The organism is Nonomuraea thailandensis, assembly GCF_024172165.1.
In the GTDB taxonomy this organism is placed as follows: Bacteria; Actinomycetota; Actinomycetes; order Streptosporangiales; family Streptosporangiaceae; genus Nonomuraea; species Nonomuraea thailandensis.
In genome coordinates this window covers 7,584,825-7,700,167 of record NZ_JAMZEB010000002.1, presented here as the reverse complement: position 1 = coordinate 7,700,167, position 115,343 = coordinate 7,584,825, and the positions used below count along the sequence as shown (strand labels likewise).

Below are 115,343 nucleotides of genomic sequence, written 5' to 3'. Positions count from 1 at the left end.
CGTGCTGAGGCGGCTGCGGGTGCGGCAGGGGCGCACGCTACGCGAAGTGTCCACGCTGGCCCGGGTCTCACTCGGCTATCTGTCCGAGGTGGAGCGCGGCCAGAAGGAGGCCTCGTCCGAGCTGCTCGCGTCGATTTGCGGTGCGCTCGGTGTGCCGCTTTCGCAGGTGTTGCGTGAGGTTTCCGACCAGTTCGCGCTGGCGGAGCTCCAGGCTGCTCCTGTGCTTGCCGACGTGCCCGAGCACGAGCGCCTGCCTCTTGGCGAGACGGTTCCCGGGTCGATCTCCGACTCCGTGTTCCCCGAAGTCAAGGACATGGTGGCTGCCTAACGCGGCTGGCAGCCCGCACACCACAGGATCAGCCGTTCCTGTGGCTGCGCCCCCATCTCCCCTCGGCTGATGCGGGTGCCGCATCGGCGACAGGGCCTCCCCGCCCTGCCATAGACCCAGGTCTGATTCGCCGGGCGGCGATCACCTGTTGTCACCGTGCCCGCATGCCCCTTGTTGGCCGCCAGCAGCCGTTGGGCCAGCGACACGAGCCCCGCGAGGTCCTCGATCTCGCCGACCCTCCGCCACGGCCAGATTCCGCGCAGGAACAGGGTCTCGGCGCGATAGATCGTGCCGATCCCCGCCAGGTTGCGCTGATCGAGCAGCGCCTCCCCGATGGTCCTGCCGGGCGCCCCTCGTAGCCTTCGCACGGCCTCATCCGGGTCCCAGTCCGGGCCGAGCAGATCCGGCCCCAGGTGGCCCACCAGGCGCGCCTCGCCGTCCGTCCTGACCAGATCCACCATCCCGAGCCTGACCCCGACCGCCTGCCACCGCTCGTTGGCCAGGATCAGCCTCACCTGGTCGCCGGGCGGGATCCGGCGGCCCGTCTCCGAGACCAGCCAGCTTCCCTCCATGCGCAGGTGGGTGTGGACGGTGAGGTCGCCCTCGATCCGGGTGAGGAGATGCTTGCCCCGGGAGAGCGTGGTGATCACCTGGCGTCCGGTCAGGTCGGCCGTGGCGTGCCGGGGCACGCGGAAGTCCGATCTCGTCAGGGGCCGGCCGTCCAGCGCGCCCCTGAGCCGCGCGGCGGTCCGGTAGACGGCGTCTCCTTCGGGCATTTCCCCAGTTTAAGAGGGGCCTGCGCCGGGCCGGCCGCAGATGCCGGGGCCATCAGTCCGATCGGTGTCGATCGTCCATGATCGGCGCGGGGGCGGGGGACTTCCGGACCGGGAGGGGCTGGGCCAGGATCAGCGTCAGGTCGTCCACCTCGTGCGCGCACGACCCGCCGGTGTGCCGCCGCAGCAGGCCGAGCACCTCGCGCAGCGACTCCTCCAGCGTGGCCTGCGTCAACGCCTCGTGCAGGTGCTCGTCGAAGGGCAGCTCCACGCCCTCGCAACTGCGGGCCTCGGTCAGCCCGTCGGTGAACAGCAGCAGGCGGTCGGAGGGCAGCAGGCGCACCCGCCACACGTACGGCTCGGGCGACAGGCCGAGGGGGCGGCAGGGGCGGGGCGGGTGCAGCGCGCGCAGGCGGTTGTCCACGCGTACGGGAGCGGGATGGCCGCAGCTGACCAGCAGCACCCCTCCGGGGACGAACTCGGCCAGCAGCACCGTCGCGAAGTCCTCCGGACCCAGGCTGGGGGAGACGGCGGCGTCGAGCTCCAGAGCCAGGGCCGCCAGATCGGGGGCGGTGGCCGCGGTGCGGCGGAAGGCGGCCAGCACGGTCGCGCTGAGATGCGCGGCGTCCAGGCCGTGGCCCTTGACGTCGCCGACGATCAGGCGCAGCCCCGTGGGCGTGGCGACGGCGTCGTGCAGGTCGCCGCCGATGCGGGCGGTCTCGGACGACGAGCGGGTGTGCGCCGCCAGGCCGACCCCGCCCAGCTCCGGGGGGAGCGCGGGGATCATCGCCCACTCCGCGATGCGTGTCATGCGGGACAGCTCGGCCTGGTGGCGGGCGTGGGCGCGCGCCGTCACGTACGCCCACAGGCCGCCCGTGGCCACGATCAGCGCGCGAACCAGGTGGTGCGGCAGGTCGGAGCCCTCGTCCACGGCGGGCAGCAGCAGCGCCAGGGCCAGCGCGGTGGCGGCGGCCAGGACCGTGTGGCGGACGGTCAGCAGGTGGGCGGCGACCATCGGCCCGATCAGCAGCAGGGCCGACAGGGAGACCGTGGCATACGCGGCGTCCGCCAGGGCGACCACCACCTCGGCCGCGAGCAGCGCGGGCAGCAGCCGGCGCTGGTGTCTGGAGACGTTTTGCCGCGAGATGGCGCCTCCTCGGGTGAATGCGGTCCTCAGGGGGTTGCGATCGCGAGTAGCCACCTTCTCACTTTTAGTGACGGTGCGAGAGCGATTCCGGCAAACTGTGGGGCAGGCCGAGTCCTGTGAGGTGACGATCATGCAAGTCAGCCAGTGGCAGGGAAACCTCCCCAGCGAGAGCACGAGACTGATCGGTCGCCGCGAGGAGGTGGACGGAGTACGGGCGCTGCTGGGCCGGTCCCGGCTGGTGACGGTCACGGGGGTGGCCGGGGTCGGGAAGACCAGGATCGCCCTGCGGGCCGCCGCCGGGCTGCGGGAGCGGTTCGCCGACGGGGTGTGGCTGGTGGCGCTGTCGCCGCTGGTGGAGGGCAGCGCGCTGCCGTACGCGATCGCGGAGGCGCTGCCGCTGAGCGACCAGAGCTCGCGGCCGGTGACCGAGGTGCTGGCCGACTACCTCGCCGAGCGGGAGCTCCTGCTCGTGCTCGACACCTGCGAGCACCTGCACGAGGCCTGCGCGGCGACCGTCAGGACGCTCCTCGCCGCCGCGCCCCGGCTGCGCGTCCTGGCCACCAGCCGCAGGCCGCTGGGCTGCCCGGAGGAGCGGGTCCGCGCGGTGGAGCCGCTGCCGGTGCCCGAGGGCGACGACTGGCGGGAGGGCGACGCGGTGGAGCTGCTCCTCGACCGCGCCGCGGCCACGGTGCCCGGCTTCGCGATCGACGAGCGCAACCGGGACGCCCTGCTGCGGGTGTGCCGGCGGCTGGAAGGGCTGCCGCTGGCCATCGAGCTGGCCGCCGCCCGGCTGCGCGAGCTGTCCCCCGAACGGCTGGCCGAGCGGCTTGAGGACCGCTTCACCGTGCTCGGCACGACCGACCACAAGGTGTACGACGCCGACCCGCCCTGGCACCAGGCGCTGCGCACCGCGATCGGATGGAGTCACCAGCTCTGCACCCCCGCCGAGCGGCTGCTGTGGGCGCGGGCCTCGGTGTTCGCCGGCGGCATCGACCCGGTGGCCGTGAAGCAGGTCTGCGCCGACGACCGGCTGCCGAGCTGGCAGATCCCGCAACTGCTCGAATCGCTCGCCGACAAGTCGATCCTGATCTGGGAGCCGACCGGGGCGGGCGACCGCTACCGGATGCTCGACACGATCCGCGAGTTCGGCGCCATCTGGCTGAAGGACCTCGGCCAGGACGAGCGCGTCAGGCGCCGGCACCGCGACTACTACCTGGAGCTGGCCAGGGAGGGCGACGCCTGCTGGATCGGCCCCGACCAGTACGCCTGGTACGACCGGATGACCGTCGAGCTGCCCAACCTGCGGGCGGCGCTGCGCTTCGCCCTGGTGCGGCCGGAGGGGCACACCGCGCTGGAGCTGGCCGGGGCGCTGTGGTTCTTCTGGTACCCCTGCGGCTTCCTCCAGGAGGGACGGCACTTCCTGGAGCGGGCGCTGGCCCAGGACCGCGCGCCCGGCCCCGCGCGCCGCAAGGCGCAGTGGGCGTGCGCGCTGGTCCTGGTGTGCCAGGGCGAGGGGGCGCTCGCGGAGAAGCTGGCCGGCGAGTGCGCGGCCGAGGCCGAGGCGCAGGGGGACGTGGAGGCGAGGCTGATGGCCTGGTGCGCGAGCAGTTGCGCGGGCATCATCATGGGCGACAACGCGCGGGCGGGCGAGATGGCCAGGAAGGTGATCGAGCAGGAGGAACGCTCGCTGTTCTGCTTCCCCGTGCTGCTGGCCTACACCAGCTACGGCATGAGCAGGACGATGGCCGGCAGCTTCGAGGACGGCATCGCCGCGCTGGAGCGGCTGCGCGCGCTCTGCGACCAGCACGGAGAGCGCTGGCAGCGCGCGTACGGCGACGTCCTGCGGGCCCAGGCCGAGCTGGCGTGCGGGCGGCCGGAGCGGGCGCGGGCCTACGCGATGGCGGCGCTGGAGGTCAAGTGGCGGCTGCACGACAGCCTGGGGATGGCGATGGCGATCGACGTGCTCGCGCCCGCCGCGGTGGCGGCGGGGGAGGGGGAGCGGGCCGCGCGCATGCTGGGGCTGGCCGACCAGATCTGGGACACCGTCGGCAAGCACCAGATCGGCACGCCGGAGCTCGTGGCCGCCAGGCGGGCCTGCGAGAGCGAGGTGCGCGGGGTGCTCGGTGACCGGGCCTACGACAGCGCCTTCAGCGCCGGACGGGACACCGATCTGGACGCGGGCGTCGCGTACGCACTGGGCACGTCGCCGGCCCGCTGACCACCCGCGACACCGCTCGCGGTCACGCTGCGGGCGGTCCGGGGATGAAGGCCAGGCCGGGCTCAGTCCCAGGCGGCGGGGTCGGAGGCGAGCTGGCGGATGCGCTCGGGCAGGGCCCCGGAGGCGACCTGTTCGAGCGTGACCTCCTCCAGGATCGACCGCTCGGTGGCCCGCAACGCGATCCACACCTGCTGCAGAGACTCCGCCGGCCCCCGGTAACCGACGTGCTCGGGCCGCTCGCCGCGTACGTTGGCCAGCGGGCCGTCCACGGCGCGGATCACGTCGGCGAGCGAGATGTCGGAGGCGGGCCTGGCCAGCACGTAGCCGCCCTCCGGCCCGCGCTGCCCGCGCACCAGCCCGGCGCGGCGCATCTGCAGCAGGATGTTCTCCAGGTACTTGGGCGGCATGTCCTGCTCCTTGGCGAGCTCGCCCACGGTGGTCGGGCCCGCACCGGCGGCGGCCAGTTCGGCGGCGGCGCGGAGGGCGTAGTCGACACGAGCGGATAGGCGCATGTTCTCGATTATCCCTCCTGGTCAACACTGGTTAGGCGCAACCTTGCCAGAACGGGCGGGAGATCCGCTTCCGCCGGGCGCGTCCCAGGTGCGGAAATCGCCGTTCACACCAGGCGAGAATGGGAGCGCTAAACTTCCAACAACCTTTTCGATTTGACGGTGGGATTCAGCGTGGAGCGACGCCCTGGTGTGCCCAGATTGCTCAGGGAGATCAACGACCGGGCCGCACTGGAGCTGTTGCTGGCGACCGGTCCGATGACGCGGGGGCAGATCGGCAACCTGACCGGTCTGTCCAAGGTCACGGCCTCGCAGACGCTGGCCAGGCTCGAGGAGCGCGGGCTGGTCGAGGTGGTCGGCACGCAGGGCGGCGGGCGGGGGCCCAACGCGGCGCTCTACTCGGTGATCCCCTCCAGCGCGTACGTCGCCGGCCTCGAGGTCGGGCCCGAGCTGATCTCCACGGCCGTCGCCGACATCCACGGCAACACGATCGCCGAGGTCACCGTCGCCCCCGACGGCCACGACGACCCCGTCTCGCTGGTGCACGGGGCGATCGTCAAGGCGTGCCGCAGCGCCAAGGTGGGCATCTCCAAGCTGCGCGGCGTCGTCATCGGCACCCCCGGCGTGGTCGATCCGCGCAGCGGCGACATCCGCTTCTCCTTCGACCTGCCCGGCTGGCACGAGGGCATCCACGAGGCGCTGGCGGGAGACCTGCGGCGCCAGGTGACGATCGAGAACGACGTCAACCTCGCCGCCATCGCCGAGCGCGTCGACGGGGCCGCGCAGGGGCTCGACGACTTCGTGCTGCTGTGGGCCAGCCGTGGCCTGGGGATGGCCGTCACGCTCGGCGGCAAGCTGCACCGGGGGCGCTCGGGCAGCGCGGGGGAGATCGGCTACCTGCCGGTGCCCGGGGTGCCGCTGCCCGAGGACATCCGTACGCTGCCGGGGCGGCTGCCGTCGCTGGCCGGTGGGTTGCAGTCGCTGGTCAGCGCCGAGGCGGTGACCGAGCTGGCGCAGGGCTACGGCTTCGCGGCCGAGAGCGCGACCGAGTGCGTCAAGGTGGCGGTGGCGGCGGGCGCCGAGGGGGAGCCGCTGCTGGACGAGATCGCTCAGCGGCTGGCCCTGGGGGTGGCGGCGGTGTGCGTGATCCTCGATCCCGGGCTGGTGGTGCTGGCCGGGGAGGTGGGGCACGCCGGTGGCGGCGCGCTGGCGTCCCGGGTGGAGGAGGCCGTGGCGCGCATCTGCCCGGTGCGGCCGCAGGTCGTCACCACCACGGTGACCGACGGCAACCCGGTGCTGCGCGGCGCCGTGCTGGCGGCCCTCGACCAGGCGCGTGAGGAACTCCTGACCTCCTGAGCGGCCCTGGGCCGGGCGCGCGGGGAGCCGGCCTCCTGCGCGGCGCTGGGCCGGGCGTGTGGGGAGCCGGCCTTCTGAGTGCCGCTGGGCCGGGCGCGTGCGGGGCTGTCGGGCCCCTGGCACGCGCCCGGGTCCAGGCGGGTCTGCTAGGCGGTGAGGAGCTCGACGGCGGCCTGGGCGTTGGCGCGGGCGGCGCCGTACGTGGCGATGTAGGCGGCGCTGTCCGGCTGCCACACCGGCAGGCCCATCTCTATCACCGTCGTGTCGGGACGCGCCGACACCAGCGCCGAGACCAGGTCCTGGCTCTCGTGGTGGCGGTGCGCGTCCTTGACGACCACCACCAGTGAGCGCCCGTCGGCCTTGGCCAGGATGCCGGGGACGTCGGCGGCGGCGGGCTTGACGCGCAGGATCTCGGCGTCGGGCAGCCAGGGCCCCACGCCCCACGGCACGTCGCCCACGGCGATGGTCGGCGGGGTGTCCACCTCGATCACCAGGGGTTCGACGAGCGGGGTGGCGGAGCCGGTGAGCCGGACGGCGCGGCGGGCGGCGTGCAGGCCGACCACCTTCTGCTCGGCGCCGTTCTGGCCGGCCTCCACGGCCTCGGCGGCCGTGGTGCCCCCGGCGGCCCCGGCGGCCCAGGCGCGCAGCGCCGCCACCCGCGCCGCCGCCTCCTCCAGCCTGGACTCGGGCAGCCTGCCCTCGCGCACGGCGGAGACGATCTCGGCGATGATGGCCTGCACGTCGTCGTACGTCGGCAGCGGCCCCAGGCACAGCAGGTCCGAGCCGGCCGCGAGGGTGAGCACGGCGCCGCCGGCCAGGCCCACGCTCTTGGTGATCGCGTGCATGTCGAGCGCGTCGGTGACGACCACGCCGTCGTAGCCGAGCTCGCCCCTGAGGAGCCCGGTCAGCGCGGCGCCGGACAGCGTGGCGGGCGTCTGACCCGTCACCGCCGGCACCGCCACGTGCGCGGTCATCACCGACTTCGCCCCCGCGCCGATGGCGGCGCGGAACGGCGCCAGCTCCCGCTCCCGCAGCACGTCCAGGCCGACGTCCACGACCGGGACGGCCAGGTGCGAGTCGACGCGGGTGGCGCCGTGGCCGGGGAAGTGCTTGACGCAGGCGGCCACGTTCACCGACTGCAGGCCCTGGACGGCGGCGACCGTGTGCCTGGCCACCAGCTCCGGTTCGGTGCCGAACGACCTGGTGCCGATCACCGGGTTGTCGGCCTCGGTGTTGACGTCGGCGCTCGGCGCCATGTCCAGGTTGATGCCGCAGGCGGCCAGCTCGGACCCGATGGCCCGGTAGACCCGGCGGGTGAGCTCCACGTCGTCCACGGCCCCCAGCGCCGCGTTCCCCGGGTACGGGCTGCCGACGTGGTAGGCCAGCCGCGTCACGTCCCCGCCCTCCTCGTCGAGCGAGATGACGGGCTCACCGGCTCCCCTCAGCGCGGTGGTCAGGCCGAGCACCTGGCCGGGGTCGGCCACGTTGAAGCCGAAGAGCGTCACGCCGCCGAGGCCGTGCTCCAGCTCGCGCAGCACCCAGTCGGGCGCCGTGGTGCCCTGGAAGGCGACGAGCAGCGTGCCGGCCGCGAGTCGGCGCAGCCCCCGATCACTCTGACTCATGGCTCCTCATCCGTATCAAGGCAGGGTCGGGTACGGTGCCGGCGGCACCGTACGGATATTTCGGGATTGGTCAGCCCTTCACGGCGCCCGCCGTCAGCCCCTGGACCATGCGGCGCTGCACGAGAAGGAAGAAGACGACGACCGGAATCGTCATCAGGGTGGACCCGGCCATGATCGCGCCCCAGTCGACGCCCTCCTGGCCGAAGAAGAACTGCAGGGCGACCGGCATCGTGTACCCCTCGGACCCCGACATCAGGTAGAGGGCGAAGACCAGATCGTTCCAGGCGGTGATGAACGAGAAGATGCTCGTGGCCACCAGCCCCGGCGCGACCAGCGGGAACAGCACCTTCCAGAACGTCGTCATCCGGCTGGCCCCGTCGATCCAGGCCGCCTCCTCCAGCGACTTGGGCACCGCCGCGACGAACGTCCGCAACATCCAGACGCCGAACGGCAGCGTCAGCGCGACCTGGGTGACGATCAGCCCGAGGAGCTGGTCGCCGAGCCCGACCCGCTTGACCATCATGTACAGGGGGATGAGCAGCCCCTCCGACGGCAGCATCTGCACGATGAGCAGCGTGATGAGGAAGGCGCCGCGGCCCCTGAACCTGAAGCGGGCGATGGCGGTGGCCGACAGCAGGGCGAAGGCCGAGCCGATGAGCACGGTGCCGAGCGCCACGATCGCGCTGTTGCGCATGTAGAGCCAGATGGAGTTGTTCGCGACGCCCTCGGTGAGCACCCGCTCGAAGTGCTCGAAGGTGAAGTGCGTCGGGAACGGGATGAACTCCGTCGTGAAGATCTGGTCGTTCTCCTTGAAGCCCGTGGAGACCATCCAGTAGACGGGGAAGGTCGCGAACAGGAAGACCAGCAGGCCGGCGGCGTTCAGCAGGACCTTGCCGAGCCTCTTGCGGGCGATCGGGGTCACATCTCCTCCTGCTTCACGATCTGCCTGACGTAGAAGACGGTGATGATCAGCAGGATGATCGTCAGGACGATGGAGATCGCCGCGCCGGTGCCCAGCTTCTGCGGGGGCCGGAACGCCTCGGCGACGGCGTACATGGACAGGTTGAAGCCGTCACGGTTCGTGGGCCCGTTCATGAGCACGTAGAGCTGGCTGAACACCTTGAAGTCCCAGATGATCGACAGCATCGTGAGAACGGCGAAGACCGGCCTGAGCATGGGCAGGGTGATCTTCCTGAACGTGTGCCAGGCGCCAGACCCGTCCACCTTGGCCGCCTCGTACAGCTCGGCGGGGATGCCCTTGAGCCCGGCCAGCACGGAGACCGCGATGAACGGGAACCCGGCCCACACCACGCAGATGACCAGCGCGATGTAGAGGGGCAGGGTGTCGTTGAGCCAGGGGGTGCCGGCCCAGCTCGCCTGGCCCGCCGGCGGGGCGGCCAGCCAGTCGGGCAGCAGGTCCAGCGCCCAGTTGACGATCCCGGCCTCGGCGTCGAACAGGGAGCGCCAGATGACGCCCTGCGCCACGGGCGGCACGGCCCAGGCGAACATGCAGCCGATGACCACGAACAGCGACATCTTCCTGCCCAGCCGGTGCAGCAGCACGCCGACCGCGGTGCCGAGGATCAGCGTGAGGCTGACGCCGAAGAAGGCGAAGGCCAGGCTGTTGCGCAGGGCCGACCAGAAGATGTCGTTGGACAGGACCTTCTCGAAGTTCTCCAGCCCGACCCACTCGGCGGGCCTGGTGCCCCTGACCTGCGCCAGCCCGACCTTCTGGAACGACATGATGCCGAGCTGGACCATCGGGTAGAGCAGCAGGCCGGCGATGACCAGCAGGCCGGGAACGAGCAGGAGGTACGGGATGCTCCACGCCGGCATCCCGCTGGCGCGCACCCGCCCGGCGTTCTTGCGCCGGTGCCCCGGGGAGGGGGAGGACCCCCTGCCCCGGGCGACCGTTGTCGTGTTGGACATCGTTACTGGTTCAGGATCTCTTCGAGTTCCTTGTTGGCGTCAGCGAGGGCGGTGGCGGTGTCCTTCTTGCCCTCGATGACGGCGCGAGCGGCGTTCTGCAGCACCGCCTTGGTGGCGTCGGCCTCGGACCAGTTGGGGTCGGCCGGGAAGGCCTTGGCCTTGGCGAACGCCTGCGCGAACGGGCCCTGCGCCGGGTCCTCGTTCATGGCCTGCAGGGTGTCGGGGTAGACGGGGAGCAGGCCGCCCTCCTTGGCGTACCGGTCGGCCCAGGTCTTGCTCGTGGCCAGCTTGATGTACTCCTTGCCCAGGTCCGCCTGCTGGGTGGTGCCCCACAGCGCGATGTCGTTGCCGCCGAAGAAGGAGGGCGCCACGCCGCCGGTCTTGGCGGGCAGCGGGAAGAAGCCGATCTTGTCGCCCTTCAGCTTGCCCTTGGACTCCTCCTCGATGCCCGACAGGTCCCAGGCCGCGGTGAGGTACATCGCCACCTTGTCGTTGGCGAAGCGGGTGCGGATGTGGGTGGTGTCGTGCGTCAGGTTCGCCTTGTTGGACAGGCCGCCGGTGACCAGGCCGGTGTAGGTCTCGAAGCCCTTCTGGAAGCCGGGCTCCGTGAGCTTGCCGACCCACTTGTCGCCCTCCTTGACGGCGTACTCGCCGCCCTCGGACCAGGCGAAGGCCGCCAGCAGGTGGTTGGCGTCCGAGCCGCCGTTGAAGGCGAAGCCGTCCACGCCCTTCTTCTCGGCCTGGATCTTCTTGGCCGCGGCGACGAGGTCGTCCCAGCTCTGCGGGACCTCGATCTTGAGGTCCTCGAACCAGTCCTTGCGGTAGAGCACCGCGCGGGCCCCCGCTCCCCACGGCACGGCGTAGATCTCGTTGTCCACGGTCTCGTAGCCGTAGAGGTTCTGGGGGATCTGCGACCGGTCGCCCTCGCGGGCGATGTCGGTGATCGGCGTCAGCGCGTCCTGGCTCTGCCACATCGGGACCTGGTCGTTGCCGATCTCGGTCACGTCGGGGCCGGTGCCGGTCGCGGCGGCGGCGAACTTGTCGGCCACCTGGGGCCACGGGATCCACTCCAGCTTGACCTGCGCGCCGGTCTGCTTGGTGAACTCGGCGTTGAGCTCCTCCATGTACGTGGCCGCGGCCGGGTTGCTGTTCCCGAGCCGCCAGACGCTCAGCGTCTTGCCGGCGAACTTGGGGCCGGAGGCGGCGGCGCTGGGTGAGGACGTGGGGGGTTGCTCAGCGGAGCCACCGGAGCCACAGGCGGCCAGGCCCAGGGCCAGCGCGGCCGTGGTGACCGTAGCGGCTGTGATCTTCGCGATCCTCACAGGGTTCTCCCTTCCCGGGTGCTGGCCTACGGTCCGCACCAGGCTGATCGTCAAATCCGAACGATGCTGGTAAACTAACAAGAAACTTTCTTAAAAGAAACGCTCGTTAGCCGATCGTGACGAGAAGGGTGCGCCGATGAGCCGAGACCCGGGAACTCCCCGGTTGCTGCGCCGGTTGAACGACCGCGCGGCACTCGAACTGCTCCTCGGAGACGGTCCTCTCACCCGCGCCGAGCTCGGTGAGCGGACCGGGCTCTCCAAGGTAACCGCAGGTCAGCTTCTCGCGCGCCTGGAGGAGCGGGGGCTCGTGGAGGTCGCGGGCGAGCGGGCGGGAGGCAGGGGGCCGCACGCCGCCCTGTACGCCGTGGTCCCGTCGAGCGCGTACGTCGCCGGGCTGGAGGTCCTGCCCGAAAGTCTCACTGTCGGTGTGGCGGACATCACAGGCAGAGTCGTGGTCGAGATCACGGTCAATCCCTCCGACGCGCGCGATCCGGTCAAGGCGGTGCACGCCGCCGTGCAGCGGGCGTGCGACGCCGCCAGTGTCAGCCTGTCGCAACTGCGCGCGTTCGTCATCGGCACGAGAGGCGTGGTCGACCCGGCCACCGGCGACGTGCGCATCTCGGTCGACCTGCCCGCCTGGCACGTCGGCGTGCTGGCCAGCCTGCGCGAGACGCTCGGCGCCTCGGTGACCATCGAGAACGACGTCAACCTGGTCGCCCTGGCCGAGCACCGGCACGGCGCCGCCGTCGGCCACGACGACTTCGTGGTCATCTGGGCCGGCGTCGGCCAGGGCCTCGGCGTCATGCTGGGAGGCCGGCTGCACCGGGGCATCACCGGCGGCGCGGGCGAGATCGGCTGGCTGCCCGTGCCGGGCGAGCCGCTGCCCTCCGACGTCACCCGGCCGCAGACGGGCTCGTTCCAGCGCCTGGTGGGCCACGACGCGCTGCGCGGGCTCGCCGAGGAGCGCGGCGTGAGCGGCCACACGGTGCCCGACCTGGTACGCGGCGGCGACGAGGGCTACCTGGACGCCGTGGCGGCCCGGCTGGCCCTGGGCGCGGCGGCCGTCACCGTCGTGCTCGACCCCGGCCTCATCGTGCTGAGCGGCGACATCGGCCGGGCGGGCGGCGAGCGGCTGGCGGCCAAGGTGCAGGAGGCCGTGGCCCGGGTGTGCCCGAGCCGCCCGACCGTCGTCACGACCAGGGTCGCGGGCAACCCGGTGCTGCGCGGAGCCCTGGTGGCCGCCCTGGAACAGGCCCGGGAGCAGGTCTTCTCCGACACTGTGTGAGAATTCTTGCCCATGTGGCAGTCCCCGAACGACGTCGTGCTGATCTCGGACCCCCGCGTGACCTCGATCCCGGTGCAAGAGAGCGGCGAACCGCTCGCGGACGTGCGCGGGCGGCTGCGCGTGGACCCGCGCCTGGCCGACGGGCAGGGCGCCTACGCGCACCTGCGCTCCGGCGTGCTGGAGCGCCTGGAGCACGCGGAGAGCCTGTTGCCCGACGGGTACCACCTGCTGATCGTCGAGGGGTACCGCCCCGTCGCCACCCAGCGCCGGATCTTCGACGAGTACCGCGCCACGCTGACCGGGCTGACCCCTGAGGAGTCGTACGTCGCGGCCAGCCGTTACGTCTCCCCGGTCGAGGTGGCCCCGCACACCGCCGGCGCCGCCGTGGACCTGACCCTGTGCGCCCCCGACGGCACCGAGTACGACATGGGCACCGAGGTCAACGACAACCCGGAGCAGAGCTCCGGCGCCTGCTACACCGCCGCCCCGAACGTCTCCGACGACGCCCGCGCCCACCGCAAGCTGCTCGCCGCCGCCCTGGAGCCCGCCGGCCTGGTCAACTACCCCACCGAGTGGTGGCACTGGTCGTACGGCGACCGTTACTGGGCGATGTGCACCCGCGCCGCGCAGGCGCTGTACGGCCCCGTGGAGTTCACGCTCTGACAACCTGGTTTTCCGGGGGGTGAGGTAGGGGCACAACTCCCTACGGAGGGTTGGACTCCCCAGCGAGGTGTGGGCATGGTTCCACTCATCGGGATCGAGGAGGAGTACCTCATCGTCGATCCCCGGACCCGCCACGTGGCTCCCCGGGCGGCCGAGGTTCTGGCCGCCGCGACGGACATGCTCGACGTGGTGCATGAAATCACCCGATTCCAGGTGGAGGCCCGCACGCCGCCCTCCGCCGACCTGAGCGAGCTCGGCTCGCAACTGCGCGCGGCGCGCAAGGAGGTGGCGGGCGCGGCCCGATCGTGCGGCCTGGCCGTCGTCGCCAGCGGCATCCCCGTGCTCGGCAACGTCATGCCGCCGCCGCTCACCGACGACGACCGCTACCACCAGGGCCGCACGCTCTACCGGGCGCTGCAGGACGAGATCAGCATCTGCGCCCTGCACGTGCACGTGGACGTGCCCGACGCCGAGCACGCCGTCTACGTGGGCAACCACTTGCGGCCCTGGCTGCCGACGCTGATCGCGCTGGCCGCCAACTCGCCGTTCTTCGTGGGCCGCGACACCGGGTACGCCTCCTGGCGGGTGATCAGCTGGGGGCGGTGGCCGGTCTCCGGCGCGCCGCCGTACTTCCCGTCGTACGGGGCGTACGAGCTGGCCCTGCGGGCGCTGGCGGAGTCGGGCGTGCTGCTCGACGCCAAGACCGTCTACTGGGACACCCGGCCGTCGCCCCGCCTGCCCACCGTGGAGATCAGGGTGGCCGACGTGCCGCTCGACGTGGCCGACAGCCTCACCCTGATCGGGCTCATCCGCGGGCTGGTGGTCACCGCGCTGGCCGCCGTCGCGCGCGGCGACCGCGGGCAGCCCGTGCCCGCCGAGGTGCTGCGCGCCGCCTACTGGCGGGCGGCCCGCGACGGGCTGCAGGGCGACAGCCTCGACGTACGGCACGGCACGCTCGTGCCCGCCGCGGTGCTGGCCGGGCGCCTCCTGGAGCACGTACGCCCGGCGCTGGCCGAGGCCGGCGACCTGACGTTCATCCAGGAGGGCCTCGACCGGCTGCTGCGCAAGGGGTCGGGGGCCATGCGGCAGCGGCGGGCGTACGCGAAGGGGAACCATCTCGAAGAGGTGGTGGACGACCTCATCGAGGCCACCGTCTCCTAGTGCAGGGCCAGCGCGACCGCGACCCCCAGGCCGAACGCGACCACCACGCCCCGCAGCACCTTGGCGGGCATCAGCCTGGCCAGCCGGGTGCCGAGCAGCCCGCCCGCCAGGCTGGCCGGCGCGATCACCGCCGCGGCCCGCCACTCCACGGGCCCGAACAGGGAGAACGCCACCACCGACACGGAGCTGACGACCAGCGAGAGCACGGCCCGCACGGCGTTGATCCGGTGCAGGTTGTCGTGCAGGAACAGGCCGAGCACGGTCAGCAGCACCACCCCCATGCCGCCGTTGAAGTAGGCGCCGTAACAGCCGCCGAGGAACACCCCGGCGTACACCATGCGGCTGGTCGGCCCGTCCGCCTCGCCCCCGATGAGCTTGCGCAGCCACGGCTGCGCCAGCAGGGCGAGGCTGGCGAAGGCCACCAGCCACGGCACCATCGACTCGAACAGCTTGCCCGGCGTGAGCAGCAGCAGCGAGCTGCCCAGACAGGCCCCCAGCACCGCTGTGACCGACAGCAGGGTGGCCCTGCGCCTTTGCCCCCGCAGCTCGGCCCGGTAGCCGAGCACACCCCCCAGATAGCCGGGCCACAGCGCCACCGCGTTCGTGACGGTGGCGGTCAGGCCCGGGTAACCCAGCGCCAGGAGGGCGGGGAACGAGATGAGCGTCCCCCCGCCCGCCAGGGCGTTCACCACACCGGCCAGCAGGCCGGCACCGACCAGGAAGAGCAGGTCGGTCATCGGCCGGCAGCGTAGCCCTGGGCGCCACGCGGGTTGGCGGCGGCCTTGAGGAAGGCGCCGTCACGGGCGACCGCGCTCAGCCGGCCGAGCGACCACGGGCCCTGCACCTCGACCTCGTGCCCACGCCGGCGCAGCTCCTCGATGACGCCCGCGTCCACCCGGTCCTCGACGTGCATGACGCCGGGGCGGGAGCCGCGCGGGAAGAACGAGCTGGGGAAGTGCTCGGAGTGGAACATGGGGGCGTCGACGGCCTCCTGAAGGTTCAGCCTGCCGTGGACGACCGCGAGGAAGAAGTTCAGGCTCCACTGGTCCTGCTGGTCGCCGCCCGGGGTGCCGAACGCCAGCCACGGCTTGCCGTCCCTGAGCGCGAACGACGGCGACAGCGTCGTGCGCGGGCGGGCGCCGGGCCGCAGCGCGGTGGCCACGCCCTCCTGCAGCCAGAACATCTGGGCCCGCGTGCCCAGGCAGAAGCCCAGGCTCGGGATGGTGGGCGAGCTCTGCAGCCAGCCGCCGCTGGGGGTGGCCGAGACCATGTTGCCGAAGCGGTCCACGACGTCCACGTGGCAGGTGTCGCCCTTGACCATGCCGTCACGCGACACCGTGGGCTCGCCCACGCCCTGCGGCTTGCGGGCGCCGGACAGGCCCGGCGCGTCGCTGGCCGTGCCGGGGTCGGGGAAGACGGGCAGCCGCGGCGCCCGCCCGCCGGGAGCGCCCGGCCGCAGCTCCAGGCTGGCCCGGTCGCCGATCAGCCGCCGCCGTTCGGCGTTGTAGGCCGGGCTCAGCAGGTCGGCCATGGGCACGTCGGTGTCGCCGTACCAGGCCTCGCGGTCGGCGAAGGCCAGCTTGGCGGCCTCCGTCACCGCGTGCAGGTAGTCGGCGCCGAGGAAGCCCATCCCGTCCAGGTCGAACCCGTCGAGCAGGGCGAGCTGCTGCAGGAACGCCGGGCCCTGACCCCACGGCCCGGTCTTGGCCACGGTGTAGCCGCGGTAGTCGAAGGTCAGCGGCTCCTCCACCGAGGCCGACCAGCCCGCCAGGTCGTCGCCCGTGAGCAGGCCGCCGTGCACCTCGCCCGAGCTGTCGCGCCAGGCCGTCGTCGCGCTGAACTCGGCGATCGCCTCGGCGACGAAGCCCTCGTACCAGGCCTTCCTGGCGGCGGCGAGCTGGCCCTCGCGGCTGCTCGACGCGGCCTCGGCCTCGGCCACCAGCCGGCGGTAGGTGGCGGCCAGCACGGGGTTGGCCAGCTTCGAGCCCGGCTCGGGAACGTTCCCATCAGGCAGCCAGGTGGCCGCCGACGTCGGCCAGTCCTGCCTGAACAGCTCCTCGACCGAGCCGATCGTGGCCGAGATCCGCTCCAGCACCGGCACGCCGTGCTCGGCGTAGTGGATCGCGGGCGCCAGCACGTCGGCCAGCGACCAGGTGCCCCAGCGCTCCAGCATCAGCATCCAGCCGCCGAACGCCCCGGGCACGGTGGCCGCCAGCAGCCCGGTGCCGGGCACGACGTCCAGGCCGAGGCCGGCGAAGCGCTCGATGGTGGCCGCGGCGGGGGCCACGCCCTGCCCGCACACGACCGACACCTTCTGCTCGGCCTCGCTCCACAACAGGATCGGCACCTCGCCGCCGGGGCCGTTCAGGTGCGGCTCGGCGACCTGCAGCACGAATCCGGCCGCCACCGCGGCGTCGAACGCGTTGCCGCCGCGCTCCAGGACGCCCATGCCGGTGGCCGAGGCCAGCCAGTGCGTGCTGGCGACCATGCCGAAATCGCCCGACAGCTCGGGCCTGGTGGTGAACAAGATTTCTCCTTACTTGGCCGCGTCGGGGACGCGGTCCGCTGTTACCAGGTGGCAGGCGGCGGGGTGACCGTTGCCACGCGGGTCGTTCAAGAGCGGTTCTGAGGTGCGGCACTCGTCGTAGGCGAGCGGGCAGCGCGTGTGGAACCGGCAGCCGGGCGGCGGGTCCATCGGGCTCGGCACGTCGCCGCCGAGCACGATCCTGCGCCGCTCCCGCTGCCTGGCCGGGTCCGCCACCGGCGCGGCCGACAGCAGGGCCTGCGTGTACGGGTGCCGCGGCCCGGCGAAGATCTCGGCCGTCGGCCCCGACTCCACGATCCTGCCGAGGTACATGACCGCGATCCGGTCGGCCAGGAACTCCACCACCGACAGGTCATGCGTGATGAACAGGCACGAGAACCCCATGTCCCGCTGCAGGTCGGTGATCAGGTTGAGCACCGACGCCTGCACGGACACGTCCAGCGCCGACACGGGCTCGTCCGCCACGACCAGCTTGGGCTCCAGGATCAGCGCCCTGGCCAGCCCCACCCGCTGCCGCTGCCCGCCGGACAGCTCGTGCGGGAAGCGCCTGCGCATCTCCTGGCGCAGCCCGACCTTCTCCAGCATGGCGGCCACCCGGTTCGCGACCTCGCGCCGGTCGGTGATCTTGTGCCGCAGCAGCGGCTCGGCCACGATCCGCTCGATCGTGAAGCGCGGGTTGAGCGAGGAGAACGGGTCCTGGAAGACCATGTGCACGTCCCTGCGCAGCGGGCGCATGGCCCGGCGCGACAGGTGGGTGATGTCCTTGCCGCCCAGCTCGATCGAGCCCGCGGTCGGCTCGGTCAGGCGCAGCACGCACTTGCCGACCGTGGACTTGCCGCTGCCCGACTCACCGACCAGGCCGAGCACCTCGCCCTCGCCGATCTCCAGCGACAGGCCGTCCACGGCCCGCACGGGGCCGTAGTGCTTGACCAGGTTGTCGATCCGCAGGATCACGACTGACCTCCGGGGTGGAAGCAGGCCGCCAGGTGCTCGTCGGCCTGACGGGTGAGCGGGGGCCGCGACAGCGCGCAGTCCTCCTGGGCGCGCGGGCAGCGGTCACGGAACGCGCACTCGTCGGGGTCCGACAGCGGCGAGGGCACCATGCCGGGGATCTCCGCCAGGCGGCCGTTCACGGCGGCGGAGGGCAGGGCCTTCATCAGGCCCAGCGTGTACGGGTGCCGCGGGTTCGCGAACAGCTCGGCCACCGGGGCCTGCTCGACGGCACGGCCCGCGTACATGACCATGGCCCTGTCGGCGATGTCGGCCACCACGCCCAGGTCGTGCGTGATGAGGATGATCGCGGTGCCGAGCCGGTCGCGCAGGTCGCGGAAGACGTCCAGCACGCCCGCCTGGATCGTCACGTCGAGCGCCGTGGTGGGCTCGTCGGCGATCAGCACCCGCGGCGAGCAGGCCACCGCGATGGCGATCATGACGCGCTGCCGCATGCCGCCGGAGAGCTGGTGCGGGTACTCCTTCATCCGGCGCACCGGCGCGGGGATGCCGACCAGCTCCAGCAGCTCCACGGCCCGCTTGGTCGCGGTCTGCCGCGAGAGCTTCTCGTGCCTGCGCAGCACCTCGGTGATCTGGTAGCCGACGGTGAACGACGGGTTCAGCGAGGTCATCGGCTCCTGGAAGACGACCGAGACGGTCTTGCCGCGCACCTGCCGCATCTCCGGCTCGGGCAGCGTGGTCAGCTCGCGGCCGTCCAGCTTGATCGAGCCGGACAGCCGCGTCGTGGCGGGCGGCAGCAGCCGGGGGATGGACATCGCGGTGACCGACTTGCCGCAGCCCGACTCCCCGCACAGCGCGAGGATCTCGCCCTCGTCCAGGGTGAGCGAGATGTCCCTGACCGCCTGGACGAGGCCGTCCTCGGTGTCGAAGCCGACCTTGAGGTCGGTGATCTCCAGCAGGCTCATCGGTGGCTCCTCGGGTCCAGTACGTCGCGCAGCCCGTCGCCGAGCAGGTTGAAGCCGAGCGTGGCCAGGGCGATCATCAGGCCGGGCCAGATGGCCAGCCACGGCGCGTCGCTCAGGTACTGCTGCGCGGTCGTCAGCATCACGCCCCACGACGGCGTCGGCGGCTGCACGCCCAGACCCAGGAACGACAGCGTGGACTCGCCGATGATCGCCGCCGGGATCGCCACCGTGGCCTGCACGATGAGCGGGCTGGCGCAGTTCGGCAGCACGTAGCGGAAGATGATGTGCCCGTCGCCCGCGCCGTCGGCGATGGCCGCGGCCACGTAGTCCATCTCCCTGACCGCCAGCACCTCGCCGCGGGTGATCCGGATGATCGCGGGCAGCTGGGAGAAGCCCAGCGCCAGCACGACGCCCTTCAGCGAGGGCCCGATGATCGCCGCCAGGCCGACCGCGAACACCAGGAACGGGAAGGCCAGCGTCACGTCGACCAGCCGCATCACGATCGGGTCCAGCCAGCGCCGGTAGAAGCCGGCGACCAGCCCGATCGGGATGCCGACCACCATCGCCAGCAGCGTGGACAGCACGCCCGCCTGCAGCGAGACCTGGGCGCCGTGCGCGATCCGGGCGAAGGCGTCGCGGCCGAGGTCGTCGGTGCCCATCGGGTGCGCGCCCGACGGGGGCGCCAGCGTGGCCAGGTAGTCCTGCGCCGCGGGGTCGCCGGTCACCAGCGGGCCGATCAGGGCCAGCAGGACGAACGCGACCACCAGCACCAGGCCCGCCATCGGCATCGGCCGGCGCCTGAAACGTCGCCAGTGCCTAGTCACGGGAGCCTCCCGACAGCCTGATCCGGGGGTTGAGGAAGGCGTAGGCGATGTCGACCAGCAGGTTCACCAGCACGTACCCGATGACCGTGACCAGCACGACCGCCTGGATGACGGGATAGTTCCTGGTCAGCACCGCGTCCACGGTGAGCTTGCCGAAGCCGGGGATGACGAAGATCTGCTCGGTCACCACGGCGCCGCTGATCAGCGCGCCGAGCTGCAGGCCGAGCACGGTCACCACGGTCGTCAGGCTGTTGCGCAGCGCGTGCGCGCCCACCACCTTGACCTCGGACAGGCCCTTGGACCTGGCGGTCCTGACGTAGTCGGCCGACAGCGCGCCCAGCATGGCCGAGCGGGTCTGCCGCATCAGGATCGCCGCGAAGCCGGTGCCGAGCACCAGGGCCGGCAGGATCATGCGCTGCAGGTTCGCGGCCGGGTCCTCGGTGAAGGGCACGTAACCGGAGGCCGGCAGCACCCGCCAGGTGACCGCGAACAGCAGGATGCCGAGCAGGCCCAGCCAGAAGTGCGGCACCGACAGCCCGGCCAGGCCGAACCCGGTGGCCACGTAGTCGGCGAACCTGCCGCGGCGGACGGCGGCCACGATGCCCGCCCCCACGCCGACGACGATCGCGACCAGCATGGCCAGCAGCGACAGCTCCAGCGTCACCGGCAGCCGCTCGGCCAGGATGTCAGCCACGGGGAGCTGGTCCTGGGTCGAGCGGCCGAAGTTGCCGGTGAGGGTCTGGCCGACGTAGTCCAGGTACTGCGCGGGCAGCGGCTTGTCCAGGCCGAACTCCTTGCGGATGGCCTCGATCGCGGCCGGCGAGGCCTCCTGGCCGGCCATGACCGAGGCCGGGTCACCGGGCAGCGCCCGGATGCCCAGGAAGATCAGGACGCTGGACAGGAACAGCACGAGCACGGCCGATCCGCAGCGCCGGAGGATGAACCAGAGCATCAGGCGGCGAACCCGGCGGTGACGTAGCGGGGCAGGCCGTCCTTGAAGTACTGGACGCCGGCGACGGTCTTGTGCATGCCGAGGTAGTACAGGTTGTGGTACAGGTACACCACGCCACGCAGCTCGGCGGCCTTCTTCATGGCGCTGCCGTAGAGCTCGGCCCGCTTGGCGACGTCCGTCTCCGCGGCGGCCTGCTTGATCGGGTCGTCGATGCCGGGGTCGGACATGCCCGCGTAGTTGTTGCTGCCCTGGGTGGTGACCAGGTTCGTGAGGTTGCCGTCCGGGTCGACGCGGCCGGACCAGCCGCTCAGCAGGACGTCGAACTTGCCGGCCTTGCCCTGCTCCAGCACGCTGACGAACTCGGCCGTCTGCACGCTCACGTTGAAGCCGGCCTCCTTGGTCATCGACTGGATGACCTGCGCCAGGCGCTGGTTGACGGCGTCGTTCGGGGTGGCGAGGGTGACCGGGATCGGCGTCGGGACGCCGGAGGCCTGCACGAGCTGCTTGGCCTTGGCCAGGTCACGCTTGGGGCAGGTCAGGTCCTTCGGCCGGTACGGGCTGTCGTTCGGGACGGGGTAGCAGTCGACCTCGTGCAGCCCGTTGTAGACGGCCTTGTTGATGGCGTCGCGGTCCAGCGCCAGCTCGAACGCCTCGCGCAGCTCGGGGCTCTTGCCCAGCGGCGTGTCGATCGCGCCCGGCTTCTCGGTGGAGCCGGTGGCGTTGCCGATGTTGATCTGGAAGCCGTAGTACCCGAGGCCGCCGCCGGACACGACGGTCAGGTTCGGGTCGGACTGCACGCCCGCGACGGTGTTCGTGGCGAGCTGGTCGGCCACCTGAACGTCGCCGGACTTGAGGTTCGCGGCCCGCACGTTGGGGTCGACGATGATTTTGTATACGAGCTTGTCGAGCTTGACCTTGGCGGCGTCGTAGTAGTCGGCCGACTTCTCCAGCACGATCTGGCTGCCGGAGGTGCGGCTGGCGAACTTGAACGGGCCGGCGCAGACAGGGCCGGCACCGAAGTTGTCACCCTCGGAGTCCAGCGCCTTCGGCGACATGATCATGCCCGCGCGGTCGGCGAGCTGCGCGGTCAGCGGCGTGAACGGCTGCGTCAGCGTGAGCTTCACCGTCGAGGGGTCGACCACCTCCACCTTGGACACGGCGGCCAGGTCGGCCTGCCGTGCGGACTTCTCCCAGGTGCGGTGGCGGTCCAGCGACTTCTTGACCGCCTCGGCGTCGAGCGCGGTGCCGTCGTTGAACTTGACGCCTTCCCGCAGCTTGATCGTCACTTCCCTGCCGCCGTCCGACAGCTCGGGCATGGCCGCGGCGAGCTGGGGGATCAGGGTGGAGGAGGCGTCGATGTCGTAGAGCTTCTCGCACATGTTCGCGAACACCTCGCGGCCCACGAGCGTGGTCGAGATGCTCGGGTCCAGGGCGTCGGGATCGGCGTTGAGCGCGATGTTGAGCGTGCCGCCGCTCTTGACCGACCGGTGGTCGGCCGAGGCGCTGGCTATGGAACTCGGTGCCGCGGGCGTGTTGCTCGTCCCGCCTCCGCCACAGGCCGCCAGGGCGAGGGGGAGGGTGATGAGCGCCGCGACGACCTTGGGGGACGGTCGCATGAGGCCTCCGTTGAAACGTTTAGGAGACTGTATACAAGATGCCACATTTCAGCGGTGTTTCATCACCCTATGTTGTTATCTGAGTGTTTCCTAATCGTTTGGGTGTTTTGCCCTGCGGCCCACGGCCTGCAGGAACGACCGGCGGGCCGCGGCGACGTGCGCGACCGCTCTGGCCTGCGCTTCGTCCTCGTCGCCCGCCGCGATCGCCTCGCACAGGCTCAGGTGCTCGGTCCAGGAATGCGGCCCGCGCGCGGCGGCCGTCTGGCTGAAGATCCACTGCGCCCGCTGCAGCATGGGCTTCATCATCAGCGCCAGGTACGAGTTCCCCGTCGCCTCGCCCACGGCCAGGTGGAAGGCCGTGTTGAGATCGGCCACCTCCTCCAGCCGCCCCGCCTCGACCGCCTCCCTCGCCTGGTCCAGCAGCCGGCGCAGCCGGTCGGCCGAGGCGGGGGAGCGCTTGCGCGCGGCCAGCCGCGCCGCCAGGCCCTCGATGGCCATGCGCACGTCGAAGAGCTCCTCGCCCTCCTCCGCCGACAGCCTGGCCACCGTGGCGCCCAGGCGGGGGACGACCTGGATGAAACCCTCGGCGGCCAGGACCCGGATGGACTCACGTACGGGGTTGCGCGAGACGCCGAGCGTGGCGGCCAGCCGGTCCTCGACCAGGCGTTCACCCTGGGCGAGCTCACCGGAGAGAATGCGGCGGCGCAGCTCCTTGGTGACCTCGTCACGCAAGGTCTGATGGGCCCCGCCCAGCGTCATATCAGTCATAGGGGGATTTATCGTATACAAGATGTTAGTGGTGTTGCGCCGCGAGCTTATCGGTGTCCGTAACCTCCCCTGCAACCTTCTCCGCCTTCTCGGCCTTCTCGGCCTTCTTGGCGCGCAGCCACAACCACAGGGCGGTGCCGTACATGCCCAGGCCGAGCAGCACGAAGCCGATCGCCACCGGCCAGCGCAGGCCGGGCGACACGTGCGTGGCCAGGAACCACGACTGATCGAGCCGGCCGTTCGCCATGAAGGCGATGGCCACGATGCCCTGCGGGAACAGCGGGATCGCGCCGAGCGACGCGCAGATCATCACGATCGTCCGCTGCGTCCGCGACATGCTCTCGGGCAGCTCGAACGTGTCCGACCCCTTGGCGCCGGTGTCGGCACGCCGTCCCGTCCGCATGAGCTGCAGCAGCTCCGGCCCCTGAGCCGTCAGCCGCCGCTCCGCCAGCAGGCCGAGGCCCCACCAGCACAAGCCTCCGGTCAGCAGCCCGGCGGGCACGCCCCACCAGCCGAAGAACACCGCCACCGTCACGGCGGGCGCCGCGGCGACAGCCACCAGGACCAGCATCAGGTAGGCCATGCCGGTGGCCGAGCCGTCGTCCTCGCTCGTCCGCAGGGGGTTGCCGCCCCGGTTCTTCGGGTCGATGCCCGGGACCAGCCCGACCACCGACATCAGCGGCACCAGCCCCACGGCCCCGCCGAGCAGCGCGAACGTGGCCGCCATGACCAGCGGCCACGGCCCGCCCACGGCCGCCGTGCAGACCACCGCCAGCACCAGCCCGACCGGCCCGACCGCCGCCAGCCACGCCAGCTGCCTGCCCCGCACGTCGGAGGCGCCCGGCGTCATCAGCGTCAGCCAGTGGGCGGTGCCGTCGGTGCCGTACGTGTTGGCGGTCATCGCCGCCGCCATCATGATGAAGAGCGGCCCGGCCAGCGGCAGCATCTGCGGGATGCCCACGAGCAGCGGCACGGCCGCGAAGGCCACGCCGTAGGTGAAGGCGAAGGCGAGCTGGTGGTTGCGCACCAGGTCCCGCGTCCACGTACGCAGCTCCTTGGCGATCACGGCGCCGTGCGGGGTGGCGGCCCGCATCGGCCTGCGGCCCCGGGTCGAGGGCCGGCTCCTGCCCGTCCGCCTGGTCAACAGCGCCGCCCACGCCGCCAGCAGCAGCACGATCAGCACCACCATCGCGGCCAGCGCCAGGTACTCGCCCTGGACGGCGAGCAGCCCCCACCCGGACGGCAGGTACCGGACGAACTCCGGGATCTGCCCGCCCTGCCCGAGAGCCACCATGAAGACCCAGATCTGCCCCAGGAAGGCGAGGATCACGCCGTTGACCAGCCCGGCGCCGATCGCCCCGATCCTGGAGCCCAGCGCGAGGCCGAGCAGCGCCACGGTCACCTTCGACAGCAGCACGAACACGGCGAGCTGCAACACCATCGCCGGCACCGCCACGAGCGCTCCCACGACGCCCTCGCGGGCGCCGGCGACCACCAGCCCCGCCAGCGCCAGCAGGCTGACCGCGGGGGCCACGCCCACGAACGCCGCCACCAGCAGCCCGGCCGCCATGCGCTGCGGCCGCAGCCCGAGCAGGGTGAAGAACTCCGGCCGCAGCGTCTCGTCGCCGCCGCCCGAGAAGACAGGGCCGATGATCCAGCCGAGCGCCCACACGGTGTACGCGGCTGCCAGCCAGTCGCCGCCCAGGAACGCCAGCCAGATCATGCCACCCGCCAGCAGGGCGCCGAGCACGGCCGCGGAGGCCGTCATGCCGCCCTGCTGCCCCTTGGCCGCATGGCGCAGGATCGACACCTTCATCCTGGCCATGGTGAGCGCTACAGCCATGACAGCCCCCTGGCGGCGGTGGAGCCGGCGCCGACCAGCTCGACGAACCTGTCCTCCAGCGTCGCCGCGCCGCGGACCTCCTCCAGCGGCCCGGCTGCCGCCACCCGGCCCTTGTCGATCACGCCCACGTGGTCGCAGAGCTGCTCCACCAGCGCCATCACGTGGCTGGACAGCACGATCGAGCCGCCGCCCGCCACGAAACCGCGCAGGATCTGCTTGATCGTCGCCGCCGACACCGGGTCCACCGCCTCGAACGGCTCGTCCAGCACCAGCAGCCTCGGCGCGTGCAGCAGCGCCGTGGCCAGGCCGATCTTCTTGCGCATTCCGGTGGAGTACTCGATGACCAGCGTCTTCTCCGCCATGTCCAGCTCCAGCACCGACAGCAGCTCCTCGGCCCGCTCGGCCACCACCTCCTTGCTCAGCCCGCGCAGCAGGCCGAGGTAGGTCAGCACCTCCCGGCCGGTGAGCCGCTCGGGCATGGCCATCCCGTCGGGCAGCACGCCGACGAGCTGCTTGGCCCTGGCGGGGTCGGACCACACGTCCGCCCCGAAGATCCGCGCGGTGCCCGCGTCGGGCCGCAGCAGGCCCACCGCCATGGACAGCGTGGTCGTCTTGCCGGCGCCGTTCTGCCCGACCAGGCCGTAGAAGGAGCCCTGGGGAACGCTCAGGTCGACGTGGTCGACGGCGACGTTCTCGCCGAAGGTCTTGGCCAGGCCCTTGATCTCTAATGCCGGCGCTGTCATTGCTGTCTCCTGGTAGCGAGGGTGAACGTGGTGACCAGCTCGCGGGCGAGCAGGTCGAGGTCGAAGTCGGGGTCGTTGAGCAGCCGGCCGGGCACGGCGTCGATGGCGCCCCGGATGGCGATGGCCATGCTGCGCATGTCGAAGTCGCGGAACTCGCCGGAGCGCTGGCCCCAGTCGAGCAGCTTCTCCAGGTCGGTGATGGCCACGTCGGCCTGATGGTCGTACGGGCCGGCGCGGCTGTCCTCGCCGACCGCGTGCGTGACGATCTGGACCAGCGCCAGGAGGGGTTTGCGGTGCAGCCCCATGAACTCGAGATTGCTCTCGATGTAGGCGCGCAGGCCCTCCGTGGCGGTGGTCTGGGAGAGGATGCGCGGGATCATCAGGTCGGTGGCCAGCTTGGCCACCTCCATCACCACGGCCTGGATGAGCTGGTCCTTTCCGCCGAAGTGGTACGAGATGACGCCGGTGCTGATCTTGGCTCGCTTGGCGATCCTGGCCAGGGTCGTGTGGAGGTAGCCGTGCTCGGCGAGCACGTCGATGGCGCACTCGATGATCTGAGCCCGGCGAGCCTCTTCAATGAAGGTTCGACTTTCTGGCGGCACGTTCAGAAGTTTAAACGGCCATTCAGATTTTCGGGTAAGCGGGGGTCGCTTCGATGGCGATACGCCTGCTCAGACGCATGCTGGGATGATCACTCCCGCGCGAATGCCCGCCTGCCCGCCTGCCCGATCGCCCCGCCACCCGCCCGCGCCCGGGCCGTCACGCGCCTGCGCGCCTGCGCCCTCGCTATGCCTGCGCCCTGGGGTCCGTCACGCGCCTGCGCCCTCGCCCTGCCGCAGGCCTGCGCTCCCGCCACGCGCTTCCTTACGCGCCACGCGTCTGCGCTCTTGCCGCCGGGTGAGCGCCTGAGCGCGGCGCCGGTGATGGCTCAGGCGCGCAGGCGCAGGCCTCGGGGCGTGGGGTGGAAGCCGGCCGCCTCCAGGGCCGCCGCCAGGGGAGAGTCGACGATGGCGGCGCCGTCGGCCCGCTCCACGGTCAGCTTGCCCAGCGCCCCGTCACGCACGGCCAGAGCCAGCGCGTCGACCGCCGGCTGCAACCGGTCACCGTCGGTGAACGACAGCAGCGTCTTGCCGCCGCGCTCGACGTACAGCACCAGATGGCCGTCCACGAGCACGACCAGCGAGCCGGCCTTCCTGCCAGGCTTGTGGCCGACGTCGCCGGGGTGCTGCGGCCAGGGCAGCGCGGCGCCGTACGGGCTGGCCGGGTCGGCGGCGGCCAGCACCACGGCCCGCCGCCCCTCCCTGCCCGGCGAGGACCCGATCCCGGGCGCCATGGCCCGCATCCGGTCCACCGCCCCGGGCAGCGCGAACTGCGCGCCGCCCAGCCCTTCGACGAAGTAGCCCCGGCGGCACCGCCCGCTCTCCTCGTACGCCCGCAGCACCTGGTAGATCGGCGTGAACCCGCCGGGCAGCCGCTCCGAGGTCACCGCCCCGCGCGTCACCACGCCATGCCGCTCCAGCAGCACCTCGGACTGCGCGTTCGCCCGCTGGGTGGCGTCGGCCGCGGCCGGGGGCAGCAGCCACCACCGGCCCGCCACGGTCGGCGGGCCGCTCCTGCTCGGCAGCACCGCCCTGCGCCGCCGCGTGGTCGCGGGCCGGTGGGCGGGGCGTCCGGTGCCGAGGGTGGCCCGCAGCGGGGCGAGCGTGTCGCCCGACACCCGCCCCGACCACACCAGGTCCCACAACGCGGCCACCAGCGTGGTGTCGTCCTGTGTGGAGCCGAACTGGTCGGAGATCCCGCGGAAGAACAGCGCGCCGCCCCCGCCGAGCAGCTCCAGCACGCGCTCGTGCACCGGCGTCATCGTGATCTCGGCGGGCTCGGGCATCAGCAGCGGCGCGGTGTCGGCGAAGTAGAGCGACACCCAGCCGTCGCCGCCGGGCAGCGAGCCCTGCCCCACCCACATGACGTCGCCCGCCGAGGTCAGCTCGTCCAGCAGCGCCGGGTGATAGCCGGGCACCCGCGAGGGCAGCACCAGCGTCTCCAGCGCCGACGCGGGCACGGCGGCCCCCTGGAGCTGCTCGATCGAGCGCACCAGCGCGTCCATCGCCCGCGCGGAGCTGACCGGGCCGCGTGCGTCCGCGCCGAATCCGGCCGCGCCCCGTCCGCCTGTGTCCGCGCCGAAGCCGGCCGCCCCTCGTCCGCCCGTGTCCGCGCCGGAGCCCGCCGGGCCCTGCCCGGAGCCCGCGGTCGCCTTCTCCGAGCCGGTGATCCCGTGCCAGGCAGGCAGGAACAGGGCGAGCGTCTCGGGCGCGACCGGCTCGACCTCCTTGCGCAGCCGGGCCAGCGACCTGCGGCGCAACATCCGCAGAACGCCCGCGTCGCACCACTCCTCGCCCCGCCCGCCGGGCCGGAACTCCCCGCTGACGACCCGCCCGGTCGTGGCCAGCCGCCGCAGCGCGTCGCTCACCACGGCCACCCCGAGCCCGAACCTGGCGGCGGCCGTGCCCGCGTGGAACGGCCCCCGCGTACGGGCGTGCCGCGCCACCAGGTCGGCCAGCGGATCGGCCACCGGCTCCAGGAACGCGTGCGGGATCCCGACGGGCAGCGGCACGCCCAGCGCGTCACGCATGCGCGCGGCGTCCTCGACGGCCGCCCAGTGCTCCTTCCCGGCGATGCGTATCCTGATCGCCCGCCGCGACCGTTCGAGCTCCTCCAGCCAGGCGGGATCGCCGCCGCGCACGCTCACGTCGGGCGCCAGCAGCGGCCCGTGCGAGCGCAGCAGGTCGGCGAGGTCCTCCAGGTCGCGCAGCGGCCGGTCGAGCCTGGCCAGCTCCCGCTCGCTGTCGGAGATCACGTCGGGGTCGAGCAGCTCGCGCAGGTCGGCCTGGCCGAGCAGCTCGGCCAGCAGCGTGGTGTCCAGCGCCAGGGCCTGCGCCCGGCGCTCGGCCAGCGGGGCGTCGCCCTCGTACATGAACGCGCCCACGTAGTGGAACAGCAGCGCCGCCGCGAACGGCGAGGCCTGAGACGTCTCCACCTCCACCACCCGCACCCTGCGCGCGGCGATGTCACGCATGAGCTGCACCAGCCCCGGCACGTCGAAGACGTCCTGCAGGCACTCGCGCATCGTCTCCAGCACGATCGGGAACGAGGCGTACTGCGAGGCCACGCCCAGCAGGTGGGCCGCCCGCTGCCGCTGCTGCCACAGCGGGCTGCGCCGGCCGGGCGTGCGGCGCGGCAGCAGCAGCGCCCGGCCCGCGCACTCCCTGAACCGGGAGGCGAACATGGCCGACCCGCCCAGCTCCTCGGTGACGATCTGCTCGATCTCCTCGGCGTCGAAGGCCGCCACGTCGGTGGGCGGCTCGGCCAGCGTGTCGGGGATGCGCAGCACGATGCCGTCGTCGGAGTGCACGGCCTGCACGTCGATGCCGTAGCGCTCGCGCAGCCGCCGGTTGATCGCCAGCGCCCACGGCGCGTGCACCCGTGCGCCGTAGGGGGAGTGGATGACCACGCGCCAGTCGCCCAGCTCGTCGTGGAAGCGCTCCACCAGCAGCGTGCGGTCGTCGGGGACGTATCCGGTCGCCTCCCGCTGCTCCTGGAGGTAGGCCAGCAGGTTGCCCGAGGCGTACTCGTCCAGGCCCGCCGCCCTCATCCGGTCAGTCGTGCCCTGCTTGGCCTGCTCGCGCAGGAACTGCCCGATCGCCCGGCCCAGCTCGGCCGGCCGCCCCGGCGCGTCGCCGTGCCAGAACGGCAGCTTGCCCGGCTGCCCCGGCGCGGGCGAGACGAGCACCCGGTCGGCGGTGATGTCCTCGATCCGCCAGGAGGTCGCGCCCAGCACGAACACGTCGCCGACGCGCGACTCGTAGACCATCTCCTCATCCAGCTCGCCCACCCTGGAGGCCCGCTCACCCACCAGGAACACGCCGAACAGGCCCCGGTCGGGGATCGTGCCGCCGTTGGTCACCGCCAGCCGCTGCGCGCCGGGGCGCCCTTGGAGGACGCCCGTCACGCGGTCCCACACGACGCGGGGCCGCAGCTCGGCGAACTCCTCGCTCGGATAGCGCCCGGCCAGCATGTCGAGCGTGGCCTCCAGCGCGGTGCGCGGCAGCGTGGCGTAGGGGGCGGCCCGCCTGATCAAGCTCTCCAGCTCGTCGACCGTCCACTCGTCGAGCGCGGTCATCGCCACGATCTGCTGGGCCAGCACGTCGAGCGGGTTACGCGGATAGCGCAGCTCCTCGATCAGGCCGCTCTTCATCCGCTCGGCCACCACGGCGGTCTGCACCAGGTCACCCCGGTACTTGGGGAAGATGACGCCCCTGGACACCGCGCCCACCTGGTGACCCGCCCGGCCGATGCGCTGCAGGCCGCTGGCCACGCTCGGCGGCGCCTCCACGCACGCCACCAGGTCGACCGCGCCCATGTCGATGCCCAGCTCCAGGCTGGAGGTGGCGACCACGGCAGGCAGGCGGCCCGACTTGAGCGCCTCCTCGATCTGCGCCCGCTCCTCCTTGGAGACCGAGCCGTGGTGGGCGCGCACGATCTCCGTCACCACGCCCTTGCTCGCCCCCGCCTGCGCCATCACCTCGGCGGGCATGGGCTTGGACGGCCCGGTCTCCCAGATGGACAGGTCGACGGTCTCGGTGCCCTGCTCCCGCTCGTAGGCCAGCTCGTTGAGCCGCGTGCACAGCCGCTCGGCCAGCCGCCGCGAGTTGGCGAAGACGATCGTGGAGCTGTGGGCCTCGATCAGGTCGAACAGCCGGTCCTCGACGTGGGGCCAGATCGAGCGGTTGCCCGGCTCGGGGGCGAACTCCCCCTCCTGGGGCTCCGCCTGGGCGCGGCCCTCCATCTCCGTCATGTCCTCGACGGGGACGACGACCTCGACCTCGATCACCTTGTCGGACGGCGGCTGCACCACGGTGGCGGGCCGCGCCCCGCCCAGGAACGCCGCCACCTCGCTCACCGGCCGCACGGTCGCCGACAGCCCCACCCGCTGCGCGGGCCGGTCGAGCAGCGCGTCGAGCCGCTCCAGGCTGAGCGCGAGATGGGCGCCGCGCTTGGTGCCCGCGACCGCGTGCACCTCGTCCACGATCACCGTCTCCACTCCGCGCAGCGCCTCCCGCGCCTGGCTGGTGAGCAGCAGGAACAGCGACTCGGGCGTGGTGATCAGGATGTCGGAGGGCTTGGCGGCGAACCGCCTGCGGTCCTCGGCGGGGGTGTCGCCCGAGCGGATCGCCACCGAGATCTCGGGGACAGGCAGGCCGAGCCGCCGCGCCGTCTGCTTCAGCCCGGCCAGCGGCGCGCGCAGGTTGCGCTCGACGTCCACGGCCAGCGCCTTGAGCGGCGAGACGTACAGAACCCGGGTCCCCTTGCGCTCTGCCGGGGGCTCTTCTGACGCGGCGGCCAGGCGGTCGAGCGACCACAGGAACGCCGCCAGCGTCTTGCCCGAGCCCGTGGGCGCGACGACCAGGGTGTGGTCGCCACGCGAGATCGACTCCCACGCCCCCTCCTGGGCGGCCGTGGGCGCGTGGAAGGCTCCGGCGAACCATTGCCTGGTCACCTGGCTGAACTGGGCTAGCGAGCTCACCTGCACATAGTGCCTCCCGCCACCGACAGAAAACGCATTTGGCGCGGCGGCGGGTGATTGAGCCGGTGCCCTGGCGGACATACAGCGACCGTGACCATCGATTACGCGGCCATCGAAGCCCGCCGAGCGGAGATGAGACAGCGCTACGTTTTACCGCACCGGCCATCCAGCAGCGCGCGTGGCCTGCACCACATGGCGCTGATCTCGTCCGACGTGGAACGCACCATCAAGTTCTACCAGGAGCTCCTGGAGTTCCCGCTCACGGAGATCATCGAAAATCGCGACTACAAGGGGTCGAACCACTTCTTCTTCGACATCGGCAACGGCAACCTGCTCGCCTTCTTCGACTTCCCCGGCCTCGACCTCGGGCCGTACCAGGAAGTGCTCGGCGGGCTGCACCACATCGCGATCTCCGTCGATCCCGCCACGTGGGAGAGGCTGCGCGGGAAGCTGGAGATGGCCGGCGTGCCGCACCAGATAGAGAGCGGCGCCTCCATTTACTTCAAGGACCCCGACGGCGCCCGGCTGGAGCTGCTCGCCGACCATCTCGGTGAGATGTACGGCGCGCGGGTGCTGTGACCCGTGAGGTGACTAGCGCCGCGACGCCCTGCGCGTACGCGGCTTGCCCGCACGCGGCTCCTGTCTGATGCCGGCGTGCCGTTCGGCACGCTCCGCCTTCTCCTTCCGTACGGCCTGCTGCAGCGCGAGCAGTAACCGGCGGCGCTTGGCCCTGTTGGCCTTCGTCCTGGCTGTCTTCGGGGGTGAAGACTTGGGGGTCTTTGGCATGGGGATGTCCTACCCACACCGCGCACGCTTCCATACTTGAGTTCATGCGCCTGACGGAGTTCTGGAGACGGATGAACGCTCACTTCGGTGAGATGTACGCGGAGTCGTGGGCCCGTGACTACGTCCTGGCGCCGCTCGGCGGCCGCACCGTCGTGCAGGCGCTGGCAGACGGCGAGAGCGCCAAGACGGTGTGGCGGGCGGTCTGCCAGGTGGAGGACGTCTCGCCCAAGCTGCGCTAGCCCGGCCGCCCCTGGTCGAGGGCGTCGCGCAGCGCCGTGGCCGCGCGCTCCAGGTCGGCCACGGGGCACTGCCCGCCGGGCGACCACAGGAACTGCCATCCGTGGCCCGACGGGGTGGCGAAGACGATCGTCTGGCGCCCCGTGCGCGGGTGCCACACCCACAACACCGGATCCTCGCCGCCGACCATGCGGCTGACCAGGCCATGGGCAGGTAGCTGCTCGGCGAGTGCCTCGAGATGGACGCGTCGTTCCCCGGTGTAGCCGCTCGCCACGTGCCGCCTCCAGTTGTCGCCCCTGGAGTGAGTCTCCCCAGCTCACGGCGCCCGACAACACGCGGGAGGAAACCGCCCGCACCTCATTCCCGTGAGGCGTCCATCAGGATGCGCATGCCCGCGAAGTCGAACGTGAGCGCGTACGGACGGGAGAACTCGGTGGAACGGCTCAGCAGGCAGGAGCGGCGCGAACGCGATCGGCCGGCCCTGCTGGAGGCGGCGGAGAAGGTGTTCGCCGAGCGGGGGATCCAGGGGGCGTCGGTGGACGAGGTGGCCGCCGAGGCCGGGCTCACCAAGGGGGCCGTCTACTCCAACTTCGACGGCAAGGAGGATCTGAGGATCTGGTGCTCGCCGTCCTGCGGCACGGGCTCGGGCGGGAGGCGCGGGCGCAGGCGGAGCGAGTGCTTCACGGCGGGCGTCCGGCGGGGGAGCTGGCGGAGGAGTTCGGCGCGTACTGGGTGGACGGCGCGCGGGGCGGCGGGCAGGACAGGTTCGCGCGGCTGACGGTGGAGTTCATGGTCCACGCCGTTCGGCATCCGGCCGTGCGTGAGCAGCTCGTCGGCCTGCTGTTCCCCGGTGAAGGCGCCGGCTCGGGGCGGCATCCGCCGGCGGTGGAGGGGAGCGGGCTGGGGGAGCTTCCGTACGACGAGGCGGACGCCATCCTGAAGTCCCTGGACCTCGGCATGCGCCTGCTGACCCTGCTCGCTCCCGAACGTTGTCCCCCGGAGCTGTTCCCCAAGGCGCTCCGCCTCCTCGCCGCGCCGAAGGCGGACGGGTGAGGCCGACCGTCAACTTGAGCGCCCCCGTCTGACGGGGCCCGCCCGCCCTGTCACCTGCCGCCCCGCCCCGTCGTCCCGCCCCAGACCTCGTCCTCCAGCGGCCGCCCCGCCCCCGGTCATCCCGCCCCTGTCGTCCAGCCCCTGTCGTCCAGCCTCCGTCGTCTCGCCCGCGTCGTCCAGCCTGCGCCGCCCGACCCGCACACCCCGGCCGTCGCCCAGCCTGCGCCGCCCGACCCGCGCGCCCTGGCCGTGGCCCGGGCCGCGCTTCCGGGCCTGCGCCGCAGGTGGCGGATCTGCGCGCTCTCATGGTCGACCTGCGTGTTCTTGCTGTGATCGAACAGCCGTTCGGCTACGATGGACCCAGCCGAGCCGCCACGTCTTCCCCGACACGGCAGAAATTGTCGGTGGCAGGCCGTAGCTTTCACTCGACTGATCGGACCACGACCCTCCAGGGGGAGCTCCCATGGCTATCAACGACCGCGAGAAGGCCCTCGAGACCGCGCTCGCTCAGATCGAGCGACAGTTCGGCAAGGGCTCCGTCATGAGACTGGGCGACGACGCCCGAGCTCCCATCGAGGTGGTCCCCACGGGGTCGATCTCCCTTGACGTCGCACTCGGCATCGGCGGCCTGCCGCGCGGCCGCATCGTGGAGATCTACGGCCCTGAGTCCTCGGGTAAGACCACGATCGCCCTGCACGCCGTGGCCAACGCCCAGCGGGCCGGAGGCATCGCGGCGTTCATCGACGCCGAGCACGCCCTCGACCCCGAATACGCCAAGAAGCTGGGGGTCGACACCGACGCCCTGCTGGTCTCCCAGCCCGACACGGGTGAGCAGGCGCTCGAGATCGCCGACATGCTGATCAGGTCCGGCGCCGTCGACATCATCGTCATCGACTCGGTCGCGGCCCTGGTGCCCAAGGCCGAGATCGAGGGCGAGATGGGCGACAGCCACGTGGGTCTCCAGGCCCGCCTCATGTCCCAGGCCCTGCGCAAGATCGCCGGTGCTCTCAACAGCACCGGCACCACCGCCATCTTCATCAACCAGCTCCGCGAGAAGATCGGCGTCATGTTCGGCAGCCCCGAGACCACGACCGGTGGTAAGGCGCTGAAGTTCTACGCCTCGGTCCGTATGGACATCCGCCGCATCGAGACCCTCAAGGACGGCACGGAGGCGGTCGGCAACCGCACCAGGGTCAAGGTCGTCAAGAACAAGATGGCCCCGCCCTTCCGGGTCGCCGACTTCGACATCCTCTACGGCGTGGGCATCTCCCGCGAGGGCGGCCTCATCGACATGGGCGTGGAGCACGGCTTCGTCCGCAAGTCCGGCGCCTGGTACACGTACGAGGGCGACCAGCTCGGCCAGGGCAAGGAGAACGCCCGCAACTTCCTGAAGAACCACCCCGACATGGCCAACGAGATCGAGAAGAAGATCAAGGACAAGCTGGGCGTGGGCCCGCGCCTCGACGCTCCCGCCGAGGCCGCCGCCCCTGCCCCTGCTCCGGCCGCCGCTCCGTCGGGCCGCGGCTCGAAGTCCACCCCGAAGCCGGGTGACGTCTGATCGCTGACCCCATGAGCAGCACGGACCGGCCGCAAGCGCCCCAGCCGCCAGACCGGGGCGCCTGGCCCGACCCCACCTCCTCCCGGCGGCGCGACCTGGCCCGCTCGTCCACGGACGGCTGGCCATCGATGGCGGAGTTGCGCGAGCAACGCGACCGCATGCGCGCCGCCGCCCCTCCCGAAGTAACCCCTCCCGAAGCCGCCTCTCCCGCGGCCGGCCCACCCGCGGATCCGCCATCGAACCCGCACGACCAGCCGACCGCCCCCCCGTCCATCGCCGACGAGGCTGGAGGCGCCGACCAGGGCGCCCGCGCCGAGGCCTCGCCCAACGGGCGGCTTCCCCGGGATGCTTCAGCCCACGGACGGTCTCCCAGGGATGACTCGCCCAAGGAGCGGAGCCCTGGGGACGAATGGCACTCCGAGGTGCTGGCCGGGAGCAGCTGGTTCGCGGCGGAGCCGAGCGACGGCGAGGGCCGGCGCCTGGACGGCCGTACCACCAGGCGGCCCGGCGGACGATCCGGCGGAAAATCCGGGCGTTCAGGCGGAAAACCGGGACGGTCTGCCAGAGGCTCAGGACGATTCGGACAGCCCGCCGAAGGGCTCGACCCCTCCGGCGAAGGCGCCGATCGACCCGACGACGGCCCTGCATGGTTCCAAGGCGGTGCTGGACGGCCTGGTGACGGACCTGAGCGGCCGGAAGGCGGTGTTGAACGGCCCGAAGACGGTGCTGAGCGACCCGAAGAAGGTGCTGAACGGTCTGACGGCGGCGCCGGACAGCCGGACGGGGCCGGGCACCCGGACGGCACCGGATGGCCGGATGCCGGCACTGGGCCATCCGCTGAGGGCATCGGGTGGGGCAGTGAGGGTGCCGGGCAGCAGAGCCGCAGGCGTGCCCGCCGCACCAGCGGCGCCGCGCGCACCGGACGCTTCGACGATGGCATCGGCCCGCCGGACAGCGGTGCTGGGCGGTTCGATAGTGGGGTTGAGGGCTTCGGCGGCGGTGTCAGGCGGTTCGACGATGGGGTCGGCTGGCCTGATGGGGGCACCAGGCAGGCTGAGGGCGCCGGACAGTCCGAGGGCATCGGACAGGCCGAGGGCGGTAGCGGGCGGTTCGAGGGTGGCGCTGGGGGACGGGCTCGGCGGGGCGGCCGGAAGGGCAATCGGCGACGGGGGTGGCTGCCCGACGGGCCCGATGCCGAGAGCCCGGCCGGTACGGGGCCCAAGGCGGATCCTGAGTCGGTGGCCCGGGCCATCTGCCTCCGCCTGCTCACCATGGCCCCCAAGACCCGCGCCCAGCTCGCCGAGGCCCTGCGCAAGCGGGACGTGCCGGAGGAGGCCGCGGAGGCGGTGCTCAGCCGCTTCTCGGAGCTCGGGCTGATCAACGACGAGGCGTTCGCCTCGGCCTGGGTCGACTCCCGCCACCACGGCCGAGGGCTGGCCAAGCGCGCCCTGGCGGCCGAGCTGCGTCACCGGGGCGTCGACAGCGACACGGTCAACGAGGCTGTGGAGCGGCTGGACCCCGACCAGGAGGAGGAGACGGCCCGGCGGCTGGTGGAGCGCAAGCTCGCCTCCACCCGCTCGCTCGACCCCCAGACCCGCACCCGCCGGCTGGCCGGAATGCTCGCCCGCAAGGGTTACCCCTCCGGCCTGGCCTTCCGCGTCATCCGGGAGGCGCTCGAACAGGAGGGCGTCGAGGTGGAGGAGGACTTCTCCTAGGTCGAGCTCCGATCTTCGGAGTCAAGAGTCGAGCCGCGGTCTTCGCGTGCCTGTACCGCGAGCGGGGCCTGGGCAGCGTTCTGGCCGTCGCGGTTCTGCGTCTTGAGCGGCCTGGCAGCGAAGTGGGCCTGCAGTGGTGTGGGCGGCCTGCAGTGGTGCGGCCCTGCAGTGGTGCGGGCCTGCAGTGGTGCGGGCCTGCAGTGGTGCGGGCCTGGAAGCGGCGCAAGTTCGGCAACCGCGTGGGGTCGGCAACGGCGTGGGGTCGGCTACGGCGTGGGGTCGGCAGCGCTTGGGTCGTCGGCGGGTTCTGTGCCTTGAGCGGGTCCGGCAGCGTTTGGTCATCGCGGTTCTGCGCCGCGGGAGGAATGCGTCTCACTGCTGGTGCGAAGCCCGGCGGGCACGCTCCAGGTCGTTTCTGGCGGTCCTGGTCAGTGTCTGCTCGGGGCCCATGACCGCCTCGAACCGGTCCACGACCCACGCGTACGCGGCCAGCGCGTCCGCGCTCCGGCCCGCCGCCTCGTACGCGGTGGCCAGGCCATGCCGGGTGATCAGCGTGTCGGGATGGTCGGCGCCCAGCACCCGGGCCTGCTGAGCGGCGACGTGCTCATGCAAGCGGACGGCTTCGTCGGCCCTGCCCGCCGCTGTGTAGGCGCGTGCGAGCCGGCCCTTGACGACCCAAGTGTCGGGATCGTCGTGGTCGAAGAGCCGCTCGCGATCGGCTATCAGCTGCCCGAACAGCTCGATGCCACGCTCGGGCCGGCCTCCCTCGGCGTTGGTGCAGGCCTGGAAGTAGCGGGCCGCGAGCAGAGTGGGATGGTCCGGTGGGAGCGCCCGCTCCTGGTCCGCCACCACCTCATCGATCATCGGCACCGCCTCCTGCGCCCGGCCCGCCATCGTGTACGAGAAGGCCACCGACGCCCGCGACCACAACGTGTCGGGATGATCGTCACCGAGGACGCGGGAGCGGTCGGCCGCGACGCGCTGGTAGAGGGCGGCGGCCTTCATCACCTGGCCGGCGTACTCGAAGGCGTGTGCCAGCGTGTGCCGGGCGGCGAGGGTGTCCGGATGTTCGGGGCCCAGCAGCCGCTCGCGCCCCCTGACGACGGCCTCGGCGGCGGGGAGGGCGCGGAGCCCGTCGTTGAGGTAGACCAGGTGTGACGCCACGACGTGGCGGACGCGCAGGACGAGCTCGGCCGCCGCCCGCAGGTGCGCGAGATCGTCCTCCGGGGCCTGCTCCACGGCCTCCCACAGGGCTGCCGCATGCTCCGACACCGCCATGATGGTGGGGAACCGCCGCCAGGTGTCGTGGTCGGAGATGTCCTCGGCCGCCGCGCACAGCCGCCGCGCGGCCGTCTCGACCAGCGCGGGCAGGGTGCGGTCGCGTCCTGCGCGGTCGCGTACCGCGCGCCGGACGAGGCGGTGGACGAACGCGGTCGTGCCGCTCCGGCTGAAGGTGACCAGCGAGCGAGCGCCCAGCTCGGCCAGAGCCGTCTCGGCCTGCGCTCCCAGCAGCTCGGACCCGACCCCGGACGTGGACAGCACGGACAGCTCGCCGAGCAGGTGCGCCGCCGCCGGGCTGGTCTGCCCGGCCGACAGCATGATCGCCTGCGCGACCCCGGTCGGGTACGGCTCGCCGCGCGGCCGCGCCAGGATCACCTCGATGGGGGTGTCCCGCAGCCGTCGCAGGTAGGACTCGCACGACAGGCGCGGCGGGCCGACCAGGGCCGCGGCGGCGATGCCCAGGGCGAGCGGCAGGCGGTCCAGCTCCTCGGCGAGCGAGGGGAAACCGTCATCGTCCTCGCCCACTCGCGTGCGGAGGTAGCCGGTCGCCTCGGCCTCGGTGAACTGCTCCACCGGGACCAGCGCGCCGAGCCGTTCGAACGCGTGGTCGTTGGTGGTGATCAGCACGCGAGCCCGGCCGTGCGCGGGGAGCAGCGGCGCGAGCAGGTCGGGGTCGGTCGCGTTGTCGGCCACGACCAGGTACGGCTCCTGCCGTTCCTGGAGCCAGGCCCGGACCTTGCGGACCACGGTCGCCGGGTCGTCCGTGTCGCCGCGTAACCCGGCGTCGGTGGCGAGCCGGTCAACGGAGCCGTGCAGCTGGTCGGCCGTCTCGGCGTGCAGCCACGCCACGGGGACGCCGTCCTCGATGCAGCGCCGGGCGTACGCCGCCGCCAGGTGGGTCTTGCCCACTCCGCGGCCCCCGACGAGCGCGCACACCGCCGCCACGCGGGGCGCGGAGATCATCTCGTCGATGCGTTCGCCCAGCTCCGCGCGCGGCTGGAAGGCCTTGGGCTCGCGCGGCACGTCGCCGATCACCGCGGGCACCGGGCGGGAGGAGTCCTTCCGGGTGGCCGGGCCTGCGCCCGCCTGCCCGGCCCAGACGGCGAGCGGCGTCGCGGGAAGCAGGACGACCAGGCCCACGACGATGCTCGTGGTGTCGAGCCCGAGCCCGTAGGTCACGCAGACCCACCAGGCCAGCACCCCGGCGGCCGACGGCAGCACCGCCGCGATCACGACCCTGATCCAGCGCGGCATCTCGGCTCTCTCTGTGCTGGCATGATCTCGTGACGGACCGGAAGGTCATCTTCGATGAGTGTCACACATCCGGCCGCTCCTGCCTCCCCCGCTGACGGAGCGGGTGGCGCCGGGGGACGCCGGATGTGGCTCAAGCGGGCGTGCCTTGGCCGTCGGGTGGGCGACATGCCGCAGGATGCCCGACCCCGAAGGCGATTCCGGAGCCAATGGGTGACACCTGTCTGAACGTGGAGATGCAGGCCCGTAAGACACGCTTGATGACGCGTTTGCTTGCTCGTGACCTGTTCGACGCATAACCTCGACGGCAGTGAGGAGTTACTCCGCGCAGCGCGGATTGCCATACCGGTGAACGACGGACGAATTGAACGAGGCAGGAGAGGTGTCGGCACCAGCGGTCGACGCCCCATCAGTCTTGGCTTGACATCGATCCCGGCGATGACGCCGACAGGGCTTTCCGCGGCGCGCCTGTGACCCCTCCCGTTTGTGGCCGCGTTAAGAGTTCTTGACGACGCGAGGAGGGCGGGGCACACATGGGGCCGCTGGTCGTGGTGCTGATGGTGGCGGTGCTCGTGCTCGCGTTCGGGATGATCGTGGCGCTTCTCGTCGTCATACGCCGCACCTCGGGCAGCCTGCCGGGCAAGGGCAAGCCCAGCGCCGAGCAGGTGGAGGCGGTCCACGAGGAGCTGGAGCAGGCGCGGGAGGCGGCGCGGGAGATCCGCGACAAGGCCGAGAGCGACGCCGAGGACATCCTGCGCAGGTCGGAGACGGCGGCCGAGAACGCCGCGCAGATGCGGCGTGAGGTCGAGGAGGAGAGCCGGATACTCAAGTCCGAGCTCAAGGAGCTGCGCTCGGACCTGGAGCGCCGGGAGGCCAGGCTGGCCGAGCGGGAGCAGCGGCTGGACGAGGAGGCCAGGCGGCAGGCGGAACGTGACAGGAAGCTGGCCGAGACCGAGGTCGAGCTGGCCGACCGGCGCGAGGAGCTGCTGCAGGTCGAGCAGGGGCGGCGGCTCATCCTGGAGCGGGTGGCGGGGCTGACCGGCGAGCAGGCCAAGGCCGAGCTGGTCAGGGAGATCGAGAACCAGGCCAAGCGCGAGGCCGCGCTGATCGTCAGGGAGATCGAGGGCGACGCCCGCAAGGAGGGCGAGAAGCGGGCCACGAAGATCGTGACGCTGGCCGTGCAGCGGCTGGCGGCCGAGCAGACGGCCGAGTCGGTCGTGAGCGTGCTGCACCTGCCGGGCGACGAGATGAAGGGCCGGATCATCGGCCGTGAGGGCCGCAACATCCGGGCCTTCGAGTCCACGACCGGCGTGAACCTGATCATCGACGACACGCCCGAGGCGGTGCTCCTGTCGTGCTTCGACCCGGTCAGGCGGGAGACGGCGCGGCTGACGCTGGAGAAGCTGGTGCTCGACGGCCGCATCCACCCGCAGCGCATCGAGGAGGCGCACGACCGCAGCCGCCAGGAGGTCCAGGACCTGTGCGCGCGGGCCGGCGAGGACGCCCTGGTCGAGCTGGGCATCACCGACATGCACCCCGAGCTGACGCTGCTGCTCGGCCAGTTGCGCTACCGCACCTCCTACGGCCAGAACGTGCTCAAGCACCTCATCGAGTCCGCCCACATCGCCGGCATCATGGCCGCCGAGCTCAAGATGAACCAGACGCTGATGAAGCGCTGCGCCCTGCTCCACGACATCGGCAAGGCCCTGACGCACGAGGTCGAGGGCAGCCACGCGCTGATCGGGGCGGAGATCGCCCGCAGGTACGGCGAGGAGGAGGACGTGGTGCACGCCATCGAGGCGCACCACAACGAGGTCGAGGTGCGCACCGTAGAGGCGGTGCTCACGCAGGCGGCCGACGCGATCAGCGGCAGCCGGCCCGGCGCCCGGCGCGAGTCCCTGGAGGCCTACGTCAAGCGGCTGGAGCGGCTGGAGGAGATCGCGCAGTCCTACGAAGGCGTCGAGAAGGTGTTCGCCATGCAGGCCGGCCGGGAGATCCGGGTCATGGTCAAGCCGGACGCCATCGACGACATCCAGGCCCAGGTGATCGCCAGGGACGTCGCCAAGCAGGTGGAGGAGGAGCTCACCTACCCCGGCCAGATCCGCATCACGGTGGTGCGGGAGTCGCGGGCGACCGAGTTCGCCCGCTGAGCCCCGCTGCGAGCAGCTCCGCTACGAGAAGATCTGCTGGTAGAAGGCCAGTTCGGCCGCCAGGGCCGCCGCGCGGGTCTCGGTGCGGCGGAAGCCGTGCGACTCGCCCTCGAAGGCCAGGTACGTGCACGGCACCCCGCGTTCGGCGAGCGCGTCGGCGAAGGCGGACGACTGCCCGGGCGGCACCACGGGATCGTCGAGCCCCTGCAGGAGCAGCATGGGACAGCTCACCCCGTCGACCAGACCGAGGGGCTCGCGCGAGGCGTACACCCGCGGATCCTCCGGCCCCACCAGCCACTCCACGTACCGGGACTCGAAGTCGTGGGTGTGCGCGGCGAGCGGGGCCAGGGCGCTGATGCCGTAGTAGGAGACGCCTCCGGCGAACACGTCGGAGCGGCAGCAGGCCGCCATCACCGTCCAGCCGCCCGAGCTGCCGCCGCGGACCGCGATCCGGCCCGGGTCGGCCAGGCCCTGGGCGGCCAGCCACTCGGCGGCGGCGATCGCGTCCTCGACGTCCACCACGCCCCACTGACCCCTGAGCCGGTCGCGGTAGGCGCGGCCGTAGCCGGTCGAGCCGCCGTAGTTGAGGTCGAGCACGCCGATGCCGCGTGAGGTGAGGAACGCCTTCTCCAGGTCGAGCGCGGTGTCGGCGTGGGCGGTCGGGCCGCCGTGCACGAAGATCACGTACGGGGGCGTGCCGTCGATGGCGGGGGCGTGGGGCGGGTACAGGAACGCGTGCACGTCGGCCGAGGGGCGCCGGAGCAGCACGGGCTCGGGCACGGGCAGGAAGGCCGGGTCGGGCAGGGGGCCGAGGGCCTGCCCGAGCGGCTGGTGCCCGCCCGTGACAGTGTCGACGGCCACGACCGAGCGGGGGGTCGCGGCGGCGTAGGCGATGCCGATCACGGACGTGCCGTCGGCGGCCAGCGCCGCGTTCCAGCCGCTGTAGGGCAGGTCGAGGTCGGTCAGCGTGCCCGCGCCGGGGTCGAGCAGGCCCAGCCGCAGGTCGCCGCGCCCGTGCAGGACCGCGAGCCGCCCGTCGGGCAGCACCGTGTACGGCATCCCGCCGAGCTGCCACGGCGGCAGCGTGAACTCCTCCTCGGCCACGGCCAGCGCCCGCGCCCCCTCGCCGCGCATCCCCACCTCGTAGAGGTTCCACCAGCCGGAGGCGTCGGAGATCAGGTAGAGCCGGGAGTCGTCCTTCCAGGAGGGCGCCAGCACGGACTCGGTGGGGCCGCCGCGGACCCGCCACGCGGCACCCCCTCCTTCGAGCGGGACGACGCGGAGCTCGGTGCCGTCCCAGGGCATGCGGGGATGGTCCCAGCAGACGTAGGCCAGGTGCCGCCCGTCGGGTGAGACGGCAGGACCGGCGTAGAAGTCGCAGCCGGTGGCCCACACGCGGGTCTCGCCGCCGTCCAGCGGGATGGCGACGACGGCCCTGGTGACCTTGCCGTTCTCGTCGTGCTGCTCGCGTACGCACCACACTTGGCCGTCGTGCACGAGCAGGTCCGCGTAGCGGCAGCCGTCGTCGGTGAGGGGCTCCGGCTCGCCGTCGCCGGACAGGACGTACAGCCGCTGGTCCCCGAGGCTGACGAAGACGACGTCACCCGCGGGGGTCACGGCGTACGGCCTGCCGCCGTACTCGTGCACCCGCGTGCGCGCGCACCAGGGCGCGGGGAGCAGGTCGCGGCGGGTGCCGTCGGCGGCGCGGCGGACGATCACCGTGCGCCCGCCCTCGTCGGGGCGGTCCTCGGTCCACCACACCCGGCCGTCCATGGCCACGGGCCAGCCGGGACGCACGCCGGAACCGGCCACGTCTCTGGTCGAAATGGGGGAGGGCCAGAAGGGCATACCCGCATCCTGCCGGAAGATCGCTTGGAGTGCGGGCGGTCCCCCGAGATCAGGGGCAGCCCACGGGCCGCGGCAGGGTGGAGGGCAGGACGAGATCGGTCCTGCCGAACCATTTGCGCAGCAGCCGCTCGGTCGTCCCGTCCCGCCACATGCCGGCGATGGCCTGGTTGACGGCCTCGCAGGTCTCGGTGTCGCCCTTCTTGAGGCCGACGGCCCACGTCTCGTTCGTGATCGGGTCGTTGAGCAGCCGGAACCTGCCGGGGTCCTGCTCGGCGAACCCGGCCAGGATGAGGTTCTCGGTGCTGACCGCGTCCAACTGGTTCGCGGCGAGCTTGCGGACGCAGTCGGAGTAGTTGGCGGCGTTCACCAGATGGGCCGGCAGGTCCAGCTTGCCGTCGGGTGGCGGGTCCACGATCCGCCGGTAGGAGTTGGAGCCCTCGGCCAGGCAGATCCGCTTGCCCCGCAGGTCGCTCGTCTTACGGATGCTCGTGTCGCCGGCGCGGACCAGGGTGTCCTGGGGGACGATCGCGTACGGGCCGCCGAACGTGACCTTGGGCCTGCGGGCCTCCGTGACGGAGTAGGAGGCCACGATCATGTCCACGGTGCCGTTCTGGAGCAGCGCCTCACGGTTGGACGACGGCGCCTCGCGCCAGACGATCCGCACCCCGTCGCCGCCGGTGAGGTGGTTGACGAGGTAGCGGGCCACGTCGGTGTCGAAGCCCTGGGGCTCGCCGCTGCCCAGCTTCAGCCCGAGGCCCGGCTGGTCCCACTTCGTGCCGACGACGACGGTGCCGGTGTTCCTGATCTTGTCCACGACGGTCGCGTACGAGCCGCCGCCGCCACACGCGGCCAGCCCCACCGTCACAGCCGCCCCTGCGAGCGCCGCCCTGCGCATGTTCATCCGCATACCCGCGCGGGCCGTACTGCAATGCGGACCTGGACTTTCTTTGACATCTCGGGCGGCGGGCATGACGCCCGCCGCCCGAGGACGGGACTACTCCAGGGGCTTGTCGGGCGCCAGCCCGCCGCCCTCGGTGCCCTGCCCCGCGCCCACGCCGACCTCGGCCGAGCCGGGCGCCGCGACCGGGCGCGCCGCAGTCTTGCGGCTGCGCCTGCTGCGCTGCTCCAGCCACGTGGCCAGGTAGCTCAGCGCCATGTTGAGCGCCAGGTAGATGACGCCGATGACGATGGCCGCCGGGATGAGCGAGCCGAAGAAGCGGGCAGGCAGGATCTTGAAGCCGGTGTTGAGCAGGTCGACGTAGGCGATGATGTAGCCGAGCGCGGTGTCCTTGAGCAGCACCACGAGCTGGCTGACGATCGCCGGCATCATCGCCGTGACGCCCTGCGGCAGCAGCACCAGCCGCATCACCTGGTTCTTGCGCATGCCCACCGCGTACGCGGCCTCGGACTGCCCCTTGGGCACCGCGTGCACGCCGGCCCTGACCACCTCGGCCAGCACCGAGCCGTTGTAGAGCATGAGGCCGACCACGACCGCCATGAAGGCGTAGTCGCCGCCACCGCCGATCATCGGCGCCAGGTAGAAGATGAAGAAGATCAGCAGCAGCAGCGGGATGGCCCGGAACACCTCGACCACCACGCCGGCCGGCACCCGGATCCACTTGTGGTCCGACAGCCGGGCCAGGCCGAAGACCGCGCCGAACACCAGCGCGAGCACCGCCGCCACGGCCGCCGCCCGCAACGTGCCGATGAGTCCGGGGATGATGTAGAAGTCCCAGGTCTCCCACTGCAGGAACGGCTGCCAGATCTTGCCCTCGAACTGGCCCTTGGCGTCGAACCCGCGGTAGACGCCGTACAGCACGGCGCCGACGGCGATGACGCTGACCACCGTGAGGGTGTGGTTGCGGATCCGCCCGCGCGGGCCGGGCGCGTCGAACAGCACGGAGGTGCTCATCGGACCACCGCCAGCCGTCGCGCCAGCCAGCCGGTGAAGAACCCGATCGGCATGGTCAGCGCCATGAAGGCGACGACGATGCCGAGGAAGATCGGGATCGACGCGCCGGTCGTGTCGAACGTGATCTTCATGACCGCCGCCGAGTCGAGCAGGAAGCCGCCGGCGGTCGCGACCGTGGTGTTCTTGATCATGGCGATCATCACGCTGCCCAGCGGCGCGATGACCGCGCGGAACGCCTGGGGCAGGATGATCATCGTCAGTGACTGCGTGAACGTCAGCCCGATCGCCCTGGCCGCCTCGGCCTGGCCCATCGGCACCGTGTTCACGCCGGCGCGCAGCGCCTCGCACACGAAGGCCGCCGTGTAGAGCGACAGCCCCATCGCCACGATCCAGAACGAGTTGGTCGTCGGCGTCTCGGAGAAGACCAGGCCGAGCTGGTCGCTCAGGCCCAGCGCGGAGAACGCCAGCACCAGCGTCAGCGGGGTGTTGCGCACCACGTTGACGTAGACGGTGCCGGCCGCGCGCAGGACCGGGGTCGGGGAGACCCGCATCGCGACCAGGACCGTGCCGAGGATCAAGGAGGCGATCGCGGCCACGATCGACAGCTTGACGTTCTCCAGGAATCCCAGCGCGAGGTCGGGCCCGTACTTGATTAGTTCGTCCATCGTGCTCCACCGCAGGGGCGACGGGCGGCCGGGTCACCGGCCGCCGTCACCGACGTGATCAGGCGCAACCCTCGGCAGCGGGTGCCTGCGTGGACACGTTCAGGCCCTGGATGCCGCCGAACCACTTGTCCAGCAGCGTCTTCATGGTGCCGTTGCTCCACAGCGCGGCCACCGCCTTGTTGACGGCCTCGCAGGTCTTGGTGTCGCCCTTCTTCAGGCCGATGCCGTACTTCTCGTCCGTGAAGCCCTGGCCCAGCACCTTGAAGTTGCCGCCGGCCTGCTTGGCGAAGCCCGCCAGGATCAGGTCGTCGGTGGTGACGGCGTCGAGGTTGCTGCCGGTCAGCTTCTGCACGCACTCCGAGTAGTTGGCCGCGTCGACGGTGGTGGCGTCGATGTCGAGCTCACCGTCCGGGGGCGGGTCGGTGATGCGCTTGTAGGAGTTGGAGCCCGAGGCCTTGCAGATCTTCTTGCCCTTGAGGTCCTGCGGGGTGTTGATCGAGGCGTCGTCCTTGCGGACCATGATGTCCTGGTGCGCGACGACGTACGGGCCGCCGAAGGTGACCTTGCCCTTGCGCTCCTCGGTGATGGAGTACGTGGCGAAGATGATGTCGACCGTGCCGTTCTGGAGGAACGGCTCGCGGTTGGAGGAAGCCGACTCCTTCCATTCGATCTTCACGTCCTTGCCGCCGTTCACTTCCTTCAGCACGGCCTTGGCAACGTCGACGTCGAAGCCCTCGGGCTCGTTGCCCATCTTCAGGCCCAGGCTCGGCTGGTCCCACTTGGTGCCGACCACGACCGTGCCACCGCCCGTGATCTTGTCGGCCACGGTGGCGTACGTTTCTCCCCCACCGCCACAAGCGGCCAGGCCCGCGGCGAGTGCCGCGATGGAGAGCACCGCTCCCGTTCGACGCATGTGCATGTGTACCTGCCTCATAACTCTCAGTGCGTGAGGATCTTCGAAAGGAAGTCGCGCGCACGATCCGTCTGCGCGTTGGTGAAGAACTCGTCGGGGGTGTTCTCCTCGACGATCTGCCCGTCCGCCATGAACACGACCCGGTTGGCGGCGCGGCGGGCGAACCCCATCTCGTGCGTGACGACCATCATGGTCATGCCGTCACGCGCCAGCCCGATCATCACATCGAGCACCTCCTGCACCATCTCGGGGTCCAGTGCGGAGGTCGGCTCGTCGAACAGGATCATCTTCGGATCCATGGCCAGCGCCCTGGCGATCGCGACACGCTGCTGCTGGCCGCCGGAGAGCTGCGCGGGGTACTTGTCGGCCTGCGCCGCGATGCCCACCCGCTCCAGCAACTCCATGGCCCGCTTGTCGGCGGCGTCCTTCGATACGCCGCGGACCTTGACCGGGCCGAGCGTGACGTTCTCGCGGATGGTCTTGTGGGCGAACAGATTGAACGACTGGAAGACCATGCCCACGTCGGAGCGAAGCCTTGCCAGCGCCTTGCCCTCGGCCGGCAGCACCTGGCCGTCAAATATGATCTTGCCGTCGTTGATCGTCTCCAACCGGTTGATCGTGCGGCAGAGCGTGCTCTTCCCGCCACCCGAAGGGCCGATGACGACCAGAACCTCGCCGCGAGAGACGGTCAAGTTGATGTCCTTCAGGACGTGCAGCGCCCCGAAGTGCTTGTTGACGTTCTCCAACTGGACCAGTGGAGTGGCGTCCCCGTTCTCCGTCATGGAGTAAAACGTAGAGGGCCTTAGAACGCTGTGCACTAACCGAGCGGTACCGATCCGATCACATCATGCCGCCAAGCTGGCCTTTTAGATCCATACGGGCCGCCGCAAGCCGCACAACGACTACCCTTGAACGTGCCATGACTGTGACCCAGGAGGGCGCCCGCACGTACCAAGTGCGCACATACGGGTGCCAGATGAACGTCCACGACTCCGAGCGGCTGTCAGGCCTGCTGGAGGACGCCGGCTACGTGCCCGCCCCCGACGGCGAGACGGCCGACGTGGTCGTGTTCAACACGTGCGCCGTGCGGGAGAACGCCGACAACCGCCTCTACGGCAACCTCGGCCATCTCCGGCCGGCCAAGACGCGCAACCCGCGCATGCAGATCGCCGTCGGCGGCTGCCTGGCCCAGAAGGACCAGGGCGAGATCGTCCGCAAGGCGCCATGGGTCGACGTGGTGTTCGGCACGCACAACATCGGCTCGCTGCCGGTGCTGCTGGAGCGGGCCCGCGTCGAGGGCGAGGCGCAGGTCGAGCTGAAGGAGTCGCTGGAGGTCTTCCCCTCGACGCTGCCCACCAAGCGCGAGTCGGCCTACGCCGCCTGGGTGTCGATCTCGGTCGGCTGCAACAACACCTGCACGTTCTGCATCGTGCCGTCGCTGCGCGGCAAGGAGAAGGACCGCCGGCCCGGCGACATCCTGGCCGAGGTACGGACCCTGGTGGACCAGGGGGCGCTGGAGGTCACGCTCCTCGGGCAGAACGTCAACACCTACGGCGTGGAGTTCGGCGACCGGCTCGCCTTCGGCAAGCTGCTGCGCGCCTGCGGCGACATCGACGGCCTGGAGCGGGTCCGCTTCACCTCGCCCCACCCGGCCGCCTTCACCGACGACGTGATCGCCGCCATGGCCGAGACGCCCAACGTCATGCACCAGCTCCACATGCCCCTGCAGTCGGGCTCCGACCGGGTGCTGCGGGCGATGCGGCGCTCGTACCGGGCCGAGCGCTACCTCGGCATCATCGAGCGGGTCCGCGCGGCCATGCCCGACGCGGCCATCTCCACCGACATCATCGTCGGCTTCCCCGGCGAGACGGAGGAGGACTTCCAGGCCACCCTCGACGTCGTCCGCCAGAGCCGCTTCGCCAACGCCTTCACCTTCCAGTACTCCATCCGCCCGGGCACCCCCGCGGCCACCATGCCCGACCAGGTGCCCAAGGAGGTCGTGCAGGAGCGCTACGAGCGGCTCGTGGCCCTGCAGGAGGAGATCTCGTGGGAGGAGAACAAGAAGCAGGTCGGGCGGACGCTCGAGGTGCTGGTGGCGGAGGGCGAGGGCCGCAAGGACGACGCCACGCGCCGGCTGTCGGGCCGCGCGGCCGACAACCGCCTCGTGCACTTCGCGGTGGGCGAGGAGACGCCCCGGCCGGGTGACATGGTGACGGTCGAGGTCACGTACGCGGCCCCGCACCACCTGGTGGCCGACGGCGCCGTCCTGGGTCTTCGGCGCACCCGTGCCGGTGACGCCTGGCAGGCCCGCCAGGCCGCTCCCGCGCCGTCCTCGGGCCCGGGCGTCCTGCTCGGCATGCCCACCGTCGGCCGCCCCGCCCCGCTGCCGGCGTCCACCGGAGGCTGCTCCGCCCACTGACCCGCCCTCGCCCGGTGGGGCGAGGACGGGCCGGGCCGTCAGCGGGTGAGCCTGTCGAGGGCCTGCTCGCACGGCTGCCGGCGGAAATCGTGCATCGTGGCGCAGGGGTTCGGCAGGCCGCGCCCCCGCGCGGGCGGCGGCGCGACGGCGCTCCGGCTCGGTGACGGCCGGTGCGGGGGAGGCGCCTGCGGGGACACCCGCGGCGTCGGGAGGGCCTGTGCCCGGTCAGGAGGGGCCGGGCGTTCCCTGGGAGGCGAAGGGGAGCGGCCAGGGGGCCCGGCGTGGGGCGGCCGCCGGCCGCGTGCTGTCGTCTCCGCGGGAACGCCGATCTCCGGCGGGGGCGCGATCACTCCCGGAGGCGGGGGGAGCACCGCTTCTCCAGGCGGCGAGAGCGTCACGTCCCCAGACGGTGAGAGCGCCGTGTCCACGGGCGGCGAGATCGGCGCGTTCCACGGCGGCACGGCCTCGATCCAGGGCGGTGACAGCGGCCCGAGCACCATGCCCGCCCGCTGGGCCGACGGAATGGGGAACGATCCAACGGAGACCGCTGTCATGGTCGCTGTTTGTGTCGCTTTCGACGCCGAGAGTGGCGAAGTCGATGTATTCGATCTTGGGGTAAGCGGAGTTTCCTGATCGAATTCCCCGCGTCTTTGCGGTGTGACATCGGGCGCGTTACTGAATGCCAGGAATATTCCCACCCCGGCGGTGGCGAGCACTCCGACGACTCCTGCCAGCGGCGCGAGGTGCGGGCGGCTACCTGGGCAAATGGATCGAAGGGGGGACAAGTCGTGATTCCTTTGTGATTGGTGTGCGAGCATTCAGCCGTTGCGGCTAGTGTGGTCCATCACCCGCGGAAGCCGGCGAGCTTTCCCCGATACGACCGCAGGGAGCTGTAACCCCATGCATGATCCGAACGAGCCGGATCGTCACGAGATCCTGACCGGGCCGGGAGACACCCGCCCGGCGTCGAGAAACAGCCGTCAGAGAAAAGCGACGAACAAGAAGCCGCTCATCATCGCCGCGGCGGTGCTGGCGGTCCTGCTCGCCGGAGGCGGCGGCTACATGCTGGCCGGCAACCCGGGCGAGGCGGCCCAGCAGAGCGGCGGCGGCCCCGCGCCGGCCCAGACCAGCGGCGGCACCGACGGCACTGACGACCTCGGTGGCGACGACGCCACGATGGGCGACGTCACCGCCGAGTCCCCCGAGGACGGCGATCTGTCCACCGACGCCCCCGACGACGGCAGCATGGGCGACGTCGCCGACCCCGGCACGGGCGGCACCGCCGACACCGGTTCGACGGGCACGGACTCGCGGCCCGCCACCCAGGCGAACACCGGCGACGGCAGGAAGCCGGCCACGACGTCCCCCACCAGGGCGCCGCAGTCCTCCGGCGGCGACACCCCCGCCGACACCCCGGCCAACGGCCCTGCGGGCGAGGTCGCCGGCCAGTGCTCGAAGAGCGGCTGCTGAGGACGAGCCGCCAGAAAGTGGCATGCCGTCTTATGGGCGGAACTGGCTCTACAAAGGGCCACTTCCGGTCCCTACATTGAGGGCATGACGACTGACAACGCGTCCGCGCTGCGGGCGCTCCATGTGCCCGGCACCCCGTTGATCCTGCCGAACGTCTGGGACGCGGCCTCCGCCCGCGCCGTGCGCGAGGCGGGCTTTCCCGCCGTGGCCACCAGCAGCGCCGCCGTCGCGCACGTGCTGGGCTACGACGACGGCGAGCACACTCCCGTCGGCGAGATGATGGCGGCCATCGCCCGCGTGGCCAGGGCCGTGGAGGGTGTGCCGGTGACGGCCGACGTCGAGCGCGGGTACGGGCTCGCGCCCGCCGAGCTCGTCGAGCGCCTGGCCGAGGCCGGCGCGGCCGGCTGCAACCTTGAGGACTCCCTGCCCGGCCGTGGCGAGATGGTGGATCCGGGGGAGCAGACGGAGTTCCTGGCCGAGGTGCGGGCCGCCGCCGGTGACGCGCTGGTGATCAACGCGAGGGTGGACCTCTACCTGTACGGCAAGGCGCCCAGGCAGGAGGCCGTCGCGCGCGGGCGGCGCTACCTGGAGGCGGGCGCCGACTGCGTGTACCCGATCCTGCTGGCCGACGAGGACGAGATCCGGGCGCTGGTCAGCGAGCTCGGAGCGCCGGTCAACGTGTACTTCGGCGAGCGGACGCCGGGCATCGGAAGGCTGGCGGAGCTCGGGGTGGCCAGGATCAGCTTCGGCAGCGGGCTGCACGAGGCGTCCCACGCCCGCACCAGGGAGCTGATCGCGGCGATCAAGGACGGGCGCGGGCCCTTCTGAACCCTCCGGGTGGGAGCGGTGGCGCGTGGCCACGTACGCTTGCGCTCGTGCTCGTCGCCGCCGCCGTCTGCCCATCGACCCCGCTGGTCGCGCTCGGGATGCCCGAGCTGCGCTCCGCCTGCCACGCCGCGATCGCCGCGCTGCGCGAGGCGCGTCCCGACGCGCTGGTCGTGGTGGGCGGCGCCGAGGCCACCCGCACGTACGAGGCAGGCGCGGCGGGCACCCTGCGCCCCTGGGGCGTGGACCGCACGGCGGGCGCGGGCGAGCCGGTGCTGCCGCTGTCCCTGACCGTCGCCCGCGTGCTCCTCGCAGACGCCGATCCCCAGGGCCTGCAGTCCGTGGCCTTCGGCACGACCACCGCCGGCTGCCTGGCGCTGGGCGAGGAGCTGGGCGGGCGCAGTGACCGGGTGGCGCTGCTGGTCATGGCCGACGGCTCCGCCTGCCTGAGCCCCAGGGCGCCGGGCAGGCACGACGCGGCCGCGGGCCCGTACAACGACCTGATCGCCAAGGCGGTGGCGACCGGCGACGCCGCCACGCTGGCCGCGCTCGACGCCGCGGAGGCCGACCGGCTGTGGGTCAGCGGGCGAGCGGCCCTTCAGGTGCTGGCGGGGGCGGCGGGCGCGCGGGCGTACCGGGGGCGCCTGCTGATGGCGGCGGCGCCGTACGGGGTCGGCTACCTCGCCGGGGCGTGGCTGGCCTGACGCTTCGGCACGGGGATCCGCATCAGGTCGCGGGCCGTCACGACCTCGCCGTCGAAGCTGCGCCGCACCTCCTGGACGAAGGACGGCTCGGCGTCGAACCCGTACCGCTCCGAGAAGTGCGTGAGCACCAGCCTGCGCACGCCCGCGTCGGCCGCCACCACTCCCGCCTCGAACGCCGTCAGATGCCCGTACTCCTTGGCCAGCGCGCTCTCGGCGGACAGGAACGTGGCCTCGATCACCAGCAGGTCCACCCCGGAGGCCAGCTCGAAGACGGAGTCGCAGAGCCGGGTGTCCATCACGAACGCCACGCTCTGGCCGGGCTTCGGCACGCTGCACTCGGCGAGCGTGACGCCGCGCACCGAGCCGGTGCGCTGCAGCTCGCCGATCTCGGGGCCGCGGATGCCGTGGGCGGCCAGCTTCTCGGGCAGCATGCGGCGGCCGGCCGGCTCCTGGACGCGGTAGCCGTACGACTCGACGGGGTGGGACAGGCGGCGCGCGACGAGCGGCCCGACGCCGGCCAGGTCGCCGGAGACGGGATGCTCGGCGATGACGTCGGTGTCGGCGAACACGGCGGCGTGGCGCAGCCGGCGCCAGTACGTCTCGCCGGAGCCGGGGAAGACCGCCCGCACCGGGTGCCGCACCCGATCGCGGGCGATGCGCTGGACGACGCCGGGCACGCCGAGGCAGTGGTCGCCGTGGAAGTGGGTCACGCAGAGCCAGTGCACGTCGTTCGCGCTCAGCCCGGCGTGCACCATCTGCCGCTGGGTGCCCTCGCCCGGGTCGAACAGGAAGCCCTGACCGTCCCAGCGCAGGAGGTAGCCGTTGTGGTTACGGTGTCGGGTAGGAACGGCGCTGGACGTCCCCAGCACCACGAGCTCACGTGAGGACACCATGACCACCACGGTTGCCTTCGCCGAGGTGCCCACGCCTGTGGGCGGCTTCGTGCTGGCCGTCACCGAGATCGGCCTCGTCGCCTCGGGCTGGGGGTCCCGCGACCGGCTGACGGGCCGCCTCGACCTGGCTGAGGTTCATGATGCGGATCGTACGGCCTCCGTCGTCGCCGAGCTGAACGCTTATTTCGCGGGCGAGCTGAAGACGTTCGAGACGCCGATCGACTGGCGGCTCATGTCGGGCTCGCGGCTGCGGGTGCTGCAGGCCCTGCACGAGGTCCCGTACGGCAGGACCGTCACCTACGGTGAGCTGGCCACGCTGAGCGGCTCCAGCGTGCCCGCCCGCGGCATCGGCTCGATCATGGGCTCCAACCCGATCCCGATCTTCGTGCCCTGCCACCGGGTGATCGCGGGCAGCGGGCTGGGCGGGTTCAGCGGCGGAGAGGGCGTGGAGACCAAGCGCTGGTTGCTGACCCACGAGGGGTACCTGCAGCCGACGCTGCTCGATCTCTAGCAAACTTGTCGACGTGCCTCAGCAGCCAGTCATCGCCGTCGTGGGCCCCACGGCCGCAGGAAAGTCCGATCTCGCCGTGGATCTCGCCCTCAGGCTGGGCGGCGAGTGCGTCAACGCCGACTCCATGCAGCTCTACCGCGGCATGGACATCGGCACGGCCAAGCTGACGCGGGAGGAGCGGCGCGGGGTGCCGCACCACCTGCTCGACATCTGGGACGTGACGGTCACGGCCAGCGTGGCCGAGTACCAGAAGCTGACCAGGGCGGTCATCGACGCCGTCGAGGTGCCCGTGCTGGTCGGCGGCAGCGGCCTGTACGTGCGGGCGGCCATCGACGAGCTGGAGTTCCCCGGCACCGATCCGCAGATCAGGGCGCGCCTGGAGTCCGAGCTGGCCGAGCGCGGCCCGGCCCCCCTCTACGAGCGGCTGCGCGAGCGCGACCCGGCCGCCGCCGCGGCGATCCTGCCGAGCAACGGCCGCCGCATCGTGCGGGCGCTGGAGGTGATCGAGCTGTCGGGCCGCCCGTTCTCGGCGACGATGCCCTCCTACGACGCCGTCTACCCGAGCGTCCAGATCGGGCTGGAGGTGCCCAGGCCGGAGCTGGACGCGCGGATCGAGCTCAGGGTCGAGCGCATGTGGGCCGCGGGCCTGGTGGACGAGGTGCGCGACCTGCTCGGGCAGGGGCTGGCGGAGGGGCGCACGGCCGGCCGCGCCCTCGGCTACGCCCAGGTCGTCCGCTTCCTGGAGGGCGAGTGGAGCGAGGAGCAGGCGATGGCGGAGACGGTCAGGCTGACCAGGCGCTTCGCCCGCAGGCAGGAGTCGTGGTTCCGCCGGGACCCGCGGGTGTGGTGGCTGCCGTACGACGCTCCCGACCTGCTTGAGCGGTCCCTGGCGCGAATCGCGGGACACCCGTGCGAATAAACTTTTGCCATGCGCTTTCTCAAGGGGCACGGCACCGAGAACGATTTTGTCATCCTGCCCGATCCCGAGGGCGAGGTCGACGTGTCGGCCGCGCTCGTCGCCAAGATCTGTGACAGGAGAGCAGGCATCGGCGCCGACGGCGTGCTCCGGGTGGCCCGCACCAAGGACAGCCACGAGGTGAGCGATCAGGCGGCGCGGGCCGAGTGGTTCATGGACTACCGCAACTCCGACGGCAGCGTGGCCGAGATGTGCGGCAACGGCGTGCGCGTGTTCGCCCGCTACCTGCTCGAAGCCGGGCTCGAGCACGGCTCGGAGTTCGCGATCGCGACCAGGGGCGGGCTGCGCGAGGTGCGCATCGAGCCCAACGGCGACGTCACGGTGGACATGGGCAAGCCGGTGGTGCACGGGGAGAGCGTGGCCACGCTGGGCGGGCACGAGTACCCCGGGATCTGCGTCGACATGGGCAACCCCCACCTGGCCTGCTCGATCGGCGACCCGGTGGCCCAGCTCGACCTCACCCACCAGCCCGGCTTCGACACCGGCGTCTTCCCCGCAGGGGTCAACGTCGAGCTGTTCAACCCGGTCGGCGTCAGCCGGGCCGTCATGCGCGTCTTCGAGCGCGGCTCGGGCGAGACGCGTTCCTGCGGCACCGGCTCGGTGGCCACGGCCGTCGCCGCCGCGCACCTGTCCGGCGACACCACCGGCACGTGGACCGTCGAGGTGCTGGGCGGCACGCTGACGGTGATCCTCGACCAGGACACCAGCTACCTGTCCGGCCCGGCGGTGATCGTGGCCAGCGGCGAACTGATGCTTGCAGAATGAAGTTCTAATGGGGGATGCTGGGTCTGCTTGGCGAACTGAGAGGTGGACATGGCAGACCCACGCACCACCGCCGTACAGGTGAAGACGCCGATCGGGCAGATCGGCGGCGGATTCATGATCTCCCGAGAGGTCAAGGCCATCTGCGAGGAGCACGGTCTCGGCCCCCGCGAGGTCTACTTCAGAGGTCGCTGCGGCGTGCTCGGCGAGTGCGACGCCGACGTCGTCACCTCCGTGGCCGTCTTCTTCCCCGCCGCGCACGTCGAGGAGAGCTGGAACGGCGGCCGCAAGCTCCCCGCCGACCGGGCCGTCGAGCTCTACACCGCGGCCTGCCACGCGTGGGGCCGCCGCAAGCTGGGCGGATACCAGGGCTGCGCCAGGATCGCCGAGCTGCTGGAGCCGGTCGTCGAGCAGGCCTCACCGGTCGGGGCGCCGCTCTTCGCGGGCTGGCGGGCGGTGCCGCTGCCCGACGACCCGCCCGCCAGGGCCGTGCAGCTCATGCACGTCGTACGCGAGCTGCGCGGCGGCCTGCACGCCAACGCGGTGCTCGCGGCCGGGCTGCACCCGCTGGAGGCGACGCTGGCCACCGAGCACGGCGGCACCCCGCTGGGGCAGTCGCAGGGCGCGGCCATCGCCCGGTTCTTCACCTGGCCGGAGCCGTACGCCGAGCCGGGTCCCGACGTGGTCGCGCGGCGCGCGGCCGTGGAGGAGACCACCGACGACCTCATGGCGCCGGTGTTTTCGGTCCTGACGGACAGCGAATCGGACGAGCTGATCGACCTTCTGCGTTTTGGGCACGCTCGTTGACCTGGCAGACTGGCTGCCCATGGACGTGGACATCTGGGCCTGGGTCGGCGAAACCCAGCAGCAGCTTTCCGAGGCGGGCAACGTTGGCCTCGCCATGGCGCTGGGAGACCTCCCCGCACAGGCCTATGAGGGCCGGTATCCGCAGCTCGACGTCATGGCCCCGGCCATCGCGCAGCAGGCAGAGTCCCTGGAGTTGCCCTGGCTCGAGTTCTACGCCCGCTACTGGCACCTGATCGGCCGCATCGGCGACCGGGCCCAGGGCGCGGTGGCCATCGACGACGCCCAGCAGCTCCTGGCGTTCGCCCAGCGCGAAGACGTGCGCGAGTGCCCGGCCGTCCCGGCCGCCGTCGAGGCGCTGGCCGTCGTCTGGGCCAACACCGACGGCCCCGGCTACGCCACCGACCGCCTCGAGACGCTCGGCGCCTACCTCGAGAGCACCACCCCCGAGAAGCCCGCCTTCGCCGGACTGGTGACGCAGTACGTCGCGGCCCTCATCGACGCGGGCAAGCCGGGCGAGGCCGTGACCTACGCCGAGTCCGCCGTCGAGCGGCTGCGCACGGCCGGCCGCGAGGCGAGCTGGGAGCTGGGCGCCGAGAGCGCCCGAGCGCTGCTGGCCGCCGGGCGCGCCTCCGACGCGCTCGACGCGCTGCAGGCCGCGGCCGGGTTCCAGGCCGACGACCCGGTGGCCAAGGAGCACCGCGACGGCGTGCGCCGGGCCCTCATCCTGGCCACCCTCGACCGCATCGCCGAGGCCGTCGACGCGCTGCCCGACCTCGACGTGGTCGGCGAGCACCCGCGGGTGTGGGTCGAGTGGTCGCAGGCGGTCAACAAGCTGGCCGGCTCGGCGCAGATCACCAACACCTGGCAGCTCGGCCGGGTCGTGCGCCAGTGGATGGACTACTTCGGCATGATGGGCGGCTACCGCTCCCGCGTCGAGCTCGCGCTGGTCGCGGGCGAGCTGGCCATCGGCAGGCAGGGCGTCTGGCAGGCCAGGCTGCTGGCCGACCTGGCCGAGTCCGGCACCGCCGAGCTGCGCGAGGCCGGCGACCTGAGCGAGCGCATCGCCGCGCTGCGGGCCACCGCCGACGCCACCGCCGAGCCCCAGGCCCCCGGCCCCGTGGAGGAGCGGGTCGGCCTGTTCGACGCCGCCGACGGCTTCAACGCCGACCCCGAGAAGTGGGTGGGCTGGCTGGCCCCGCTGTCCGGCCAGGACATCGAGGCCACCCGCCGGCACACCACCACGCTCGGCTTCCTCGGCTACCCCGCCACCGGCGCCGACATCTACTGGAAGCTGCTGGTCGACAGCGGCGACATCGCCGGCGCCGACTCCGACGACGTGGCCTACCTCACCACGCTGCTCATCGAGGCCCGCCAGGACGAGCGCCTGGAGCAGATGGCCGCCCTGCTGCCGCACGCCGCCCAGCACCTCACGCTGGCCAGGCTGCACAGCGCCCGCGAGCGCTGGCAGGAGACGGCCGACGCGGCCGAGCACGCCATCGCGGCCGGGGCCGGCATCGAGGCCCGCCGCCTGCTGTCCGGCGCCGCCCAGCAGCTCGACGCCAACGGCAGGGCCGCCGAGGTGCTGCTGGAGGTGCTCGACGAGCTGGTCGACGAGGACGTCTGGCGCATGATCGTCATGGCCACCTCGGCGGAGGACTGGGAGACCGTACGCAAGGGCGCCGCCAAGATCGGCATGCCGATCAAGTCCAAGGAGGGCCCGATCGAGGAGGAGATGGGCCTCATCCGGCTCATCCTCCCCGCGCCCGACGGCGGCCAGCGCCAGGTCCTGTCCATCCGCACCGGCCCCGCCACCGCCAGGCTCGCGCTGCCGCAGCCGCGCGGCATGGAGTACAACGCGGGCGACCTGGTCGTGTTCGACCCGCAGCTCCTCGAGCCCGTCCCCGACGACCCGCAGGAGCAGCAGAACTTCGTGCCCCCGTTCGCCGCGGTGCGCATCCTGCGGCCCGGCGGCTACACCAGCTTCTTCTTCGACGGCGCCGCGCCGAGTGAGGAGGACTGGGCGGAGTTCACCGAGGTCATGGCCGAGCGCGGCTGGCCGATGTGGGTCTACAGCGACGAGAACTACACCGTCACCCACCCGACCAGCGGCGAGTCGCTGCCGGGCGTGTTCGGCTGGGTCGCGGTGCCGCCGGACGTGTCGCCCTCCGAGGTCGACGCGCTGCTCGACGACGCCACCGAGCGGTGGGTGCATCCGCTGGCCTGGCTCGACCTGGCCCGCGAGATCGACGTGGAGGTCGAGCGGCACGAGCGCATCGTCAAGGAGTACGGCCTGTAGGTCCGTCTCCGGCCCGGGCGGCCTGCCGGCGGCGGGCCACCTCTCACGTGGAGGTGGTTCGCCGATGGCGGGCCGCCTTCGCGTGTGGGTGGTTCGCCGATGGCGGGCCGCCTTCGCGTGTGGGTGGTTCGCCGATGGCGGGCCGCCTCTTGCGTGTGGGTGGTTCGCCGATGCGGGCCGCCTTCGCGTGCGGGTGGCCGACCGGGAGCGGGCCGGGAAGCGGGCACGGCGATGCGGAGCAAGCCCTTGCTGTGCGATCCTCCCCGGGAAGGCTTTCACCGGCGGAAGGAACGCGGGTCAGTGGGCGACGTGCGGAGTACGGATCCAGGCGTGCTGGGGCGGTTCCGGCTCGACGGCAAGGTGGCGATCGTCACCGGGGCCTCCGCCGGGCTGGGGGTGGCGTTCGCGCGCGGCCTGGCCGAGGCGGGCGCCGACGTGGTGATCTGCGCCCGGCGCAAGGAGCGGCTGGAGGAGACGCGGCACCTGGTGGAGGAGACCGGCCGCCGGTGCCTGGCCGTGCCCGCCGACGTGGCGCGGCCCGACGAGTGCGAGGCCGTCGTGGCCGCCGCCGTCGAGGCCATGGGCTCCGTGGACGTGCTGATCAACAACGCCGGGGTCGGCACCGCCGTGCCCGCGCTGCGCGAGGCGCCCGAGGAGTTCCGCCGGGTCGTCGAGATCAATCTGCACGGGACGTACTGGATGGCGCAGGCGTGCGCCCGCGTGATGCGGCCGGGCTCGTCGATCGTGAACATCGGCAGCATCCTCGGCGAGACCACCGCTGGGCTGCCGCAGGCCGCCTACAGCGCGTCCAAGGCGGGGGTGGTCGGGCTGACGCGCGACCTGGCCCAGCAGTGGACCGGGCGCCGCGGCATCCGGGTCAACTGCCTGGAGCCCGGCTTCTTCGCCTCGGAGATGACCGAGCAGTACAAGCCGGGCTACCTGGAGCACATGATGCAGTCGCGGGTGGTCATGCAGCGGGCCGGCGACCCGGCCGAGCTGGTGGCGGCCGCGGTGTTCCTGGCGAGCGACGCGGCCTCGTACATCACCGGGGTCGCGCTGCCGGTGGACGGCGGCATCCTGATCACGTAGCGAGCGGTCATTCGGGCAGCAGGTCGTGGTGGGCGGCCAGGAAGCCGGCGTGGAAGCGGGTGCGCGCGCCCAGCTGCTCGCACAGCACCTGCACGCGGCGCTGCACCGTGCGGGGGCTCAGGCCGAGCTGCCGGGCGATGGCGTCGTCCTTCATGCCGGCCGCCAGCAGGGCCAGCACCTCCTCGTCCGGGCCGCGCCGGTCCTGCTCCAGGCCGTCCGGGGTCAGGCGCAGCGGGACGGCGGCCCGCCACAACGTCTCGAACAGGCCCACCAGCGCGTCCAGCAGCGCCGACGGGTGCACGACCAGGGCGCTCTCCACGGCGCGGTCCTCGTCGGAGACCAGCGGGAGGACGGCGGTGCGGGCGTCGGCGATGGCGAGCTTGACCGGCACCTGGCCGAGCCGGGCCTGCTCGCCGTCGGCGATGGCACGGCGGGTGTGAGCCAGCATGCCGGGCTGCTCGAAGGCGAGCGGGCTGTAGATGCCGCGGGTGACGGGGGCGCCCTGGCGGGCGGCGCGGCGGCGGTTCTCGCGGTCGTCGCTGATGTCCACCGCGTACGGCGGATGCACCAGCACCAGCATCTCCCGGGTGGCGTTGCGTTCGAGCTGGAGATACCGCCTGGCCACGGCGTCGCGGCCGGTCACGACCTCCAGCACCTCCTCCGGATGCGGCCCGCCGCGGTCGGCGACCTCGGTGGCCAGGAGGGCGGCGGCGGCGCGGCTGTGGGTGAGCTCCTCCTGGCGGCGGGCGACGAGGATGTCGATGGCGATGTTCGGGGGCGTGGCGACGAGGCGGAGCGGGCGGCCGGCCACGCGGGAGATCAGGCCGAGGTCCTCCAGCCTGGGCAGCATGCGGCGGATGGCGGCGGCCGACGAGCCGGTCTCGGCGGCCAGCTCGCTCAGCGTCGCCGGGCCGTGCCGGAGCAGGGCCCGGTAGGCGGTCTCCTCGGCGACGGTGACGCCGAGTCCTTCGAGTAAACGCCGCTGTTGCGCCATGTCGCCCTTTCCCCCGCAAGCTCAGCGTACTGGTACTTTGTCGCGAATGATCTCCCCTTATGTGCGTTCGTACCAGCCCCGGGATCTGGACAGCGTCTACGACATCTGCGTGCGCACCGCCGACGCCGGAGGCGACGCCCGCGGCATGTACGCCTCCGACCGGCTCATGGGCGACCTGTTCGCCGCCCCGTACGTGATCCTCGAGCCCGAGCACGCCCACGTGGTGGACGACGGCCAGGGCAACGCCGTCGGCTACATCGTGGGCACGGCCGACACCGGGCGGTTCGTGCGCCGTTACCGCGAGGAGTGGATCCCGCGCGCGGCGCTGCCCGCGCCCGCCGGCCCGCCCGTCACGCGCGACGACGAGATGCTGGCGCTGCACCACCGCCCCGAGCGGATGATCCTGCCCGAGCTGGCGGGGCACCCGGCGCACCTGCACATCGACCTGCTGCCGGACTGGCAGGGCAAGGGCTGGGGGCGCAGCCTCATGGGCGCCTTCGTCGACGGCCTGCGCGAGGCGGGGGTCGCGGGGCTGCACCTGAGCATGCTGACCAGCAACGTGGCGGCGCGGGCCTTCTACGACCGGCTGGGGTTCGAGGAGCTGGCCGTGCCGGGCGCGGGTGTGGTCACGTATCTCGTACGGGACACCTCGCCCGTGCGGTAGCTCTTGTTCCGGCGGGTCCTGGACTCTATGGTCGTTGCGTAGTCCGGTGTGTGTTGCGTAATAAGGAACAACCGGAGGCACCATGAGCCGACCTCGTTTGGTGATCGTGGGAGCGGGGATCGTGGGCTGCGCCCTCGCCGACGAGCTCACCGAGCGGGGGTGGACGGACGTCACGGTCGTGGACCAGGGCCCCCTCTTCGCCGCCGGAGGCTCCAGCTCCCACGCCCCCGGCCTCGTCTTCCAGACGAACCCGTCCAAGACGATGACCGAGTTCGCCGCCTACACCGTGGCCAAGTACACGGCGCTGGGCGGCGACTGCTTCAGGCAGGTGGGCGGGCTGGAGGTGGCCACCACCCCGGAGCGCTGGACCGACCTGCACCGCAAGCACGGCTGGGCCGAGTCGTGGGGCGTCGAGGCGCGGCTGCTCGACGCCGGGCAGTGCGCCGCGCTGTGGCCGATGCTCGCCCAGGACCGGGTGCTCGGCGGGCTGCACGTGCCGGGCGACGGGCTCGCGGCGGCGGTGCCCTGCGGCCAGGCGCAGGCGGCGCGGGCCGTCGAGCGCGGGGCCAGGCTCCTGCCCGGGCACACCGTGGTCGGGATCGAGCAGCGGGGCGGGCGGGTCACCGGGGTCTCCGTCGTGACGTCGGGGGAGTACCGGACGATCCCGGCGGACGTGGTGGTGTGCGCGGCAGGGTTCTGGGGGCCGTCGATCGGGAAGCTGGCCGGGCTGACCGTGCCGCTGTTGCCCCTGGCCCACCAGTACGCCAAGTCAGGGCCGCTGGGCCGGCGGGAGCAGGGCCCGATCCTGCGCCACCAGGACCGCGACCTGTACTTCCGGCAGCACGGCGACCGCATCGGCATCGGCTCCTACTCCCACCGCCCCATGCCGGTCGCCCAGGACGAGATCGGCCCCCGGTCCACCACGATGCCGTCGGTGCAGGCGTTCACCGAGGAGGACTTCGACCCCGCCTGGCGCGACGCGGTCGAGCTGCTGCCGGCGCTGGCCGAGTCCAAGTACGAGGACGGCATCAACGGGATCTTCTCCTTCACCCCCGACGGCTTCCCGCTGATCGGTGAGGCCCCGCATCTCGACGGGTTCTGGCTGGCCGAGGCCGTGTGGGTGACGCACTCGGCCGGGGTGGCGCGGGCGCTGGCCCAGGTGTTGGTGGACGGGCGCTCGGCCGTCGACCTGCACGAGTGCGAGCTGAACCGGTTCGAGCGCACGCAGCTCTCACCCGCCTTCATCGAGGAGCGCGGGAAGCAGAACTTCGTCGAGGTCTACGACATCATCCATCCGCTGCAGCCGATGGAGTCGCCCCGGCCGCTGCGGACCAGCCCGTTCCATCCGCGGCAGCGGGAGCTGGGCGCGTTCTTCCTGGAGTCGGCCGGGTGGGAGCGGCCGCACTGGTTCGAGGCGAACACGCCGCTGCTGGAGGAGCTCGTCCGGCGGCGCAGGGACGCCTTCGCCGACGTCCCGGAGGAGGCGCGCGGCGCGGCCACGGAGCCGTTGCTCGGGCTGGCGCAGCGGGACGAGTGGGCGAGGCGCTACTGGTCGCCGATCGCCGCCGCCGAGTCGTACGCGGCCAGGGAGGGCGTGGCGCTCTTCGACATGACGCCGCTGAAGCGGATCGAGGTCAGCGGGCCGGGATCGGCGGCGTTCCTGCAGCGGATGACCACGAACAACGTGGACAGGAAGCCCGGCTCGGTCACCTACACGCTGCTGCTGGACGCCGGCGGCGGCATCCGGTCGGACCTCACGGTGGCGCGGCTGGAGGAGGACACGTTCCAGGTCGGCGCGAACGGCAACCTCGACCTCGACTGGCTGACCAGGCACGCGCCCGGCGGGGTGCGGGTGCGCGACCTGACGCCGGGCACGTGCTGCGTCGGGGTGTGGGGACCGCGGGCCAGGGAACTGGTGCAGGGGCTGACGGACATGGACCTGTCGCACGAGAACTTCCGCTACTTCGGCTGCAAGTCCGGATATGTCGGTCAGGTGCCGGTGCTGGCGATGCGGGTCTCGTACGTGGGCGAGCTGGGCTGGGAGCTCTACACCACGGCCGACATGGGGCTCAAGCTGTGGGACACGCTGTGGGCGCCGGGGACGGCGGTCGCCGGGGGCCGGGCCGCCTTCAACAGCCTGCGGCTGGAGAAGGGGTACCGGCTCTGGGGCGTGGACATGACGACCGAGCACAACCCGTACGAGGCGGGGCTGGGCTTCGCGGTCAGGGACGACAAGGACTTCATCGGGCGCGACGCGCTGTCGAAGGACGTCACGCGCAGGCTGGTGCCGTTGCTCAGCACCCAGGTCGTCATGGGCAAGGAGCCGGTCAGGCACGGCGGACGCACGGTCGGCTACGTCACCAGCGCCGCCTACGGCCACACCGTCCAGTACCCCATCGCCTACGCCTGGCTGCCGGCCGAGCTGGCGGAGCCAGGGACGCATGTTGACATCTCCTACTTCGGCCGCCGCGTGCCCGCGGAGGTCGCCGCCGAGCCGCTGTACGACCCCGGGATGGAGAAGATCAGGCGTTGACCCACCCCGACTTCCTCTGGCGCAACCCCGAGCCCAAGCCCGCCTACGACGTCGTCATCGTGGGCGGCGGCGGCCACGGCCTGGCCACCGCCTACTACCTGGCCAAGAACCACGGCCTCACGAACGTGGCCGTCCTGGAACGCGGCTGGCTGGCCGGCGGCAACATGGCCCGCAACACCACGATCATCCGCTCCAACTACCTGTGGGACGAGAGCGCCGCGATCTACGAGCACTCCCTCAGACTCTGGGAGGGGCTGAGCGCGGAGCTGGACTACGACCTGCAGTTCAGCCAGCGCGGCGTGCTCAACCTGGCGCACAACCTGGGCGACGTGCGCGAGGGCAGGCGCCGGGTGAACGCCAACCGGCTCAACGGCGTGGACGCCGAATGGCTCGAACCCGACGAGGTCAAGAAGTTCTGCCCGATCATCAACGTCTCGGGCAGTGCCCGCCATCCCGTCATGGGGGCCACGCTGCAACGGCGCGGCGGCATCGCCAAGCACGACCACGTGGCCTGGGCGCTGGCGCGCGGGGCCGACGCGTACGGGGTGGACCTGATCCAGGGCTGCGAGGTCACCGGCTTCGAGACGCTGCGCGACCGGGTCGTCGCCGTGCGGACCTCGCGCGGCCGGATCGCCGCGGGAAAGGTCGCGCTCGCCGCGGCCGGGCACACCTCGGTGCTCGCCGCGCAGGCCGGGATCCGTCTGCCGCTGCAGTCGCACCCGCTGCAGGCGCTGGTGTCGGAGCTGCTGGAGCCGGTGCTCGGCTGCGTGGTCATGTCGAACGCCGTCCACGTGTACGTCAGCCAGGCGCACAAGGGGGAGCTGGTCATGGGGGCGGGCATCGACGCGTACAACTCCTACGGCCAGCGGGGCGACGCCCACGTGATCGAGGCGCAGATGGCGGCGGCGCTGGAGCTGTTCCCGGTCTTCAGCCGGGTGCGGGTGCTGCGGACGTGGGCCGGCATCGTGGACGTCTCGCCCGACGCCTCGCCGATCATCGGCCGCACGCCCGTGGACGGCCTGTACGTCAACGCGGGCTGGGGCACCGGCGGCTTCAAGGCCACGCCGGGCTCCGGCTGGGTGTACGCCGACACGATCGCCCACGAACGGCCGCACCCGCTGGCGGAGCCGTTCGCGCTGGAGAGGTTCACCACGGGGGCGCTCATCGACGAGCACGGTGCGGCGGCGGTGGCGCACTGATGCTGCTCCTGCACTGCCCGCACTGCGGCCCCCGCGACGGGAACGAGTTCCACTACGGCGGCCAGGCCGGCGTCTCCTACCCGGCCGGCGAGACCTCCGACGAGGAGTGGGCGGCCTACGTCTTCATGCGCGACAACCCCAAGGGCTGGTTCCACGAGCGCTGGTTCCACGTGCACGGCTGCCGGACCTGGTTCACCGTCGAGCGGCACACGGTCACCCACGAGATGAGGGACCCTCGATGAGGTTCACGTTCGACGGCCGCGAGCTGCGGGGCGAGCCGGGCGACACGCTGGCGGCGGCGCTGCTGCGCAACGGCGTGCGGGTGGTCGGCCGCAGCGTGGCGCTGGGCCGGCCGCGCGGCGTCTTCACCGCCGGGCCCGAGGAGCCGAACGCGCTGGTCAGGGTGGGCGCGGACCCGATGCTGGCGGCCACGGTCGTGGAGCTGCACGACGGGCTGGAGGCGTGGAGCCTGCGCGGCAAGGGCCGCGTGGACCTCGACGCCGTGGACGATCGGCGCTGCGACAAGGGATACCTGCACTGCGACGTGCTCGTGGTCGGCGGCGGCCCCGCCGGGCTGGCCGCCGCGGTGGCGGCGGGGCGGGCGGGCGCGCGGGTGATCCTCGTGGACGAGCAGCCGCGGCTGGGCGGCGACCTGCTCAACGCGCGCCTGCTCCTCGACGGCGAGCCCGCGCTCACCTGGGTGGCGGGGCTCGACCTGCCGGGACGGGTGCTCACCCGGACGACCGCCGTCGGCTACCACGACCACAACTACGTGGTGGCCGTGGAGCGCCGGGCGCGGGGCGAGAGGCTGTGGCACATCAGGGCGCGCGAGGTGGTGCTGGCGACGGGGGCGCACGAGCGCTCGGTCGCCTTCCCCGGCAACGACCGGCCCGGCGTGATGCTGGCCTCCGCCGCTCGCGCCTACGCCAACCGGTACGGGGTCGCGCCGTGGCGGCGGGCCGTCGTGTTCGCGTGCGCGGACTCCGGGTACGAGGCGGCCCGGGACCTGGCCGCGGCAGGGGTGGAGATCGCCGCCGTGGTGGACCCGCGCGTGGCGGGCGACGTCGTGACCGGCACGACGGGCGACGCGGACGGCGTGCTGGACGGCGTCCGGGTGGGCTCGCGGCACGTCGAGGCCGATTTGCTGGCCGTCGCGGGCGGCTGGAACCCGGCGGTGCACCTGTTCAGCCAGTCCCAGGGCCGGGTCCGCTTCGACGAGGAGCTGCGGGCCTTCGTCCCGGGTGTCTCCGCGCAGGCGGAGCGCTCGGCCGGGGCGTGCAGGGGCCTGTACGGCACCCGCGAGGCCATCGCCGACGGCTACGCGGCGGGAGCGGAGGCCGCCGGGCACAGCGCGCATGGGCTGCGGGTGCCCGAGTGCGACGAGCGGCCGCAGCGCCCGCCGGCCGGCCTGTGGATGGTCGAGGGAGAGCTCGCGTTCGCCGACCTGCACCGGGACGTGACCGTGGCCGACCTGGCCAGGGCCACGGGGGCCGGGATGCGCTCGGTCGAGCACGTCAAGCGCTACACCACCGCCGGCACCGGCGCCGACCAGGGCAAGACCTCGGGCGCGGTGGTCGCCGGCGTCATGTCCGCCCTCCTCGGCGCCGCGCCCGGCCAGGTGGGCACGACCACGTTCCGCCCGCCGTACGTGCCGGTGTCGTTCGCCACCCTCGCCGGACGCGACCGCGGCGAGCTGTCCGACCCCGTCAGGACCACCGCCATGCACGACGCCCACGTGGCCAGGGGCGCGGTCTTCGAGAACGTCGGCCAGTGGAAACGCCCCTGGTACTTCCCTCTGGACGGCGAGCCGATGCAGGAGGCCGTCCTGCGGGAGTGCCGCGCGGCCCGCACCGGCGTGGCCGCCATGGACGCCTCCACCCTCGGCAAGATCGACATCCGGGGCGCGGACGCCGGGGCGTTCCTCGACCGCGTCTACACGAACCTGTACTCCACGCTCGCCGTCGGCGCCTGCCGCTACGGCCTGATGTGCGGGGCGGACGGGATGGTGCTCGACGACGGCACCACCACCAGGCTCGCCGAGGACCGCTTCCTCATGACCACGACCACGGGCAACGCCGCCGCGGTGCTCGACTGGCTGGAGGAGTGGCACCAGACGGAGTGGCCCGGCATGGACGTGTCGTTCACCTCGGTCACCGACCACTGGGCGACCGTGGTGGTGGCGGGGCCGCGCGCCAGGGAGGTGATCGCGGCCGTCGCGCCCGGGGCGCTCGACCTGGCGTTCATGCGGTACGCGGAGGCCGACGTGCTGGGGGTGCCCGGGAGGGTGTTCAGGATCAGCTTCTCGGGGGAGCTGGCGTACGAGGTGAACGTGCCGTGGGCCTACGGGCGGGCGTTGTGGGAGGCGGTGCTGGAGCTGGGGGCGGTGCCGTACGGGACCGAGACCATGCACGTGCTGCGAGCCGAGAAGGGCTTCGCGATCGTCGGGCAGGAGACCGACGGGACCGTCACCCCGCAGGACCTGGGCATGTCGTGGATCGTCTCCCGGCGCAAGCCCGACTACGTGGGCAAGCGCTCGCACGCCCGCCCCGACACCGCCGGAGGCGACCGCAAGCGCCTCGTCGGCCTGCTTCCCGACGACCCGGAGGCGCTGGTGGAGGAGGGCGCCCAGCTCGTGGCCGCGGGCCAGGGCCCGCCGATGCTCGGTCACGTGACCTCCAGCTATCGCAGCGCCGCGCTCGGCCGGACGTTCTGCCTGGCCCTGGCCAGGGAGGTGGCGCCCGGCGACCGGCTGACCGCCGTGTCCGGGGACGCGGCGCTCCCGATGACCGTCGTGGAGCCGGTCTTCCACGACCCGGACAACGCCCGCCGCGATGGCGAGCCGCTGACCCGGGCACGGACCCTGGGCGGGTTCGAGGCGCGCGCCGAGAGCCCGGCGGCCGCGTTCGCGGCGCGGTTCGAGGCGGCGGGCGGCGAGCGGGTGCGGCTGCGTGAGGTGCCGTTCGAGCCGATGTGGGAGGTGCGGGGCGCGGACCCGGGCGTGGGCCTGCGCTTGGGGCCGTCCTGGTGGCTGGTGGCCGGGAACATCGGGACGGCGGGGCCGGGCTGGGTGGACGTCTCGGGGCAGCGGACGATCCTGGAGCTGTCGGGCCCGGCGGCCGAGGACGTGCTGATCACCGGCTGCCCCCTCGACCTGCATCCGGACGTCTTCCCTGGCCACGCCCAGACCCTGCTCGGCAAGACCGCGGTCGTCCTGGAGCGGCGTGCCCCCGGCGCCTGGCGGGTCTACGTGCGGTCGTCCTTCACCCGCTACCTCGCAGAGTGGCTGATCGACGCCATCGACGCGATATAGGTCCATATTTGGGCATTACCTAGACTTTACGGAAACACAAAAGTCTGGGGAGCGGGCGTGCGGGTGCGGGCGTTCATGGCCGGGGTGGCCACGGTGGCGGTGCTGGCCGGTTGCGGCGGGCTCGATGCGGCGCAGTCGTCGGGGGGCGACGGCAGGGCGGCGAAACCCGACTCCGCCACGATCTCCGACGCGAAGAAGAAGCTGGAGAAGCTGGCCGTCAAGGGCCGCGCCCCGCGGACCGGCTTCGAGCGCGACAAGTTCGGCCCCGCCTGGGCGGACGTGGACCGCAACGGTTGCGACACCCGCAACGACATCCTCAAGCGCGACCTGAAGGACGAGACGTTCAGGTCCGGCACCCACGACTGCATCGTGCTGACCGGCACCCTGGACGACCCGTACAGCGGCAGGACCATCGAGTTCAAGCGCGGCCAGGACACCAGCACCGACGTGCAGATCGACCACCTCATCCCGCTCTCGGACGCCTGGCAGAAGGGCGCCCAGCAGTGGTCGGCCACCAAGCGCAAGGAGTTCGCCAACGACCCGCTGAACCTCATGGCCGTGGACGGCCCGCTGAACGGCCAGAAGAGCGACTCCGACGCCGCCACCTGGCTGCCGCCCCGCAAGTCCTACCGCTGCACCTACATCGCCAAGCAGATCGACGTGAAGGCCAAGTACGGGGTGTGGGTGACGTCGGCGGAGAAGCAGGCGATGGAAGGCATCCTGGAGAACTGCTGACCATCACGTGATCGTCACGTAAGATCACGGGTCATGCGAGTGACCAGGCGCAGCCAAGCGATCGCAGCGTTAGCCCTCCTCACCGCCACCGTCACCGCCTCGCCGTCACCGGCGCAGGCCCGAGCCGCCAGTGTCGTGGTGCTCAGCTGGAACATCCACGGCGAGGACGCCGACATCGAAGCCATGGCCCGCGTCATCCGCGACAGCGGCGCCAACGTCGTCACGTTGCAGGAGATCCACCGCAGACCGGACGCCGACCAGGTGCGCCTGCTCGCCGACGAGCTGGGCTGGGACATCACGGACAACGCCCACTTCGGCGCGGGCGACGACGTGGGGCCCTGCGACGACCCGCAGCCGGGCAAGGCGGGCAACGCGATCCTGTCCTCGTACCGGATCGTCGAGCGGGTGACGATCAAGCTCACCGACTTCGCCACCTGCCCCGTCAACCGCTCCATGGCCGGGGCCAGGCTCGACCTCGGCGGCGGCGCGCAGGTCCGGGTGTTCACCACGCACCTGTCGCCCGGCCTGTCGCAGACCTCCATCGCCCGCCGCGAGGCGCAGGCCGCCAAGGTGCTCGACTACTTCGGCACCAGGACGGGGCTGATCCTCACCGGCGACTTCAACGCGCTGCCGACGGACGCGCTGTCGAAGCGGTTCGTCAGCGCCGGCTGGGCCGACACCGGCGCCCGGTACGCCAACAAGCCCACCCTCGGCGACGCCCGCATCGACTACGTCTACACCCGAGGCGTCACGACGACCAGCGGGTCCGTGCTCTCGTCCACGCTGTCCGACCACCGGCCGCTCGTCATGAGAATGGTGCGCTAGGACGTGAGAAGGCCGGCCCGCGGACCGCGGGCCGGCATCGTCACCGTGTTCGGGGATCAGTCGTCGTCGCCGTCGTCACCGTCGTCGTCCTGGTCGTCGTCGTCCTGGTCGGCCTGCTGCTTGGTGACCTTGCCGGAGGTGGCGTCCACGTCCACCTCGTGCCGCTCGGTGCCCTTGGTCAGCTCCAGCTCCCAGGCGTCGGCCTGCTGGCCGCGGCTGTCGAAGTCGAGCTCGCTGACCCAGGACCCCGGCACCTCCTTGAGGGCGATCCCGATGGCCTGTTCGGCCGTGACCTTGGGGGCGACCGCGGGGGCGGCGGTCTCGGCGGCCTCGGAGGCGTAGGCGGCGGTCGCGTAGACCGCGCCGCCGGTCGCGGCGAGGGAGATGATTCCGGCAACGATGAGCTTCTTGGTGATTCGCATGGCTCCACGTAATCGCGATCCCCGGTAACCGGGCGCTAAAGGCCGGTTAAGGCGACGAGAAGGTGACCTCGACACGGGCGCCGCCCCGCGCCGGCCTGGAGACGGTCAGCCCGCCGCCCGCGGACTCGGCGGTGCGCCGGGCTATGTCGAGGCCCAGCCCCGTGGAGCCGCCCCCGCTGCTGCCCCGCTCCAGGAAGGCGGGGTCGAACCCAGGCCCCGCGTCCTCCACGGCCAGCAGGGCGCCCTTGGCGCGGGGCTGGAGCCGGACCGCCATGGCGGCCCCCTCCGGGGTGTGCGCGAAGACGTTGCCGAGCAGCGCGTCCACGCACGCCGCCAGCTCCTCGGCCCCCACCGCGACCTGCAGCGGGGCGTCGGGCACGGAGACCGACACCTCCCGCCCCTGGTCCTCGGCCAGCACCGACCAGAAGCGCACCCGCTCGCGCACCACCGCCGAGGCGTCGCAGGAGTCGCGCCCGGCCGAGCGCCGCCGCGCCTCCGTGATGATCGCGCTCACGGCCCGCTCCAGCGCGTCCACCCGGGCCTGCACCCGCGCCGCCTCCTCCGGGTCGCGCAGCGACTCGGCGTCCAGCCGCAGGCCCGTCAGGGGCGTGCGCAGCCGGTGCGAGAGGTCGGCCACGGACTCCCGCTCGGCCGCCAGCAACTCGTCGATGCGCCCGGCCAGATGGTTGAGCGCCAGCGCCACGGAACGCACCTCGGGCGGCCCGCCGGGCTCGGCCCTGGCCGTCAGGTCGCCGCCGGCCAGCCGGTGCGAGACCCGCGCCAGCCCGTCCACCGGCCGCGTCACGGCCAGCGCCAGCCGGTCGGCCAGCACGATGCCCAGCGCCACCAGCCCGATCCCGAGCAGCGCCAGCGCCAGCCACGCCTCCCGGACACCCCGCATGAGCTCGGAGTCCGGCACGAACACCCTGATCACGGCCGTCCCTCCGGGTGACTGCGCCGAGACCAGCACCTCCCTGCCCCCGCGGGCCTCGGCGGTGACGCTGCGCCCGGTGGCCGCCAGGCGTACGGCGTCGGACCGAGCGGCCTGCTCGCCGAGCGTCCGCCCCTCCGGCAGGAACACCGTCACGGGCCGCGACACCTGCTCCACCGCCAGCCCCAGGTCGGGCGTGCCCACCGCGACCGCCACGGACTCGGCCGCGGCCGTGGCCCGGCTCATCGCCCCGTTCTCGGCCACCGCCCGGATCAGCAGCGCCATCGGCACCAGCAACGCGATCAGCACCAGCGACGTCGTGGCCGCGACGAGCAGCGCCAGCCACCGCCTCACGACGGCTCGACCAGCTTCACGCCCACGCCGCGCACCGTGTGCAGGTAACGCGGCTCGGCGGCCGTCTCGCCCAGCTTCCTGCGCAGCCACGACAGGTGCACGTCCACCGTCTTGTCGGCGCCGCCGTAGGGGAGCTGCCACACCTCGGTCAGCAACTCCCGCTTGGTGACCACCTCGCCCGGCCGGGCGGCGAGGTAGTGCAGCACGTCGAACTCGCGCGGCGTCAGGTCCAGCGCCGCCCCGTCCAGCGTGGCGGTCCGCGCCCGCGGATCCACCCGCAGCGCCCCCACCTTCAGCGGCTCCTCGGGCGCCACCCCGCCGACCCGCCGCAGCACGGCCCGCACCCGCGCGTCGAGCTGCGCCGCGCTGTACGGCTTGACCACGTAGTCGTCGGCCCCCGCGTCCAGCACCGGCACCATCTCGGCGTCCCCGTCGCGGGCCGTGGCCACGATGACCGGCACCCGGCTGACCGCCCGCAACATCCGCAGCAGCTCCACCCCGTCGAGATCGGGCAGCCCCAGATCGAGCACGATCAGGTCGGGCCGGTCCTGGACGGCCAGCCGCAGCCCCTCCAGCGCCGTGGGGGAGGAGGAGACGGCGTGGCCGAGGTCCCGCAGCCCGCGGCTCAGCGCCGTACGGATCGCCACGTCGTCCTCGATGAGCAGGATGTCCGCCATATACAGAAACGTAGACGGTCATCGCCGCTGCTCCGGGCAGCCTTAGCGTCGCCTTAACCTGGCCTTAGCCGTACGTGGGGAAATCTGAGTGGCATGAAGAAGCTCGTCGTCGCCTGGGTGGTCACCGCACTCGCGGCCACCGGCGCCGCGGTGGCCGTGCTCGGCCTGCTCGGCAACGGCCTGACCGGCACCGACAGCCACGTGCTCGACCGCGACGACGTCCGCGCGGCCCTGGCCACCGCCACCACCCGCGCCGCCGCCACGGCGAGTGCCGCGCCGTCGCCGAGCTCGCAGGGCAAGCTGATCCGCAGCGCGGGCGGTACGGTGATCGCCTCCTGCGACGCCGGCGGCCTGGTCACGCTGCGCTCCTGGAGCCCCGCCCAGGACTACTCGGTGGACGAGGTCGAGTCGGGCCCGGCACGGGAGGCGAAGGTCGAGTTCGAGCCGGACGAGGGCGAGGAGCTCGAACTGAAGATCACCTGCGTCGGCGGCGCGCCGGTCTCCCGCATCGGCGGCTAGGGACGAGGATCAGGAGACCTCGGCGCTGAGCGCCGACTTGGTCAGCTCCGCCTGGCGGCGGATCTGCCCCAGGACGATCTCGTTGACCCCCTTGGCCTCGAACGTGGCGACCATCTTGTCCATCACCGCGTTCGCCCGCGCCAGGTCCCCCTGCCGCGCCTCCGCCCTGGCCAGGCGCCGCATGGCGAGGTTCAGGGTGATGTTGTCGATGCTCGCGTCACGCGCGACGGCGGTGAGGTGCTCGATGCCCTGCTTCGGGTCCGGCGGGCGGACGCGCAGCCGGTTGCCGGGCGTCAGCTCCTTGAACTCCCGCTCCGCGTTGAGCCCCTTGACCAGGCGGGCGTAGACGGCCAGCGGGTGGTCGCCGTACCGGCCGATGACCTCGTCCAGCGCCTCGTTGCCCGAGCGCAGCGCCGGCGAGTCGGAGCCCATCAGCGAGAACAGCTTGCCCTGGTCCTCGCCCAGCATCAGCTCGGCCACCAGGTGGTCGTCGCGGGTGACCGGGAAACGCACCCTGACCGGGCAGACGGGCGAGACGATGCGGGAGCCGTCGGCGGCGATGTACTGGGCGCGCAGCTGGTACTCGCCGGGGAGCTGGAAGTAGTGGCCGTCCCGGCCGTGCCCGAGGTACGCGCTGCGGTAGATGGCCGGGTTGCCCGGGTCCAGGCGGATCTCGGGGGAGGTGTCCACGCAGTGCCGCATCATCGGCCGGTACAACACGGTCCTGCCGCCCGGCTGGGTGATCGAGACCTGGGTGAACTCCGTGTCGGGGTGCAGGTGGCCGTGCGTCGTGCGCGGCTCGCCGGTGCAGGCGAGCTTGAGCTCCACCACGACGGGCTCGCCCAGCTCGTACGACTCCTTGGCCCGCACCTCCAGCCGCAGCCCCGAGTGGTCCTCGACCGGCTGCTCGAAGGGGTCGATCTCGGCGGCGCCGGTGCCGAAGGCGTTGGCGCCCATGGCGACGTCGCGGTAGAAGCCGTGGCGCAGGTGGACCAGCTCGGCGTCGGTGAACTGGAAGGGGAAGGCGGCCCAGTAGCCCTGCTCGCCGCCGGGGCGGTAGTTCTGCACGTAGTTCATCCACGACAGGTCGCCGAAGCCGCCGTTCGGGCCGAGGGGCTGGGGCGGGCTGGCGAGGTTCTTCTGCCAGGAGTGGAGCAGGTTGAAGGCGTGGCCGAGCTCGTGCACGTACGTCCGTAACTGCGCCCGCTGCGCCTGCGGCGTGTCACCCTTGATCGCGTCGTAGAAGACCGCGGCCCCCTGTCGCTGGTGCGCGTCGTTGTAGTCGAACATGATCCCGCGGTAGCCGCCCACGTGCTTGCTGGCCACCAGCAGCCACAGCCGCCACGCCACCGCGTCCCCGAACGCGCCGAAGTGCCGCGTCATGGCGTGGTGCAGCTCCGCGTCGTCCCACGCCACATCCGTGCCCGACCCCTCGACCGGGATCACCCCCGGCTCGGCCAGGGTCAGCTCGACGCCCGCCTCCGCGTACGCCGACACCAGGGTCAGCTCCCTGGCCGGCGACCCGGCCGGCCCGGGCAGCGACCCGGTGCGGTAGGCCACGAACGGCGCCGTCCCGACCACGGAGTCCTGCTCCAGCAGCGCGCTGCGGAAGTACGGCGAGACGAACGACACCTGGTAGGTGCGCCCCGCGACCGCGGCCGTCCCGGACTCCCCGGTGATCGTGACGCTCACGTCGCGCACCGGCGTGGCGAACGTGAAGTCCCCGCGCCCCCGCATCCGCCCCGCCTCCACAGCGGGGGCATGGATCACGAACGAGCCGACGTAGGAGGTGGTCGCCCCGGCCACCGTGAACAGGTCGCCGCTCACCCGGCCCATGGGCCTGGCGCCGTCGACGTCGACGCGCAGCTCCAGCCGGGAGTCGCCGTCCTGTCCCTGGTACAACCCGCTGATCATGGGAGCTCCCTGGGGGATCGCTGGGGGTTACACCGGGGAGACTTCTCCGACGGACAGGCCCTGTCAACGACTCCCGCGAACTTCGAGCGCCTCCAGCAGTTCCTCCGAAGCCCTGGTGATCGCCTCGACGGCCCGGTCGAAGGCCTCCGCGTTGTGCGCGGCGGGCGCGCGGAAGCCGGAGATCTTCCTGACGTACTGCAACGCCGCGGCCCGCACGTCGTCCTCGGTCACGCTCTCGGTGTACGGCGGGCGGAGGGTCTTGATGCTTCTGCACATGCCACTAACCGTAATATCCGATGCGCTGGCTTATCTCCTGAGCGCCCGCCACCAGCGCCGCGCCCACCTCCGCCAGCCGGTCGGGCGTCAGCCGGTAGGAGGGCCCCGAGGCGCTGACCGCGGCCACGACCGACCCGTCGGCGCCCCTGATCGGCGCCGCCACCGCGTTCAGCCCGACCTCCAGCTCCTCCACCGTGGCCGCCCAGCCGCGCTCCCTGATCTCGCCGAGGCGCAGCCCCTCGACCGTGGTGACGGTGTGCGGCGTGTAACGCTCCAGTTCGGGGCCGAGCTGCAGCACGCCGTGGGCCAGCAGCACCTTGCCGCTGGAGGTGGCGTGGGCGGGCGTGCGCTGCCCGACCCAGTTGTGCCCGCTGATCGCCGCGGGGCCGCGTACCTGGCTGACGTTGACCGCGTCGCCGCCCCGCCCGACCGCGATGTTCACGGTCTCGCCGATCTCCTCCGCCAGCCGCAGGCACACCGGGCGGCTCTCGCGCGACAGGTCGAGCTGCGCGGTGGCGGCCCCGGCCAGCCGTACGACGCCGAACCCGAGCCGGTAACGGCCGCGCTCGCCGGTCTGCTCCACCAGCCCGCCCTGCTCCAACGCCGCCAGCAGCCGGAACGCCGTGGACTTGTGCACGTCGAGCGCGGCGGCCAGGTCGGTCACTCGCGTGGCCCCGTCACGCGCCAGGATCTCCAGGATCGCGATGGCACGATCGACGGACTGAACCGACGTGCTGTTGCCCATGGCGCAACACAATAGCCTCAGCCCGGCGCCAGCTCACCGCCGAAGTCGAGCGCGATCTTCCGCATGCGCTCGGCCAGGTCGTCACGGTCGAGCGCGTCGATCCGTTCGGCCGGCCCGGACACCGACATCGCGGCCACCACCCGGTCGCCGTCGCACACGGGCACGGCCAGGCAGTGCACGCCCAGCTCCTCCTCGCCCAGGTCCATGGCGTAGCCGCGGCTCCTGACCCGCCCCAGCTCGGCGAGCATGTCGGACACGTCGGTGATCGTGTTGGGGGTGCGGCGCGGCATGCCGGTGCGCTCGAACACGGCGACCGCCTCGGAGGCGGGCCGCCCGGCCAGCATCACCTTGCCCACCGCCGTGCTGTGCGGCAGCACCCGCCGCCCGACCTCGGCGAACATCCGCAGCCTGCGCGGCGAGGGCACCTGCGCCACGTAGACGACGAAGTCGCCTTCGAGCACGGCCAGGTTGGCGGTCTCGCCGGACAGCTCGACCATCTTGGTCAGGTACGGCTGCGCCCACACCCCGACCATGCTCTCCGCGATGCCGCCCAGCCGTACCAGGCCGCCGCCCAGGGCGTAGCGCCGGTCGGACTCCTGGCGCACGTAGCCGCGGGCGAGCAGGGTCTGCAGCAGCCGGTGGATGGTGCCGTACGGCAGCCCCGTCCTGGCGGCGATCTCCGACAGCCCCGCCTCGCCGCCATGCTCGGCCAGCGCCTCCAGCACGTCCAGCGCCCGCTCCACGGACTGGACGCTCACAGCGTCACCCCGCGCAGGGAGGCGTCCATGACCTCGGCCGTGTGCGCCACCCTGATGCGGCCGCCGGCGCGCCGCACGGCGGCGGCGATCTGCATCGTGCAGCCGGGGTTGGCGGAGACCAGCAGCTCGGCGCCGGTCGTGCCGACCGCCGCGGCCTTCCTGTCGCCGAGGTCGCGGGCCGCCCCGGGCTGCAGCAGGTTGTACGTGCCCGCCGACCCGCAGCAGATGGCCGACTCGGGGATCTCGCGCAGCTCCAGCTCGGGGATGGCGCTCAGCAGCTCGCGCGGCTGCGCCCGCACGCCCTGGGCGTGGGCCAGGTGGCAGGCGTCGTGGTAGGCGACGGTGAGCGGCAGCGGATGCCGCTTGGCCACGGGGCCCAGCTCGGCCAGGTACTCCGACAGGTCCGCCACGCGGAACGGCGGCTCGTGCCCCAGCAGCTCGGCGTACTCCTTCATGGAGGAGCCGCACCCGGCCGCGTTCACCACGACGGTCTCGACCCCGGCCCGCTCGAACGCCCTGACCGTCCGCGACGCCAGCCGCCTGGCCTGCGCGTCGCGCCCGGAATGCACGCTGAGCGCCCCGCAGCAGCCCTGCTCGGGCGGGACGACCACGTCGCAGCCCTCCAGCGCCAGCACCCGCGCCGTGGCCGCGTTGACCTGCGGGAAGAACTCCCGCTGCACGCACCCGAGGAGCATCCCCACGGTGGCCCTGCGCTCGCCCCTGGCCCTGACCAGGCGCGGCAGGCGCTGCCGGTGCTCCACGCGCGGCGCCAGCGCGGCCATCGCGCCCAGGCTCGGGTTCGCGCGGGCCAGGAACGGCGCCATCCGCTCGGCCAGCCACATCGTCGGCCGCAGCAGCCGCAGCCGCCGCGGGTAGGGGAACAGGCTGAACACGATGCCGCGCACCGCCCGGTCCTGCGGCTCGCGCACGTGCTGCCGCTCCACCTCGACCCTGGTCAGCTCGATCAGCCGGTCGTACCTCACCCCGGACGGGCAGGCCGTCACGCACGCCATGCAGCCCAGGCAGGCGTCGAAGTGGCCGGCCATCTCGGGCGTGATCGGGGTGCCCTCGACGTGCTGCTTCATCAGGTGGATGCGGCCGCGCGGGGAGTCCATCTCCTCGCCCCACAGCGCGTACGTGGGGCAGGTCGGCAGGCAGAACCCGCAGTGCACGCAGTCGTTGATCAGCTTCGGGTCCATCAGATGCCTCCCACGAACCGGCCGGGAGACATCCTGCGCCCCGGGTCGAACCGTTCCTTGACCCGCCGCATCAACGGCAGGCCGCTCACCCGCCCCCACCGGTCCAGCCCGTCGTACGGGGCCGCGAGCACGTGCGCCCGCGCCCGTTCGCGCAGCCGCGACAGGGCGGCGGCCAGCTCGTCCTCGGCGGGCTCCCGCCGCGCCTCCAGCAGCACCCGCCCGCTCATGGCCGAGCCGCGCAGCGCCATCCCGGTCCCGGCGACGGCGTCGAGCACGGCCGCGGTGTCGTCCGGGAGGAACCGCAGCTCGATCAGCACCTCGTCCCGCTCGATCAGCCCCCACCAGGAGGGCTGGTCCGCGGTCGGGGAGCCGCCGCCGATCAGCTCGCGCAACGTCGCGGCCCTGGCCTCGGCCGCCGTGCCCTCCACCAGCGCCGCCAGCGTGAGCGGCCCGTCCGGATCCGGCCAGTCCACCTCGACGGCGCTCGGCTCGGCCTGCGAGGCCGCCAGCGCCGCCGCCACCGGGGCCACCTCGGCGCGCTCCAGCCCGGCGACGACCCAGCGGCGGTCGGGGGGCAGCGGGTGCAGGCGGAAGGTGGCCTCCGCGATGACACCGAGCGTGCCGTACGAGCCGGTGAAGAGCTTGCCCAGGTCGTATCCCGCGACGTTCTTGACCACCTTGCCGCCGGAACGGGCGATCGTGCCGTCGGGCAGCACCACGGTGATGCCGATGAGCAGGTCGCGGGCGGTGCCGTAGCGGAAGGAGCGCGGGCCGGGCAGCGCGGCGGCCAGCGTGCCGCCGACCGTCGTGTCCTCGGTGAAGGGCACGTCGAGCGCCAGCTCCTGCCCCTTGTCCGCGAGCGTGCCCGCCAGCGCGTCCATGGTGACGCCGGCCTGCGCGCGTACCACCAGGTCGCCCGCGGCGTGCTCCAGGATCTCGTTCATGCAGCACAGGTCGAGCAGCACGTCGCAGCGCTCGGGCGGCGGGCCCCAGTGCAGCTTCGTGCCGCCGCCCGCCGGCACGACCGCCAGGTCCCGCTCGGCGCAGGCGCGCAGCACGGCCGCGATCTCCTCGACGGTCTCCGGCAGCGCCACCCAGCGGGGTGTCACGCCGCGGACGGCGTCACCCTCGCCGGCCTGCCTGACCGTCACCCCCTCGATCAAAACTGCTCCGCCTTCCCCGACTCGACCAGCGGATGCACGCCCTTGCGCACGCCCGGCACCTCGCCGCACAGGCGCGGGGTGGGGAACACCTTGCCCGGGTTCGCCAGCCCCTGGGGGTCGAACGCGCACCGGACGAGCTGCATGGTGTCCAGGTCGTCCGCGCTGAACATCTTCGGCATGTATCTGGACTTGTCCACGCCGACCCCGTGCTCGCCCGTGATCGAGCCGCCGTGCTCGATGCACAGGTCGAGGATCGCGCCCGACACCACCTCGGCCCGCTCGCCCGCCCCCGGCTCCGCGTCGTCGAACAGCACCAGCGGATGCAGGTTGCCGTCACCGGCGTGGAAGACGTTGGCCACCCTGATGCCGTGCTCCGCCGACAGCCGGTCGATGGCGGCCAGCACGGCGGGCAGCGACGTGCGCGGCACCACGCCGTCCTGCACGATGTAGGCCGGGCTGATGCGCCCGACGGCGGCGAACGCCGACTTGCGGCCCTTCCAGATCGCCGCCCGCTCGGCCGGACCGGCCGCCACGCGCAGCTCGAACGCGTTCGCGCAGAGCTCGCGGAGCTGGGCGAACTGCCGCTCCACCTCCGCGGCCGGCCCGTCCAGCTCCACGATCAGCACCGCGCCGGCGCCCTCGGGGTAGGAGCAGGCCACCGCCGCCTCGGCCGCCTCGATGGCCAGCGCGTCCATCATCTCGATCGCGGCCGGCACGATGCCCGCGCCGATGATCGCCGAGACGGCCTGCCCACCCTGCTCGATGCTCTCGAACGCGGCCAGCACCGTGGTCACGGCCTCGGGCGCGCGGCACAGCCGTACCGTGATCCTCGTGGCGATGCCCAGCGTGCCCTCCGAGCCGATGAACGCGCCGAGCAGGTCGTAGCCCGGGTCCATGCGGTCGAGCGTGACCAGGTCGCCGTCCGGCGTGACGATCTCGCACGCCTCCACGTGGTTGACGGTGAAGCCGTACTTCAGGCAGTGGGCGCCGCCGGAGTTCTCCGCGACGTTGCCGCCGATCGAGCAGACCTGCTGGCTGGAGGGGTCGGGGGCGTAGTAGTAGCCGCGGTCGCGGACGGCCTCGGTGATGGCCAGGTTGGTCACGCCGGGCTCCACGACCGCGCGGCGGTTCGCCAGGTCGATCTCCAGGATCGCGCGCATCCTGGAGGTGACGATCAGCACGCCGTCCTCGCGGGGGAGCGCGCCCCCCGACAGGCCGGTGCCCGAGCCCCTGGCCACGAACGGCACGCCGTGCTCGTTGCACAGCCGTACCACCTGGGCGACCTGCTCGGCCGTACCGGGCAGCACGACCACGCCGGGGGTCGCCCGGTGGTAGGTGAGGCCGTCGCACTCGTACGTGCGCAGTCGCACCGGGTCGGTGATCACCGAGTCGCCGGGCAGAAGCGAACGCAGAGCCGCGACGAGCGTGTCCATCATCATCCGATTCTCTACGGCATCCGGGCGTAGGCGGGAAGGGTCAGGAAGTCGGCGAAGTCGTCGTCCAGCGCCACTTCCTTGAACAGGGCCGTCGCCTGCGCGAAGAGCTTCTCGTCGTAACCGGGCTCCATGGCGATCCTGGCCACCTCCTCGGTGATGATCCGCTCGACCAGCTCCTTGGTCACCTGCTGGCCGGTGTCGGCGAGCGTGATGTCGTTGTGGATCCACTGCCAGATCTGCGAGCGCGAGATCTCGGCCGTGGCGGCGTCCTCCATGAGGTTGTGGATGGCGACCGCGCCCAGCCCGCCCATCCAGGCGGCCAGGTAGCGCAGCGCCACGTCCACGTTGTTGCGCAGCCCCGCCTCGGTGATGTCGCCCGGCGTCTCGGAGACGGCCAGCAGCTCGCCCGCCGTCACGCTGACGTCCTCGCGCAGCCGGTCGAGCTGGTTCGGCCGCGAGCCGAGCACGCCGTCGAACACCTCCCGGCAGATCGGCACCAGGTCCGGGTGCGCCACCCAGGACCCGTCGAAGCCGTCGCCCGACTCGCGCGTCTTGTCCGCCCGCACCTTCTCCAGCGCCACCGCGTTGACCTCGGGGTCCCTGCGCGAGGGGATGAACGCCGCCATCCCGCCGATGGCGTGCGCGCCGCGCTTGTGGCAGGTGCGCACGAGCAGCTCGGTGTAGGCGCGCATGAACGGGGCCGTCATCGTGACCGCGTTCCGCTCGGGCAGCAGGAACTCGCGGCCCCGCGTGCGGAACTTCTTGATCACGCTGAACAGGTAGTCCCAGCGGCCCGCGTTCAGCCCGGCCGAGTGGTCGCGCAGCTCGTAGAGGATCTCCTCCATCTCGAACGCCGCCGGGTACGTCTCGATGAGCACCGTCGCCCTGATCGTGCCGTGCGGGATGCCGAGCAGTTCCTGGGCCCTGGTGAACACGTCGTTCCAGAGCCGCGCCTCCAGGTGCGACTCGATCTTGGGCAGGTAGAAGTACGGGCCCCTGCCCTTGTCGAGCTGCCGCTGGGCGCAGTGGAAGAAGTAGAGCCCGAAGTCGAACAGCGACCCCGAGACCGGGTGCCCGTCGACCTGCGCGTGCTTCTCGTCCAGGTGCCAGCCGCGCGGGCGCACCACGACGGTCGCCAGCTCCCCGTCGGGCTTGAGCGCGTACGCCTTGCCGCCGGTCTCGAAGTCGATCGTGCGGTCGAGCGCGTCGCGCAGGTTGAGGTGGCCGGCCACGCAGTTCTCCCACAGCGGGGAGTTGGCGTCCTCGAAGTCGGCCAGCCACACCTTGGCCCCGGAGTTGAGCGCGTTGATGGTCATCTTCTTGTCGACGGGGCCGGTGATCTCGACGCGACGGTCCTCCAGGCCGGGCGCCGGGGGCGCGACCTGCCAGTCGCTCTCCCTGATCTCCTTGGTCTCCGGCAGGAAGTCGAGCATGCCGCCCGCCGACAGCTCCGCCTGGCGCGCCTGGCGGGCCTCCAGCAGCTCCAGCCGCCTGGCGCCGAACTCCCGCTGGAGAGCCGCCACGAACGCGAGCGCCTCCGGCGTGAGGATCTCGTCGAACCGGTCGTGCATCGGGCCGGTGATCTCCATGGGACCTCTTTCCATATTGTGGAAAACGAGTTCTGGATTGTGGAAGTGAAATTACCCCCATGACCCTCAGGGGTCAAAGGTTGGGGTTCGCCTGGGGTCATCCCCGATGTGGCCGGGGTGCATCGCGCGACACCATCTCTTTCATGAAGACCATCGCGCTCGCGGCCGGACTGCTGGCCTCCGCCGCGCTGCTGACCGGCTGCGGGCTGGCCGACCTCGCCCAGCCGGGCATGTCGGAGTCGACCTCGTACCAGGTGACGGAGAAGGTCACCAAGCTCCAGCTCAAGAGCAACTCCGGCGACGCCGTGATCACCGAGACGGGCGGCACCGCCGTGCGCGTCGTCGAGACCCTGCACTGGCGCGGCGAGGGCGGCAAGCCCAGGCCCGAGCACAAGGTCGAGGGCGAGGCGTTGCTCATGACGTACACGTGCCCGTCCGACTGGGGTGCCGGGTGCAGCGTCGACTACAAGATCGAGATCCCCAAGGGGCTCTCCGTCGACCTGGATGCCGGCTCGGGCGACCTCACGCTGAGGAACCTCACCGGGCCGATCGACGTGAACGCCGGCTCCGGTGACGTGGACGCCGCCGGGCTCGGGGGCAAGCAGGTGTTCGCGGACGTGGGCTCGGGGAACATCGAGCTCAAGTACGCCTCCGCGCCCGACAACGCCGATCTGAAGGCCGGATCGGGCGACATCACGCTCAGCGTCCCCGACGGCGCCTATGACGTGAAGTCCGAGGTGGGCTCCGGTGACGCCGCCGTGACGGTCAAGAAGGACGCCTCCTCCACGCACAAGATCTCGCTGACCACGGGTTCCGGGGACATCACCGTCAAGCCTGCTTGACAGTGTGTGGAGACGCCTGGATAACCAGGTGATTGTGCCGCGGATGTCGTGCCACCATCGTGGGAAGACACCGAGGTGTCCAGACGTTCCCTAATAGAGATGACACGAATGCACGAAAACTCCGAGCTCGACGTGTTCGAGACCGGCGACATGGACCTCGAGGATCGCCAGGCGCTCCGCCGCGTGGCGGGCCTCTCCACCGAACTCCAGGATGTCTCCGAGGTCGAGTACCGTCAGCTGCGGCTCGAACGGGTCGTTCTCGTCGGCGTCTGGACCTCCGGCACCGCGGAGGACGCCGACAACTCCCTGCTCGAGCTGAAGCTCCTGGCCGAGACGGCCGGCTCTCAGGTGCTCGACGGGCTGATCCAGCGCCGCCAGAAGCCCGACCCGGCCACCTACATCGGCTCCGGCAAGGCCCTGGAGCTGCGCGACGTGGTCGAGTCCAGCGGCGCCGACACCGTGATCTGCGACGGCGAGCTGACCCCCGGCCAGCTCCGCCAGCTCGAGGACATCGTCAAGGTCAAGGTCATCGACCGGACCGCGCTGATCCTCGACATCTTCGCCCAGCACGCCAAGAGCCGCGAGGGCAAGGCCCAGGTCGAGCTGGCGCAGCTGTCGTACCTGCTGCCGCGCCTGCGCGGCTGGGGCGGCAACCTGTCCCGGCAGGTCGGCGGTCGTGCCGCGGGCGGCGTCGGCATCGGCGGCCGTGGCCCCGGTGAGACCAAGATCGAGCTGGACCGCCGGCGCATCCGCGAGCGCATGTCCAAGCTGCGCCGCCAGATCAGCGGCATGTCCACCTCGCGCGAGACCATGCGCCACCGGCGCCAGCGCCGCGAGGTGCCCGCCGTGGCCATCGCCGGCTACACCAACGCCGGCAAGTCCTCGCTGCTCAACCGCGTCACGGGCGCGGGCGTGCTGGTGGAGGACGCGCTGTTCGCCACCCTCGACCCGACCGTGCGCCGCGCGCGCACGCCGGAGGGCAGGCTGTTCACGATCGCCGACACCGTCGGCTTCGTCCGGCACCTGCCGCACCAGCTCGTCGAGGCGTTCCGCTCCACGCTGGAGGAGGTCGCCGACGCCGACCTGATCCTGCACGTCGTGGACGGGTCGCACCCCGACCCCGAGGGCCAGCTCGCGGCCGTGCGGGAGGTGTTCGCCGACATCGAGGGCGCCTCCGAGATCCCCGAGATCGTGGTGATCAACAAGGCGGACGCGGCCGACCAGGAGGTGCTCGACCGGATCGCGCGGCGTGAGCGGGACAGCATCGTGGTGTCCGCCCGCACGGGCAAGGGCATCCCCGCGCTGATGGACCTCATCGAGGAGCGGCTGCCGCGGCTCGATCACGAGGTGCACCTGCTGGTGCCGTACGAGCGGGGGGATCTCATCTCGCGGGCCCACCGGGAGGGCGAGGTGCTCTCGGTGGACCACGTCGAGGACGGGACCGTCCTGCACGCCCGGGTCCTGGCCAGCCTGTCGCAGGAGCTGCTGCGCGTGGGCAAGCCGGTGGAGCGGGTCTCCTAGGAGCTCGTCAGGTGGCCCGGCCGTTACGGCCGGGCCACCTGCGCGGCCTGGCATTACTCGCCGCAAAGCGCACACAGTTACCCAAAAGCGGCAGTGGTCCCCGAACTCTGGGATTGCTAGGATTGACCAGACCTAACGTTGGTCTGGTTTTGGGTTTGGGTTCTGGTTTCATGGTGGCTGAGGGTGTGGACGTCGTCAGCGGGACCCGTGGGGACGAGACAGGGCTGCGTGATGGTTGGGATGAATGATCTTTCTTCCGAATAACCCTGTACAGCAGCCCAACATGTGAAATAACGTAACTGAACTGAAATCGCCGGATCATGGGTCCGGCGATACGGTCACCGCACAACTCGATGCGGAAGAGCAGGAGACCCCCCATGTCGTCCGGACCCGGAGCGGACTCAGTGGGCGCGGCACAGGCCGTGCGCTGGGCAGCGCGCTCGTGCGGGGGGTCGTACGGGGTGGTGATGCGGTGACCGTCCGACTCCTGACCAACATCGGCCGCCTCTGGACCGGCAACGAGGTCCTCAGCAACGCCGCCATCCTGGTGCACAACGACCGCATCGCCTGGGTCGGCCGCGCGCCGGACCTTCCCCAGAGCGTGCCCGGTGTCGTCGACGACATCGTCGACGTCGACCACGTCGAGAACCTCGGCGGCGCCCTGGTCACGCCCGGCCTCATCGACGCCCACACGCACCCCGTCTACGCCGGCAACCGCTACGCCGAGCTGGCCATCCGCACCGGCGGCTCCACCTCCGCCTCGATCACCGCGGCGGGCGGCGGCGTGGGCTCCACCGTCACCGTGACCCGCGGCACCGACCCGTGGACCTTGTGCAACGGCGTGCGCGAGCGGCTGCGCAGCTGGCTGCTGAGCGGCACGACGACCGTCGAGGCCAAGACCGGCTACCACCTCACCCGCGACGGCGAGCTCGCCGACGTGCGGCTCCTGCGCGAGCTGGAGAAGGAGCCGATGATGCCGCGGGTGCACGTCACGTTCCTGGCCGCGCACGTGGTGCCGCCGGAGTACTTCGGCAGGCAGCGCGAGTACGTCGAGGCCGTGGGCGCCTGGTGCGCCGACGCGGCCGCCGCCGGCGCCGACAGCGTGGACGTCTACTGCGACGAGGGCTACTTCACCACCGAGGAGTCCCGCTGGGTCCTCGCCTCGGGCCGCAACGTGGGCCTGCTGCCGCGCATCCACGCGGGCATCTTCAGCCGCCGCGGCGCCGTCCAGCTCGCCGCCGAGCTCGGCTGCGCCTCGGCCGACGGGCTGCACCACATGTCCGACGAGGACATCGCGATCATGTCGCGCTACGGCGTTCCCGCCGTCGTCTGCCCCGCCACCGCGCTCCAGCGCGGCCACCTTCCGCCGGTCCGCCAGATGATCAAGCACGGCGTGCAGATCGCCCTCGGCAGCGACCACAACCCCGGCTACTGCGGCATCACCTCGATGTCCCTGGTCGTGGCCATGGCGGTGTCGGCGTTCGGGATGAGCGTCAACGACGCGCTGCGCGCCGCCACCCTCGGCGGCGCCACCGTCCTCGGCGCGCCGGACCGCGGCGTGCTGGCTCCCGGGCGGCTGGCGGACATCGTGCAGTGGGACGCCGACCATGAGGGTGCCTTCGCCTGGTCGTTCGGGTTGAAGCCGCGGCGGGTGTGGCGGGGTGGGACGCCCGTTCAGTAGTTAGATTCGGGTTATGTCGCCCTTGGTTGCCGTTGTTACGGATTCGACCGCCTATTTGGGGGTTGTGCCTGGTGTGACCGTGGTGCCTGTACAGGTGGTCGCGCGAGGGGGCGGGGTGCGTGCCGCCGAGGGGGCCGGCAGGGGCGATGGAGACCGCACCACCGGCTTGTCCCCTGAAAGCGGCACGTCCGGCTCCTTCGGCGGGAACCACACGTCCGGCCCTTTTTCCTTGCCCTTCCCTGGAGACCGCACCTCTCGATCCTCCCTCGAAAGCCGTACCTTCGACGAAGGGTCCTTCACCGGCGACCTCGCCCACGCCACCACCTCCCGCCCCGCGCCCGCCCGCTTCGCGGCCTGCTACTGCGACCTGGCCGCTAGCGGAGCCACCGCCATCGTCTCCATCCACGTCTCGGGCGAACTGTCGGGCACCATCGAGTCCGCCCTTGCCGCGGCCCGCGACGCTCCCGTACCGGTGGAAGTGATCGACAGCCGTTCCATCGCGATGGGCCTGGGCTACCCGGTCCTGGCCGCCGCCCGAGCCGCCGCGTCCGGAACCTCGCCGGACGAGGTGGCCGCCGCCGCCCGCCGCAGCATGCACGGCACCCGGACGTTCTTCTACGTCGACACCCTCGACTACCTCCGCCGCAGCGGCCGCATCGGCGCGGCCGCCTCCCTCTTCGGCTCCGCCCTCATGATCAAGCCCCTCCTGCACATCGCCGACGGCCGCATCTCCCTCCTGGAGAAGGTCCGCACGTCCTCCCGCGCCATCGCCCGCCTGGAGGACCTGGCGGTGGAGGCGGCGGGGGAGGGGCCCGTGGAGGTGGCGGTGCAGCATCTTGCGGCACGGGAACGAGCGGAGGTGCTGGCGGAGCGACTGCACAAGCGGATGCCAGGGCTGCGAGCCCTTCGCGTGGTCGAGGTAGGGGCTGTGATCGGCGCCCACGTGGGCCCAGGCATGCTCGGCCTGACCGTCACCACACCCGACCCCTAGTCTTACCTTCCCACCACCCACCCGAATCCGCTCTGCCTTCCCGGCCTTCGCCCTGGTCCGCTCCGCCTTCCCCGCCACCCCCGGGTTCGCGCAGCCGTCCCCAGCTTCCGCGCAGATCCGCTTTGCCGTCCCCGGTCGCCCACCCGCTTTCCCTCGCCACCCAGACGAGTCCGATCCGCCATCCCCAACCGCCCACCAGAGATACTGCTCCTTCCACAAGCATCCATCCCGCTCCCTTCCTCCCTCCACAGAACCCCGCTCGGTCCCTGCGGGGGATGGCTTGAGCCGTACGTTCTTCGCCGTGCGAACCCCCGACCCCACGGCAGAGCGCGCCATTGCCGAGTCCCGGCTACGGTCGATCACCACCCCTGCCCGCCGCCCCCGCCGCCTCCTCGGCCGCCCTCCCTGGGGCACGGGAGCCGCCACGGCTCACACACCGAAACGCCGCCCAAGCGCGCCGCAGGAGACACAGGGACGCACGCAACCAGCCGACACCCCGTTCGGGCAACCACATCAGGAGCACGCCTTCTGGGGCGGCGCTGCGATCACCGAGCATCCCAGTGACGACGCGGATGACTCACCACTGAGCCATCCCCCTCATGGACGCCTGCTACCGGCCGAGCGGCCTCCAGCCGAGGGGTTGCCGGCCGAGCGTTCGCGGCCCGAGCGATCCTCGCAGCCGTCGTTGCCGCACTCGTCGCCCCAATGGCGACCGACCACACCGTCGCCCGATGCCGCCACCTTTGACCTCGTCCCCGCCCCCGCCCCCGTCCCCGCCCCCGCTCCTGCCGTCACCTTGGCTCCTGCCTCGTCCTCCGCCTCGACCTTCGCCCCCGTCCCTGCTGCTCCTGCCTCTACCCCTGGCCCCCCGACAGCCCCCAGCCCTTCTCCCGCCCACGCACTCACCTCGTTGTCGTCGACCACCTCCCTGCCGGCCCCCCTCCAAGCACTGCGCAAAGCCGTAGCCACCCAGGGCCAGTCAGCCCTTGACCCGGGCAAGCCCGGCCTGCGCGTCCTTCTCGCCGTCGGCGTGCTGGCAACAGCCGTGGCGATCTTCTTCGTCTGGCAGTCGAAGCCCTCACCACAGCCCCTGCCACCACCCACACCCATGAGCCCGATGGCACCCACGCCCCCACCGACCACCACGGCCAAGGTCACCGTCCACGTCACCGGCAAGATCCGCAAACCAGGCGTCTACCGACTCCCCACAGGCGCCCGAGTGGCGGACGCGGTGACAGCCGCAGGAGGAGTGTCCCGCAGCGCCTCCACAGGCTCCCTCAACCTGGCCAGGCGCCTGATCGACGGCGAGCAGATAGTGGTGGGCGCCCCCGCGGGCCAAGCAGCCCTGCCCGGCCTCCCTGCCACCGACCCCGCCACCACAGTCCTGGACCTGAACGCCGCCACCCCCGACCAGCTGGAGCAGCTCCCGGGCGTGGGGGAGGTCCTGGCGGCACGCATCGCCGAGTTCCGCACGAGCCACGGCGGCTTCACCACCATCGAACAACTCCGCGAAGTCACAGGCATCGGCCCAAGAAAGTTCGAGGAAATCAAGCCAAAGGTCCGGGTATGACATGCCCATCGCCCACCCCGGCGAAGGCCGCCAAGACACCACCCGACCCCAAACAGGGCAACGCAGCGACCGCGCACATGCCCGCGACAACACCCCGGTACACCCCTGCGATCACAGCAGCGAGCGCCCCAGCACGGCTCGGCGAGATACCGAGCACGACAGCAGCGGTTGGCGAGACGGCGAGCACAGCGGCACCACGAGCTGTCCCGACCAGCACGACAACGCTGCTTGGCGGCTCAACGCCGTTCAAGCGCCTCGTGAGCGGATTGAGGCTGCTCAGGCCAACGGTTCCAAACCTGACGCCGCTGAGGGACACCAACACACCAACATGAAGGCGCATGCCTGGCCCCTCGCCCTCCCAGCCCTGGCGGCGTGGGCCAGTGCCCTGATCCTCCTCGCCTGCTCACCCCTCACCGGCATGATCGTCGCCACCACCGCAGCCCTCAGCGCCGCAGCCACAGCCTGGTTCACGAGAACAGCCGCGCCGCCTCACCAGCAACCACGCCCAACCCCGCGCACCACATCACCCCGTACGTCCGATCCCATGCCGCCCTGCGCATCGGGCTTCGAGCCCCATCCCACCTCGCCCCTCGCACCATGCTTCGAGCCCCATCCCACCAAGCGGCCCGCGCCAGGCACCGCGTCCGATCCCGGCGGGTGGCTCGCGTCAGGCTCCACCTCCGATCCCGTCGGGCGGCCCGCGTCAAGCACCGCGTCCGATCTTCTGCGCCGGCCCGCACGGTCCCGCACACCCGGTTCCGCTCTGCCGGCCGCACCAAATTCCGTGCCTGACGCCGGCCCTTCATCCGCGCCGCTCATCGCGCCCCTTCCTGACCAACTGCCAGAGCAGGAGGCCAGAGCTGCCCGCAGCGCCGCCGTGCGTACGGGATGGCGTAAGGCCGGGCACCCGGGACACGCCAGCCATGCGGGACGCGCCGGGCATGCGGGATGGCGCAACATTCTCCTTGCCACGCTCATCTGCACAGCAGCGGCCTCAGCCTCAACAGCCCTCCGCATCCACGCCCTGACCTCGGGCCCGACGGCAGACCTGGCCGACAAGAGCGCCTTCATCACCGCCCACATCACCTTGACCGACGACCCGAGGCGCAGACCCAACAAGAACGCCCGCTTCACCCAGGAGAGCTACGTCATCTCCGCCGACCTCAAGCTCATCCAAACCCCCACGACCAGACAAGCCGTCAACGTCCCCATCACGGTGTTCGCCACAGGCCGAGCCTGGGCCACCCTCCTGCCCAGCCAAGACGTAGAAGTCACCGGCCGCCTGGCGAGACCGACCCCCGGCACGCTGGAAGCGGCCATCCTGCTCGTCCGAAGCCCGCCGCGCGTCCTGACACCCCCGTCCGCCCTGCACACAGCGGCAGGCGCGCTCAGATCAGGGCTCCGGTCCGCCGCCGACGTCCTCCCTCCCGACCAGCGTGGCCTCCTCCCCGGCCTCGTCGTGGGCGACGTCTCCCGCATGGATCCCCAGGTGTCGTCCGACCTCAGAGAAGCAGGCCTGAGCCACCTGAACGCCGTTTCAGGCGCCAACCTCGCGATCGTCGCAGGCGCCGTGCTCGCCCTCTCCCGCCTGATCGGCCTCTCCCTCCCCGTGCGGGCCGGTCTCGCCGCCGTGGCGATGCTCGCGTTCGCGGTGGTCGCCCGGCCGTCCCCGAGCGTGCTCCGCGCGCTCCTCATGGGCCTCGCGGCAGCCATCGCCATGGGGACGGGCCGCTCGAAGGACGGCTTCGCGGCACTGTCGGCCACGGTCCTCTTCCTGGTCCTGTTCGCCCCAGACCTGGCTCGTTCGTACGGCTTCGCCCTATCGGTCACGGCCACCGCCGGCATCCTCATCCTCGCCCCGCGCTGGCGAGACAAGCTGTCGGGCACAGAGCAGGAGGACGGCCTGCCAGAAGAACCTGACCACGCCTCCGGTCCGAAGCAACACGGCACGCCTGGCGTAGAGCGAGGGCGCATGCGAGGCCCTCAGGGGGAAGACCACATCCCAGGGCGGGAGCACGATGGCGGGAGCTCCGTGCTCTGCGATCGGCGGGCCCGTTACCGGCTTCCCCGCTGGCTCGCTGAGGCCGTGGCTGTGCCGGCGGCGGCTCAGGTGGCGGTGACGCCTGTCCTGGTGTTGATGGCGGGCCAGCTGACGCCCGTAGCGGTGGTGGCGAACCTGCTCGTAGCGCCGGCGGTGGCACCCGCGACCCTGCTCGGCTTCGGCGCCGCGCTGGTGGCGCCCATGTGGCCGGATGCCGCCGAACTCCTCGTGATCCCCGCAGGGTACGCGGTCGGCTGGATCATCATGGTCGCAGGCTGGGCCGTCAGCCTGCCGTTCGCCACCGTGCCCTGGCCCGCCGGTCTGCCCGGGCTCGGCCTGCTCCTGCTGACGGTGATCGTGGCCATTCCCGTGATGAGACACCGCCCCTGGCGCGCCATCGCGCTGACGGCCGCCGCAGCCGCTCTGGTGGCGGTCCTGGCGATCCGGCCCATCGTCGGCCCGTGGCCGCCCAAGGGGTGGCTGATGGTGATGTGCGATGTAGGTCAGGGCGATGGCCTCGTCGTCTCGGCCGGGCAGGGGCGGGGAGTCGTGGTCGACGCGGGACCGGATCCGGTCGCGATGGACCGATGCCTGCGACGGGTCGGCGTCGAAGACGTACCTCTGCTCGTCCTCACCCACCCCCACGCCGATCATGTGGACGGCCTCCCAGGCGTCCTCAGGAACCGGCGGGTCGGGGCAGTGGTCGTCGGTCCGCACCGGCCGGGCTCGCGCTCCGCAGCACGCATCTCGGCCACGCTGGCGCGCCAGCGGATCCCCGAATGGACGGCTCCGCCCGGCACCCGCTGGCGCTTCGGCCCATCGGAGCTGACCGTCCTGGCTCCGGACCCCGCCGAGGGCGAGATGAACGGGCAGAGTGAGGGCAGCGCGATCAACAATTCGAGCGTGGTCCTGCACGTACGCTGGCGCTCCGGCTCGATCCTGCTCGGCGGCGACCTGGAAACGGAGGCGCAGGACGACCTGCTGCATCGCCTCCCCGTACGGGCTGACCTCCTCAAGACACCGCACCACGGCTCGAACAGGCAGTCGCCCGCCTTCCTGGCTTCGCTCGGGGCACGAGCGGCGCTGATCAGCGTGGGAGCCGACAACGACTACGGCCATCCCGCCACGTCCACGCTGGGCCTCCTCCGCAGCCTGGGGCTCACCGTCTACCGGACGGATCAGTCAGGAGACCTCGCCGTCGCGGAACGTGAAGGAGGCATGGTGGTGGTATCGCGCGGACCCTAGCCGTGGTGACGCCGGTGGTTGTCGTGTCTGGTCGGTGGTGTGGGTGGCGCTTCGGTGTCGTTCGTGTGCCGTGGTGACGCCGGTGGTCGTCGTGCCCGAGCGGCGGTGTGGGTGGCGTCACGGTGTCGCTCCCAAGTGCACGCCGGCGCGCTCGATGTCGGTGAGGTCGGGATCTTGTGCGACGAAGACGTCCTCCAAGGCGTGCCAGCCGTGCGCGTGTGCGAACCGGGCTTCGGCCTCGGTGAGGGGAACCAGCCAGGTCAGCACGATGCGTGCGGCAGGGGTGTCGCAGACCGCGAAGGGGCCGGGCAGGTACACCGGAGGCGCCGCTGCCAACGCGGTCATCTCGCCTCGGGCGAACAGCGGGCCGCGTGGGCCGATCACCTCTCCTCGCGCCAGGCCCTGTCCCCGCTCGATCAGTTCCTCCGCCACCTGGAACAGCACCCCGGCGACATTGTCAGGCTGGCGGTCAGTAGGCAGGTGCATCACCAGCTCCTGGTGCAGGCCTTGGCCGTTCCCCTGGCCCAGGTGATGGTGGGACAGTCCGAGGGTGGACCAGGTCGTCACGCCGGTGAAGGGCGAATTCGGGGCGAAGCGGATGACCTGCACGTGGGCGGGGGTCGAGTCGTCACCACCGGTGCCGCTGTCGATCCGGCCGAGGAAGCGTTCCAGATGATCAACGAGAGGAGCCATGCCGTCGATCATCTCTGATGCACCTCTGGAGTTTCAAAGGGGTCTGGCTCGGGAGCCGTTCGGAGCTGACAGCCTCGGTTGAGGGCAGCCCAAGCGTTGAGTACCAGGTTGTCGGCGGCGCATGGCATGCTGCCTGACATGGCGGGAACCGATCCAGCACCTGTGACCTTGGTTGTCGGCGACGAGGAGTTGCTGGTTGAGCGGGCGGTGAACGGCGTCGTGGCGGCGGCGCGGGCCGCCCATTCCAGCGCCGAGGTGCACGACCTCCTCGGCGGCAAGGTCACGACGGGGGAGCTCACGCAGCTGACCTCGCCGTCGCTCTTCGGGGATCGTTCCGTGGTGGTGATCAGGTCCGCCCAGGACCTCGCCAAGGAGGTCATCACCGAGATCGTGACGTATGCCAAGCACCCCTCCGAGGACACCGTGATGGTCCTGGCGCATCCGGGTGGGGTGAAGGGCAAGGCGCTGGTCGACGGGGTGAAGAAGGCCGGAGCCGCGACGATCACGGTCAACAAGGTCACCAAGGCCGGGGAGCGGCTGGACTTCGTCAAGGGGGAGTTCAAGCGGGCCGGGCGGAGCATCTCCGGCGACGCGGCGCAGGCGTTGCTCGAAGCCGTCGGTAACGATCTCAGGGAGCTGGCCGCCGCGTGCAGCCAGCTCGCGTTCGACACCGAGGACAAGACGATCAGTGCGGCCGCGGTGGCCCGGTATCACAAGGGGCGGGCGGAGGTCACGGGGTTCAACGTCGCCGACTCGGCCGTCGAGGGGCGGCTGGCGGACGCTCTGGAGCAGTTGCGGTGGGCGCTCGGCACGGGGGTCGCTCCGGTACTGCTGGTGAGCGCGCTGGCCGGTGGGCTGCGGTCGCTGGCCAAGGTCGGCAGCGCGCCGCGCAACCTGCGGGGCGGGCAGCTGGCCAGTCATGTCGGCATGCCGCCGTGGAAGGTGGACCGGGTGAAGCGGCAGCTCAACGGATGGGGGCCGGAAGGGCTGGCGCGGGCGATCCAGGCGGTGGCCAGTGCGGACGAGCAGGTCAAGGGCGGGGGAGCGGACCCGGCGTACGCGCTGGAGCACACGGTGCAGGTCATCGTGGCCAGCCGCACCGGGCGGTAGCCGTTCCCGGCATGGGGTAGAGGGCTGTCTCCGGCATGGTCAGGGGGCCGTCTCCGCCTTCAGGAGGAGCTGCTTGAGGAGGGTGTCCAGCAGGTCCCGATCCGCCGGGCTCAGGGCGTTGACCATGGACGCCTCCACCTCGGCGCGGACGGTCATCGCCTCGAACCACAGATCCCTGCCCTTCGGGGTGAGCTCGACGTCCACCCGGCGGCGGTCCTCGGTGCTGCGGACCCGGCGCACCAGCCCCGTACGCTCCAGCGTGTCCAGCCGTCCCGTCATGCCGGCCGGTGAGAGCAGCAGGTCCGCCGCCAGCTCCGACGGGGTGGCCGCTCCACCGCGCGCCACCAGGCGGTGCAGCGTCTCGAACTCGTAGTCCTGCATGCCCACCTCCGCCAGAGCCGCCTCCTTCGTGTGGGACAGGTGCTTCACGAGGAACTGCATCCGCGTCACGATCGCCTCCACCCGCTCGTCGAAGGGCGCCTTGCCGCGCCAGCGGGCCAGGTGGCGATCGACCGAGTCCTCCATGCCACGGATCATACGCCAGCAAGTATTTTGTTGACGAAACATTCGTCAGCGAAATATCGTCTCGCCCATGATGCACCGGCTTCTGATCGGACGTTGTCTGTCAGCCCTCGCCACCGCCCTCATCCCGACGACGCTCACGCTGGCCGTCCTGCGGGCCGGCGGCGACGGCGGGGAGCTGGGGATCGTGCTGGCGAGCGAGCTGATCCCGCTGCTGGTGCTGCTGCCCGTCGGCGGGGTCCTGGCCGACCGGGTCCGGCCGGGACGGCTCGCCCTGGCCGCCGACCTGGTCCGGTGCCTGTCGCAGGCGGCCATCGCGGCCGAGCTCCTGCTGGGGCTGAACCGGCTGCTTGACCTGGCCCTGCTGTCGGCGGTGGCGGGGGCGGCCATCGCGTTCGGCAGCCCGGCCGTGCCGAGGCTGGTGATCGCGGTGGTGCCCGGTCCGGAGCGGCTGCGGATGAACGCGCGGATCGGCGTGGTGACGAGCCTGTCCAGCGTCGCGGCCCCGGCCATCGCCGGGACGGTCACCGTGGCCGCCGGTCCGGGGTGGGCCGCGGGGCTTACGGCGGTGTTGTTCGCCTGCTCGGCGTTGACCCTCGGGGGTGTCCGAACGACACCCGGCGTCGCCGGGGCGGCGGTCCTGCCGGACGAGAGCCGGACACCGGGGAAGTCGGGCGCGCCGGGAGGGGCCGGGGTCGCGAGAACGGCCGAAGACCACAGGTCCACCGAGGTTGCGAGGAGGGCTGCCGGGATCCTGAGGGCGAGCGGGGCCCGGGGTCCGAGGAGGGCTGCCGGGATCTTGAGGGTGAGCGGGGTCCGGGGTCCGAGGAGGGCTGCCGGGATCTTGAGGGCGAGCGGGGCCAGCAGTCCGAAGAGAGCGGCCGGCGGTCAGGAGCCCGAGCCGGTTCCCGGCGCGAGCGGACCCAGGCGAGGCGAACCGCAAGGGGAGCGGGCCTCGTTCCGGGAAGACCTCGCCCAAGGCTGGCAGGAGATCAAGGCACGCCCCTGGTTCCTGGCCTGCGTGCTCGCCCACGGCGTCTGGCACCTCGTCGCCGGCCTGTTCCTGACCCTCGCCCCCGTGACCGCCGTGCACCACCTGGGCGGCGAGACCGCCTGGATGGTGATCGTCCAGAGCGGCACCGTCGGCTTGGTGCTGGGCGTGTTCGCCGCCCCCCGGCTGCCCGTCCGCCGCCCGCTCGTGGCGGTGCAGGCCGGCGCCGCGTGCTACCTGCTGCCCATGCTGGCCCTGGCCGTCCCCACCCCCGCCCCGGTGCTGGCGGGCGCGTACTTCGTGGCGATGTTCGGGCTGGGCCTGCTCAGCCCGCTGTGGGAGACGGTGGTGGCGGAGGAGGTTCCGGAGCGGGCGCTGGGGCGGGTGCGCTCGTTCGACCAGCTCATCTCGTTCGCGTCGCGGCCGCTGGGGCTGGCGGTGGCGGCGCCGCTGGCGGGGGTGACCGGGGTGACGGCGCTGGCGGTGACGGGCGGCGTGCTGGTCGCCGCCGCCAACCTCATGGCGATCGTCTGGCAGCCCCGCCGCCACGATCGAGCGACGGCGGGACGAAGCCGCGAGCGTACGGGAACGGTCAGGTGAGCGCGGCCTCCCGCACCACGCCATCACTGATCTCCAGCACCCGGTCCGCCAGCGTGATCAGGCTCGGGTCGTGCGTGGCCACCAGCGCCGTGACCCCCTCACTCCGTACGAGCGCCCGCAGCAGCTCCATGATCTGCCGCCCCGTCTGCGAGTCGAGCTGCCCCGTCGGCTCGTCGGCCACCAGCAGCCGGGGCCGGTTGGCCAGGGCCCTGGCGATGGCCACCCGCTGCCGCTGCCCCCCGGACAGCTCGTACGGCCGCTGGTTGACGTGCTGCTCCAGCCCCACGAGCGCGAGCAGCATCCGTACGCGAGCCTCGCGCTCCTCCACCGGCGTCCGGAGCAGCCGCATGGGCACCCCCACGTTCTCCGCCGCCGACAGGACGGGGATCAGCCCGAACGACTGGAACACGAACCCGACCACGTCGCGGCGCACGGCCAGCAGCCCGTCCTCGGACAGGGACGTGATCTCGCGCCCGTCCACCACCACCCGCCCGGCGTCCGGTCTGTCGAGGCCGCCGATCTGGTTGAGCAGGGTCGTCTTGCCCGAGCCGGACCGGCCGCGGACGGCGACCAGCTCGCCGGGCTGCACGGAGAACGACACGTCCCGCAGCGCCACGACCTCCTTGGGCCCGGTCCGGTAGACCTTGCGCAGCCCTTCCACCACGACCAGGGGCGAGTCAGTCATTCGAGGGCTCCTCTCGGGCGGGCCACACGCCGATGTGGTCGGATTCGAGTTCCAGGCGCACCCGGCGCTCCATCTCCAGGGCGTTCATGAAGTCGCGGGGGAGCTGCAGGCGTCCCACCCGGTCGAGCACGGCGTACTCCTCGGCGATGATCTGCCCCTCGGCGCCCTCGCGCCGCAGCGTCTCGCTGCTGGTGCGCCCGTCGCGGATGCCCACCGTCCGGTCCACCTGCTCCGACACCAGCGGGTCGTGCGTCACGATGGTCACGGTCACGCCCAGCTCCCTGTTCGCCTTGCGCAGCGCGTCGAACACCTGCTCCGACGTCTCACTGTCCAGCTCGCCCGTCGGCTCGTCGGCCAGGATGAGCTGCGGGGAGTTGGCCAGGGCGACGGCGATGGCCACGCGCTGCTGCTCACCGCCGGACATCTCGGGCGTCCTGCGGCCGGCGCAGGAGGCGACGCCGAGCAGCTCCAGCAGCTCCAGCGCCCGCCCCTTGCGCGGGGTGCCCGCCAGCCTCATCGGCAGCTCGACGTTCTCCCGGGCGGTCAGGTACGGCAGCAGGTTCCGCGCCGTCTGCTGCCAGATGAACCCCACCACGGACCGCCGGTACCGCAGCCGGTCCTTGGCGCTCATCGACAGCAGGTCCATCCCGGCCACCCTCGCCACGCCGGCGGTCGGCACGTCCAGCCCGGACAGCACGTTGAGCAGCGTCGACTTGCCGGAGCCCGACGCGCCGACGATGGCGACCAGCTCACCCTTGTCGATCACCAGGTCCAGGCCCTGCAGGGCGACGACCTCGACGCCTTCGGTCTTGTAGATGCGGACGAGGTTGTCGCAGACGATGTGCGCGTCGCCGCCGAACGCGGCGGCCGGCCGCCTGGCCTTGGCTTCCAGCTCTGACAGGGTCGGGTTCATGGGAGGTCTCCCACTCGGAGTACGGCGCCGAGGCTGCGGCGCCGGCTGATGGCGGTGTGCGCGTACGCGCCGAGCACGGCGACGGCGGCCAGCCCGGCCGTCAGCGCGCTGGGCAGGAACAGGTCGAGCGAGTAGTCGCCCACGGGCAGGTCGCCCGCGTACGACGACAGGTCCACGCCGGGCCCGAGTGCGGCGGGCAGGCCGAGGCCCAGGCCCAGGCCGACCAGCGCGGTGACGACGATCATGGGCAGGATCTCCAGCACGGTCAGGCGCTGCGCCTGCCGCTCGGACAGGCCGAGAGTGCGCAGGAACGACACCGCCAGCGCCCGCTCGGCGGCCCCGATGACCAGTGACAGGACGACGGCGATCAGCGCGTACGCCGCCAGCGCGACCGTCACGATCACGAGCGTCCAGCGCACCGTGCTCGTCAGCGGATCGTCCTGGATGGCCCGCAGAGCGCTCTCCTGGGAGGTGACGATGGCCGAGGGGACCAGCCGCGCCAGCTCGGGAAGCGCGACGTCGCCGCCGATCAGCAGCGTGTTCACGGCGGGCCGCGTCTGCACGCCGATGGGCACGATCAGGAACTTGCCCTGGGTGTGGAAGCCGGGCACCGACTCGATCACGCCGCGGGTGGCCAGCTTGACCCGCGACTGCCAGCCCATCTCGAACGTGCCGCGCCCGCGCAGCTCGGGCGAGACGAGAGCGCCGTCGGACAGCGGCGGCAGGCCGACGGGGGCGCCGACGAGGAGCCGGCGCCACTGGGCCACGTCCACGGCGATGGCCTCGGCCCGCTCCGCGCCGTACCCGATCTGCACCCGTCCCGTCTGGGCGAGCACCACCTGCTCGACCCCGGCCAGGCCGCGCACCCGCTCGATCACCTCGGCCGGGATCTCGCTCTCCGCGGTCACCTTGATCGGCGCGCCCACCTGCTGCCAGGACGCCGTCCGCTGCGTGGTGGCGATCCCGTCGGAGACCACCGCCGCGAACACCGACACGCCCAGCGCGGGCAGCAGGATCAGCACCGGCAGCAGGCTGCCGGCCCGCGCCCTGGCCGCCCTGGTCAGCCCGAGGAACGGCACCGCCGCCCGGCCGCGCGAGGTCAGCCGGACGAGCAGCCGCAGCGGGTACGGGTAGCAGCGCAACGTGATCAGCGCCGCCGCCGCGGTCAGCGCGACCGGCACCACGAGCAGGAACGGATCCTGCCCGCCCGACGCGCTGAGCCCGCGGGCCCGCAGCAGGTACGCCCCCGCCGGCGCGAGCACCACGACCAGCACCTCCAGCGTGATCCGCTTGGCGGAGGGCCGGGCGGTGGCCACGTCGCCCCGCGAGCCGTGCAGCGGCGTGCGGTGCACCAGCGCCGGCCGCACGGCGGCGAACCCGACGGCCACGGCCACCACGATCGCCGGCCCGGCGTGCACGATCGGCAGCACGGGCCCGGGCACGAGGAAGGACAGCGCGTACCCGAGCAGCGCGGCGGGCGCCACCGCCAGCCCGGTCAGGGCCGCGGCCGTGCCCGCGACCTGCGGCAGCGACCCGCCGCGCGCCCGCGCCAGGGTCAGCGTGTGGTCCAGCTTGTCGGCCAGGAGCTGCACGGCCAGCACGATCACGCCGAGCGCGACCGTCAGCAGTCCGCCGAGCACCAGGTACATCACGGTCTGCGCGGTGGACAGCGCGGCCAGGAAGTCGCCGAGCAGCTTGGACAGCGCGGTCTCGACGCGGTACGGGCTGCCGGTGGTCTGCAGCCCCACGACCCGGTCGAACTCGGCGGCCGCCGCCCGCAGGCCGGGCACGTCCAGGGCGTTCGCGGCCCGCGCGTCGAGGGGCAGGACCCAGCGGTAGGACAGGTTGCGTCCCTCGCCGCTGAGCGCGGTCAGCCCGGCGTCGGACATCAGCGTGGTGATGTGCTTGACGTGGTCCTGGCCACCGGGCGGCTGCTGCTCGATGACGTGAAGGATGTCGGAGTCGTGCGACCAGTAGCGGGCGCCGGGGTCCTTGGCCCGGAAGACGCCGACGATCTTCACGGCGGCGTAGTCGTTCTCGCCGAGCATGATCGTCTGGCCGAGCTTCAGGCCCATCTCGGGCAGGGCCTCCTCGACGACCCCGACCTCGAAGACGGGGATCGTCTCGCCCTGGTAGGCGCTCGTGGCGGGCGCGCCGGGCGCCCGCCCCTGGACCCAGTCCACGCGCCGGTCGGCGTCGGAGAGCCAGCCCAGGTTGACGTACGCCCCGCCGCTGGTGCCGGTGATCGGCGTGAGCGTGGTCTTGGCGCTCATGTGGCCGGCGCCGGTGGTCAGCGGGCGCAGCCCGGCGGGCAGGATCTCGCGCCAGAGCCGGTCGCGGGAGTCGAACTGGGCGCGTTCGCGCAGGTCCTCGTTCTGCCCGTGGGACTCCACGGTCACGGTGAGGTCGGTCTGCACGGCCGGGGCGGTGGTCAGCGCGCGGCGCAGGGCCTCGTCGTACGAGGTCTGCATCGCCCTGGGCAGGCCCGCGACCAGCAGGCACGCGCTCAACGTGAGCACGAAGAGCACGGCCACCGTGCCCAGGTGCACCCGGGCGAGCAGCCAGGTCCTCACTGTTCCTCCCGGAGGCCGTGCCCCTGACGGCGCACGTTGCGCGCCAGCCCGGCGACGATCGCGAACAGCAGCGCCGCCACCAGCGCCAGCATCAGACCGGTGACCGCCCACGGGATGTCGAGCACCACCCCCGGCGTGACCGCCGCGGCCTGGCCGGTCAGCACGATGTGCGGCACCACCAGCACGCCGACGACGACCGCCAGCCCGGTGCCCGCCGCCAGCGACAGCCCCACCACGAACGCCTGCTCCACGGCCAGCATCCCGAGCACCTGCCTGGAGCTCACCCCGAGCGCCCGCAGGATCGCGAACTCCGCCAGCCGTTCCCGCGCCGCGACCGTCGCGTTGACCAGGAACCCGAGCACCGCGAACACCAGCGCCGCCATGAACCCCAGCATCAGCGCCCCCTGCAGCCCGCTGGCCAGCGGGTCGTCGCGCAGCGTGGCCGCCAGCGCCCGCTGGTCGAGGGCGGTGACGTCCCACCCGGGGTGGCCGCCGAGCGCGGACACGGCGGCCGTGGTGTCGCCGGCGGCCAGCCACCACTCGGTGGCGGGCCTGGGCAGCCGCGCCGCGGCCAGCTCGTGGGTCTGCATGGTCGCCCAGTCGACGAGCACGGCCTGCTGCCCGGCCGCGGTCGTCGGCATCGTCTCCACCACGCCGACGACCTTGACCGGCATGACCCGGCGGTCGATGGACGCCTTCCCGCTCTGCCCGACGCCCAGCTTGAGCGAGGCGGCCAGGTCTGCGGTGAGCACCACGGGCATCGGGCCCGGCTCCGGCTCCCGTACGAAGGGGGTCATCGTGTCCCCTTCGACGCTCATCGTGAGGGAGGGCGCCGGCACCGGCTGCCCGTCGGCGGTGACCGTTTCGAGCGTCAGGCTCGCGGGGCTGTCCTGCGCGCCGGCGACCAGGCCGAGCAGCGACACCGGGTACGTGACCGTCCCGCTCCGTCCGGCCAGCGCGCGCAGGTCCACCTCGATCCGGTTCGTGCCCGGCTTGAGCATGCCGAGCGACACGTCACGCCAGACGCCGAGCCCGTCGGACAACACCAGCCGCAGTGGCACGTCCGCGCTCGCCTCGGCGGTCAGGCCCAGCCTGGCAGGCCGCCCCGGCAGGGCCAGCCCGCGCGCCCGGTCGCCGGGCAGCGCCCGCGACAGCTCGCCGACGCTCTGCGCCGACAGGTCGGGACGCAGGTGGAACAGCTCGCCCAGCTCGGCCGCGTCGAGCGCGAGCAGCGTCGCGTTCTCGCCGCTCACGTCGGTCTGCCCGCGGAAGCCGGGCGAGGCCGCGGTGACGCCCGGCAGCGTGGCGAACGCCGTGCCGCGCCCGAGCGCGCCCAGTTCGGGGCCCTCCGCGGGCCCGGACAGCCGCAGGTCGGCCCCTGCCTGGTGGCGGGCCTGGTCGAGCTGCGAGGAACGCCAGGTCGAGGCGGTGGCCAGGGAGACGATGCCGATCGCGATCGCCATCGTGAGCAGCAGCGCGGGGCCGGCGTACTTGAGCGGCCGCCTGCTGACCTGCCACGCCCCGAGCGCGGGGGCGAGCGCGGGCCGCCTGGAGGTCACCCGCTCGGCCAGCCGCGACAGGCGCGGCACCAGCCGCAGCCCCAGCATGCCGCCCGTGAGCAGGGCCAGCGCGGGCCCGGAGATGATCAGCGGATCGATGCCCAGGCCGCCGGCCGCCGTCACGGTCACGGGCGCGCCGTAACGCTGGAGCTGCCAGATCGCCAGCCCGGCCACGACCAGCAGTGCCAGGTCCGCGCCCGCCCGCTCGATCAGGCCGCGCCCGCCGCCGCGCCCGCGCGCCGACTGCTCCTCCACGTACGTGCGCCGTGCCCCCGCCAGCGCGGGCAGCACCAGCAGCACGGCCGCGGCCAGCGCCACCCCGAACGAGACCAGGTACGTCCCCGTGTCGGCCACCGGCGCCAGCCGCACCCCCGAGGCCCTGATCCACGGAAGCCGGTTGACCAGCGCGAGCAGCGGCGGCCCCAGCAACGGCGCCACGACCGCGCACGGCAGCGCGACCAGCAGCGCCTCGCCGCCGGCCAGCGCCGCCAGCCGCGTCGTGCCCGCGCCGCGCGAGCGCAGCAGCGCCACCTCCATGCGCCGGTGGTCGGCCAGCAGCCGAGCGGTCAGCATCAGCGCGTACGCGGCGAGCAGCAGCAGTTGCAGCACCGGGATCAGCATGGTGGAGCGGGCCACCAGGGAGGCGGTGTCGAGCTGGGTGAGCATGCCGGGCAGGTGGCTCGTGGCCACGCAGCTCGCGCAGCCGGCCGCTTTCAGCCGCTCCTCCACCCCCGCGATCGCGCCGGCCAGCGGGCGCAGCTGCTCAGGGGTGAGCGCGCGCAGGTCGGGCACGGCGGTCCAGGTCGCGTTGACGTTCGTGGCGAAGCGGGCCAGGAAGGTCTCGCGGGGCACCATGAGCGGTCCGTACGTGGTGAAGTCGCCGCGCTCCAGGCCCCTGCCGAGAAGCTGCTCGCCGGCCCAGCGCTCGCCGGACGGGTCGTTGAGCTGGAAGACGCCGGCCACGCGGACCCTGACCGGCCGGGGGTCGAGCCGCCCCCGGATGGTGAACTCCTGTCCCGCCTCGAACCCGGCCGCCGAGGCCGCCGGCAGCGAGATCGCCGCCTCGACCGGGTCGTCGCCGGGTTTCGGCCAGGCTCCGGAGACCAGCTTCGCGTGCCGGTCGAGCCCGTCGTAGCTGCCGAACCTGAGCAGCTCGGGCCGCCGCTGGGCCTCCTGGCCCGGCATGGCGTAGGAGTCGGAGCGGAAGCTGGTGGTCAGGGCCGGCTCGCCGGCGTAGGCGCGGGTGAGCTCGGCGCGTACGGACCGGTCGAAGCCGGGGAAGGTCTCAGCGGTCACGGGGGTGCTGATGGTGGCGGCGGTCTGGGCGTACGAGGCCGTCTCCATCGTCCGGCGGACACCTGCGTCGGCGATGGAGGAGGCGTACATGGTCAGCGCCACCAGCGTGGTGGTCGCCAGCAGGATCGAGCCCAGGGCGGCCAGGAGGAGCAGCGGCTCGCTGAACGCCCTCTTGACGACCAACGGCCCCCGCATGTGTCCCCCTTCACCCGTTTAGTGCACCTTCGGGCAGGTTAAGGAGCGGGAGCAAGGGATCTTTGGAACGGTGACGCACCCGATACGGCCGTGTGATATCGAAACTGTGACAAACCGCGGCAAAAAAACAACGCCGCACCCCGTGATGGAGGTGCGGCGTTTCAGTAAGCCGAATCGATGCGCTTACTTGGCGCCGGCCAGAGCCGCGGCCTGCTTGGCGATCGCGGACTTGCGGTTGGCGGCCTGGTTCTTGTGGATGACGCCCTTGCTGACGGCCTTGTCGAGCTGACGGGCGGCGACGCGCTGCGCGGCCACGGCCTTCTCGACGTCGCCCTGCTCGGCGGCCTCACGGAACTTGCGGACAGCCGTCTTCAGCGAGGACTTGACTGCCTTGTTGCGCAGACGAGCCTTCTCGTTCTGCTTGTTGCGCTTGATCTGGGACTTGATGTTCGCCACGAAGAAGCCTCGGTGAAAGTCTGAAGTGATGGACGGGGCGCGCGGGCTCGAGAGAGGGCGCGCCACACGCAGTTACCCAGGTTACCAATAACTCAGGCGGCTGCTCAAATCAACGCCAGCGCGTCATGTACTCGCGCCAATCCTCTTCGGTGGCCGCGAAGTCGACGTAGAGCGCCAGGCCGAACCGCTCGCGGCGGCCGTGGTCCGAAAGTGCCAGCCTGGCGCCCTCGGCGGCCATCGCGACGCTCTCCGCCTGGTCCAGCCATGGTACGCCGTGGTCGTGGTAGGCGGGCGCGCCGATGTAGAGGGCCTTCGAGTCGGGGACCAGGTCCAGCGCGAGGCGGGCCTGGCGGGCCACGTAGCCGCCGTAGAGGGACTGCGAGGGGGTGAACGAGTCGTACGTCATGATCGCCACCTGGTCCACCCGATCGACGACCTGGCGGAAGTAGCCCTCGGACCAGTACTTGTCATGACCCAGGAGCGCCCTGGCGGTCAGGCGCATGCCCAGGTACGGCTCGATCTGCGGGGTGGAGGCGGACAGCAGCTTCGTGTGCTGCCGTGTCCTGTCCAGGAGGTCGAGGAACTCGGTGTCGCCGTCGCCGATGGGCTCGAAGTTGTAGTGGATGCCGTCGTAGCCCTGCTTCATGATGGCGGCGACGCCGGCCAGGACGTTCGCGCGGGACCGGGCGTCGTCGAGGTCCAGGCCGTTCTTGACGGCCTGGCCGAGCCAGGCGGAGATGCGGATGTCGGGCAGGTGTTTCCGCATCCATTGCACGAAATTTCCGGCGTTGGGATATTTGGCGGGATCTAGGCGGCCGTCCCACTCGAAGGGGCCGGAGTGGACGTACACGTCCTTGATGCCTGTGGTGCGCAGCCGTACGGCGAGGCGCTCCACGTCCTGCTCCGTACGGCGGCCGTCCACCCAGGCGTGGCCCAGCCACAAGGCGTCGTTGCCGGTGCTCTTCGCCCAGGCTGCCGGCGCACCGGTAAACTGGATACGGAGCGCCGCGGCGAGGAGGCCGCCCAGCGCGAGCACGATGGCCAAGGCAAGCGCGAGCACGCGCAGGCCGCGGCGGATGACGGTTCGGGCAATCACCCGGGCATGTCACCATGGAAGACTGCTTGTCCTCAACCCTGTCGAAACGGACTTCGGTGCGCACTCAGCCTGGCCAGACCGACCCCGCGTTGATCCGCAACTTCTGCATCATCGCGCACATCGACCATGGCAAGTCGACCCTTGCCGACCGGATGCTGCAGATCACCGGCGTGGTCGACGACCGCTCCATGCGCGCCCAGTACCTCGACAGGATGGACATCGAGCGCGAGCGGGGCATCACCATCAAGTCGCAGGCCGTGCGGCTGCCGTGGGACGGTCACGTGCTCAACATGATCGACACCCCCGGGCACGTCGACTTCACCTACGAGGTGTCCCGGTCGTTGCAGGCGTGCGAGGGCGCGATCCTGCTGGTCGACGCGGCCCAGGGCATCGAGGCGCAGACGCTGGCCAACCTCTACCTGGCCATGAACGCCGACCTGCACATCATCCCCGTCCTCAACAAGATCGACCTGCCGGCGGCGCAGCCGGAGAAGTTCGCCGAGGAGCTGGCGGGGCTGATCGGCTGCGACCCGTCCGACGTGCTCAAGGTGTCGGGCAAGACCGGCGAGGGCGTGCGCGAGCTGCTCGACCACGTCGTGCAGACGATCCCGGCCCCCGTGGGCGCCGCCGACGCCGCCGCCCGCGCGCTGATCTTCGACTCCGTCTACGACACCTACCGCGGCGTGGTCACCTACGTCCGCGTCGTGGACGGCCACCTCGGCAAGCGTGAGCGCATCCTCATGATGTCCACCAACGCCACCCACGAGACGCTGGAGATCGGCGTCATCTCGCCCGAGCCGAAGATCTCCGACCTGGGCCTCGGCGTCGGCGAGGTGGGCTACCTCATCACGGGCGTGAAGGACGTGCGCCAGTCGCGCGTGGGTGACACGGTCACCTCGGCGGTCAAGGGCGCCCAGGAGATGCTGGCCGGCTACGAGCACCCGAAGCCCATGGTGTTCTCGGGGCTCTACCCGATCGACGGCGACGAGTATCCGGAGCTGCGCGAGGCGCTCGACAAGCTCCAGCTCAACGACGCCGCGCTGATCTACGAGCCGGAGACCTCGGCGGCGCTCGGGTTCGGCTTCCGCGTCGGCTTCCTCGGCCTGCTGCACATGGAGATCGTGCGGGAGCGGCTCGAACGCGAGTTCGGGCTGTCGCTGATCTCCACGGCCCCCAACGTGGTCTACCGCGTGGTCATGGAGGACGGCAAGGAGCTGACCGTCACCAACCCGTCGGAGTTCCCCACGGGCGGCAAGATCGCGCAGGTCTTCGAGCCGGTGACGAAGTCCACGATCCTGGCGCCGTCCGAGTTCATCGGCGCGATCATGGAGATCTGCCAGGGGCGGCGCGGCCAGCTCCTCGGCATGGACTACCTGTCCGAGGACCGCGTCGAGATCCGCTACACGCTGCCGCTCGGTGAGATCATCTTCGACTTCTTCGACCAGCTCAAGTCCCGCACCCGCGGCTACGCCTCGCTCGACTACGAGCCGGCGGGCGAGCAGGAGGCCGAGCTGGTCAAGGTCGACATCCTGCTGCAGGGCGAGGCGGTCGACGCCTTCAGTGCCATCGTGCACAAGGACAAGGCCTACGGCTACGGCGTCGACATGGCCAAGAAGCTGCGCGAGCTGATCCCCAGGCAGCAGTTCGAGGTGCCGATCCAGGCCGCCATCGGCGCCCGGGTCATCGCCCGCGAGAACATCCGCGCCATCCGCAAGGACGTGCTGGCCAAGTGCTACGGCGGTGACATCTCCCGTAAGCGGAAGCTGCTGGAGAAGCAGAAGGAAGGCAAGAAGCGGATGAAGATGGTCGGCCGGGTCGAGGTGCCGCAGGAGGCCTTCGTCGCCGCGCTGTCCACCGACTCCTCCGGCGCTGACAAGGCCAAGAAGTAGCCGCTTTTCGGGGCGGAGGCGCCTGAATACCCTGAAAGTATGGAAGTGGTGCAGACGGCGCGATTGGTCCTGGCTCGGGTGATGCCCGATGACCTGGACGCCGTCCACGAGATCCATGCCGATCCGCGCACCAGCGTGTACCACCCCGGCGGCCCCGTCACCGACCTGGAGGCCAGCCGGGCCATGCTCGACCTGTGGCTGGCCGACTGGGACGAACGCGGGCTCGGCTACTGGGCGGCGCGCCTGCCGGGCGACCCGCGCGTCCTCGGCATCGGCGGGCTGCGCCACGCGGTCGTGGACGGAGCCGAGGTGCTGAACCTGTACTACCGCTTCCGGCCGTCGGCGTGGGGGCGCGGGTACGCGGTCGAGCTCGCCCGGGCGGCGCTGCGGGTGGGCAAGGGGCTGGGCACCGTGGTCGCCGTGATCAGGGACGTCAACCTGCCGTCGCATCGGGTGGCGGAGCGGGCCGGGATGCGCAAGGACCGGACGATTCCGTACGGCGGGGTGCCCAGCGACGTCTACGTCGCCTGACCAGGGACGCGGCCGCCCCCTGCACGGGATCGCCAGACGAACCCCGCCAGCACCACCGCGCTCAGCACCCCCTGGGCCACCAGGAAGGGGGCCAGGGCCGCCGGCTGGGAGGCCAGCGCCACGGCGGTCGGCAGGCAGCCGAGCAGGGCCAGGTCCGGGCCGGTGGCCGCCCAGAAGAGCGGCCCGGTCGGGATGGCGCCGCCCGGGGTGTCGATGATCGGCATGGAGTGATCGACGGGAGCGCGCCTGGCCATCCGCAGGGCTCCGGCGGCCAGCGCGGGCGCGGCCAGCGGCCCGAACAACCACCACGCCCCGCCGAGCCCGCCTGCCACGCCACCGGCGTCCGCGAGCCCGGCCGTCGCATCGCCCACGGCCGTCGTGCCGCCCTGGGCCACCCCACCGCCGAAGGCCAGGCCTGTGAGTGCCAGGGCCGTCCAGGCGCCGGCCAGCAGTCCCGGCAGGACCGCGCGAGCCGCCAGCGCCTTGCGAGGGCTCACCCCGGCGAGCCGGGCCAGAGCGGGGTTGTCGGCGTCCCTGCGCGCTCCTGACGTGCTGAGGGACGCCACGGCCAGCGCGCCCCCCAGCACGGCCATCCCGAGGGCGGCAGGAGAGCCGCCGGCCTGGGCCAGGACGGCGGGCAGCGCCGCCGTCGCCGTCACGCCCAGCAGCCGCCCGCGCCGCCGGGCCAGCCGCCGCCAGTCCTGCCAGGCCAGCGCGAACGGCGCGGGCAGCGGCGGCCAGCGCCGGGAGGCGAGCTTCCTGGCCCGCCAGTGGTTGTCCTCGGAGATCCAGGTGAGCGCGCCGGGGTCGAGGGACATGGCCGCTCCGGCCACGTGGCCGGCCCGGGTGGAGGAGGTGACGAGCGTACGGGTGGGGATGCGTTCGAGCGAGCGCCACGCCTGCCGTACCAGCAGGCAGGAGACGACGGCGGCGCCGGAGACGGCGGCCGTGAGCGCGGGCAGGGGAGCGCTCGCCGCGATGGCCAGCACCGTACGGAGCTGCCCGGTCACCGCCACCACCGCCAGCACCAGCAGCATGGCCGTCGCACCGGTCAGCCACAACTTCCAGGACGTGGACGCCTGCCCCAGCACGGCCAGAGCCATCCCGCCCACCGCCGCGGCCACACCGACGACCAGCGCGCCCAGCACCCGCCACACGAGCTGGTCCGGCGCGCCCAGCACGGCCAGCAGCCCCACCCCGAGCACCACCCCCGCCACCACCGCGACGCCGAGCAGCAGGCGCGCGGCCCGGCCGAGCACGTGCCGCCGGTTCAGCGGGGAGAGCAGCAACCAGGAGGCGTCGGCCCCGGGCAGCAGCACGGGCCCGGCGTTGCGGGCCGCGGCCAGGAACCCGGCCAGGCCCAGCGCGAGCAGCGCCACCCCCGCCCCCATGCGCGCGGGCTCGCCGGGCACGGCCAGGCCGGCGAGCACGTCCGACAGGGGCTTGCCCGTCACGGCGATGAGCATGGCCAGGCAGAAGACGGCGACGTAGCGGTCCATCACGGTGGCGGGGGTGCGCCCGCGCGAGCGCAGGTACGCCCGCACCGTACGGACGCCGGCCCCTGACGACCCGCTCATGCGACCACCCCCGACGGGGCGACCTGGCGGCCGATCGTGGCCAGGCCCTGGTCGTGGGTGGCCATGACGACGGTGCCGCCCTCGCCGGCGTACTCCTCGAGCAGGTCCGCGAGCTCGGCGCGGAACTCCTTGTCCAGGCCGCGCTCCGGCTCGTCGAGCAGGATCAGCGTGCTCGGCCGCAGCAGCGTGGAGGCCAGGGAGAGGCGCTGGCGCTGGCCCGTGGACAGGTTCAGCGGCGGCGCGTCCGCCCGCTCCTCCAGCGCGAAGAGCTCCAGCGCCGTGTCCACCGTCATCCTGGCCTGGGCGTGTACGGCTCCCATCAGCTCCAGGTGCTCGCGTGCCGTGAGGCCCGGATACCAGGCCGGCTCGTCGCCCAGCAGCGCCACACGGCCCCAGAAGGCGGCGTCGTCGGCGGGGGGCCGGCCGAACACGCGTACCTCGCCTGAGGTGACGGGCTGCAGGCCGGCCAGGCAGCGCAGCAGGGTGGACTTGCCGGAGCCGTTCAGGCCGACCACGGCCACGATCTCGCCCGGGGCCACGGTCAGGTCCAGGTCGCGGAGCACCGGGTTGCCGCCGAGCTCCACGGTGAGGGCGTCAACACTGATGATCGAGTCGTACACCGTTCGAGCGTATCCACAGGCGCCCGCGAACGCGCACCCGCCGATCACGAACGTGCCTCCGCCGGCCACGAACGGCCTCCGCCGGCCACGAGCGCGCCCCACCCGCCCGCCAGCGCACACCCGCAACCCCCGGATTCGGACCGGAAGTGCGTGCGCGCAAGCGATTCTGTCGGTGCCATCCTCTACCTTCTGAACCCGAACACCTGTGCGACTGGAGGGTGACGTGATTGCTTCTGAGCGATTCGAGCGTGCCGCGGTGCTGGGGGTCGCTGTGGCTGAGGAGACTCGGCGGTTGCTGAGGCGCCACTTGGAGGACCGGGAGGAGGACGCCGACGGCACGGTCCTGCTGGACGTGCCCTACCCCGACGCGGCGGTCGTGGCCGCCCTGCTCGACGTGGCGGCCGAGTGCTTCGGCGAGCGCGGGAGCTCGGTGGAGGAGACCCGGCAGGCGGCGCTGGAGACGTTGTTACAGCTCGCGGGCTTCGACGAGGAGTCCCAGCTCAACCGGGGTGCGCCAGGCCGTGACGATAGGCGTAGGTGACGGCCTGTGCCCGGTCCCGTAGGTGCGCCTTGGCGAAGAGGTTGTTGATGTGGGTCTTGACGGTCGCCTCGGTGATGTAGAGGCGGGTGGCGATCTCCGCGTTCGACAGGCCCTCGGCGATGAGGCGCAGCACCTCGGTCTCGCGCGGGGTCAGGCCGTCGGGTGACCGGCCGTGGCCGTCGGGCGGCTGGTGAAGCTCGGTGGGCGGCCGGTCGTGCCTGCCGGTCTCACTCACCGGTGTGTGCGGTGTGGCCGCCTGACCGCCCCTGCGGGTCTCGCCGTCCTGAGCGTGCGCTGTGGCGGCCTGACCACTCCGGCGCGGCTCACGGTCCTGAGCGTGCGTTGCGGCGGCCTGACCGCTTCGGCGCGGCTCACGGTCCTGAGCGTGCGCCTCGGTCGTCTGGCCGCTGCTCCAGCGGGTTGTGCGGTCCTTGCTGTGCGGCGCCGCTGTTTGATCGCGTGCCGCCACAGACGTTGGCGTGTTGCCGCCCGCCTTGGCGGTGCCCGATCCGGCGGCGGTTGCCTCCCTGCCTGCTGGCTCGTCGTGACGAGGGCCGGCCGCAGGCGGGGGTGGTGAGGTGAGTGAGGTGCTCGGTGTGTCAGACGTTCCCGGTAGCGGGGGAGGGGCCATGGTGTCGAGGAGGCGGCGTTGCACCGTGGGGTCGAGCTGGGCGTCACCGCGCATCACCGTGGCCACGGCCGAGGCGATGTCGTCGGCGTCGGCGTCCTTGGTGAGAAAGCCGCGGGCGCCCGCGCGCAGTGCGGCGAAGACCGACTCGTCGTCGGAGTACGTGGTGAGCACGACGACCTGGGTGTCCGGGTACGCGGCGCGGATGCGTCCGGTGGCCTCCACGCCGTCCATGCGGGGCATGCGCAGGTCCATCAGCACCACGTCCGGCCGCTCGGCATCCACCACGCGCAGCGCCGCCTCGCCGTCGCCCGCCGAGCCGACCACCTCGATCCCGGGCAGCAGGCCGAGCAGCAGCACCAGCCCCTCACGCACCACGGCCTGGTCATCCACCACGACCACCCTGATCATCCGGGCGACCTCCTGCGCTTCGAGGGGACTTCGGCAACATCCATCCGGGAAGGTGCCATCGAGGGCGCGCGGCCGGCAGCCCGGCGCTGCGACGGTGTGCGGCCTGTTCCCGGAAGTGCGGACGGTGGGTGCGGGTTCATGCCGGAACCCTGAGATGGACGAGGAAGCCGCCGTCGTCCCGTTCACCGGCTGTCAGCGTGCCGCCGAGAAGTTCGGCGCGTTCCCGCATCCCCATGAGGCCATACCCGCCTTTGGGCGTGCCTGTGAGGCCGTGCCCGCCTTCAGCCGTGCCATGTGCGCCCTGACCCCCGTGCAGGCCGTCACCGCGCTCGTGGGCGCCGTTCAGGGCGTGACCACGCTCAGGGGCGCTCCTCTGAGGAGAGGCGGGGTTCGTGATGCGTAGGTCGCAGTGGTCGGGGGTGAAGGTCAGCGCGACCTGGGCCGGGCTGCCGGTGGCGTGGCGGCGGACGTTCGTGAGGGCCTCCTGGGCGGTGCGCAGGAGGGCGAGCTCCGTCTCCGGGGCGAGGCGCTGCTCGGGGCCCGAGATGCGGAGGGCGCAGGGCTGGTGGGTGGCGGTCTCGAAGTCGGCGGCGAGCGTGCGCAGGGCCGCGGGCAGGGCGGGCGGGTCCTCGCGCAGGGCCGAGACCGCGCGCCTGGCCTCCTCCAGGCCCGACTTGGCCAGGTCGCGGGCGTGGGTGACCCGGTCGAGGGCCTCGGCTGTACGTTCCGCGCGCAGCAGCAGCTTGGCGCCCTCCAGGTGGACGAGCTGGGCGGAGAGCGAGTGCGCGAGGATGTCGTGGATCTCCCTGGCGATCCTGGCTCGTTCTGCCAGCACCGCCTCCCTCGCCTCGGCGGCCCTGGTGGCCTTGCGCTGCCCCGCCGCGTACGTGATCAGGAAGATGAGGCCGACGCTGAGGACGAGGGGGAGAACGTCGGCCGGGCCGCTGGTGACCTCCCCCGCCACGACGAGCCCCGCGACGGCGAGAAGCCCGACAGCGATCGCCTGGCGCAACGGCAGGCGGCTCACCGCCAGGCTGACGCAGACGAGCAGGACGCCGATCGTCACCCCGCTGTGCGTGATCGAGTTGAGCGCGATGGACAGGACCACCGCCAGGAGGAGGGAGATCAGGATGACGGGCTGCGGCATCCCGCCCAGCCACTCGATCGCCTTCCACCAGGCGCTCCGACGGCGTGGGCGCAGAGGAGCCCCGTTACGAAGGTGCGGTGGGACGGCCCCGGCGCTTGATCGCGAGTGCGCGGCCCCGCTGCCGGAACCCTGCGGCACGGCTGCGCCACCGGCATCTGACGGCAGGGCGGCGCCGCCGTCGGCATGCGAAGGCGGGGCCGGGGTGGTGTCGATGGGGTTCGGGGAGCCCGTGGCTTCCTTGCGGAGTGACGGGAGCAGGGGGATGAGCAGGGCGAGGGACAGCGCGATGGTCAGGATGGTGACGGTCAGGGCGGTGCCGGTGAGGCCGGGTGCGGGGGTTGCCCGCACCTGGGCCACGATCAGCAGCACGACCACTCCCAGCCGCAGGGCATAGGGAACGACTCTGGGCAGGCCACGCATCACCCCACGAAAGTATCCGGTCGCCCGCTGGTAAGCGCACGGCCCCTGCGGGCGACGAGGTACGACTGGACGCCGATGGTGAGCCCGAGGAACAGCAGGATGCCGCCGGCGGAGACGGTCAGGCCGGCGGCGGCGCCGGCGAAGTAGAGCACGGCGCGGGCCGCCATCGAGGCCAGCCACGCCAGCAGGGTCCAGCCCGTGGCCTTCGACCAGGCGACGCCGGCGGAGTCGACCCAGACCCGTACGGTCCGCGCACGCCACGCGCCGAGCGCGAGGGCGGCCACGGCCTCCACGGCGAAGAGGGTCACGCTGAGGGCGAGGTGTTCCGGGTCGAAGAGCCCGCCCGTGACGAGGCCGAGGGCCACCATGGCGACGGCCGTGTAGAGGGCCGAGGTCCCTTGGGCGGGGCGGGTGCGGAGCTGGCGGTAGATGACGAACGCGACGGCGAGCAGGACGAGAAGGGAGATCTGCAGAGTTTCCACGGGGCTCGACCGTAAGGAGACGGCTGCCGCGCCGGATCGGCCTGCGGGTTGAGGGGTGGAATATCCACCGGTGCGTGGACTGTCCACCCCGGTGTCGGACGGCCGCCGGCGCGCGCGGAGTCCACGCTGGTCTCGGATGTCCACCCTGGGGTGGAGGGCGTCCTGGATATCGGTTCGCCTCTGTAAAGAATGTTCGGTTACCGTCCCATTTATGCGCATTCTCTCCGTGAACGTGGGCGCGGCGTGCGACGCCGAGTGGGCCGGGGCCCTGAAGCGTACGGCCATCGACAAGCAGGCGGTCGGGCACCGGGTCGCCGTGCGGGACAACGGGCTCGCCGGCGACGAGCGGGCCGACCAGAAGCACCACGGTTCGCCGGACTCCGCCGTCTACTCCTACGCCAGGGAGGACTACGACTGGTGGGAGAGGGAGCTCGGGAGGGAGCTGCGTGACGGCCGGTTCGGGGAGAACCTGACCACCTCGGGGATCGATGTCAACGGCGCGCTGATCGGGGAGCGGTGGCGCGTGGGCAGTGCCCTGCTGGAGGTGACCGGGCCGAGGACGCCGTGCGTGGTGTTCCGCAACTGGATGGACGAGCCGGGCTGGCTCAAGCGGTTCACGCGGGCGGGGCGGCCGGGGGCGTACCTGCGGGTGGTCGAGCTCGGGGAGCTGGGGGCGGGGGACGAGGTGGAGGTCGTCTTCCGGCCCGGGGTGGGAGTGAGCGTGGGCGACTGGTTCCGGGCCCGAAACGGGGATCGGGATGCGCTTCATCGCATCCTGGACGTGCCCGGACATGACGCGAAATGGGATGTGATGGCCGAGCAGGTCTTCGGCGAAAACGAGGTGGGCGGCCGGGCGGGCGGTTAGGGGCCGCCGCGCCCGGCTGGGTTGTCCGGGTGGGTTGGAGGTGACGTGCCCGGCCGGGTTGTCCGGGCGCGTGACGAGCGCCGCGCCCGGACGGATCGTCAGCGCAGGACCGAGTACAGCGCCGAGGTGAGTGAGGCCTTGCCGTCGTCCTGGTCGATCGACCACATCATCGAGCCGCCGAGGCCCTTGAGGCGGATGTAGGCCGCCTTCTGCACCAGCACCGCCGGATCGTCGTACGACCAGAACTCGTTCCCGTCGTACAGCCACATGGCCCCGGTCCTCAGGTCGCGGTAGCGCTTGCCGGGCTTGGACACCAGGTCCTTGTAGTCCTCGGTGCCCGGCGCCCACTTGCCGGGCGCGGGCCCCGTGGCCGGCTTGTAGAGGCCGTCCCCGCCGCCGGTCACGCCCGTCCAGCCCTGGCCGTACGCGGGCACGCCGATCACGAGCTTGCGGGCGGGCGCGCCGCGAGAGAGGTAGTCGCGCACGGTCTGGTCCACGCTGTAGCGGATCGGGTTCGGGTCGCGGCGGTCGTTGAACAGGTTGCCGTTGTGCCCGGTCTGCGGCTCCCAGGTGCCGTGCAGGTCGTAGCCCTGCAGGGTGGCGAAGTCGAGCTGCCGGAAGACGTCGCGTACCTCGAACCCGGCGTCGATCTTGGCGGCGGCGGCCGGGAGGAAGGCGGAGAGCTGCGCCGAGGAGGAGTGGGCACGCAGCTGCGAGCGCAGCTCGCGCACGAACAGCGTGAAGTTCCGCTTGTCCTCGGGCCGGATGATGTTGCCCTCGGCCCCGGACGAGCCCGGCCACTCCCAGTCCAGGTCGATCCCGTCGAACACGCCCGCGCCCGTGCCCGGCTCGAGCCCGGGCAGGTTGCCGCGCAGCCACAGGTCGATGCAGGAGCTCGCGAGCGCGGCGCGGGACTCGGGGGTGAGGACGGCGTCGGAGAAGTACTTGGAGCCGGTCCAGCCGCCCAGCGAGATCATCAGCTTGAGCTGCGGGTGCTTGGCCTTGAGCTTGCGGAGCTGGTTGAGGTTGCCGTTCAGCGCCTGCCCCGGCGCGTCCGCCACCCCGTCCACGCTCTGCTCCGCCGGCACCGGCCGCTGCCAGTCGGCCCACGGGTCGGACGAGTAGCAGGCGCCCTCGGCGTTGACGAACCCGAACGCGTAGTTGAGGTGGGTGAGCTTGGCCGCGGCCCCCGTGACGTCTACGTCCTTGACGTGGTAGTTGCGGCCGTAGACGCCCCACTGGATGAAGTACGCGACCCGCTTGAAGCCGGTGCGGGCCTCGGCGGGCACGGCGAACGCCGTGAGACCGAGTAAGAGCGACAGTGCGATCAGGATCTTCTTTTTCACGAGCGGCTCCCGGGACGCGCGCTTTTATAGGAAACTTTCCTATAAATTAGACGCGATCGTAGAGCGGACGCCCGCCCCCGTCAACGATCCGCGCGATCTCCTCGGGGCTCGACAACAGCCCCCACGCGTACGGGGGATCGGAGAACAGCGACAACACCAGATCGGCGATCTCCTGCCGGCCGGCGGCGGCCACGAGCAGGTTCACGACGTGCGGGGGCGGCGGCTGCAGGAACGCGTTCGTCCACTCGGTGACCGGCCTGCCGGCCTCCCACATGCGCTCCGCCGTGGCCCTGGCGAAGGCCGCGTCGTACGGGCCGCCCGCCGCGATGGCCTCGGCCGCGATCCACGCGCACCTGGAGCCCAGGTTCGCGCCCTGGCCGGTGATCGGGTCGTTGACGATCCAGGCGTCGCCGACGGCCAGCGCGACGCGCCCGCTCGGCAGCTCCGCCACCGGCCCGCGCACCGTCGGCGTGACGGCGCCCTGCAGCAGGTCGTCCGGCCCGACCAGCTCGAACGCCGCCGCGTCCACGCCCTCGGCCAGGCGCGGCGCGTGCTCGCGCAGCAGCGCGAGCAGCGTGGCGGCGACCGCGTCCCCGGGCGCGCGGGTGACCGGCTCCAGCGGCCCTCCGGGGATCGCCTCGACGAGAATGGCCGAGACGATGCCCTCACGGGTCAGCATCGGCGCCTGGAAGATCTCGCCCGCGCCGCCGGAGATGTTGTACGAGAAGACGGCCCCGAGGTCGAGCCCCCGGTACAGCCCGGCCGCCAGCAGCCGCTGCGGCCTGTCGTACGGGGACCGCGCGGCGTCACGCGGGAACAGCTCGCTCACCGAACGCCTGCC

General features: G+C 72.1%; 102 protein-coding genes (2 of these 102 cut by a window edge). 44 read left to right on the top strand and 58 right to left on the bottom strand.

The features are described 5' to 3' along the window. A protein-coding gene (locus tag HD597_RS39105; protein WP_185112531.1) for a helix-turn-helix domain-containing protein crosses the window boundary here: on the top strand, positions 1–328 show its 3' portion. The gene continues 29 nt to the left of window position 1, outside the view; only the last 328 of its 357 coding nucleotides appear in the window; its start codon lies beyond the left edge, outside the window; its stop codon occupies positions 326–328. On the opposite strand, the gene HD597_RS39100 is transcribed toward HD597_RS39105, so the two are convergent. After that, entirely contained in the window at positions 325–1,104 is a 780-nt protein-coding gene (locus HD597_RS39100; RefSeq protein ID WP_253749169.1) for a DNA-formamidopyrimidine glycosylase family protein, read from the bottom strand. The two genes, HD597_RS39105 and HD597_RS39100, sit on opposite strands and share 4 nt — an antisense overlap. Before the next feature lie 52 nt (positions 1,105–1,156). Continuing rightward, positions 1,157–2,302 (bottom strand): PP2C family protein-serine/threonine phosphatase, encoded by a 1,146-nt coding sequence (locus HD597_RS66165; RefSeq protein WP_253749167.1) that lies wholly within the window; start codon positions 2,300–2,302, stop codon positions 1,157–1,159. 76 nt (positions 2,303–2,378) lie between these two features. Here HD597_RS66165 and HD597_RS39090 point away from each other — a divergent pair, with 76 nt between their 5' ends. Continuing rightward, positions 2,379–4,466 (top strand): ATP-binding protein, encoded by a 2,088-nt coding sequence (locus tag HD597_RS39090; protein WP_253749165.1) that lies wholly within the window; start codon positions 2,379–2,381, stop codon positions 4,464–4,466. A gap of 62 nt (positions 4,467–4,528) precedes the next feature. Here the strand turns inward: HD597_RS39090 and HD597_RS39085 are convergent, their stop codons facing one another. Then, entirely contained in the window at positions 4,529–4,978 is a 450-nt protein-coding gene (locus HD597_RS39085) for an RrF2 family transcriptional regulator (protein ID WP_253749163.1), read from the bottom strand. 171 nt (positions 4,979–5,149) lie between these two features. On the opposite strand from HD597_RS39085, the gene HD597_RS39080 reads away from it, so the two are divergent. Continuing rightward, entirely contained in the window at positions 5,150–6,331 is a 1,182-nt protein-coding gene (locus HD597_RS39080) for an ROK family transcriptional regulator (protein ID WP_253749160.1), read from the top strand. Positions 6,332–6,477: 146 nt separating this feature from the next. Here HD597_RS39080 and HD597_RS39075 read toward each other — a convergent pair whose 3' ends face one another. The 4 genes from HD597_RS39075 to HD597_RS39060 all read right to left on the bottom strand — a co-directional run bounded on the left by HD597_RS39075 (position 6,478) and on the right by HD597_RS39060 (position 11,204). After that, complete coding sequence (locus HD597_RS39075; protein WP_253749158.1) at positions 6,478–7,953, bottom strand: glycoside hydrolase family 3 protein; 1,476 nt, start codon at positions 7,951–7,953, stop codon at positions 6,478–6,480. 70 nt (positions 7,954–8,023) lie between these two features. Beyond that, positions 8,024–8,875 carry a carbohydrate ABC transporter permease gene (locus tag HD597_RS39070; protein ID WP_253749156.1) on the bottom strand — a complete coding sequence of 284 codons (852 nt, stop codon included), beginning with the start codon at positions 8,873–8,875 and terminating at the stop codon, positions 8,024–8,026. Then, positions 8,872–9,882 carry a carbohydrate ABC transporter permease gene (locus tag HD597_RS39065; RefSeq protein WP_253749154.1) on the bottom strand — a complete coding sequence of 337 codons (1,011 nt, stop codon included), beginning with the start codon at positions 9,880–9,882 and terminating at the stop codon, positions 8,872–8,874. The genes HD597_RS39070 and HD597_RS39065 overlap by 4 nt, the downstream gene beginning before the upstream one ends. A gap of 2 nt (positions 9,883–9,884) precedes the next feature. Continuing rightward, entirely contained in the window at positions 9,885–11,204 is a 1,320-nt protein-coding gene (locus HD597_RS39060) for an extracellular solute-binding protein (RefSeq protein ID WP_253749152.1), read from the bottom strand. A gap of 136 nt (positions 11,205–11,340) precedes the next feature. Here HD597_RS39060 and HD597_RS39055 point away from each other — a divergent pair, with 136 nt between their 5' ends. The 3 genes from HD597_RS39055 (at position 11,341) to HD597_RS39045 (ending at position 14,313) form a co-directional block, all read left to right on the top strand. Beyond that, positions 11,341–12,489: an ROK family transcriptional regulator gene (locus HD597_RS39055; RefSeq protein WP_253749150.1), complete on the top strand. Its 1,149-nt coding sequence runs from the start codon at positions 11,341–11,343 to the stop codon at positions 12,487–12,489. 12 nt (positions 12,490–12,501) lie between these two features. Next, the gene (locus HD597_RS39050; RefSeq protein WP_253749148.1) at positions 12,502–13,152 is read left to right on the top strand and encodes a M15 family metallopeptidase; all 651 of its coding nucleotides are present in this window, start codon (positions 12,502–12,504) and stop codon (positions 13,150–13,152) included. Positions 13,153–13,227: 75 nt separating this feature from the next. Next, positions 13,228–14,313, top strand: a complete 1,086-nt coding sequence (locus tag HD597_RS39045; protein WP_253749146.1) for a carboxylate-amine ligase — start codon at positions 13,228–13,230, stop codon at positions 14,311–14,313. Here the strand turns inward: HD597_RS39045 and HD597_RS39040 are convergent. The 12 genes from HD597_RS39040 to HD597_RS38985 all read right to left on the bottom strand — a co-directional run bounded on the left by HD597_RS39040 (position 14,310) and on the right by HD597_RS38985 (position 31,101). Then, on the bottom strand, positions 14,310–15,050 hold the full coding sequence (locus HD597_RS39040) for a sulfite exporter TauE/SafE family protein (protein ID WP_253749144.1): 741 nt from the start codon (positions 15,048–15,050) through the stop codon (positions 14,310–14,312). The two genes, HD597_RS39045 and HD597_RS39040, sit on opposite strands and share 4 nt — an antisense overlap. Then, positions 15,047–16,801: a gamma-glutamyltransferase family protein gene (locus HD597_RS39035; protein WP_253759654.1), complete on the bottom strand. Its 1,755-nt coding sequence runs from the start codon at positions 16,799–16,801 to the stop codon at positions 15,047–15,049. Before HD597_RS39035 ends, HD597_RS39040 begins: the two co-directional genes overlap by 4 nt. A gap of 48 nt (positions 16,802–16,849) precedes the next feature. Next, positions 16,850–17,812: an ABC transporter ATP-binding protein gene (locus tag HD597_RS39030; protein WP_253749142.1), complete on the bottom strand. Its 963-nt coding sequence runs from the start codon at positions 17,810–17,812 to the stop codon at positions 16,850–16,852. Next, positions 17,809–18,774, bottom strand: a complete 966-nt coding sequence (locus HD597_RS39025) for an ABC transporter ATP-binding protein (RefSeq protein WP_253749140.1) — start codon at positions 18,772–18,774, stop codon at positions 17,809–17,811. Before HD597_RS39025 ends, HD597_RS39030 begins: the two co-directional genes overlap by 4 nt. Then, positions 18,771–19,598, bottom strand: coding sequence for an ABC transporter permease (locus tag HD597_RS39020; RefSeq protein WP_185109166.1), 828 nt, complete (start codon positions 19,596–19,598; stop codon positions 18,771–18,773). Before HD597_RS39020 ends, HD597_RS39025 begins: the two co-directional genes overlap by 4 nt. After that, complete coding sequence (locus HD597_RS39015; protein WP_253749138.1) at positions 19,591–20,550, bottom strand: ABC transporter permease; 960 nt, start codon at positions 20,548–20,550, stop codon at positions 19,591–19,593. Before HD597_RS39015 ends, HD597_RS39020 begins: the two co-directional genes overlap by 8 nt. Continuing rightward, positions 20,550–22,166 carry an ABC transporter substrate-binding protein gene (locus tag HD597_RS39010; protein ID WP_253749136.1) on the bottom strand — a complete coding sequence of 539 codons (1,617 nt, stop codon included), beginning with the start codon at positions 22,164–22,166 and terminating at the stop codon, positions 20,550–20,552. The genes HD597_RS39015 and HD597_RS39010 overlap by 1 nt, the downstream gene beginning before the upstream one ends. Before the next feature lie 90 nt (positions 22,167–22,256). Further along, positions 22,257–22,934 carry a GntR family transcriptional regulator gene (locus tag HD597_RS39005; protein ID WP_253749134.1) on the bottom strand — a complete coding sequence of 226 codons (678 nt, stop codon included), beginning with the start codon at positions 22,932–22,934 and terminating at the stop codon, positions 22,257–22,259. 25 nt (positions 22,935–22,959) lie between these two features. Continuing rightward, positions 22,960–24,777: a PTS sugar transporter subunit IIC gene (locus HD597_RS39000; RefSeq protein WP_253749132.1), complete on the bottom strand. Its 1,818-nt coding sequence runs from the start codon at positions 24,775–24,777 to the stop codon at positions 22,960–22,962. Beyond that, positions 24,768–25,520, bottom strand: coding sequence for an ABC transporter ATP-binding protein (locus tag HD597_RS38995; RefSeq protein WP_253749130.1), 753 nt, complete (start codon positions 25,518–25,520; stop codon positions 24,768–24,770). The genes HD597_RS39000 and HD597_RS38995 overlap by 10 nt, the downstream gene beginning before the upstream one ends. After that, positions 25,517–26,122, bottom strand: coding sequence for a TetR/AcrR family transcriptional regulator (locus tag HD597_RS38990; protein WP_253749128.1), 606 nt, complete (start codon positions 26,120–26,122; stop codon positions 25,517–25,519). The genes HD597_RS38995 and HD597_RS38990 overlap by 4 nt, the downstream gene beginning before the upstream one ends. 326 nt (positions 26,123–26,448) lie before the next feature. Next, positions 26,449–31,101, bottom strand: a complete 4,653-nt coding sequence (locus HD597_RS38985; RefSeq protein ID WP_253749126.1) for an Lhr family helicase — start codon at positions 31,099–31,101, stop codon at positions 26,449–26,451. Positions 31,102–31,293: 192 nt separating this feature from the next. Here HD597_RS38985 and HD597_RS38980 point away from each other — a divergent pair, with 192 nt between their 5' ends. After that, positions 31,294–31,680 carry a VOC family protein gene (locus tag HD597_RS38980; protein WP_246547069.1) on the top strand — a complete coding sequence of 129 codons (387 nt, stop codon included), beginning with the start codon at positions 31,294–31,296 and terminating at the stop codon, positions 31,678–31,680. A 12-nt stretch (positions 31,681–31,692) separates the two neighbouring features. On the opposite strand, the gene HD597_RS38975 is transcribed toward HD597_RS38980, so the two are convergent. Beyond that, positions 31,693–31,887 (bottom strand): hypothetical protein, encoded by a 195-nt coding sequence (locus tag HD597_RS38975; protein ID WP_253749124.1) that lies wholly within the window; start codon positions 31,885–31,887, stop codon positions 31,693–31,695. A 44-nt stretch (positions 31,888–31,931) separates the two neighbouring features. Between HD597_RS38975 and HD597_RS38970 the strand changes: the two genes are divergently transcribed. After that, positions 31,932–32,126: a DUF3046 domain-containing protein gene (locus tag HD597_RS38970; RefSeq protein ID WP_148439320.1), complete on the top strand. Its 195-nt coding sequence runs from the start codon at positions 31,932–31,934 to the stop codon at positions 32,124–32,126. On the opposite strand, the gene HD597_RS38965 is transcribed toward HD597_RS38970, so the two are convergent. Continuing rightward, positions 32,123–32,398, bottom strand: coding sequence for a hypothetical protein (locus tag HD597_RS38965; protein ID WP_253749122.1), 276 nt, complete (start codon positions 32,396–32,398; stop codon positions 32,123–32,125). The genes HD597_RS38970 and HD597_RS38965 overlap by 4 nt on opposite strands. An 83-nt stretch (positions 32,399–32,481) precedes the next feature. Then, the gene (locus HD597_RS38960) at positions 32,482–32,694 is read right to left on the bottom strand and encodes a hypothetical protein (protein WP_253760014.1); all 213 of its coding nucleotides are present in this window, start codon (positions 32,692–32,694) and stop codon (positions 32,482–32,484) included. On the opposite strand from HD597_RS38960, the gene HD597_RS38955 reads away from it, so the two are divergent. The 3 genes from HD597_RS38955 to recA all read left to right on the top strand — a co-directional run bounded on the left by HD597_RS38955 (position 32,627) and on the right by recA (position 34,735). Further along, a complete protein-coding gene (locus HD597_RS38955) occupies positions 32,627–32,902 on the top strand; it encodes a TetR/AcrR family transcriptional regulator (protein WP_253759652.1) in 276 nt (91 codons plus the stop codon). The genes HD597_RS38960 and HD597_RS38955 overlap by 68 nt on opposite strands. Beyond that, entirely contained in the window at positions 32,800–33,177 is a 378-nt protein-coding gene (locus tag HD597_RS38950; RefSeq protein ID WP_253749120.1) for a hypothetical protein, read from the top strand. The genes HD597_RS38955 and HD597_RS38950 overlap by 103 nt, the downstream gene beginning before the upstream one ends. Before the next feature lie 463 nt (positions 33,178–33,640). Beyond that, entirely contained in the window at positions 33,641–34,735 is a 1,095-nt protein-coding gene (gene recA / locus HD597_RS38945; RefSeq protein WP_253749118.1) for a recombinase RecA, read from the top strand. A gap of 569 nt (positions 34,736–35,304) precedes the next feature. Here the strand turns inward: recA and HD597_RS38940 are convergent. Continuing rightward, positions 35,305–35,529, bottom strand: a complete 225-nt coding sequence (locus tag HD597_RS38940; protein WP_253760012.1) for a hypothetical protein — start codon at positions 35,527–35,529, stop codon at positions 35,305–35,307. A gap of 444 nt (positions 35,530–35,973) precedes the next feature. On the opposite strand from HD597_RS38940, the gene recX reads away from it, so the two are divergent. After that, entirely contained in the window at positions 35,974–36,450 is a 477-nt protein-coding gene (recX, locus tag HD597_RS38935; protein ID WP_308210780.1) for a recombination regulator RecX, read from the top strand. A 372-nt stretch (positions 36,451–36,822) separates the two neighbouring features. Here the strand turns inward: recX and HD597_RS65065 are convergent, their stop codons facing one another. Next, entirely contained in the window at positions 36,823–38,985 is a 2,163-nt protein-coding gene (locus HD597_RS65065; protein ID WP_276083128.1) for a tetratricopeptide repeat protein, read from the bottom strand. A gap of 530 nt (positions 38,986–39,515) precedes the next feature. Between HD597_RS65065 and rny the strand changes: the two genes are divergently transcribed. Beyond that, a complete protein-coding gene (rny, locus tag HD597_RS38925) occupies positions 39,516–41,132 on the top strand; it encodes a ribonuclease Y (protein ID WP_253749116.1) in 1,617 nt (538 codons plus the stop codon). Positions 41,133–41,153: 21 nt separating this feature from the next. On the opposite strand, the gene HD597_RS38920 is transcribed toward rny, so the two are convergent. From HD597_RS38920 to HD597_RS38895, 6 genes are all read right to left on the bottom strand, one after another. Then, the gene (locus HD597_RS38920) at positions 41,154–42,980 is read right to left on the bottom strand and encodes a S9 family peptidase (RefSeq protein WP_253749114.1); all 1,827 of its coding nucleotides are present in this window, start codon (positions 42,978–42,980) and stop codon (positions 41,154–41,156) included. A 49-nt stretch (positions 42,981–43,029) separates the two neighbouring features. Further along, the gene (locus HD597_RS38915) at positions 43,030–43,881 is read right to left on the bottom strand and encodes a glutamate ABC transporter substrate-binding protein (protein ID WP_253749112.1); all 852 of its coding nucleotides are present in this window, start codon (positions 43,879–43,881) and stop codon (positions 43,030–43,032) included. 93 nt (positions 43,882–43,974) lie between these two features. Then, positions 43,975–44,892 (bottom strand): amino acid ABC transporter permease, encoded by a 918-nt coding sequence (locus HD597_RS38910; RefSeq protein ID WP_253749110.1) that lies wholly within the window; start codon positions 44,890–44,892, stop codon positions 43,975–43,977. Beyond that, positions 44,889–45,557 (bottom strand): amino acid ABC transporter permease, encoded by a 669-nt coding sequence (locus HD597_RS38905; protein ID WP_253749108.1) that lies wholly within the window; start codon positions 45,555–45,557, stop codon positions 44,889–44,891. The genes HD597_RS38910 and HD597_RS38905 overlap by 4 nt, the downstream gene beginning before the upstream one ends. A gap of 58 nt (positions 45,558–45,615) precedes the next feature. Further along, positions 45,616–46,476: a glutamate ABC transporter substrate-binding protein gene (locus HD597_RS38900; protein WP_253749106.1), complete on the bottom strand. Its 861-nt coding sequence runs from the start codon at positions 46,474–46,476 to the stop codon at positions 45,616–45,618. A 20-nt stretch (positions 46,477–46,496) separates the two neighbouring features. After that, on the bottom strand, positions 46,497–47,252 hold the full coding sequence (locus HD597_RS38895) for an amino acid ABC transporter ATP-binding protein (RefSeq protein ID WP_276083127.1): 756 nt from the start codon (positions 47,250–47,252) through the stop codon (positions 46,497–46,499). 137 nt (positions 47,253–47,389) lie between these two features. Here HD597_RS38895 and miaB point away from each other — a divergent pair, with 137 nt between their 5' ends. The 5 genes from miaB (at position 47,390) to HD597_RS38870 (ending at position 51,888) form a co-directional block, all read left to right on the top strand. Further along, positions 47,390–48,889, top strand: coding sequence for a tRNA (N6-isopentenyl adenosine(37)-C2)-methylthiotransferase MiaB (miaB, locus tag HD597_RS38890; protein ID WP_253749104.1), 1,500 nt, complete (start codon positions 47,390–47,392; stop codon positions 48,887–48,889). 420 nt (positions 48,890–49,309) lie between these two features. Further along, the gene (locus HD597_RS38885) at positions 49,310–49,522 is read left to right on the top strand and encodes a hypothetical protein (RefSeq protein WP_253749102.1); all 213 of its coding nucleotides are present in this window, start codon (positions 49,310–49,312) and stop codon (positions 49,520–49,522) included. A 267-nt stretch (positions 49,523–49,789) separates the two neighbouring features. Then, positions 49,790–50,359 (top strand): hypothetical protein, encoded by a 570-nt coding sequence (locus HD597_RS38880; protein WP_253749100.1) that lies wholly within the window; start codon positions 49,790–49,792, stop codon positions 50,357–50,359. Positions 50,360–50,443: 84 nt separating this feature from the next. Further along, complete coding sequence (locus HD597_RS38875) at positions 50,444–51,187, top strand: isocitrate lyase/PEP mutase family protein (protein ID WP_253749098.1); 744 nt, start codon at positions 50,444–50,446, stop codon at positions 51,185–51,187. 47 nt (positions 51,188–51,234) lie between these two features. Continuing rightward, a complete protein-coding gene (locus tag HD597_RS38870; protein WP_253749096.1) occupies positions 51,235–51,888 on the top strand; it encodes a class III extradiol ring-cleavage dioxygenase family protein in 654 nt (217 codons plus the stop codon). Here the strand turns inward: HD597_RS38870 and HD597_RS38865 are convergent. Beyond that, entirely contained in the window at positions 51,861–52,778 is a 918-nt protein-coding gene (locus HD597_RS38865) for a ribonuclease Z (protein WP_253759643.1), read from the bottom strand. The genes HD597_RS38870 and HD597_RS38865 overlap by 28 nt on opposite strands. 1 nt (position 52,779) lies before the next feature. On the opposite strand from HD597_RS38865, the gene HD597_RS38860 reads away from it, so the two are divergent. From HD597_RS38860 to HD597_RS38835, 6 genes are all read left to right on the top strand, one after another. Further along, on the top strand, positions 52,780–53,292 hold the full coding sequence (locus HD597_RS38860) for a methylated-DNA--[protein]-cysteine S-methyltransferase (protein WP_253749094.1): 513 nt from the start codon (positions 52,780–52,782) through the stop codon (positions 53,290–53,292). Between the two features lie 13 nt (positions 53,293–53,305). Beyond that, positions 53,306–54,211, top strand: a complete 906-nt coding sequence (miaA, locus tag HD597_RS38855) for a tRNA (adenosine(37)-N6)-dimethylallyltransferase MiaA (RefSeq protein ID WP_253749092.1) — start codon at positions 53,306–53,308, stop codon at positions 54,209–54,211. 9 nt (positions 54,212–54,220) lie between these two features. Continuing rightward, on the top strand, positions 54,221–55,033 hold the full coding sequence (dapF, locus tag HD597_RS38850) for a diaminopimelate epimerase (protein ID WP_253749090.1): 813 nt from the start codon (positions 54,221–54,223) through the stop codon (positions 55,031–55,033). Positions 55,034–55,081: 48 nt separating this feature from the next. After that, the gene (locus tag HD597_RS38845) at positions 55,082–55,837 is read left to right on the top strand and encodes an SCO6745 family protein (RefSeq protein WP_253749088.1); all 756 of its coding nucleotides are present in this window, start codon (positions 55,082–55,084) and stop codon (positions 55,835–55,837) included. After that, complete coding sequence (locus HD597_RS38840) at positions 55,821–58,133, top strand: tetratricopeptide repeat protein (protein WP_253749086.1); 2,313 nt, start codon at positions 55,821–55,823, stop codon at positions 58,131–58,133. Before HD597_RS38845 ends, HD597_RS38840 begins: the two co-directional genes overlap by 17 nt. 330 nt (positions 58,134–58,463) lie before the next feature. Continuing rightward, positions 58,464–59,222, top strand: coding sequence for an SDR family NAD(P)-dependent oxidoreductase (locus tag HD597_RS38835; RefSeq protein WP_253749084.1), 759 nt, complete (start codon positions 58,464–58,466; stop codon positions 59,220–59,222). Positions 59,223–59,229: 7 nt separating this feature from the next. Here HD597_RS38835 and HD597_RS38830 read toward each other — a convergent pair whose 3' ends face one another. Continuing rightward, positions 59,230–60,216, bottom strand: coding sequence for a helix-turn-helix transcriptional regulator (locus HD597_RS38830; protein ID WP_253749082.1), 987 nt, complete (start codon positions 60,214–60,216; stop codon positions 59,230–59,232). Positions 60,217–60,262: 46 nt separating this feature from the next. Here HD597_RS38830 and HD597_RS38825 point away from each other — a divergent pair, with 46 nt between their 5' ends. The 7 genes from HD597_RS38825 (at position 60,263) to HD597_RS38790 (ending at position 69,482) form a co-directional block, all read left to right on the top strand. Beyond that, positions 60,263–60,880 (top strand): GNAT family N-acetyltransferase, encoded by a 618-nt coding sequence (locus HD597_RS38825; protein WP_253749080.1) that lies wholly within the window; start codon positions 60,263–60,265, stop codon positions 60,878–60,880. Between the two features lie 82 nt (positions 60,881–60,962). After that, on the top strand, positions 60,963–63,413 hold the full coding sequence (locus tag HD597_RS38820) for a GcvT family protein (RefSeq protein WP_253749078.1): 2,451 nt from the start codon (positions 60,963–60,965) through the stop codon (positions 63,411–63,413). Then, positions 63,410–64,612, top strand: a complete 1,203-nt coding sequence (locus HD597_RS38815) for a sarcosine oxidase subunit beta family protein (protein WP_253749076.1) — start codon at positions 63,410–63,412, stop codon at positions 64,610–64,612. Before HD597_RS38820 ends, HD597_RS38815 begins: the two co-directional genes overlap by 4 nt. After that, positions 64,612–64,854, top strand: a complete 243-nt coding sequence (locus tag HD597_RS38810) for a sarcosine oxidase subunit delta (RefSeq protein WP_253749074.1) — start codon at positions 64,612–64,614, stop codon at positions 64,852–64,854. Before HD597_RS38815 ends, HD597_RS38810 begins: the two co-directional genes overlap by 1 nt. Beyond that, entirely contained in the window at positions 64,851–67,922 is a 3,072-nt protein-coding gene (locus HD597_RS38805; protein WP_308210779.1) for a 2Fe-2S iron-sulfur cluster-binding protein, read from the top strand. The genes HD597_RS38810 and HD597_RS38805 overlap by 4 nt, the downstream gene beginning before the upstream one ends. A gap of 57 nt (positions 67,923–67,979) precedes the next feature. Then, positions 67,980–68,657 (top strand): HNH endonuclease family protein, encoded by a 678-nt coding sequence (locus HD597_RS38795; RefSeq protein ID WP_253749072.1) that lies wholly within the window; start codon positions 67,980–67,982, stop codon positions 68,655–68,657. Positions 68,658–68,690: 33 nt separating this feature from the next. Next, on the top strand, positions 68,691–69,482 hold the full coding sequence (locus HD597_RS38790; protein WP_253749070.1) for an endonuclease/exonuclease/phosphatase family protein: 792 nt from the start codon (positions 68,691–68,693) through the stop codon (positions 69,480–69,482). A gap of 56 nt (positions 69,483–69,538) precedes the next feature. Here the strand turns inward: HD597_RS38790 and HD597_RS38785 are convergent, their stop codons facing one another. The 3 genes from HD597_RS38785 to HD597_RS38775 are packed head-to-tail and all read right to left on the bottom strand — an operon-like array spanning position 69,539 to position 71,866. Further along, the gene (locus tag HD597_RS38785; RefSeq protein WP_253749068.1) at positions 69,539–69,904 is read right to left on the bottom strand and encodes a PepSY domain-containing protein; all 366 of its coding nucleotides are present in this window, start codon (positions 69,902–69,904) and stop codon (positions 69,539–69,541) included. A 46-nt stretch (positions 69,905–69,950) separates the two neighbouring features. Further along, complete coding sequence (locus tag HD597_RS65060) at positions 69,951–71,189, bottom strand: sensor histidine kinase (protein WP_308210777.1); 1,239 nt, start codon at positions 71,187–71,189, stop codon at positions 69,951–69,953. Further along, complete coding sequence (locus HD597_RS38775; protein WP_253749066.1) at positions 71,186–71,866, bottom strand: response regulator transcription factor; 681 nt, start codon at positions 71,864–71,866, stop codon at positions 71,186–71,188. The genes HD597_RS65060 and HD597_RS38775 overlap by 4 nt, the downstream gene beginning before the upstream one ends. Positions 71,867–71,959: 93 nt before the next feature. On the opposite strand from HD597_RS38775, the gene HD597_RS38770 reads away from it, so the two are divergent. Further along, complete coding sequence (locus HD597_RS38770; RefSeq protein ID WP_253749064.1) at positions 71,960–72,385, top strand: hypothetical protein; 426 nt, start codon at positions 71,960–71,962, stop codon at positions 72,383–72,385. A 9-nt stretch (positions 72,386–72,394) separates the two neighbouring features. On the opposite strand, the gene HD597_RS38765 is transcribed toward HD597_RS38770, so the two are convergent. From HD597_RS38765 to aceB, 8 genes are all read right to left on the bottom strand, one after another. Then, positions 72,395–74,299: a zinc metalloprotease gene (locus tag HD597_RS38765; protein WP_253749062.1), complete on the bottom strand. Its 1,905-nt coding sequence runs from the start codon at positions 74,297–74,299 to the stop codon at positions 72,395–72,397. Between the two features lie 63 nt (positions 74,300–74,362). Continuing rightward, entirely contained in the window at positions 74,363–74,575 is a 213-nt protein-coding gene (locus tag HD597_RS38760; protein WP_253749057.1) for a DUF2277 domain-containing protein, read from the bottom strand. Between the two features lie 4 nt (positions 74,576–74,579). Next, a complete protein-coding gene (locus tag HD597_RS38755; protein ID WP_253749055.1) occupies positions 74,580–75,320 on the bottom strand; it encodes an IclR family transcriptional regulator in 741 nt (246 codons plus the stop codon). A gap of 17 nt (positions 75,321–75,337) precedes the next feature. Further along, entirely contained in the window at positions 75,338–76,078 is a 741-nt protein-coding gene (locus HD597_RS38750) for an IclR family transcriptional regulator (RefSeq protein WP_253749053.1), read from the bottom strand. After that, entirely contained in the window at positions 76,075–77,277 is a 1,203-nt protein-coding gene (locus tag HD597_RS38745) for a (Fe-S)-binding protein (protein ID WP_253749051.1), read from the bottom strand. The genes HD597_RS38750 and HD597_RS38745 overlap by 4 nt, the downstream gene beginning before the upstream one ends. After that, complete coding sequence (locus HD597_RS38740; protein WP_253749048.1) at positions 77,277–78,440, bottom strand: FAD-binding oxidoreductase; 1,164 nt, start codon at positions 78,438–78,440, stop codon at positions 77,277–77,279. The genes HD597_RS38745 and HD597_RS38740 overlap by 1 nt, the downstream gene beginning before the upstream one ends. Further along, positions 78,437–79,873: an FAD-linked oxidase C-terminal domain-containing protein gene (locus tag HD597_RS38735; protein WP_253759636.1), complete on the bottom strand. Its 1,437-nt coding sequence runs from the start codon at positions 79,871–79,873 to the stop codon at positions 78,437–78,439. The genes HD597_RS38740 and HD597_RS38735 overlap by 4 nt, the downstream gene beginning before the upstream one ends. A 14-nt stretch (positions 79,874–79,887) precedes the next feature. After that, on the bottom strand, positions 79,888–81,465 hold the full coding sequence (gene aceB, locus HD597_RS38730) for a malate synthase A (RefSeq protein ID WP_253749046.1): 1,578 nt from the start codon (positions 81,463–81,465) through the stop codon (positions 79,888–79,890). Positions 81,466–81,608: 143 nt separating this feature from the next. Here aceB and HD597_RS38725 point away from each other — a divergent pair, with 143 nt between their 5' ends. The 6 genes from HD597_RS38725 (at position 81,609) to HD597_RS38700 (ending at position 91,356) form a co-directional block, all read left to right on the top strand. Then, entirely contained in the window at positions 81,609–82,307 is a 699-nt protein-coding gene (locus tag HD597_RS38725) for a DUF4097 family beta strand repeat-containing protein (RefSeq protein ID WP_253749045.1), read from the top strand. A 108-nt stretch (positions 82,308–82,415) separates the two neighbouring features. Further along, a complete protein-coding gene (gene hflX / locus HD597_RS38720) occupies positions 82,416–83,828 on the top strand; it encodes a GTPase HflX (protein ID WP_253749044.1) in 1,413 nt (470 codons plus the stop codon). Positions 83,829–84,300: 472 nt separating this feature from the next. Next, positions 84,301–85,509, top strand: coding sequence for an imidazolonepropionase (gene hutI, locus HD597_RS38715; RefSeq protein WP_148439280.1), 1,209 nt, complete (start codon positions 84,301–84,303; stop codon positions 85,507–85,509). 229 nt (positions 85,510–85,738) lie between these two features. After that, complete coding sequence (locus HD597_RS38710; RefSeq protein ID WP_253749043.1) at positions 85,739–86,500, top strand: DegV family protein; 762 nt, start codon at positions 85,739–85,741, stop codon at positions 86,498–86,500. A gap of 910 nt (positions 86,501–87,410) precedes the next feature. Beyond that, positions 87,411–88,070 carry a ComEA family DNA-binding protein gene (locus tag HD597_RS38705; RefSeq protein WP_253749041.1) on the top strand — a complete coding sequence of 220 codons (660 nt, stop codon included), beginning with the start codon at positions 87,411–87,413 and terminating at the stop codon, positions 88,068–88,070. 1 nt (position 88,071) lies between these two features. Further along, a complete protein-coding gene (locus tag HD597_RS38700; RefSeq protein WP_253749039.1) occupies positions 88,072–91,356 on the top strand; it encodes a ComEC/Rec2 family competence protein in 3,285 nt (1,094 codons plus the stop codon). 117 nt (positions 91,357–91,473) lie between these two features. Here HD597_RS38700 and HD597_RS38695 read toward each other — a convergent pair whose 3' ends face one another. Further along, positions 91,474–92,061: a suppressor of fused domain protein gene (locus HD597_RS38695; RefSeq protein ID WP_253749037.1), complete on the bottom strand. Its 588-nt coding sequence runs from the start codon at positions 92,059–92,061 to the stop codon at positions 91,474–91,476. Between the two features lie 114 nt (positions 92,062–92,175). Between HD597_RS38695 and holA the strand changes: the two genes are divergently transcribed. Then, entirely contained in the window at positions 92,176–93,159 is a 984-nt protein-coding gene (holA, locus tag HD597_RS38690) for a DNA polymerase III subunit delta (protein WP_253749035.1), read from the top strand. Positions 93,160–93,198: 39 nt separating this feature from the next. On the opposite strand, the gene HD597_RS38685 is transcribed toward holA, so the two are convergent. After that, on the bottom strand, positions 93,199–93,684 hold the full coding sequence (locus HD597_RS38685) for a MarR family winged helix-turn-helix transcriptional regulator (protein ID WP_253749033.1): 486 nt from the start codon (positions 93,682–93,684) through the stop codon (positions 93,199–93,201). A 67-nt stretch (positions 93,685–93,751) separates the two neighbouring features. Here HD597_RS38685 and HD597_RS38680 point away from each other — a divergent pair, with 67 nt between their 5' ends. Continuing rightward, positions 93,752–95,272: an MFS transporter gene (locus tag HD597_RS38680; RefSeq protein ID WP_253749029.1), complete on the top strand. Its 1,521-nt coding sequence runs from the start codon at positions 93,752–93,754 to the stop codon at positions 95,270–95,272. Here HD597_RS38680 and HD597_RS38675 read toward each other — a convergent pair. The 6 genes from HD597_RS38675 to HD597_RS38650 all read right to left on the bottom strand — a co-directional run bounded on the left by HD597_RS38675 (position 95,265) and on the right by HD597_RS38650 (position 104,045). Further along, entirely contained in the window at positions 95,265–95,957 is a 693-nt protein-coding gene (locus tag HD597_RS38675) for an ABC transporter ATP-binding protein (RefSeq protein WP_253749028.1), read from the bottom strand. The two genes, HD597_RS38680 and HD597_RS38675, sit on opposite strands and share 8 nt — an antisense overlap. Beyond that, positions 95,950–96,870 carry an ABC transporter ATP-binding protein gene (locus tag HD597_RS38670; protein WP_253749027.1) on the bottom strand — a complete coding sequence of 307 codons (921 nt, stop codon included), beginning with the start codon at positions 96,868–96,870 and terminating at the stop codon, positions 95,950–95,952. Before HD597_RS38670 ends, HD597_RS38675 begins: the two co-directional genes overlap by 8 nt. Then, positions 96,867–99,443, bottom strand: coding sequence for an FtsX-like permease family protein (locus HD597_RS38665; protein ID WP_253749026.1), 2,577 nt, complete (start codon positions 99,441–99,443; stop codon positions 96,867–96,869). Before HD597_RS38665 ends, HD597_RS38670 begins: the two co-directional genes overlap by 4 nt. Then, a complete protein-coding gene (locus tag HD597_RS38660; RefSeq protein ID WP_253749025.1) occupies positions 99,440–102,493 on the bottom strand; it encodes an FtsX-like permease family protein in 3,054 nt (1,017 codons plus the stop codon). The genes HD597_RS38665 and HD597_RS38660 overlap by 4 nt, the downstream gene beginning before the upstream one ends. Positions 102,494–102,676: 183 nt before the next feature. After that, positions 102,677–102,949 carry a 30S ribosomal protein S20 gene (rpsT, locus tag HD597_RS38655; protein ID WP_253749024.1) on the bottom strand — a complete coding sequence of 91 codons (273 nt, stop codon included), beginning with the start codon at positions 102,947–102,949 and terminating at the stop codon, positions 102,677–102,679. Between the two features lie 109 nt (positions 102,950–103,058). Continuing rightward, entirely contained in the window at positions 103,059–104,045 is a 987-nt protein-coding gene (locus HD597_RS38650) for a glycoside hydrolase family 18 protein (RefSeq protein ID WP_253749022.1), read from the bottom strand. 14 nt (positions 104,046–104,059) lie between these two features. Between HD597_RS38650 and lepA the strand changes: the two genes are divergently transcribed. Together lepA and HD597_RS38640 are read left to right on the top strand one after the other, a co-directional pair. Beyond that, a complete protein-coding gene (gene lepA / locus HD597_RS38645) occupies positions 104,060–105,934 on the top strand; it encodes a translation elongation factor 4 (RefSeq protein WP_372513456.1) in 1,875 nt (624 codons plus the stop codon). A gap of 39 nt (positions 105,935–105,973) precedes the next feature. Further along, positions 105,974–106,465 (top strand): GNAT family N-acetyltransferase, encoded by a 492-nt coding sequence (locus HD597_RS38640; protein WP_253749018.1) that lies wholly within the window; start codon positions 105,974–105,976, stop codon positions 106,463–106,465. Here the strand turns inward: HD597_RS38640 and HD597_RS38635 are convergent. Together HD597_RS38635 and ccmA are read right to left on the bottom strand one after the other, a co-directional pair. Then, positions 106,453–108,042: a DUF6297 family protein gene (locus HD597_RS38635; protein ID WP_253749016.1), complete on the bottom strand. Its 1,590-nt coding sequence runs from the start codon at positions 108,040–108,042 to the stop codon at positions 106,453–106,455. The two genes, HD597_RS38640 and HD597_RS38635, sit on opposite strands and share 13 nt — an antisense overlap. Then, on the bottom strand, positions 108,039–108,662 hold the full coding sequence (gene ccmA / locus HD597_RS38630; RefSeq protein ID WP_253749014.1) for a heme ABC exporter ATP-binding protein CcmA: 624 nt from the start codon (positions 108,660–108,662) through the stop codon (positions 108,039–108,041). The genes HD597_RS38635 and ccmA overlap by 4 nt, the downstream gene beginning before the upstream one ends. A 292-nt stretch (positions 108,663–108,954) precedes the next feature. Between ccmA and HD597_RS38625 the strand changes: the two genes are divergently transcribed. Further along, positions 108,955–109,203, top strand: coding sequence for a hypothetical protein (locus tag HD597_RS38625; RefSeq protein WP_253749012.1), 249 nt, complete (start codon positions 108,955–108,957; stop codon positions 109,201–109,203). Here HD597_RS38625 and HD597_RS67020 read toward each other — a convergent pair. From HD597_RS67020 to HD597_RS38605, 3 genes are all read right to left on the bottom strand, one after another. Beyond that, on the bottom strand, positions 109,163–110,242 hold the full coding sequence (locus tag HD597_RS67020) for a response regulator (protein ID WP_372513455.1): 1,080 nt from the start codon (positions 110,240–110,242) through the stop codon (positions 109,163–109,165). The two genes, HD597_RS38625 and HD597_RS67020, sit on opposite strands and share 41 nt — an antisense overlap. Before the next feature lie 136 nt (positions 110,243–110,378). Then, positions 110,379–111,809: a sensor histidine kinase gene (locus HD597_RS38610; RefSeq protein ID WP_253749010.1), complete on the bottom strand. Its 1,431-nt coding sequence runs from the start codon at positions 111,807–111,809 to the stop codon at positions 110,379–110,381. Then, positions 111,809–112,291, bottom strand: a complete 483-nt coding sequence (locus HD597_RS38605; RefSeq protein WP_253749008.1) for a hypothetical protein — start codon at positions 112,289–112,291, stop codon at positions 111,809–111,811. The genes HD597_RS38610 and HD597_RS38605 overlap by 1 nt, the downstream gene beginning before the upstream one ends. A 211-nt stretch (positions 112,292–112,502) precedes the next feature. On the opposite strand from HD597_RS38605, the gene HD597_RS38600 reads away from it, so the two are divergent. Continuing rightward, entirely contained in the window at positions 112,503–113,156 is a 654-nt protein-coding gene (locus tag HD597_RS38600) for an MOSC domain-containing protein (protein ID WP_253749006.1), read from the top strand. 98 nt (positions 113,157–113,254) lie between these two features. Here HD597_RS38600 and HD597_RS38595 read toward each other — a convergent pair whose 3' ends face one another. After that, positions 113,255–114,502 (bottom strand): glycoside hydrolase family 18 protein, encoded by a 1,248-nt coding sequence (locus HD597_RS38595; RefSeq protein ID WP_253749004.1) that lies wholly within the window; start codon positions 114,500–114,502, stop codon positions 113,255–113,257. Between the two features lie 46 nt (positions 114,503–114,548). Beyond that, positions 114,549–115,343 carry the 3' portion of a styrene monooxygenase/indole monooxygenase family protein gene (locus HD597_RS38590; RefSeq protein ID WP_253749002.1) on the bottom strand. The gene runs 480 nt beyond the window's last position, so 795 of the gene's 1,275 nt are visible here — the last part of the coding sequence; its start codon lies off the right edge, out of view; its stop codon occupies positions 114,549–114,551.

Coding starts and splice junctions, on each gene's coding strand:
- HD597_RS38810 (WP_253749074.1), top strand. CDS start 64,612: ATGCTGCTCCTGCACTGCCCGCACTGCGGCCCCCGCGACGGGAACGAG.
- holA (WP_253749035.1), top strand. CDS start 92,176: ATGCTGCCTGACATGGCGGGAACCGATCCAGCACCTGTGACCTTGGTT.
- HD597_RS38820 (WP_253749078.1), top strand. CDS start 60,963: ATGAGCCGACCTCGTTTGGTGATCGTGGGAGCGGGGATCGTGGGCTGC.
- HD597_RS67020 (WP_372513455.1), bottom strand. CDS start 110,242: ATGATCAGGGTGGTCGTGGTGGATGACCAGGCCGTGGTGCGTGAGGGG.
- HD597_RS39065 (WP_253749154.1), bottom strand. CDS start 9,882: ATGTCCAACACGACAACGGTCGCCCGGGGCAGGGGGTCCTCCCCCTCC.
- HD597_RS38600 (WP_253749006.1), top strand. CDS start 112,503: ATGCGCATTCTCTCCGTGAACGTGGGCGCGGCGTGCGACGCCGAGTGG.
- HD597_RS38660 (WP_253749025.1), bottom strand. CDS start 102,493: ATGCGGGGGCCGTTGGTCGTCAAGAGGGCGTTCAGCGAGCCGCTGCTC.
- HD597_RS65065 (WP_276083128.1), bottom strand. CDS start 38,985: ATGCCGCGCTGGATCAGGGTCGTGATCGCGGCGGTGCTGCCGTCGGCC.
- HD597_RS38825 (WP_253749080.1), top strand. CDS start 60,263: ATGATCTCCCCTTATGTGCGTTCGTACCAGCCCCGGGATCTGGACAGC.
- HD597_RS38790 (WP_253749070.1), top strand. CDS start 68,691: ATGCGAGTGACCAGGCGCAGCCAAGCGATCGCAGCGTTAGCCCTCCTC.
- HD597_RS38610 (WP_253749010.1), bottom strand. CDS start 111,809: ATGCGTGGCCTGCCCAGAGTCGTTCCCTATGCCCTGCGGCTGGGAGTG.
- HD597_RS38695 (WP_253749037.1), bottom strand. CDS start 92,061: ATGATCGACGGCATGGCTCCTCTCGTTGATCATCTGGAACGCTTCCTC.
- HD597_RS38770 (WP_253749064.1), top strand. CDS start 71,960: ATGAAGAAGCTCGTCGTCGCCTGGGTGGTCACCGCACTCGCGGCCACC.
- HD597_RS38900 (WP_253749106.1), bottom strand. CDS start 46,476: ATGCACATGCGTCGAACGGGAGCGGTGCTCTCCATCGCGGCACTCGCC.
- HD597_RS38845 (WP_253749088.1), top strand. CDS start 55,082: ATGGCAGACCCACGCACCACCGCCGTACAGGTGAAGACGCCGATCGGG.
- HD597_RS38755 (WP_253749055.1), bottom strand. CDS start 75,320: ATGGGCAACAGCACGTCGGTTCAGTCCGTCGATCGTGCCATCGCGATC.
- HD597_RS38745 (WP_253749051.1), bottom strand. CDS start 77,277: ATGGACCCGAAGCTGATCAACGACTGCGTGCACTGCGGGTTCTGCCTG.
- HD597_RS38735 (WP_253759636.1), bottom strand. CDS start 79,873: ATGGACACGCTCGTCGCGGCTCTGCGTTCGCTTCTGCCCGGCGACTCG.
- HD597_RS38775 (WP_253749066.1), bottom strand. CDS start 71,866: ATGGCGGACATCCTGCTCATCGAGGACGACGTGGCGATCCGTACGGCG.
- recA (WP_253749118.1), top strand. CDS start 33,641: ATGGCTATCAACGACCGCGAGAAGGCCCTCGAGACCGCGCTCGCTCAG.
- HD597_RS39050 (WP_253749148.1), top strand. CDS start 12,502: ATGTGGCAGTCCCCGAACGACGTCGTGCTGATCTCGGACCCCCGCGTG.
- rny (WP_253749116.1), top strand. CDS start 39,516: ATGGGGCCGCTGGTCGTGGTGCTGATGGTGGCGGTGCTCGTGCTCGCG.
- HD597_RS38805 (WP_308210779.1), top strand. CDS start 64,851: ATGAGGTTCACGTTCGACGGCCGCGAGCTGCGGGGCGAGCCGGGCGAC.
- HD597_RS38765 (WP_253749062.1), bottom strand. CDS start 74,299: ATGATCAGCGGGTTGTACCAGGGACAGGACGGCGACTCCCGGCTGGAG.
- HD597_RS38975 (WP_253749124.1), bottom strand. CDS start 31,887: ATGCCAAAGACCCCCAAGTCTTCACCCCCGAAGACAGCCAGGACGAAG.
- aceB (WP_253749046.1), bottom strand. CDS start 81,465: ATGGAGATCACCGGCCCGATGCACGACCGGTTCGACGAGATCCTCACG.
- HD597_RS39000 (WP_253749132.1), bottom strand. CDS start 24,777: ATGGCTGTAGCGCTCACCATGGCCAGGATGAAGGTGTCGATCCTGCGC.
- HD597_RS38675 (WP_253749028.1), bottom strand. CDS start 95,957: ATGACTGACTCGCCCCTGGTCGTGGTGGAAGGGCTGCGCAAGGTCTAC.
- HD597_RS38830 (WP_253749082.1), bottom strand. CDS start 60,216: ATGGCGCAACAGCGGCGTTTACTCGAAGGACTCGGCGTCACCGTCGCC.
- HD597_RS38700 (WP_253749039.1), top strand. CDS start 88,072: ATGCCCATCGCCCACCCCGGCGAAGGCCGCCAAGACACCACCCGACCC.
- HD597_RS39005 (WP_253749134.1), bottom strand. CDS start 22,934: ATGACTGATATGACGCTGGGCGGGGCCCATCAGACCTTGCGTGACGAG.
- HD597_RS38995 (WP_253749130.1), bottom strand. CDS start 25,520: ATGACAGCGCCGGCATTAGAGATCAAGGGCCTGGCCAAGACCTTCGGC.
- HD597_RS38875 (WP_253749098.1), top strand. CDS start 50,444: ATGACGACTGACAACGCGTCCGCGCTGCGGGCGCTCCATGTGCCCGGC.
- HD597_RS39035 (WP_253759654.1), bottom strand. CDS start 16,801: ATGGTCGCCAGCACGCACTGGCTGGCCTCGGCCACCGGCATGGGCGTC.
- HD597_RS38670 (WP_253749027.1), bottom strand. CDS start 96,870: ATGAACCCGACCCTGTCAGAGCTGGAAGCCAAGGCCAGGCGGCCGGCC.
- HD597_RS38785 (WP_253749068.1), bottom strand. CDS start 69,904: ATGCGAATCACCAAGAAGCTCATCGTTGCCGGAATCATCTCCCTCGCC.
- hflX (WP_253749044.1), top strand. CDS start 82,416: ATGCACGAAAACTCCGAGCTCGACGTGTTCGAGACCGGCGACATGGAC.
- HD597_RS38910 (WP_253749110.1), bottom strand. CDS start 44,892: ATGAGCACCTCCGTGCTGTTCGACGCGCCCGGCCCGCGCGGGCGGATC.
- lepA (WP_372513456.1), top strand. CDS start 104,060: ATGGAAGACTGCTTGTCCTCAACCCTGTCGAAACGGACTTCGGTGCGC.
- HD597_RS38680 (WP_253749029.1), top strand. CDS start 93,752: ATGATGCACCGGCTTCTGATCGGACGTTGTCTGTCAGCCCTCGCCACC.
- HD597_RS38725 (WP_253749045.1), top strand. CDS start 81,609: ATGAAGACCATCGCGCTCGCGGCCGGACTGCTGGCCTCCGCCGCGCTG.
- HD597_RS39090 (WP_253749165.1), top strand. CDS start 2,379: ATGCAAGTCAGCCAGTGGCAGGGAAACCTCCCCAGCGAGAGCACGAGA.
- HD597_RS38880 (WP_253749100.1), top strand. CDS start 49,790: ATGCATGATCCGAACGAGCCGGATCGTCACGAGATCCTGACCGGGCCG.
- HD597_RS38685 (WP_253749033.1), bottom strand. CDS start 93,684: ATGGAGGACTCGGTCGATCGCCACCTGGCCCGCTGGCGCGGCAAGGCG.
- HD597_RS38915 (WP_253749112.1), bottom strand. CDS start 43,881: ATGAACATGCGCAGGGCGGCGCTCGCAGGGGCGGCTGTGACGGTGGGG.
- HD597_RS39040 (WP_253749144.1), bottom strand. CDS start 15,050: ATGACCGACCTGCTCTTCCTGGTCGGTGCCGGCCTGCTGGCCGGTGTG.
- HD597_RS38980 (WP_246547069.1), top strand. CDS start 31,294: ATGGCGCTGATCTCGTCCGACGTGGAACGCACCATCAAGTTCTACCAG.
- HD597_RS39085 (WP_253749163.1), bottom strand. CDS start 4,978: ATGCGCCTATCCGCTCGTGTCGACTACGCCCTCCGCGCCGCCGCCGAA.
- HD597_RS38860 (WP_253749094.1), top strand. CDS start 52,780: ATGACCACCACGGTTGCCTTCGCCGAGGTGCCCACGCCTGTGGGCGGC.
- HD597_RS38905 (WP_253749108.1), bottom strand. CDS start 45,557: ATGGACGAACTAATCAAGTACGGGCCCGACCTCGCGCTGGGATTCCTG.
- HD597_RS38970 (WP_148439320.1), top strand. CDS start 31,932: ATGCGCCTGACGGAGTTCTGGAGACGGATGAACGCTCACTTCGGTGAG.
- HD597_RS38760 (WP_253749057.1), bottom strand. CDS start 74,575: ATGTGCAGAAGCATCAAGACCCTCCGCCCGCCGTACACCGAGAGCGTG.
- HD597_RS39010 (WP_253749136.1), bottom strand. CDS start 22,166: ATGCGACCGTCCCCCAAGGTCGTCGCGGCGCTCATCACCCTCCCCCTC.
- HD597_RS39100 (WP_253749169.1), bottom strand. CDS start 1,104: ATGCCCGAAGGAGACGCCGTCTACCGGACCGCCGCGCGGCTCAGGGGC.
- HD597_RS39045 (WP_253749146.1), top strand. CDS start 13,228: ATGGTTCCACTCATCGGGATCGAGGAGGAGTACCTCATCGTCGATCCC.
- HD597_RS38920 (WP_253749114.1), bottom strand. CDS start 42,980: ATGCCCTTCTGGCCCTCCCCCATTTCGACCAGAGACGTGGCCGGTTCC.
- HD597_RS38635 (WP_253749016.1), bottom strand. CDS start 108,042: ATGAGCGGGTCGTCAGGGGCCGGCGTCCGTACGGTGCGGGCGTACCTG.
- miaB (WP_253749104.1), top strand. CDS start 47,390: ATGACTGTGACCCAGGAGGGCGCCCGCACGTACCAAGTGCGCACATAC.
- HD597_RS39025 (WP_253749140.1), bottom strand. CDS start 18,774: ATGAGCCTGCTGGAGATCACCGACCTCAAGGTCGGCTTCGACACCGAG.
- HD597_RS38895 (WP_276083127.1), bottom strand. CDS start 47,252: ATGACGGAGAACGGGGACGCCACTCCACTGGTCCAGTTGGAGAACGTC.
- HD597_RS39015 (WP_253749138.1), bottom strand. CDS start 20,550: ATGCTCTGGTTCATCCTCCGGCGCTGCGGATCGGCCGTGCTCGTGCTG.
- HD597_RS38640 (WP_253749018.1), top strand. CDS start 105,974: ATGGAAGTGGTGCAGACGGCGCGATTGGTCCTGGCTCGGGTGATGCCC.
- HD597_RS39055 (WP_253749150.1), top strand. CDS start 11,341: ATGAGCCGAGACCCGGGAACTCCCCGGTTGCTGCGCCGGTTGAACGAC.
- dapF (WP_253749090.1), top strand. CDS start 54,221: ATGCGCTTTCTCAAGGGGCACGGCACCGAGAACGATTTTGTCATCCTG.
- HD597_RS39075 (WP_253749158.1), bottom strand. CDS start 7,953: ATGAGTCAGAGTGATCGGGGGCTGCGCCGACTCGCGGCCGGCACGCTG.